This is a genomic window from Neobacillus niacini NBRC 15566 (assembly GCF_001591505.1).
GTDB classification, from domain to species: Bacteria; Bacillota; Bacilli; order Bacillales; family Cytobacillaceae; genus Neobacillus; species Neobacillus niacini.
This window is the reverse complement of the sequence record NZ_BCVA01000002.1, coordinates 115,344-230,686: the sequence shown is the minus strand read 5'-3', so window position 1 is coordinate 230,686 and position 115,343 is coordinate 115,344. Positions and strand designations below refer to the sequence as shown.

General features: G+C 37.2%; 126 protein-coding genes and 1 riboswitch (1 of these 127 only partly in view). Of the genes, 29 read left to right on the top strand and 97 right to left on the bottom strand.

Features of this window, described 5'->3' with window-relative positions; all coding sequences use genetic code 11:
- The 18 genes from BANA01_RS03095 to BANA01_RS03010 all read right to left on the bottom strand — a co-directional run.
- Positions 1 to 732: the 5' portion of a DUF881 domain-containing protein gene (locus BANA01_RS03095; protein WP_063251594.1), read on the bottom strand. It extends 6 nt beyond the left edge of the window; the window shows 732 of its 738 coding nt (coding positions 1-732); its start codon is at positions 730 to 732; its stop codon lies beyond the left edge, outside the window.
- A gap of 52 nt (positions 733 to 784) precedes the next feature.
- Positions 785 to 1,492: a DUF881 domain-containing protein gene (locus BANA01_RS03090; protein ID WP_063251658.1), complete on the bottom strand. Its 708-nt coding sequence runs from the start codon at positions 1,490 to 1,492 to the stop codon at positions 785 to 787.
- A complete protein-coding gene (locus BANA01_RS03085) occupies positions 1,473 to 2,273 on the bottom strand; it encodes a cell division protein FtsQ/DivIB (protein WP_063251593.1) in 801 nt (266 codons plus the stop codon). Before BANA01_RS03085 ends, BANA01_RS03090 begins: the two co-directional genes overlap by 20 nt.
- A 193-nt stretch (positions 2,274 to 2,466) precedes the next feature.
- Positions 2,467 to 3,375, bottom strand: a complete 909-nt coding sequence (gene murB, locus BANA01_RS03080; protein WP_063251592.1) for a UDP-N-acetylmuramate dehydrogenase — start codon at positions 3,373 to 3,375, stop codon at positions 2,467 to 2,469.
- Between the two features lie 63 nt (positions 3,376 to 3,438).
- Positions 3,439 to 4,542, bottom strand: coding sequence for an undecaprenyldiphospho-muramoylpentapeptide beta-N-acetylglucosaminyltransferase (gene murG, locus BANA01_RS03075; protein ID WP_034673101.1), 1,104 nt, complete (start codon positions 4,540 to 4,542; stop codon positions 3,439 to 3,441).
- Between the two features lie 153 nt (positions 4,543 to 4,695).
- Entirely contained in the window at positions 4,696 to 5,796 is a 1,101-nt protein-coding gene (gene spoVE / locus BANA01_RS03070) for a stage V sporulation protein E (RefSeq protein WP_034673103.1), read from the bottom strand.
- 174 nt (positions 5,797 to 5,970) lie between these two features.
- Positions 5,971 to 7,323 carry a UDP-N-acetylmuramoyl-L-alanine--D-glutamate ligase gene (gene murD / locus BANA01_RS03065; protein WP_034673106.1) on the bottom strand — a complete coding sequence of 451 codons (1,353 nt, stop codon included), beginning with the start codon at positions 7,321 to 7,323 and terminating at the stop codon, positions 5,971 to 5,973.
- Complete coding sequence (gene mraY, locus BANA01_RS03060; protein WP_034673109.1) at positions 7,324 to 8,298, bottom strand: phospho-N-acetylmuramoyl-pentapeptide-transferase; 975 nt, start codon at positions 8,296 to 8,298, stop codon at positions 7,324 to 7,326.
- Between the two features lies 1 nt (position 8,299).
- Positions 8,300 to 8,755, bottom strand: a complete 456-nt coding sequence (locus BANA01_RS03055) for a hypothetical protein (protein WP_052106282.1) — start codon at positions 8,753 to 8,755, stop codon at positions 8,300 to 8,302.
- Positions 8,756 to 8,757: 2 nt separating this feature from the next.
- Positions 8,758 to 10,218: a UDP-N-acetylmuramoyl-L-alanyl-D-glutamate--2,6-diaminopimelate ligase gene (locus BANA01_RS03050; RefSeq protein WP_034673111.1), complete on the bottom strand. Its 1,461-nt coding sequence runs from the start codon at positions 10,216 to 10,218 to the stop codon at positions 8,758 to 8,760.
- A 197-nt stretch (positions 10,219 to 10,415) separates the two neighbouring features.
- Complete coding sequence (locus BANA01_RS03045; protein WP_034673114.1) at positions 10,416 to 12,335, bottom strand: stage V sporulation protein D; 1,920 nt, start codon at positions 12,333 to 12,335, stop codon at positions 10,416 to 10,418.
- Between the two features lie 88 nt (positions 12,336 to 12,423).
- Positions 12,424 to 14,655, bottom strand: a complete 2,232-nt coding sequence (locus tag BANA01_RS03040) for a penicillin-binding protein (RefSeq protein ID WP_034673115.1) — start codon at positions 14,653 to 14,655, stop codon at positions 12,424 to 12,426.
- Positions 14,652 to 15,011 carry a cell division protein FtsL gene (ftsL, locus tag BANA01_RS03035; protein ID WP_034673117.1) on the bottom strand — a complete coding sequence of 120 codons (360 nt, stop codon included), beginning with the start codon at positions 15,009 to 15,011 and terminating at the stop codon, positions 14,652 to 14,654. Before ftsL ends, BANA01_RS03040 begins: the two co-directional genes overlap by 4 nt.
- A 36-nt stretch (positions 15,012 to 15,047) precedes the next feature.
- Positions 15,048 to 15,980, bottom strand: coding sequence for a 16S rRNA (cytosine(1402)-N(4))-methyltransferase RsmH (gene rsmH, locus BANA01_RS03030; RefSeq protein ID WP_034673121.1), 933 nt, complete (start codon positions 15,978 to 15,980; stop codon positions 15,048 to 15,050).
- A gap of 60 nt (positions 15,981 to 16,040) precedes the next feature.
- The gene (mraZ, locus tag BANA01_RS03025; protein WP_063251591.1) at positions 16,041 to 16,472 is read right to left on the bottom strand and encodes a division/cell wall cluster transcriptional repressor MraZ; all 432 of its coding nucleotides are present in this window, start codon (positions 16,470 to 16,472) and stop codon (positions 16,041 to 16,043) included.
- Positions 16,473 to 16,657: 185 nt separating this feature from the next.
- Positions 16,658 to 18,292, bottom strand: coding sequence for a bacillithiol biosynthesis cysteine-adding enzyme BshC (gene bshC, locus BANA01_RS03020; protein ID WP_063251590.1), 1,635 nt, complete (start codon positions 18,290 to 18,292; stop codon positions 16,658 to 16,660).
- Between the two features lie 79 nt (positions 18,293 to 18,371).
- Positions 18,372 to 18,764, bottom strand: a complete 393-nt coding sequence (locus tag BANA01_RS03015) for a DUF3397 domain-containing protein (RefSeq protein ID WP_063251589.1) — start codon at positions 18,762 to 18,764, stop codon at positions 18,372 to 18,374.
- A complete protein-coding gene (locus BANA01_RS03010; protein ID WP_063251588.1) occupies positions 18,761 to 19,666 on the bottom strand; it encodes a 2-dehydropantoate 2-reductase in 906 nt (301 codons plus the stop codon). The genes BANA01_RS03015 and BANA01_RS03010 overlap by 4 nt, the downstream gene beginning before the upstream one ends.
- Before the next feature lie 310 nt (positions 19,667 to 19,976).
- On the opposite strand from BANA01_RS03010, the gene BANA01_RS03005 reads away from it, so the two are divergent.
- Entirely contained in the window at positions 19,977 to 20,453 is a 477-nt protein-coding gene (locus tag BANA01_RS03005) for an N-acetyltransferase (protein ID WP_063251587.1), read from the top strand.
- Positions 20,454 to 20,485: 32 nt separating this feature from the next.
- Here the strand turns inward: BANA01_RS03005 and BANA01_RS03000 are convergent, their stop codons facing one another.
- The 4 genes from BANA01_RS03000 to BANA01_RS02985 form a co-directional block, all read right to left on the bottom strand.
- Positions 20,486 to 21,109 carry an RsfA family transcriptional regulator gene (locus BANA01_RS03000; protein WP_063251586.1) on the bottom strand — a complete coding sequence of 208 codons (624 nt, stop codon included), beginning with the start codon at positions 21,107 to 21,109 and terminating at the stop codon, positions 20,486 to 20,488.
- 81 nt (positions 21,110 to 21,190) lie between these two features.
- Complete coding sequence (locus BANA01_RS02995; RefSeq protein ID WP_063251585.1) at positions 21,191 to 21,958, bottom strand: enoyl-CoA hydratase/isomerase family protein; 768 nt, start codon at positions 21,956 to 21,958, stop codon at positions 21,191 to 21,193.
- A gap of 108 nt (positions 21,959 to 22,066) precedes the next feature.
- Positions 22,067 to 22,240 (bottom strand): 50S ribosomal protein L32, encoded by a 174-nt coding sequence (gene rpmF / locus BANA01_RS02990; protein WP_063251584.1) that lies wholly within the window; start codon positions 22,238 to 22,240, stop codon positions 22,067 to 22,069.
- 82 nt (positions 22,241 to 22,322) lie between these two features.
- On the bottom strand, positions 22,323 to 22,850 hold the full coding sequence (locus tag BANA01_RS02985; protein WP_063251583.1) for a YceD family protein: 528 nt from the start codon (positions 22,848 to 22,850) through the stop codon (positions 22,323 to 22,325).
- A gap of 262 nt (positions 22,851 to 23,112) precedes the next feature.
- Between BANA01_RS02985 and BANA01_RS02980 the strand changes: the two genes are divergently transcribed.
- Entirely contained in the window at positions 23,113 to 24,327 is a 1,215-nt protein-coding gene (locus tag BANA01_RS02980; protein ID WP_063251582.1) for a nucleotidyltransferase, read from the top strand.
- Between the two features lie 31 nt (positions 24,328 to 24,358).
- On the opposite strand, the gene BANA01_RS02975 is transcribed toward BANA01_RS02980, so the two are convergent.
- Entirely contained in the window at positions 24,359 to 25,378 is a 1,020-nt protein-coding gene (locus BANA01_RS02975) for a SepM family pheromone-processing serine protease (RefSeq protein WP_063251581.1), read from the bottom strand.
- 7 nt (positions 25,379 to 25,385) lie between these two features.
- Positions 25,386 to 26,165 carry a patatin-like phospholipase family protein gene (locus tag BANA01_RS02970; protein ID WP_063251580.1) on the bottom strand — a complete coding sequence of 260 codons (780 nt, stop codon included), beginning with the start codon at positions 26,163 to 26,165 and terminating at the stop codon, positions 25,386 to 25,388.
- Between the two features lie 215 nt (positions 26,166 to 26,380).
- Between BANA01_RS02970 and ylbJ the strand changes: the two genes are divergently transcribed.
- Positions 26,381 to 27,598, top strand: a complete 1,218-nt coding sequence (ylbJ, locus tag BANA01_RS02965; protein WP_063251579.1) for a sporulation integral membrane protein YlbJ — start codon at positions 26,381 to 26,383, stop codon at positions 27,596 to 27,598.
- Positions 27,599 to 27,639: 41 nt separating this feature from the next.
- Here the strand turns inward: ylbJ and coaD are convergent, their stop codons facing one another.
- Positions 27,640 to 28,122 carry a pantetheine-phosphate adenylyltransferase gene (gene coaD, locus BANA01_RS02960; protein WP_063251578.1) on the bottom strand — a complete coding sequence of 161 codons (483 nt, stop codon included), beginning with the start codon at positions 28,120 to 28,122 and terminating at the stop codon, positions 27,640 to 27,642.
- A 28-nt stretch (positions 28,123 to 28,150) separates the two neighbouring features.
- Complete coding sequence (gene rsmD / locus BANA01_RS02955) at positions 28,151 to 28,696, bottom strand: 16S rRNA (guanine(966)-N(2))-methyltransferase RsmD (RefSeq protein ID WP_063251577.1); 546 nt, start codon at positions 28,694 to 28,696, stop codon at positions 28,151 to 28,153.
- Between the two features lie 366 nt (positions 28,697 to 29,062).
- On the opposite strand from rsmD, the gene BANA01_RS02950 reads away from it, so the two are divergent.
- Positions 29,063 to 29,452 carry a DUF7147 family protein gene (locus BANA01_RS02950; RefSeq protein WP_034674220.1) on the top strand — a complete coding sequence of 130 codons (390 nt, stop codon included), beginning with the start codon at positions 29,063 to 29,065 and terminating at the stop codon, positions 29,450 to 29,452.
- 321 nt (positions 29,453 to 29,773) lie between these two features.
- On the opposite strand, the gene BANA01_RS02945 is transcribed toward BANA01_RS02950, so the two are convergent.
- Positions 29,774 to 30,049, bottom strand: a complete 276-nt coding sequence (locus tag BANA01_RS02945; protein WP_034674218.1) for a YlbG family protein — start codon at positions 30,047 to 30,049, stop codon at positions 29,774 to 29,776.
- A 128-nt stretch (positions 30,050 to 30,177) separates the two neighbouring features.
- Between BANA01_RS02945 and BANA01_RS02940 the strand changes: the two genes are divergently transcribed.
- On the top strand, positions 30,178 to 30,498 hold the full coding sequence (locus BANA01_RS02940) for a hypothetical protein (protein WP_034674216.1): 321 nt from the start codon (positions 30,178 to 30,180) through the stop codon (positions 30,496 to 30,498).
- Positions 30,499 to 30,533: 35 nt separating this feature from the next.
- Here BANA01_RS02940 and BANA01_RS02935 read toward each other — a convergent pair whose 3' ends face one another.
- From BANA01_RS02935 to BANA01_RS02920, 4 genes are all read right to left on the bottom strand, one after another.
- The gene (locus BANA01_RS02935) at positions 30,534 to 30,977 is read right to left on the bottom strand and encodes a YlbF/YmcA family competence regulator (protein WP_034674214.1); all 444 of its coding nucleotides are present in this window, start codon (positions 30,975 to 30,977) and stop codon (positions 30,534 to 30,536) included.
- Between the two features lie 60 nt (positions 30,978 to 31,037).
- Positions 31,038 to 31,424 (bottom strand): hypothetical protein, encoded by a 387-nt coding sequence (locus BANA01_RS02930; protein ID WP_052106323.1) that lies wholly within the window; start codon positions 31,422 to 31,424, stop codon positions 31,038 to 31,040.
- Positions 31,425 to 31,525: 101 nt separating this feature from the next.
- Positions 31,526 to 31,765, bottom strand: coding sequence for a YlbE-like family protein (locus tag BANA01_RS02925; protein WP_034674213.1), 240 nt, complete (start codon positions 31,763 to 31,765; stop codon positions 31,526 to 31,528).
- 18 nt (positions 31,766 to 31,783) lie between these two features.
- A complete protein-coding gene (locus tag BANA01_RS02920) occupies positions 31,784 to 32,179 on the bottom strand; it encodes a YlbD family protein (protein WP_034674211.1) in 396 nt (131 codons plus the stop codon).
- 139 nt (positions 32,180 to 32,318) lie between these two features.
- Here BANA01_RS02920 and BANA01_RS02915 point away from each other — a divergent pair, with 139 nt between their 5' ends.
- Both BANA01_RS02915 and BANA01_RS02910 read left to right on the top strand, forming a co-directional pair.
- The gene (locus tag BANA01_RS02915; protein WP_034674209.1) at positions 32,319 to 32,807 is read left to right on the top strand and encodes a PaaI family thioesterase; all 489 of its coding nucleotides are present in this window, start codon (positions 32,319 to 32,321) and stop codon (positions 32,805 to 32,807) included.
- A 17-nt stretch (positions 32,808 to 32,824) separates the two neighbouring features.
- Positions 32,825 to 33,193, top strand: coding sequence for a hypothetical protein (locus BANA01_RS02910; protein WP_034674207.1), 369 nt, complete (start codon positions 32,825 to 32,827; stop codon positions 33,191 to 33,193).
- A gap of 33 nt (positions 33,194 to 33,226) precedes the next feature.
- On the opposite strand, the gene BANA01_RS02905 is transcribed toward BANA01_RS02910, so the two are convergent.
- Together BANA01_RS02905 and BANA01_RS02900 are read right to left on the bottom strand one after the other, a co-directional pair.
- Positions 33,227 to 34,258 (bottom strand): CAP domain-containing protein, encoded by a 1,032-nt coding sequence (locus tag BANA01_RS02905; RefSeq protein ID WP_169803641.1) that lies wholly within the window; start codon positions 34,256 to 34,258, stop codon positions 33,227 to 33,229.
- A gap of 199 nt (positions 34,259 to 34,457) precedes the next feature.
- Positions 34,458 to 34,892, bottom strand: coding sequence for a CBS domain-containing protein (locus BANA01_RS02900; protein WP_034674203.1), 435 nt, complete (start codon positions 34,890 to 34,892; stop codon positions 34,458 to 34,460).
- Positions 34,893 to 35,078: 186 nt separating this feature from the next.
- On the opposite strand from BANA01_RS02900, the gene BANA01_RS02895 reads away from it, so the two are divergent.
- Positions 35,079 to 35,438 (top strand): YugN family protein, encoded by a 360-nt coding sequence (locus tag BANA01_RS02895; RefSeq protein ID WP_034674200.1) that lies wholly within the window; start codon positions 35,079 to 35,081, stop codon positions 35,436 to 35,438.
- A gap of 290 nt (positions 35,439 to 35,728) precedes the next feature.
- Here BANA01_RS02895 and BANA01_RS02890 read toward each other — a convergent pair whose 3' ends face one another.
- From BANA01_RS02890 to cyoE, 8 genes are all read right to left on the bottom strand, one after another.
- Complete coding sequence (locus BANA01_RS02890; RefSeq protein WP_034674226.1) at positions 35,729 to 36,901, bottom strand: GNAT family N-acetyltransferase; 1,173 nt, start codon at positions 36,899 to 36,901, stop codon at positions 35,729 to 35,731.
- A gap of 88 nt (positions 36,902 to 36,989) precedes the next feature.
- Positions 36,990 to 37,454: a DUF420 domain-containing protein gene (locus tag BANA01_RS02885; protein ID WP_034674198.1), complete on the bottom strand. Its 465-nt coding sequence runs from the start codon at positions 37,452 to 37,454 to the stop codon at positions 36,990 to 36,992.
- A gap of 208 nt (positions 37,455 to 37,662) precedes the next feature.
- Entirely contained in the window at positions 37,663 to 38,568 is a 906-nt protein-coding gene (gene ctaG / locus BANA01_RS02880) for a cytochrome c oxidase assembly factor CtaG (RefSeq protein ID WP_034674196.1), read from the bottom strand.
- 124 nt (positions 38,569 to 38,692) lie between these two features.
- On the bottom strand, positions 38,693 to 39,028 hold the full coding sequence (gene ctaF, locus BANA01_RS02875) for a cytochrome c oxidase subunit IVB (RefSeq protein WP_034674194.1): 336 nt from the start codon (positions 39,026 to 39,028) through the stop codon (positions 38,693 to 38,695).
- A gap of 4 nt (positions 39,029 to 39,032) precedes the next feature.
- A complete protein-coding gene (locus tag BANA01_RS02870; protein ID WP_034674192.1) occupies positions 39,033 to 39,662 on the bottom strand; it encodes a cytochrome c oxidase subunit 3 in 630 nt (209 codons plus the stop codon).
- Complete coding sequence (gene ctaD, locus BANA01_RS02865) at positions 39,662 to 41,536, bottom strand: cytochrome c oxidase subunit I (RefSeq protein ID WP_034674190.1); 1,875 nt, start codon at positions 41,534 to 41,536, stop codon at positions 39,662 to 39,664. Before ctaD ends, BANA01_RS02870 begins: the two co-directional genes overlap by 1 nt.
- Before the next feature lie 32 nt (positions 41,537 to 41,568).
- Positions 41,569 to 42,627, bottom strand: coding sequence for a cytochrome c oxidase subunit II (coxB, locus tag BANA01_RS02860; protein WP_034674188.1), 1,059 nt, complete (start codon positions 42,625 to 42,627; stop codon positions 41,569 to 41,571).
- Between the two features lie 184 nt (positions 42,628 to 42,811).
- Positions 42,812 to 43,747 (bottom strand): heme o synthase, encoded by a 936-nt coding sequence (gene cyoE, locus BANA01_RS02855; protein WP_063251576.1) that lies wholly within the window; start codon positions 43,745 to 43,747, stop codon positions 42,812 to 42,814.
- A 576-nt stretch (positions 43,748 to 44,323) separates the two neighbouring features.
- Between cyoE and BANA01_RS02850 the strand changes: the two genes are divergently transcribed.
- A complete protein-coding gene (locus tag BANA01_RS02850) occupies positions 44,324 to 45,229 on the top strand; it encodes a COX15/CtaA family protein (RefSeq protein ID WP_063251575.1) in 906 nt (301 codons plus the stop codon).
- 46 nt (positions 45,230 to 45,275) lie between these two features.
- Here BANA01_RS02850 and pyc read toward each other — a convergent pair whose 3' ends face one another.
- The 3 genes from pyc to BANA01_RS02835 form a co-directional block, all read right to left on the bottom strand.
- The gene (gene pyc, locus BANA01_RS02845) at positions 45,276 to 48,716 is read right to left on the bottom strand and encodes a pyruvate carboxylase (protein ID WP_034674221.1); all 3,441 of its coding nucleotides are present in this window, start codon (positions 48,714 to 48,716) and stop codon (positions 45,276 to 45,278) included.
- Positions 48,717 to 48,779: 63 nt separating this feature from the next.
- The gene (locus BANA01_RS02840) at positions 48,780 to 49,979 is read right to left on the bottom strand and encodes an FtsW/RodA/SpoVE family cell cycle protein (protein WP_063251574.1); all 1,200 of its coding nucleotides are present in this window, start codon (positions 49,977 to 49,979) and stop codon (positions 48,780 to 48,782) included.
- A gap of 175 nt (positions 49,980 to 50,154) precedes the next feature.
- Complete coding sequence (locus BANA01_RS02835) at positions 50,155 to 50,436, bottom strand: Fpa/YlaN family protein (protein ID WP_063251657.1); 282 nt, start codon at positions 50,434 to 50,436, stop codon at positions 50,155 to 50,157.
- A 172-nt stretch (positions 50,437 to 50,608) separates the two neighbouring features.
- Between BANA01_RS02835 and BANA01_RS02830 the strand changes: the two genes are divergently transcribed.
- Positions 50,609 to 51,106, top strand: a complete 498-nt coding sequence (locus BANA01_RS02830; RefSeq protein ID WP_063251573.1) for a hypothetical protein — start codon at positions 50,609 to 50,611, stop codon at positions 51,104 to 51,106.
- Between the two features lie 62 nt (positions 51,107 to 51,168).
- On the opposite strand, the gene BANA01_RS02825 is transcribed toward BANA01_RS02830, so the two are convergent.
- Entirely contained in the window at positions 51,169 to 52,497 is a 1,329-nt protein-coding gene (locus BANA01_RS02825; protein WP_063251572.1) for a PhoH family protein, read from the bottom strand.
- Positions 52,498 to 52,695: 198 nt separating this feature from the next.
- Between BANA01_RS02825 and BANA01_RS02820 the strand changes: the two genes are divergently transcribed.
- Positions 52,696 to 53,283, top strand: coding sequence for a YhcN/YlaJ family sporulation lipoprotein (locus BANA01_RS02820; RefSeq protein ID WP_063251656.1), 588 nt, complete (start codon positions 52,696 to 52,698; stop codon positions 53,281 to 53,283).
- A gap of 18 nt (positions 53,284 to 53,301) precedes the next feature.
- On the opposite strand, the gene BANA01_RS02815 is transcribed toward BANA01_RS02820, so the two are convergent.
- Positions 53,302 to 53,757, bottom strand: a complete 456-nt coding sequence (locus BANA01_RS02815) for a pyridoxamine 5'-phosphate oxidase family protein (RefSeq protein ID WP_063251571.1) — start codon at positions 53,755 to 53,757, stop codon at positions 53,302 to 53,304.
- Between the two features lie 171 nt (positions 53,758 to 53,928).
- On the opposite strand from BANA01_RS02815, the gene BANA01_RS29005 reads away from it, so the two are divergent.
- On the top strand, positions 53,929 to 54,129 hold the full coding sequence (locus tag BANA01_RS29005) for a YlaI family protein (RefSeq protein WP_082799369.1): 201 nt from the start codon (positions 53,929 to 53,931) through the stop codon (positions 54,127 to 54,129).
- A gap of 158 nt (positions 54,130 to 54,287) precedes the next feature.
- Here BANA01_RS29005 and BANA01_RS02810 read toward each other — a convergent pair whose 3' ends face one another.
- From BANA01_RS02810 to typA, 3 genes are all read right to left on the bottom strand, one after another.
- Complete coding sequence (locus BANA01_RS02810) at positions 54,288 to 54,581, bottom strand: hypothetical protein (RefSeq protein ID WP_063251570.1); 294 nt, start codon at positions 54,579 to 54,581, stop codon at positions 54,288 to 54,290.
- Positions 54,582 to 54,595: 14 nt separating this feature from the next.
- Positions 54,596 to 54,850: a YlaH-like family protein gene (locus BANA01_RS02805; protein WP_411833508.1), complete on the bottom strand. Its 255-nt coding sequence runs from the start codon at positions 54,848 to 54,850 to the stop codon at positions 54,596 to 54,598.
- An 87-nt stretch (positions 54,851 to 54,937) separates the two neighbouring features.
- Positions 54,938 to 56,776 (bottom strand): translational GTPase TypA, encoded by a 1,839-nt coding sequence (typA, locus tag BANA01_RS02800; protein WP_063251568.1) that lies wholly within the window; start codon positions 56,774 to 56,776, stop codon positions 54,938 to 54,940.
- A 176-nt stretch (positions 56,777 to 56,952) separates the two neighbouring features.
- On the opposite strand from typA, the gene BANA01_RS02795 reads away from it, so the two are divergent.
- Positions 56,953 to 57,138 (top strand): YlaF family protein, encoded by a 186-nt coding sequence (locus tag BANA01_RS02795; RefSeq protein ID WP_063251567.1) that lies wholly within the window; start codon positions 56,953 to 56,955, stop codon positions 57,136 to 57,138.
- Positions 57,139 to 57,574: 436 nt separating this feature from the next.
- Here the strand turns inward: BANA01_RS02795 and BANA01_RS02790 are convergent, their stop codons facing one another.
- Complete coding sequence (locus tag BANA01_RS02790; protein WP_063251566.1) at positions 57,575 to 58,372, bottom strand: inositol monophosphatase family protein; 798 nt, start codon at positions 58,370 to 58,372, stop codon at positions 57,575 to 57,577.
- A 203-nt stretch (positions 58,373 to 58,575) separates the two neighbouring features.
- The gene (locus tag BANA01_RS02785) at positions 58,576 to 58,770 is read right to left on the bottom strand and encodes a hypothetical protein (RefSeq protein ID WP_063251565.1); all 195 of its coding nucleotides are present in this window, start codon (positions 58,768 to 58,770) and stop codon (positions 58,576 to 58,578) included.
- A 181-nt stretch (positions 58,771 to 58,951) separates the two neighbouring features.
- Between BANA01_RS02785 and BANA01_RS02780 the strand changes: the two genes are divergently transcribed.
- Positions 58,952 to 59,584: a YktB family protein gene (locus BANA01_RS02780; protein WP_063251564.1), complete on the top strand. Its 633-nt coding sequence runs from the start codon at positions 58,952 to 58,954 to the stop codon at positions 59,582 to 59,584.
- A gap of 33 nt (positions 59,585 to 59,617) precedes the next feature.
- Here the strand turns inward: BANA01_RS02780 and BANA01_RS02775 are convergent, their stop codons facing one another.
- Entirely contained in the window at positions 59,618 to 59,890 is a 273-nt protein-coding gene (locus tag BANA01_RS02775) for a UPF0223 family protein (RefSeq protein WP_063251563.1), read from the bottom strand.
- A 242-nt stretch (positions 59,891 to 60,132) separates the two neighbouring features.
- On the bottom strand, positions 60,133 to 61,092 hold the full coding sequence (locus BANA01_RS02770; protein ID WP_063251562.1) for an NAD(P)H-dependent flavin oxidoreductase: 960 nt from the start codon (positions 61,090 to 61,092) through the stop codon (positions 60,133 to 60,135).
- Between the two features lie 207 nt (positions 61,093 to 61,299).
- Here BANA01_RS02770 and BANA01_RS02765 point away from each other — a divergent pair, with 207 nt between their 5' ends.
- The gene (locus tag BANA01_RS02765) at positions 61,300 to 62,772 is read left to right on the top strand and encodes an aminotransferase class I/II-fold pyridoxal phosphate-dependent enzyme (protein WP_063251561.1); all 1,473 of its coding nucleotides are present in this window, start codon (positions 61,300 to 61,302) and stop codon (positions 62,770 to 62,772) included.
- A 53-nt stretch (positions 62,773 to 62,825) separates the two neighbouring features.
- On the opposite strand, the gene BANA01_RS28995 is transcribed toward BANA01_RS02765, so the two are convergent.
- Together BANA01_RS28995 and BANA01_RS02760 are read right to left on the bottom strand one after the other, a co-directional pair.
- A complete protein-coding gene (locus BANA01_RS28995) occupies positions 62,826 to 62,948 on the bottom strand; it encodes a GapA-binding peptide SR1P (protein WP_082799367.1) in 123 nt (40 codons plus the stop codon).
- Between the two features lie 166 nt (positions 62,949 to 63,114).
- A complete protein-coding gene (locus BANA01_RS02760) occupies positions 63,115 to 63,414 on the bottom strand; it encodes a DUF3055 domain-containing protein (protein WP_063251560.1) in 300 nt (99 codons plus the stop codon).
- Between the two features lie 154 nt (positions 63,415 to 63,568).
- Between BANA01_RS02760 and BANA01_RS02755 the strand changes: the two genes are divergently transcribed.
- Positions 63,569 to 64,003: a DUF1885 family protein gene (locus tag BANA01_RS02755; protein ID WP_174524395.1), complete on the top strand. Its 435-nt coding sequence runs from the start codon at positions 63,569 to 63,571 to the stop codon at positions 64,001 to 64,003.
- A gap of 408 nt (positions 64,004 to 64,411) precedes the next feature.
- Here the strand turns inward: BANA01_RS02755 and lpdA are convergent, their stop codons facing one another.
- The 5 genes from lpdA to BANA01_RS02730 all read right to left on the bottom strand — a co-directional run bounded on the left by lpdA (position 64,412) and on the right by BANA01_RS02730 (position 70,387).
- Positions 64,412 to 65,827 carry a dihydrolipoyl dehydrogenase gene (lpdA, locus tag BANA01_RS02750; RefSeq protein WP_063251558.1) on the bottom strand — a complete coding sequence of 472 codons (1,416 nt, stop codon included), beginning with the start codon at positions 65,825 to 65,827 and terminating at the stop codon, positions 64,412 to 64,414.
- 3 nt (positions 65,828 to 65,830) lie between these two features.
- Positions 65,831 to 67,159 (bottom strand): dihydrolipoamide acetyltransferase family protein, encoded by a 1,329-nt coding sequence (locus tag BANA01_RS02745; protein ID WP_063251655.1) that lies wholly within the window; start codon positions 67,157 to 67,159, stop codon positions 65,831 to 65,833.
- A gap of 123 nt (positions 67,160 to 67,282) precedes the next feature.
- Positions 67,283 to 68,260 carry an alpha-ketoacid dehydrogenase subunit beta gene (locus BANA01_RS02740; RefSeq protein ID WP_063251557.1) on the bottom strand — a complete coding sequence of 326 codons (978 nt, stop codon included), beginning with the start codon at positions 68,258 to 68,260 and terminating at the stop codon, positions 67,283 to 67,285.
- A gap of 3 nt (positions 68,261 to 68,263) precedes the next feature.
- Positions 68,264 to 69,379, bottom strand: coding sequence for a pyruvate dehydrogenase (acetyl-transferring) E1 component subunit alpha (gene pdhA, locus BANA01_RS02735; RefSeq protein ID WP_063251556.1), 1,116 nt, complete (start codon positions 69,377 to 69,379; stop codon positions 68,264 to 68,266).
- A 342-nt stretch (positions 69,380 to 69,721) separates the two neighbouring features.
- Positions 69,722 to 70,387, bottom strand: coding sequence for a YkyA family protein (locus BANA01_RS02730; protein WP_235847046.1), 666 nt, complete (start codon positions 70,385 to 70,387; stop codon positions 69,722 to 69,724).
- Positions 70,388 to 70,535: 148 nt separating this feature from the next.
- Here BANA01_RS02730 and def point away from each other — a divergent pair, with 148 nt between their 5' ends.
- The 3 genes from def to rnjA all read left to right on the top strand — a co-directional run bounded on the left by def (position 70,536) and on the right by rnjA (position 73,496).
- On the top strand, positions 70,536 to 71,090 hold the full coding sequence (gene def / locus BANA01_RS02725; protein ID WP_063251555.1) for a peptide deformylase: 555 nt from the start codon (positions 70,536 to 70,538) through the stop codon (positions 71,088 to 71,090).
- A gap of 522 nt (positions 71,091 to 71,612) precedes the next feature.
- Positions 71,613 to 71,822 (top strand): DNA-dependent RNA polymerase subunit epsilon, encoded by a 210-nt coding sequence (locus tag BANA01_RS02720; RefSeq protein ID WP_063251554.1) that lies wholly within the window; start codon positions 71,613 to 71,615, stop codon positions 71,820 to 71,822.
- Between the two features lie 6 nt (positions 71,823 to 71,828).
- Positions 71,829 to 73,496, top strand: a complete 1,668-nt coding sequence (gene rnjA, locus BANA01_RS02715; RefSeq protein ID WP_063251553.1) for a ribonuclease J1 — start codon at positions 71,829 to 71,831, stop codon at positions 73,494 to 73,496.
- A 37-nt stretch (positions 73,497 to 73,533) separates the two neighbouring features.
- Here rnjA and BANA01_RS02710 read toward each other — a convergent pair whose 3' ends face one another.
- The 13 genes from BANA01_RS02710 to BANA01_RS02650 form a co-directional block, all read right to left on the bottom strand.
- Positions 73,534 to 74,193 (bottom strand): potassium channel family protein, encoded by a 660-nt coding sequence (locus BANA01_RS02710; RefSeq protein WP_063251552.1) that lies wholly within the window; start codon positions 74,191 to 74,193, stop codon positions 73,534 to 73,536.
- A 71-nt stretch (positions 74,194 to 74,264) separates the two neighbouring features.
- Positions 74,265 to 75,164 carry a DUF4349 domain-containing protein gene (locus BANA01_RS02705; RefSeq protein WP_063251551.1) on the bottom strand — a complete coding sequence of 300 codons (900 nt, stop codon included), beginning with the start codon at positions 75,162 to 75,164 and terminating at the stop codon, positions 74,265 to 74,267.
- Between the two features lie 112 nt (positions 75,165 to 75,276).
- Positions 75,277 to 75,732 carry a TlpA disulfide reductase family protein gene (locus BANA01_RS02700; RefSeq protein ID WP_063251550.1) on the bottom strand — a complete coding sequence of 152 codons (456 nt, stop codon included), beginning with the start codon at positions 75,730 to 75,732 and terminating at the stop codon, positions 75,277 to 75,279.
- 65 nt (positions 75,733 to 75,797) lie between these two features.
- Entirely contained in the window at positions 75,798 to 76,346 is a 549-nt protein-coding gene (locus BANA01_RS02695) for a peroxiredoxin (RefSeq protein WP_063251549.1), read from the bottom strand.
- Positions 76,347 to 76,498: 152 nt separating this feature from the next.
- The gene (locus BANA01_RS02690; protein WP_063251548.1) at positions 76,499 to 77,617 is read right to left on the bottom strand and encodes an N-acetyldiaminopimelate deacetylase; all 1,119 of its coding nucleotides are present in this window, start codon (positions 77,615 to 77,617) and stop codon (positions 76,499 to 76,501) included.
- Between the two features lie 64 nt (positions 77,618 to 77,681).
- On the bottom strand, positions 77,682 to 78,392 hold the full coding sequence (gene dapD / locus BANA01_RS02685) for a 2,3,4,5-tetrahydropyridine-2,6-dicarboxylate N-acetyltransferase (protein ID WP_063251547.1): 711 nt from the start codon (positions 78,390 to 78,392) through the stop codon (positions 77,682 to 77,684).
- A gap of 73 nt (positions 78,393 to 78,465) precedes the next feature.
- On the bottom strand, positions 78,466 to 79,350 hold the full coding sequence (locus BANA01_RS02680; RefSeq protein WP_063251546.1) for a LysR family transcriptional regulator: 885 nt from the start codon (positions 79,348 to 79,350) through the stop codon (positions 78,466 to 78,468).
- Positions 79,351 to 79,459: 109 nt separating this feature from the next.
- A complete protein-coding gene (locus tag BANA01_RS02675; RefSeq protein ID WP_063251545.1) occupies positions 79,460 to 80,968 on the bottom strand; it encodes an MDR family MFS transporter in 1,509 nt (502 codons plus the stop codon).
- A gap of 51 nt (positions 80,969 to 81,019) precedes the next feature.
- Complete coding sequence (gene cbpB / locus BANA01_RS02670; protein ID WP_063251544.1) at positions 81,020 to 81,472, bottom strand: cyclic-di-AMP-binding protein CbpB; 453 nt, start codon at positions 81,470 to 81,472, stop codon at positions 81,020 to 81,022.
- A gap of 111 nt (positions 81,473 to 81,583) precedes the next feature.
- A complete protein-coding gene (locus BANA01_RS02665) occupies positions 81,584 to 81,820 on the bottom strand; it encodes a YkuJ family protein (protein ID WP_045515459.1) in 237 nt (78 codons plus the stop codon).
- Between the two features lie 182 nt (positions 81,821 to 82,002).
- The gene (locus BANA01_RS02660) at positions 82,003 to 82,497 is read right to left on the bottom strand and encodes a DUF3993 domain-containing protein (RefSeq protein ID WP_063251543.1); all 495 of its coding nucleotides are present in this window, start codon (positions 82,495 to 82,497) and stop codon (positions 82,003 to 82,005) included.
- Between the two features lie 176 nt (positions 82,498 to 82,673).
- Positions 82,674 to 82,910 (bottom strand): hypothetical protein, encoded by a 237-nt coding sequence (locus tag BANA01_RS02655; protein WP_063251542.1) that lies wholly within the window; start codon positions 82,908 to 82,910, stop codon positions 82,674 to 82,676.
- Positions 82,911 to 82,978: 68 nt separating this feature from the next.
- Positions 82,979 to 84,190, bottom strand: a complete 1,212-nt coding sequence (locus BANA01_RS02650) for an EAL domain-containing protein (RefSeq protein WP_063251541.1) — start codon at positions 84,188 to 84,190, stop codon at positions 82,979 to 82,981.
- A gap of 158 nt (positions 84,191 to 84,348) precedes the next feature.
- Here BANA01_RS02650 and BANA01_RS02645 point away from each other — a divergent pair, with 158 nt between their 5' ends.
- The 4 genes from BANA01_RS02645 to BANA01_RS02630 all read left to right on the top strand — a co-directional run bounded on the left by BANA01_RS02645 (position 84,349) and on the right by BANA01_RS02630 (position 88,092).
- Entirely contained in the window at positions 84,349 to 85,137 is a 789-nt protein-coding gene (locus BANA01_RS02645; RefSeq protein WP_063251540.1) for a C39 family peptidase, read from the top strand.
- A 186-nt stretch (positions 85,138 to 85,323) separates the two neighbouring features.
- Positions 85,324 to 86,202, top strand: coding sequence for a metallophosphoesterase (locus BANA01_RS02640; RefSeq protein ID WP_063251539.1), 879 nt, complete (start codon positions 85,324 to 85,326; stop codon positions 86,200 to 86,202).
- A 132-nt stretch (positions 86,203 to 86,334) separates the two neighbouring features.
- On the top strand, positions 86,335 to 86,811 hold the full coding sequence (locus BANA01_RS02635; protein WP_411834770.1) for a YkyB family protein: 477 nt from the start codon (positions 86,335 to 86,337) through the stop codon (positions 86,809 to 86,811).
- Between the two features lie 126 nt (positions 86,812 to 86,937).
- The gene (locus BANA01_RS02630) at positions 86,938 to 88,092 is read left to right on the top strand and encodes an aminotransferase A (protein WP_063251537.1); all 1,155 of its coding nucleotides are present in this window, start codon (positions 86,938 to 86,940) and stop codon (positions 88,090 to 88,092) included.
- 34 nt (positions 88,093 to 88,126) lie between these two features.
- Here the strand turns inward: BANA01_RS02630 and BANA01_RS02625 are convergent, their stop codons facing one another.
- The 8 genes from BANA01_RS02625 to BANA01_RS02590 all read right to left on the bottom strand — a co-directional run bounded on the left by BANA01_RS02625 (position 88,127) and on the right by BANA01_RS02590 (position 94,923).
- Complete coding sequence (locus tag BANA01_RS02625; RefSeq protein ID WP_063251536.1) at positions 88,127 to 88,306, bottom strand: hypothetical protein; 180 nt, start codon at positions 88,304 to 88,306, stop codon at positions 88,127 to 88,129.
- Positions 88,307 to 88,373: 67 nt separating this feature from the next.
- Positions 88,374 to 89,252 carry an NAD(P)-dependent oxidoreductase gene (locus BANA01_RS02620; RefSeq protein ID WP_063251535.1) on the bottom strand — a complete coding sequence of 293 codons (879 nt, stop codon included), beginning with the start codon at positions 89,250 to 89,252 and terminating at the stop codon, positions 88,374 to 88,376.
- 154 nt (positions 89,253 to 89,406) lie between these two features.
- A complete protein-coding gene (locus BANA01_RS02615) occupies positions 89,407 to 89,880 on the bottom strand; it encodes a hypothetical protein (protein WP_063251534.1) in 474 nt (157 codons plus the stop codon).
- Between the two features lie 88 nt (positions 89,881 to 89,968).
- A complete protein-coding gene (locus BANA01_RS02610) occupies positions 89,969 to 90,754 on the bottom strand; it encodes an SDR family oxidoreductase (protein WP_063251533.1) in 786 nt (261 codons plus the stop codon).
- Between the two features lie 112 nt (positions 90,755 to 90,866).
- A complete protein-coding gene (gene ptsP, locus BANA01_RS02605; protein WP_063251532.1) occupies positions 90,867 to 92,579 on the bottom strand; it encodes a phosphoenolpyruvate--protein phosphotransferase in 1,713 nt (570 codons plus the stop codon).
- Positions 92,579 to 92,845 carry a phosphocarrier protein HPr gene (locus BANA01_RS02600; RefSeq protein WP_063251531.1) on the bottom strand — a complete coding sequence of 89 codons (267 nt, stop codon included), beginning with the start codon at positions 92,843 to 92,845 and terminating at the stop codon, positions 92,579 to 92,581. Before BANA01_RS02600 ends, ptsP begins: the two co-directional genes overlap by 1 nt.
- Positions 92,846 to 93,169: 324 nt before the next feature.
- Positions 93,170 to 94,660, bottom strand: a complete 1,491-nt coding sequence (gene glpK / locus BANA01_RS02595; RefSeq protein WP_063251530.1) for a glycerol kinase GlpK — start codon at positions 94,658 to 94,660, stop codon at positions 93,170 to 93,172.
- A gap of 68 nt (positions 94,661 to 94,728) precedes the next feature.
- Positions 94,729 to 94,923: a hypothetical protein gene (locus BANA01_RS02590; protein WP_063251653.1), complete on the bottom strand. Its 195-nt coding sequence runs from the start codon at positions 94,921 to 94,923 to the stop codon at positions 94,729 to 94,731.
- 233 nt (positions 94,924 to 95,156) lie between these two features.
- Between BANA01_RS02590 and BANA01_RS02585 the strand changes: the two genes are divergently transcribed.
- Positions 95,157 to 95,345, top strand: coding sequence for a YkvS family protein (locus BANA01_RS02585; protein WP_063251529.1), 189 nt, complete (start codon positions 95,157 to 95,159; stop codon positions 95,343 to 95,345).
- Positions 95,346 to 95,392: 47 nt separating this feature from the next.
- On the opposite strand, the gene BANA01_RS30255 is transcribed toward BANA01_RS02585, so the two are convergent.
- A complete protein-coding gene (locus BANA01_RS30255) occupies positions 95,393 to 95,512 on the bottom strand; it encodes a DUF6254 family protein (RefSeq protein WP_235847045.1) in 120 nt (39 codons plus the stop codon).
- A 150-nt stretch (positions 95,513 to 95,662) separates the two neighbouring features.
- Between BANA01_RS30255 and BANA01_RS02580 the strand changes: the two genes are divergently transcribed.
- Positions 95,663 to 96,274 carry a CPBP family intramembrane glutamic endopeptidase gene (locus tag BANA01_RS02580; protein ID WP_063251528.1) on the top strand — a complete coding sequence of 204 codons (612 nt, stop codon included), beginning with the start codon at positions 95,663 to 95,665 and terminating at the stop codon, positions 96,272 to 96,274.
- A gap of 44 nt (positions 96,275 to 96,318) precedes the next feature.
- Here the strand turns inward: BANA01_RS02580 and BANA01_RS02575 are convergent, their stop codons facing one another.
- Positions 96,319 to 97,353, bottom strand: coding sequence for a YkvI family membrane protein (locus BANA01_RS02575; protein WP_063251527.1), 1,035 nt, complete (start codon positions 97,351 to 97,353; stop codon positions 96,319 to 96,321).
- Positions 97,354 to 97,557: 204 nt separating this feature from the next.
- On the opposite strand from BANA01_RS02575, the gene BANA01_RS02570 reads away from it, so the two are divergent.
- Positions 97,558 to 99,708: an ATP-dependent Clp protease ATP-binding subunit gene (locus BANA01_RS02570; protein WP_063251526.1), complete on the top strand. Its 2,151-nt coding sequence runs from the start codon at positions 97,558 to 97,560 to the stop codon at positions 99,706 to 99,708.
- A gap of 49 nt (positions 99,709 to 99,757) precedes the next feature.
- Here BANA01_RS02570 and BANA01_RS02565 read toward each other — a convergent pair whose 3' ends face one another.
- The 3 genes from BANA01_RS02565 to BANA01_RS02555 form a co-directional block, all read right to left on the bottom strand.
- Positions 99,758 to 101,452: a M3 family oligoendopeptidase gene (locus BANA01_RS02565; RefSeq protein ID WP_063251525.1), complete on the bottom strand. Its 1,695-nt coding sequence runs from the start codon at positions 101,450 to 101,452 to the stop codon at positions 99,758 to 99,760.
- 97 nt (positions 101,453 to 101,549) lie between these two features.
- Positions 101,550 to 101,990 (bottom strand): MarR family winged helix-turn-helix transcriptional regulator, encoded by a 441-nt coding sequence (locus BANA01_RS02560; protein ID WP_063251524.1) that lies wholly within the window; start codon positions 101,988 to 101,990, stop codon positions 101,550 to 101,552.
- A gap of 134 nt (positions 101,991 to 102,124) precedes the next feature.
- Positions 102,125 to 103,114, bottom strand: a complete 990-nt coding sequence (locus tag BANA01_RS02555; RefSeq protein WP_063251523.1) for a phosphotransferase enzyme family protein — start codon at positions 103,112 to 103,114, stop codon at positions 102,125 to 102,127.
- A gap of 149 nt (positions 103,115 to 103,263) precedes the next feature.
- On the opposite strand from BANA01_RS02555, the gene BANA01_RS02550 reads away from it, so the two are divergent.
- Positions 103,264 to 104,502 carry an MFS transporter gene (locus BANA01_RS02550; RefSeq protein ID WP_063251522.1) on the top strand — a complete coding sequence of 413 codons (1,239 nt, stop codon included), beginning with the start codon at positions 103,264 to 103,266 and terminating at the stop codon, positions 104,500 to 104,502.
- 26 nt (positions 104,503 to 104,528) lie between these two features.
- On the opposite strand, the gene BANA01_RS02545 is transcribed toward BANA01_RS02550, so the two are convergent.
- Positions 104,529 to 105,038 (bottom strand): hemerythrin domain-containing protein, encoded by a 510-nt coding sequence (locus BANA01_RS02545; RefSeq protein WP_063251652.1) that lies wholly within the window; start codon positions 105,036 to 105,038, stop codon positions 104,529 to 104,531.
- Positions 105,039 to 105,256: 218 nt separating this feature from the next.
- On the opposite strand from BANA01_RS02545, the gene BANA01_RS02540 reads away from it, so the two are divergent.
- The gene (locus BANA01_RS02540; RefSeq protein WP_063251521.1) at positions 105,257 to 105,604 is read left to right on the top strand and encodes a hypothetical protein; all 348 of its coding nucleotides are present in this window, start codon (positions 105,257 to 105,259) and stop codon (positions 105,602 to 105,604) included.
- Between the two features lie 125 nt (positions 105,605 to 105,729).
- On the opposite strand, the gene BANA01_RS02535 is transcribed toward BANA01_RS02540, so the two are convergent.
- The 4 genes from BANA01_RS02535 to BANA01_RS02520 are packed head-to-tail and all read right to left on the bottom strand — an operon-like array spanning position 105,730 to position 109,189.
- A complete protein-coding gene (locus BANA01_RS02535; RefSeq protein WP_063251520.1) occupies positions 105,730 to 106,014 on the bottom strand; it encodes a ferredoxin family protein in 285 nt (94 codons plus the stop codon).
- Entirely contained in the window at positions 106,014 to 107,309 is a 1,296-nt protein-coding gene (locus tag BANA01_RS02530; RefSeq protein WP_063251519.1) for an FAD-dependent oxidoreductase, read from the bottom strand. The genes BANA01_RS02535 and BANA01_RS02530 overlap by 1 nt, the downstream gene beginning before the upstream one ends.
- Complete coding sequence (locus BANA01_RS02525; protein ID WP_063251518.1) at positions 107,293 to 108,333, bottom strand: electron transfer flavoprotein subunit alpha/FixB family protein; 1,041 nt, start codon at positions 108,331 to 108,333, stop codon at positions 107,293 to 107,295. The genes BANA01_RS02530 and BANA01_RS02525 overlap by 17 nt, the downstream gene beginning before the upstream one ends.
- A 28-nt stretch (positions 108,334 to 108,361) precedes the next feature.
- Positions 108,362 to 109,189 (bottom strand): electron transfer flavoprotein subunit beta/FixA family protein, encoded by an 828-nt coding sequence (locus tag BANA01_RS02520; RefSeq protein ID WP_063251517.1) that lies wholly within the window; start codon positions 109,187 to 109,189, stop codon positions 108,362 to 108,364.
- 339 nt (positions 109,190 to 109,528) lie between these two features.
- Here BANA01_RS02520 and BANA01_RS02515 point away from each other — a divergent pair, with 339 nt between their 5' ends.
- Positions 109,529 to 110,260 carry a ZIP family metal transporter gene (locus BANA01_RS02515; protein ID WP_063251516.1) on the top strand — a complete coding sequence of 244 codons (732 nt, stop codon included), beginning with the start codon at positions 109,529 to 109,531 and terminating at the stop codon, positions 110,258 to 110,260.
- A 9-nt stretch (positions 110,261 to 110,269) separates the two neighbouring features.
- Here BANA01_RS02515 and BANA01_RS02510 read toward each other — a convergent pair whose 3' ends face one another.
- The 6 genes from BANA01_RS02510 to BANA01_RS02485 all read right to left on the bottom strand — a co-directional run bounded on the left by BANA01_RS02510 (position 110,270) and on the right by BANA01_RS02485 (position 115,267).
- Positions 110,270 to 110,506, bottom strand: a complete 237-nt coding sequence (locus BANA01_RS02510; RefSeq protein WP_235847044.1) for an aspartyl-phosphate phosphatase Spo0E family protein — start codon at positions 110,504 to 110,506, stop codon at positions 110,270 to 110,272.
- 262 nt (positions 110,507 to 110,768) lie between these two features.
- Positions 110,769 to 111,302, bottom strand: a complete 534-nt coding sequence (locus BANA01_RS02505) for a 1,2-dihydroxy-3-keto-5-methylthiopentene dioxygenase (protein ID WP_063251514.1) — start codon at positions 111,300 to 111,302, stop codon at positions 110,769 to 110,771.
- A gap of 26 nt (positions 111,303 to 111,328) precedes the next feature.
- Positions 111,329 to 111,958 (bottom strand): methylthioribulose 1-phosphate dehydratase, encoded by a 630-nt coding sequence (locus BANA01_RS02500; protein WP_063251513.1) that lies wholly within the window; start codon positions 111,956 to 111,958, stop codon positions 111,329 to 111,331.
- Positions 111,952 to 112,623, bottom strand: a complete 672-nt coding sequence (locus BANA01_RS02495) for a 2-hydroxy-3-keto-5-methylthiopentenyl-1-phosphate phosphatase (protein WP_063251512.1) — start codon at positions 112,621 to 112,623, stop codon at positions 111,952 to 111,954. Before BANA01_RS02495 ends, BANA01_RS02500 begins: the two co-directional genes overlap by 7 nt.
- Positions 112,624 to 113,826: a 2,3-diketo-5-methylthiopentyl-1-phosphate enolase gene (mtnW, locus tag BANA01_RS02490; RefSeq protein ID WP_063251651.1), complete on the bottom strand. Its 1,203-nt coding sequence runs from the start codon at positions 113,824 to 113,826 to the stop codon at positions 112,624 to 112,626.
- A gap of 76 nt (positions 113,827 to 113,902) precedes the next feature.
- Positions 113,903 to 114,011, bottom strand: a riboswitch (SAM riboswitch).
- Positions 114,012 to 114,088: 77 nt separating this feature from the next.
- Positions 114,089 to 115,267 (bottom strand): pyridoxal phosphate-dependent aminotransferase, encoded by a 1,179-nt coding sequence (locus BANA01_RS02485; protein ID WP_063251511.1) that lies wholly within the window; start codon positions 115,265 to 115,267, stop codon positions 114,089 to 114,091.
- Positions 115,268 to 115,343: the final 76 nt, after the last annotated feature.

Here is a 115,343-nt window from a genome sequence, read left to right as displayed (position 1 = left end):
ATTCCCTCCTTCATTCGCCTTCAATGACTCTAAATATCGAATCCGGATAGGATTATCATATGCAGGAAAGGTAATTTCAGGATTTGGCTCCGAAATAGTCAATTTTAGGTTTTCAATGAAGAACTCTTCCGTAGCCTTCGATACTTTCATTTGATTGTATAACTTTTCTGCAGTTTCTATATTATCAACGCCTACCTTAATCTCAATCGGCAAGCTTGATAATGAATGGCCATCAATTTTTGTCTCATTGTTAATGTCCCTAATGACAGTGGTATTGATAATACGCTGACCATCAACGGATACAAATTTAGCGTCATACATATTCAATTCATTTAATAATCTTTTTAGAAGTTCAGGTGACACAACCGTTGATATATCTGCCCCAATTTGAATTTCCTCGATTATTGGTTCAATATTTACTATTAATCCAGGAGCTGTTATTTTAGTCATTCCTGCCTCAATCTTCAATTCTTGAATCGTATCGCGTAATGCCTGTTCCTTACTCTGCTTTTGCTTCGATTCATAGGCAAGTAATTTTTCTTCAATTGAACGAATTTCTGTTAATAACTCGGACTGCAATTCTTTTTCCTGAAGTATAGCCTCACGAAGCTGCCATATATCACGAGTATCTCGTTCAACAGGTTTTTTAACCGTTTGAAATTGTATCGCAATCATAAAACCTATTACTGCAGAAATAGCAATAAAACTAAAATTTTTTTTTAGCTTGTCCACTTTTTTCACCTAACCTTTAATTTTGATCTTCACGTGGACATATTCGAATGATTTATGACTGTCCTAAAATTGGATTTAGGACAATTTCGCTCTTTTCTTCTAATGTAAATACAATATTATCGTTAACAAGTTGATCTTTCACCCCACCTGTAAGGTTCAAGGCCGCAGCTAATACATCAGGGTCACCAATTGCAGTAATCACAAATGGCGCTGGATGTTGAATGCCATCTACCGTAATGACGGGTCCGTTACATATAATATAAGAATGGCTTGTTAATCTCTGACCATTAATCGCAATAGCTGCTGCACCTGAGATATAAAGCTCATTAATTACTTTAAATACATGGTGTTCATGTACTAAATAGTTATTAATATTTTCTTCTTCCGGGTCGTAAGCACCATCTGAAAGCTGGACGCTTACCCCCTGTCCCTTAACCTTAACCTTGCCTAGGAACATCCGGTATTTTTCTGCGTCTTCAGCAAGAGTTGAATAGACTACAGCTTCTTTTGATAGATCTTTTTCGTTCGCTAGAACCTTATCTTGTTTTTGGTTTAATTCCTTTTGTAACTTACGATTTAGTTCTTCTAATTCTATAAGCTGATTTCTAAGATCAATCGTCTTTTCCCATTGTTCACTAGTTAAATTAGTATTTTTTTTATTTAATTCTTTTTGGGTAAAATGATAGGAAAATGCAATCATAAACCCTAGCACAAGGCATACTAGGGATAAAACAACATGCTTACCCTTCACCTTTATCATTTTCAACTTGAGATTCCTCCGATTCGTCCGCTTGCAATTCAAAGGCCTTAAAATAGGAACCTACCTCTAAATCAATAATACCCTTAATATTCGGATCTAATTGGCTTATGATTGAAGGATAATGCACCATTTTTTCCGAAAAGCTTCGTAGTGTCGCACTGACTTCAAAACCATCATTCATAAATAATGAAATATGATACTGGTCCGTTTTTTTCGGAGTATAGTGAATTTCAGAGATAGCATTCAGAACCTCAACCGGAAGTTCATCAAGTGCGGTAACCATTTCTTTAAGAATGGCACCCTCATTAAATTTAAAAAGGATTGGTGCATTAACAGGAATTTCAGTAACTTCCCTATCCTTAAGAACTTTTCCGTTTTCCATTACAGGGTAATAGGCGTCATCAGACTCTACATAGGCAATTTTATTGCGTTCTTCAATCTCAATTATTACTGTGTTTGGCAACTTGATGGACACTTCTGCTTTTTTAATTACATTCATTTTTCGTAGAGTTGATGAAATCGTATCTTTTTTCACACTCCAAATGTTTGTATGTTTAGATATCTTTGTTATTTCAATAATCTCATCTGTTGACAGCAATTCATTTCCTTTTATAGTAATCTTTTTTACATGACTTAATGGTGACTGTACATATGCGACAACGGCAATCATAGTAAAGAACAAAAATAGAAGAATAATAAGCCTTCTATTAGCTTTACGCCGTCTTTGCTCTTTAAGTTTTGGAATTCGATCCTCAAGAGCGACAATCTTACCTTTATCCATACACTTCCCTCCATTAAGAATAACGCTTAGCATGTCTAAAAAGATAACCCATTAATACTATAAGAATTTCTGAGCCTATAAAAGCGAAACAACGGCACGAAAAATCATGCCGTCATTCATTTTCTCAGTTTTTTTCCATATTTATAATGTGTAATTATATCACAAGTTTTGACATTGGTACGACTATTTCTTTTTACCCGCGTCCAATAATTTCTACCTCAGTTTCCATTTTAATTCCATATGAGGTTAGTATTGTTTCTTTTATATATTGAATTAAATCGAGAACATCCTTAGCTGTCGCATTACCAGCATTAACAATAAAATTCCCATGCATTTCCGATATTTTCGCACCGCCGATTTGGTACCCTTTTAATCCTGCGTCTTCAATAAGTTTTCCTGCATAATTCGGCAGTGGATTCCGGAAAATACTTCCAGCACATGGGAAATTCCATGGCTGCGTTTCTTTACGGTAATCTTTGTTTTTTTGCATTTGTGAGACAATCGAAGTCCTATCACCTTTGGTGAGTTGGAATTCTGCTTCTAAAACGATACCGGGACGCTTCTTTTGAAGGACTGATGTCCTATAAGTAAACTCCATTTCATCGTTAGATATCCATTCCATGGATCCGTCTTCAAACAAGATGTGTGCCTTGGTTAATATCTTACTAATATCTGAACCATGTGCTCCAGCATTCATATATACTGCTCCGCCGACAGACCCAGGGATACCGCTGGCAAATTCAAGTCCTGATAATCCCTTTTTTGATATCAAGGTAGATAAACTTACTAACGAATGACCACCGCCTACGGTTATCGTAGAGTCATTTATGGTTAGATGATCTAAACCTGGTCCTAATTTAATTACTACACCCTCAATCCCCTTATCTGAAACGAGTAAATTCGATCCTCTGCCAATTGCTCTCCAAGGAATTTGCCGTTCCTTAAGAAAAGTCATCACTTTTTGAATATCTCCCAAAGAAGCTGGCTCAATAAAAATGTCAGCAGGTCCTCCAATTTTCATAGTCGTGTGCTGGGATAGCAGTTCATTTCTCTTCACTTTGCCAATATTTAATTCTTGAATTTCTGTAAATAATCCGTCCATTCCTATCACCCTATCTTTCAAAACAAACGTATAGTTTTAGTTTATGCTAAAAATCTGTTTGGGCTACTTTTGTTTTTCTAGTACTAGCTGTTTCATAAGTTTATATAGTCTTTCAGCAGAGTCAGGTACCCCTAATTTTTTTGCCTTTGCTTTCATGGTCTGTAAGTACTCCGTATCTAACAAAATTTTATCGATTTGCTGAATAAGACTTTTGTTATTTAAGTCTTTTTCAAGAAGTAATTCTGCTGCACCATGATCACTCAGTGAGCGAGCATTTTTTTCTTGATGGTTATTTGTCACATATGGACTTGGGACAAGAATACTAGGAATACCTAATGAAGTAATCTCAGCAAGAGTTGTTGCTCCAGCTCGTGAAACAACTAAGTCAATTCCAGATAAAACCTCAGGCATATTATGAATGAAGGGCTTAATGACCACATTTTTCGGATTTCCCACGAGTTCTACTTCGTTTTGCACATCTTTAAAATGAACATCACCTGTAACATATAGTACTTGATAAGGCTTTTCTCCAAATTCAGATAAAGACTTAACAACCGCATCATTTATCGGTCTAGCACCACGGCTGCCTCCAAAAATTAGTACTGCAGGCATGGTCGTACTCAATCCTGCAGATAACCTTCCTCTAATTCCATCTTTTCCATTCACTTCTGATGCTCGAGGATTCCCGGTAAACACTACTTTTTCCTTTGGAAAATATTCTTTTGCCTCTTCGAAGCAAATCGCAACTTTGTTTACGTATCTACTTAAAAATTTGTTTGTCAGCCCTGGTACACTATTCTGCTCATGGACAATCGTTGGGATATTTAATTTTGCAGCTGCATACACAACAGGACCACAGACATAACCACCAGTTCCAATTACAATATCAGGTTTAAATTCTTTTAACATTTTTTTACTGTCGCTAACACCTTTTAAAAATCTTAAAACCGTTTTGATATTATCTAAGGATAATTTTCTTTTGAATCCAGTAATATGAATCGATTTAAAAGGTATCTTTTCCCGAGGAACAATTGTACTTTCTAACCCGTTCTTTGTCCCTATGTATAAAAACTCAGCATTTTTGTTTTCTTTTTGTATTTCCCTAATGAGAGCAAGAGCTGGATAAATATGTCCTCCAGTCCCACCGCCGCTTACTACTATTTTCATATGTCCACCCCAAATATAAAAATGCTTTAAGTTAATTTCTTATCCTATCTTACTATAAAATTAACAGAAGTTAAGGTTTGCAAAAAGAATGTTATCTAATTGTAAACTAACGAAGAAATAAATAAAAAGAACCCTGCCTAAAAACAGGGTAAGTTAGTATCGTGAATAACGGCTAATATTTAAAAGTACTCCTATTGCCATCAACATCAATGTTAAGGAAGAACCGCCATAACTTAAAAACGGCAGAGTGATTCCAGTAACCGGCATTAAACCGGTGACAACACCGATGTTAATCATTACTTGAATCGCGACCATTGATATAATACCAACCGCCAAAAAGCTGCCATATAAATCCGGTGCACCAAGGGCAATACGTATTCCCCTCCACAACAACAATGCGAATAAGAGAATGATAAAAGAGCCTCCAATAAAGCCTAATTCTTCAGACAAAATCGCAAATATAAAATCTGTTTGCGGTTCAGGTAAGTAAAAGAACTTCTGTCTGCTTTCACCGAGACCTAGACCAAATAATCCACCAGGTCCAATTGCATATAGCGATTGAATAATTTGAAATCCACTGCCTAAGGGGTCCTGCCAAGGGTCTAGGAATGATGTTATCCTTTTCATCCTATATGGCGCTGAAGCAACCAAACCAACAAATCCTGCTACACCTACTAAACCTAATAAAGCAAAATGACCTACCCGAGCCCCTGCAATGAAGATCATGACCACACATGTTCCAATCATTACTGTTCCTGTACCTAAATCAGGCTGAAGCATAATAAGTGCAAATGCTACAAAAGCAAGACCTAATGAAGGAACCAGCCCTTGGCGAAAAGAGGTTATCAGTTTCTGCCTCTCTGAGAGAAACTTTGCTAAAAAGGCAATCATAGCAAGTTTCATAAACTCAGATGGCTGAATGGAAAAGGCTCCTACACCAATCCAGCTTCGCGAGCCATTTCTGACATTTCCAACACCTGGGATGAGTACTAGTATAAGTAATACAAAGCAGGTTATTAAAATGACCTTTGACCACTCTCTCCAAGTCCAATAATTAATATTCATAATAAAAAACATGGCAGCAATCCCCACACCGGCAAAAAGTGTTTGTCTTTTCGCGAAGAAGAAGGAGTCTTCGAATTTATACTCCGCCCAAACTGCACTCGCACTATAAACCATAATAAGTCCTACAGCTAATAGTGTAAATGTAACAATAATTAATATAAAATCAGGAGTTGTTCTTTTTGTCGGCACACCTAACACCTCGAGTAGCAAGTTTTAGGGTTTCCAATGGTGTCCAGCTCCAGCGACTAGGAGCTCTCAGGTCTAAGCCAATCCAACGAGAAGGTTAAAGAACAACCTTCCCGTTGGATTGGCTTATGCCTGTCGCTCCTGAACAAGTCGCTTCCGCTTTTCGTTGGACAACCCTTACTTAAGCTTATGCACCGCTTCGATAAAAATGTCTCCCCTGACTTCAAAACTTTTATATTGATCCCAGCTCGCACATGCAGGAGATAACAAAATAACGTCGCCTGGCTCTGAATACTGAAAAGCAACAGGCACGGCCTTTTCAACATTATCGACAGTGTTAATTTGTTTTATTCCTGCTTCTATCCCAACCCGCTCAATTTTAGATGATGTTTGACCAAAAGTAATTAATGCTTTTACATTTTTTAAATATGGGATTAGTTCATCAAATTCATTTCCACGATCAAGTCCGCCTGCCAACAAGATGATTGGATTTTTAAATGCCTTTAAAGCAGGTATAGTAGCAAGTATATTGGTTGCTTTTGAGTCGTTATAAAACTTCCTCTCAGCAATTTCTGTAACGTACTGAAGACGATGCTTAACACCAGTAAACGTTCTAAGTACTTCCTGAATGGCTTCATTACTAACACCTGTTAACTTAGCCGCTGCCATTGCGGATAAGATATTTTCTAAATTATGGACCCCCGGCAGGGCAATATCATCAACCAACATAACTTTCTCATCCTTAAAATAAATCCATCCATCACTTATATAAGCTCCCTCTTTTAGAGTTTGCTTCGTTGAAAAAGGAATGCCGGCGGCTTGGGAATGTTCAGCGATTTCCCGCACTTCCTGCTGGTCTGCATTAAAAATAAAGTAGTCTTCTGCAGTTTGGTTTTTTGTAATATTTGCTTTTGCTTTAATATATTCAGCTCTTGTTCCATGATAATCCAAATGTGCGTCATAAAGATTTGTAATGATCGCTATCTTAGGTTTAAAGGTTTCGATACCCATTAATTGAAAGGATGATAATTCAATCACGATATTATTTTCTGGGGTTGCTTCTTCTGCAACACCAGAGGCTACCGTACCAATATTTCCGGCTATTAGCGGTCTCTTCTTACCTTCATTCAACATTTCAAAAATAAGCGTTGTCGTCGTTGTTTTTCCATTTGTTCCTGTTATCCCGATGAAAGGTGCTTCTGATATTTGGTAAGCAAGTTCAACCTCTGTTAATACAGGAATCCCTTTCTCCAGCGCTCCTTCAATGATGGGGTTTTGGTAAGGAATACCCGGATTTTTTACGATTAGTTCGAATCCCTCATCCAGAAGTTCTACAGGGTGTTCACCACAAATAACTTTAATACCTTGTTCTAATAACCCTTGAGCTTCAGGATTTTCTGATAAAGGCTTTTTATCATTTACGGTTACAAACGCACCAAGCTTATGTAAGAGCGCTGCAGCGGTTACCCCGCTTTTTGCTAATCCAAGAACAAGTATTTTTTTATGGAGATACGTATTTATCTGCTTCAATTATAACCACACCTCAATATAGATACCTAGTATCGCTAATATTAATCCAACACTCCAAAAAGTGACAACAACCTTCCATTCTGACCAGCCTATGAGCTCGTAATGATGATGAAGCGGGCTCATCCTGAATATTCTTTTACCCGTTGTTTTAAAAGAGATAACCTGTAAAATAACTGATAATGTTTCAATGACAAATACTCCGCCGATTATGACTAACAATAACTCTAACTTAGTTAGAATAGCAATGGTCGCGATTGCACCTCCAAGTGCCAGCGAACCAGTGTCACCCATAAACACCTTTGCAGGATGGGCATTAAAAACAAGGAATCCTAAGACTGCCCCTGCTACAGCAACCGAGAAAATCGCCACTTCCATTTGCGATTGGTTCCAGGCTAAGACAGCATAGGCACCAAATGCAATGGCAGCTGTACCTGAAACTAATCCGTCCAATCCATCTGTTAGATTGACTGCATTCGAGAAACCTACAAGCCAAAAGACGATGAATAATACATAAAACCAGCCAAGTTCAATGGAATAATTACTTCCAGGAACGGAAATTTCCGTAGGAAACCCATTTTGTTTGTAAACAAGATAAAATATAACGGAAATGATAATTTGCCCTAACAGCTTTTGTCTCGAGGTTAATCCTAGATTACGCTTTAGTGCCACTTTGATAAAATCATCTAAAAATCCGAGTAATCCAAAACCAAAAGTCACCAGAATAAGTAAGTAAGTTTTAACAGTTGGTTCGGAAAATTTCCCGGTCATTACTAGAGTAGTAATAATAATAGAGAATAATATCATAATTCCACCCATCGTTGGTGTACCTGTTTTTACTTGATGGGATTTGGGTCCTTCTTCCCGGATGCTTTGTCCAAATTTCAACCTTCTTAAGAAGGGAATAAAAATAGGAGAAAGCAGCACTGTAATCAGAAAACCCATTAAAATTGTGAAAAATATAACTTGCTCCAGCATTTTATCCCCTCCTCTCAAAATCATCTTTTCGATTTATATTCGATATCCTATCCAACATTACAGCTATATCATATGTTTCTTTATTTTCTTTGAGACGTTTTTTATTCAAAAATACGAAATTAGTTATATCCATTTTCTCTGCCTTTTCTCCGTCCATTTTTTCAATATAAAATTGTAATAGTTCTCTAACAGCTTCAATTGGCTGGTCAGTAAAAAAGATTGGAAAGTGATTGGGAGTGTATTTAGGCAGCTGTTTCTTGTTATCCCAAATCGCTGCAATCGCACCGTTGGCAATAGCATCTAATAGTTCGCCCGAATCCTCAGTTAACGGTATGAATAACCCTCTCGTCTGCACTGCCTTTGCATCGTCTGTTACCGTGATATAAAAATGACCCGCTTCTTTGATACCCCTTATATTAGAGAATAACTTTACTAAATCATTAAACGCTAAATACATTTCTATCTCCTTTCGATAGCCTCCCGAGCAACCAATCGGTCATCAAAATCATAAACATTACTGCCAATAATCTGATATGTTTCGTGACCTTTACCAGCAATCAAGATTACATCACCCGCAGAGGCTTGGTTGATTGCCGTTATAATGGCCTCTTTTCTATCTGGAGTGGTGATGTAACGTTTTCCAAGGACGCCTTCTTCCATATCTTTTAAAATCGATATAGGATCCTCGCTCCTTGGGTTATCTGAGGTAAATATAGGATTTGTAGCATAACGACAAGCAATCTCTGCCATTAATGGTCTCTTCGTTTTATCCCTGTCTCCACCGCATCCCACTATGACAAAAATCTTTTTTTCTGCAAAACTTTGTATCGTTTTCAATACATTTTCTAAACTATCAGGTGTATGAGCATAATCCACAATGACAGTATAGTTTTGACCTGCATTTACTAACTCAAATCTACCGTCTACTCCCTTAACACTCTCGATTGACTCGATAATTTTTTCCATCGGAATTCCAGAAACATACGCAGTTGCAATACTAGCCAGGACATTATAAATACTAAATTTGCCAATTAATTGAATGTTAATGGAATAACTCTTCTCTTTTATTACTATTTCAAAGGAAGTCCCCGCAGAAGTCATCTGAATATTTCTTGCATGAAAATCAGCATTATTATCAATTCCATACGTATAACAATGAGCTGCTGTCGATTTTCGGTACAAATCAGAAGCGGCATCATCTGCATTTAAAATAGCAAATTTCGGTTTATTAGCATCGAATGTGTTGCCCAGCTGAGAAAATAATAAACTCTTAGCCTGCCTATAGTCTTCCATTGTTTTATGGTAATCCAAATGATCTTGGGTGAGGTTTGTAAATACGGCTATATCGTAGTCACAGCCATGGACTCTTCCCAAATGTAAGGCATGCGATGAAACCTCCATAATCGCTGTATCGACGCCCTTTTCAAGCATTTGCTTGAAACCTTTTTGCAGGACAAGACTTTCAGGAGTTGTATTTTTAGTTTCAAACTTCTGGTCACCAATTTTTGTATACATAGTTCCAATTAAACCAGTGCATCGATTAACATCAGAAAAAATTTTTTCAATTAAATGACTTGTGGTTGTCTTTCCATTTGTCCCAGTTATTCCGATTAAATGCAGTTTTTTGGTTGGATGTTGATAGAAGGCATCGGCCAGTACTGCCATTGCTCTTGTTGTATCATTAACGATTATTACCGGTACTGATAGTGGAAGTTCCCGCTCAGCTAATACCGCCACTGCACCGCTTTTTACAGCTGATTCCGCAAAATCATGACCGTCAACCGTATATCCTTTAATACAAATAAATAAGCTTCCCATTTGCACCTTTCGATTGTCATTCTCGATCGAAGTGATTTCTGGATTTGTTCCTTGATATGGAACGAGAAGGTGCAAATGTTGAAGTAAGTCATGTAGTTTCATATATATTCAAATCCTCTCTTGCCTTTAGAAAGTTACCATTTTTCACACAAAATATTTACCTTATAAAAGATTCACCTTATTTTACAGCAAAACACAGTAGAATGCCATTATACTTGAGATTCTACTTCATTTTTTTCAAAAGAACAGGCGGCGGAAATCATTCCGGCCGCCTGACACAAATTGAATTAACTATTCCTCTATTCTTCTTTATCAAAATAAAGTCTAATAGTTGATCCTTCTTTAACCTTTGAACCAGCTTCAGGGGACTGTCTTACCACAAAATTGCCTTCACCGCTTGCATCAATTTTAAGATTCAACAATTGTTCTGTGATTTCTAATTTGGTTAAACCCGTTAAATCAGGCAGGGTAATTAAAGGCTTATCAGGCCATTTGATTTCTTTTTCAATTTGATCTTTTCTAGGTTCTACTCCCAACGCCATTAGCCCATCTTTCATAATACTCCCGACTATTGGAGCGGCAACAGTTCCACCGAAAATAAGTCCGCCTTTTGGATTATCCACCGCAACATACACTATGATTTGTGGGTCATCTGCCGGGGCAAACCCCATAAATGAAACGATAAAGTTATTTTCTAAATATCTTCCGTTTTGAGCTTTTTGAGCGGTTCCCGTCTTACCGCCAATTCGATAGGAATCAACAAATGCCCTAAATCCTGAACCTTGAGCAACTACAGTCTCAAGAGCATGACGGATTTCTTTTGAGGTTTCCTCAGATATTACTTTTCTCTTTGCAATCGGAGTATTTCTCATAACTACTTCCTTCGTCACTGGATCTATTAACTCTTGGGCAATATACGGCTTATAGAGAGTTCCTCCGTTTACCGCTGCTGCAACTGCTGCAACTTGTTGAATAGGAGTTACCGATACCCCTTGACCAAATGCAGTGGTCGCTAATTCAACAGGACCCACTCGATTTAAGTTAAACAATATCCCTGAGCCTTCGCCCGCTAAATCTATCCCAGTTTTTTGTCCAAAACCAAAGTCCTTTATATATTTAAACAAAGTATCCTTACCTAATCTTTGCCCTAATTCTACAAAACCAGGGTTACAAGAATTCTGCACGACCTCAAGGAAGGATTGACTTCCATGGCCGCCTCTTTTCCAGCATTTCAGTCTTGCTCCTGCAACTTCTACGGAACCTGAATCATGAAAATGTTCTTTTTCTAGATTAACTTTACCTTCCTGTAATGCTGCTGCCAGGGTGATAATCTTAAAGGTCGACCCAGGCTCATAGCTTGACCATACAGGAAGGTTTCGATTGTACACCTCTTGTGGAACGTTCCGAAAATTAGCTGGATCAAAGGTTGGACGACTGGACATTCCTAAGATTTTCCCATTATTCGGATCCATTGCAATTGCGATGATTCCATCTGGGTTATAAGTTGCCTCTGCAATATCAAGCTCTCTCTCAATAATGGTTTGAATTTTTGTATCGATTGTAAGCTTTAAATCAAGACCATCCACTGGCTTTTCATAATCGTCAGCCATGTCATTCATTCTTTCACCTTTAGCATTTGCATAAAACTTAACAGAGCCTCTTTCACCGCTCAGCTCTTTATCGTAATAGAGCTCTAATCCCATTAATCCTTGGTTGTCCACTCCAGAAAATCCCAGAACATGAGAAAGATAGCTTCCAAATGGATAATGCCTTTTTGAGTCTTCTCCTATATATATCCCTTCAAGACCCAAAGACCTGATTTCTTTTGCTTTTTCATGTGAGATTTTTCTACCTTCTTTTATCCTCACAATGGATTCGCCCTGGGTAATCTGCCGGTATGCATTTTCTTTTGGTATATTTAATACTGCCGCCAGTTTTTCAGAAGTAGCTGCTGGGTCCTTAACCTGTCTCGGTATTACATATACAGTCGGAGCACTAATATTTGTTGCTAATGGTACTCCATTACGGTCTATAATCTCGCCTCGCTTTGGTTCAAATGGAATATTTCTGCTCCATGAACCCTTTGCTTGACCAGTCAACTTATCACCTAGAACAAACTGCACATAACCAAGCCGGACATCAATGATTAAAAAGATAAGAATTCCTACGAACATTGCAATCATTAACCTTTTACGGACAGTTACATTTGAAACACGCATAAAATGAACGAGCCTCCTTTATCCTACTCGTTCATTTATATGCTTGTACTATATCGAATAGAACGGTAACTACTATTGTCTATTACTATTACTCCCTTGGGAGATTCTCTAATTCTTCTTCAGGTGCTTCGGTGTTTTCCTCGGCTTCTTTTGCTTCCAATTCTAGCTTTTCTTCCGTTGTTTTGAAATCAACGATGAGAAAATCTCCCTTTTTTAAAGCAGCACCTTCTTTAATATTTTGCTTAACAACATAACCACTGCCTGTAGAATTTAGCTTCATTCCAGATACTTTTGCAACCTTCATTACATCTCTAAGTGACCATCCTGTCATATCCGGTGCTGTCAGTTTCCCACCACTTTGGATTATTATTTTTTCACCTTCAAGTACGTTAGTCCCAGGTGCAGGAAGCTGACCTGTGACTTTTTCACCTTTTCCTAGTACCACTACATCTAGACCCGATTCCTCAAGTTGTTTAACTGTTTTTGAAACACCTTGACCAACTAAAGCAGCAAGATTTGTAGTTGAAGCCTTTTCTTGTTGTGAAGGCTGAATATTTAAATACTGTAAACTATTTTTCATCACAGGATTGAAAACCAATGAAACTGGTATCGAACCCATGGAATAATGATCTATTTCGGGTTGTTGGACAGCAACGTATACAATTAACTTCGGGTCATCTTTTGGTGCCATACCTAAGAATGAAAAGATATAATCTTTCTGTCCAGTTAAATAGCCGCCTTTTGGATCAGGGATACTTGCTGTTCCTGTTTTCCCAGCAACACTATAGCCATCAATCTGATATCGAGTCCCCGTACCCTTTTCCTTATTTGTCACAACGGTCTCAAGAATATCACGGACCTCTTTCGCGGTTTCAGCTGAGATAGGTGTCGAAACAACCTCAGGTGTTACATCTCTAATTACTTCACCAGTGTCGTGACTGACAATTTTATCAATTACTTGCGGCTTCATCATTTTCCCATTGTTAGCAATTGCCGTCATCGCTTGAATTTGCTGAATAGGTGTAATCGCAGTCCCCTGTCCATATGCGGTGGTTGCTTTTTCTATCGGCCAATTAAATTGAATTTTCCCTGTGGTCTCTGCAGGCAAGTCAATCCCGGTCGGGCTATCAAATCCAAATTTAGTCAAATATTCACGAAACTTATCAAACCCTAAAAGTTCATTAGCTATTTTCGCAAAAGCAACATTCGAAGAGCGCTGAACTCCCTCAAGATATGATATCATTCCCCAGCCGGATCTCTTGTGATCATGTATCGGCTTGTCTTTTGATGTAACTTTATAAGAACCAGACTGAAAGAGATCATTAGGATTAAATTTATTTTCTTCAATTGCCGCAGCAAGCGTAAAAATCTTCATCGTGGAACCAGGCTCAAAAGAAGTTTCGATTGCTTCATTGTGCCAGCTGTTATCAATTCCTTCCTTTGTTTTAGGGTGAAAGGAAGGTCTCTGTCCCATCGCTAAGATGTTACCTGTTTTTGGATCAGCCACTATCGCAATGATTTTTGCTGGTTTATATTCATCAACCACTTTGTTCATAGCGTCTTCTAAAAAGGTTTGAATTTTCTTGTCAATCGTTAAGTACACATCATTTCCATTTTGAGCTGGAGTAACCTTCTGTTCTCCATTTGGAAGCAAGTATCCCCATAAATCACTTTCATAATTAATTTTTCCATCTTTGCCTGTTAACTCTTTATCTAACGTTTTTTCAATCCCCATTTTCCCCACATAATTATAGGTTCCGTCAGGCTCGTCAATTCTGTCTGCATAACCAACGAGGTGTGAGGCAAAGATTCCATTTGGGTAGAATCTTTTCGAGTCGCGTTTAAACGTAATTCCTGGCAGCTTAAGTGCCTCTATTTCTTTTTTCGTTTGATGTGATATGTCCCTGCCCGCTTTTCCAAATTCAACCTGAAATTGGTCTTTGGTTAAAATGCTATAAATCTCGGATTCTTTCATATTTAAAATTTTAGCCAATTCATTTGCTGTTTTTTGAGGATCCGTCACATGGTTTGGATTTTTTGGGTTAGTTGTCATTTTTTTATCTAAAATTGCAATTAATGTATAAGAGGTTGTATCCTCCGCAATAACTTCCCCTTTTTGGTCATATATAACTCCTCTAACCGATTCTAAACTTCCTGTTCTGCTGTATTTTTGCTGGGCTTTTGCTGCTAGAGGCTGTGAGCCGACCTCACCGGTAATCTGAATCGAGAAATATCTAAAAAGCAATATAAAAAAGAGCAGGCCGAATAATGCAAACAATCCGGCTGCCCCGACATTCATATATGGCTGTTTCTTGTTCATTTCTCGTGCACAACCTTGACGTTATTTTCGTTTAAAACAAGTCCCATTTCTTTTGCTTTTTCCCATATCCGTTCATACGTGCTAAGCTCACTAACTTGTACCTGCAAATCATTATTTACCTTTTGGATCTCATTAATGGAGGTTTGAACCTCCTGAATTTCCTTGTTCACCTGGTAAATTTCCGCTTGATTCGAGATGAGATGGACGGCACCAAAACAAACCAGCCCTGTAAATACTACTCCGATTATTTTCTCCCCAGGTGTAAGCCAGTGCTTTTTTGTTTTTACAATACTTTGTTCCTGTACTGTCCGTTCTACTTGCTGTTGTTGCTGAAATTTCCTGGCAAGATTACTCATTCTTTCCCCTCCACATAGATATTTTTTTATTTCTATTTATAGTTTTTCCGCAATCCGCAATTTCGCAGATCGAGCACGATTATTATGTTCTAATTCTTCTTCTGAAGGAAGAATAGGTTTTCTGGTAATGAGCTTTAAAATCGGCTTAAATTCTTCAGGGATCACAGGTAAGCCATGCGGTAAGTCTGGTGTTTCACTTGCCTTTTTGAACGACGCCTTACAAATCCGGTCTTCTAAAGAATGGAAGGTAATAACACTAATTCTTCCTTCTGGGTTAAGAATATCAATTGCTTTTTGTAAAGACTTCTCAAAAACCGCTAATTCATCATTTACAGCAATTCTTACCGCTTGAAATATTCGTTTAGCCGGATGTCCGCCCTTTCTTCTGGCTGGTGCAGGAATCCCTTCCTTAATAAGTTCAACCAACTCAAAGGTGGTCTCAATTGGCTTAATATCTCTTCTAGCCTCTATTTTTCGAGCAATCTGCTTAGAGAATTTCTCTTCACCATAGCGAAAAAAGATCCTAACTAAATCCTCGTAAGACCAATGGTTAATAACATCATAGGCCGAAATATCCGCATCATTGTCCATCCTCATGTCCAGCGGTGCGTCATGATGATAACTGAATCCTCTTTCTGGAGTATCTAATTGAGGAGAGGAAACACCAAGGTCATAAAGGACCCCGTCCACCTTATCGATCCCAAGCCGTTCCAGCTCTTCCTTAAGGTATAAGAAATTGCTCTTGATTATTGTTAGCTGCTCACCGTAAACGGACAATTTCTCTTTTGCATTGGCAATAGCTACTTCGTCTTGATCAAAGGCAAACAATTTCCCATTGTCAGTAAGTTTTGAAAGTATCAGGGAACTATGTCCCGCCCCGCCTAATGTACAATCAACATAAATGCCGTCAGGTTTAATATTCAATCCGTTAACAGCTTCATTTAGTAACACAGTTGTATGTTCAAACATCATTATCACCTTTTCCAATCGAACGATATAAAACGGAGTTATAATAGAATAACTTGTCCATTATATATCAAAACCAATCATATTTTCTGCAATTTCGGCAAAAGATTCTTCAGATTCTGCGAAATAGTCTTCCCAAATCTGTTTGCTCCAAATTTCAATCCGATTGGACACTCCTAAAACTACACATTCTTTTTCTAGTTTTGCATACTGAAGTAATGGTGCTGGAATATTAATTCTTCCTTGTTTATCTAGTTCGCTCTCTGTTGCACCTGAAAAGAAGAATCGGGTGAATGCACGGGCGTCTTTTTTTGTCAGAGGCAGACCTTTAAGTTTGTCTTCGATAACTGCCCACTCCGATAATGGGTAACCAAACAGACATTGATCCAAACCGCGTGTGATGATAAACATTTCTCCAAGCTCTTCGCGGAATTTGGAAGGCACAATCATCCGGCCCTTATTATCAATGCTATGATGGTATTCACCCATAAACATACCCGGTACCCCCACTTTCTATTTAAAATGTACCACATTCCCCCACTTTCCTCCACCTATTTTTAAATTATTCTTTTCGCAGTTGCCTAAATCCTTTTTTTGCACTAAATTTTTTCAAAAAAATGGATCTTCACTCTCGGTGAAGATCCAAAAAAAAAGAAACTTCACCATCGGTGAAGTCTCCCTTAAAGTTTTATAACCTTATGCTGTCCGTCAAATACAAACTCAAGTTTCATTATTTCTTCAATAAAACTTGTTCCATACTGATTTAAATAATAGAAAATGTTCCAAACCCGCTCTTGCGGAAATCCATCAGGCCGCAGTGATAAATCAATACGATTAAACTTACTAAGAATGACATTGTACTTTGATTGTACTGATTCCTCCAGCTTCGTTTCCATAAATCCAATCTGCTTTAATAAATAGGTTTCATTCTTCTTTACTAGCGGCAGCAAACTTTTATCAAGCTGGTTGGTTTTTCTTTCAATAAGGTCATACTGCTGTAATAACTGCGATTTCAGTGTAGAAAATAGTTCAGAAACCTCTTTATCCTTGATTGATTCTAGATATTGGTTTCTCTCTTCCACAGTTCCCCTGCTCAATACCTGGGATAGTTCTAGGTTTAGCTCATGAATATCACTTTCAACCGCTCTCTCCACCAAGGTTATATTTAACCTTGGTACAATCGGAGGCATACTTATTTTAAAATGTTCAAAAACAAGCTTCAATTCAGCCCAATAAGAGATTTCTCCCGGACCAGCAATAAATGCCAGTGTTGGGAATAGCCATTCTTGCATTAAGGGCCGTGTCACCACATTATTACTTAGTTTTGCCGGGTCTTGATAGGCAATCTCCATTAGTTCTTCTTTTGTAAAGGATACAGCTCCACTTTTCCCCACAAAAACATTTCTTTCTGAATCATATTCAAGCAAAATTCTTTCATTTGATTTTGGATTGTAATAAAACAAATTGGCTGCATTTTCATTGGAATCAATTGTGATTGGATAACCCTTTTTACCTATAATACTTTGTTGTTCAAGCAGATAATTGGTAATTTCCTTATGCTGCTCAATTTGTTGAGCGAATTTCTCTGTTTGCAAGAGACGGAACTGGCGATCACCTGAGTCTACAATTAATAATCCATAATCCTTAAAGAGCTCCATTACAATGTTAGCAAAAAATTCAACAAACGTTGAAGAATCACGTAAGGTTTCTTCTGCGAAATTGATTAGCTGCTTTGTATGATTGGTCTCACCAAAGTTTTCTATTACATTAATGACCCACTCTCGGCACACATCTTTGTTAAGGGTGACATCTGATACCATTTTCTTTTGCTTAACCATTTCTGGGTAGGACCATTTATCTACTCTTTGCTCTACGGGCATAAACACATGATTTACTTCATGAAAATCATGGTCTTCTCCAGCTATCCAGAATACAGGAATGACTGGTACACCAAGCTGCTTCTCTTTTTGCTCTGCTAATTTAATAATGGAGATTATCTTATGTATCGAATAAAGAGGTCCTGTAAGGATACCTGCTTGTTGACCGCCAATAACTACTACACTATTCGATTGTTTTAGTTTTGCGAGTGAATTCTTCACTTCTTCTGATGATGGAAAACGTTCCATAAATTTCTCTATGTGACCAGCTACTTTTTCCCGTGGAAAGTGTCGATTGCTTAATTCGTCTAATCTCTTCTGATCTTCGGCAAAGTCATTAAACCGATAATGAAAAAAAGGCAGAACATCAGAGGATTGTTCTAAATAATTTGAAGCAAATCGATTCGTTGCTGACAATGAGAGATTTAAAATCTCCATTTAAGTACTTCCTTTCTGATCAACCATATTCATTCCATATGAGTATAGCATCATCTGCTCTAATAAAAAAAATCTTTGCTTAAGAAAATGTAAAAGTTAATGCACTTTGCAGTATGCCAAATATAGTTAGGGATACATAGGCTAAAAAGAAGATAAGAAAATTAAATCGCCAAAACCCTTTAAAAACCTTTGCCAATATAATTTCACCTTTTATCTTCCAATGTATGACTACGAATATCATGGCAATGACAAGTAAGATTAGCAAAATCAGCCCAAAAAATGATTTGCCCCAAATGGTTAGTAACAAAAAGTGAACAGCCACGATAAAGAGTAGCGTTGAGTAGTCCAACGCTTTATGAAAAGACTTTCGAGTGTTTTTAGTTAATAACTTATTTAATACATAAATCATTATAAAACCTAGAAGAGGTACAGTTAAGAAAATAGTAATAATCGATGAGATAAATGAACTCAATTGCTGCTCCTCCAATCCTTTTCTTTCCCTTTGATTAAATAATAATAGCTTTCAATGTTCGTTGCTGTTTTTTGTTGAAGCTGAGCTTCCTCTATCAAAAAGCCAAGTATCGCATCAATTTCTGTCCTTCTCCCAGCCTCTAAGTCTTTTAGCATAGATGACCTATTATCACCTGTTTTTTTACATATTCTCAACACATCTCTAAATCTTTTAATAGGATCTTCTAGATTTAGTATAAATGAGATTTCTAGAAACAGTTTTTTGACCGCAGCAAAATAGAAGGTGTTTTTGATTAATTCACCATTATTGACTTGAAGAATTGCAGTTAAAGGATTGATGATGGCATTTGTAATTAATTTATTTATCAGCATAGTATAATAATCGTCTTTCAGGGTCATAGGGAAACGAATAGAAGTACAAACCTCAGCAAACTCCTTTATTCCGTCAACATTACCTTTATATAGAGCAACATTAATGGCTCCCTTACCATTGTGAGAAACCGTATATGTATTAACTTTACTGGCCCCATGCTCAACGGATCCAACAAAAATATTAGTCGCAGGAATATTTTTAAGTAATGTAAGATGACTCATTCCGTTTTGTAAAAATAATAGGGTCTGAGGAATCATCTTCAGGCTTATTATCTGATTTATTATAGAGTGAATTTGATATTGTTTGACGGCAATAATGGTTATCTCTTCTATTCCTGCCCATTTGGAAATAGGAAGGGCACGAACACTTACTTTTCTTTGTACAGAACCTTCTTGCAGATATATCCCGTGTTGATTAATGATTTCTGCTTGTTCGCTTGTTTTAGTATAAAGCGTGACAGAGAAAGCATTGCTTAAGTACGATGCGACTAATAATCCAATAGAACCAGCACCAATAATGCCAAGTTTCATGATACCACCCATTAATTGTCTTTTTGTTTATAGTTTATCAGATGCTGCAACTAGTTTATACGTTTGTCCATAAAAAGATTGCTCTATTAACACGTCTATTGATTTCCTCTTTTGGCGCCTCCCTTTCCACAGGCGGTACGATCAAAAAGAAACCGTTTTCCAGGGAATATATAAAGAATTTTTTGTATCTTTGTTATATAATGTTATTAATTCATTTTGAATAATTTATTAATAAATTCATTTCACATTATTCAGCTTTAAATGAATATATACAGTTAGTATGAAAATCATTTATTAAGGGGGCTTATATATGGTGATGAAAGTTGAAAAATTAAAAATTAATTTTAAAACACTTGAGGAATTTAAAAAATTCAAAGAATACGGAATTCAAGAACTCTCCATGATTGAGGACTTAGAAGCAAATATGATCGATAATGATATTGACTCTCCTTTTTATGGAATCTATTTCGGAGACAAACTAGTAGCTCGAATGAGTTTATATCAAATAGATGCCAAGTTTGACCGTTATTTCTTTCCACCACAAAATTATTTAGAATTGTGGAAACTTGAGGTATTGCCGGATTATCAAGGTAAGGGGTATGGAAAGAAGCTCGTAGAATTTGCTAAAAGTTTCGGTGTTCCAATTAAAACGAACCCAAGAGTACAATCAAGAAGCTTTTGGGAACATATGAATTTTACAAATGTTGAATATGACATGGAACGTGACCGTGGCGAAAATCCACTTGTATGGTATCCTGAAGGTGTAGAAGCTCAACATAATGAATAACGAAAAAAAGCGGACATTATGTCCGCTTTTTACTATTTTTCGATTCTTTCAAGATTTCCGTTTTTATCCATTTGGAATTTTACTTTTTGCTGTCTATCTTCTTCTTGTAAGACAACCATTTTTCGCGCTCTTTCCATAATTTCAATTAAAGAGCGATAGTCTTCTTCAATCGCTTTTAGGTTTTTTGCTAATCTCTCATTTTCAGCTGCAAGCGAATAAGATTTCTTTTCAAGCTCTTTTATTTTTTGAATGGACTTTTCTCTTGCTTCCTCTATGCTTGAAGCAGCTGCCGCTTGCTTTTGGAGATTTTCAAGGAAGTGAACCACCGATTGAAATGTTATATCTTCACTCCTAGGTGAACCCAAGGATTGCGTTTCTTCGGCAACAAACTCTTTTGTTATCTCTTTATCGGCAGGAATATTTTGCTTTTTTAATTCTTTTCTCTGTTTTTTAGCCAATTCTATTCCTGATTTATATTGCTTCCTTACAAATGAGTTCCAACGAAATCCGCATGCCGCAGAAGTTCGAGAAAGCTGTTTTCCCACTTCCTCAAATGCTTGAAGCTGTGTCCCGCCTTCTCGAATATGTCTCAACACAACTTCAGCGAGCAATAAATCTTCATCTTGGGACCATGCATCTTGGCGAGTTGGTGACATAAGTCAAATCCCTCCTAGTGTTTTTATTCATACATATGCATCTACTAGAAAAGATAGACTGATAACAGATTGTCTTTATTCTTATTTTTGCATTTTTTTACTAATAAAGTTTTGGACATACTTATGATGCGGTTCACTTTCCCATAGGACACTGCAATTCCTTACTTCTTTTTCTATTCTTTCTCTTAGCTTGTTTTCTTCCCACTTTACTATCCACATCATTTTATATGCTTCTAATACCTTTAAATCAACTGATAAAAGCTTTCCCATAAACGTCTCGCACGCAGTAATGTGAGTATTTGAATAAATATAATCGATAAAGCCCGCTTCTTTTAAATACTCAGCATTTTGAATTTCCGCTTCCATTAAAAGCTTCATACCGTGTGCAGTTGATAATTTTTCTGTTATAATTGTTCCCCCGCCCCAACCAGTTGTAATAGCTTGTTTACCTTGTACGAAACCAGCTCTAATCCCTTCTCTCGCTAAACGGTAATCACAAGCAGAAGCAAGCTCACATCCGCCACCGATAGCTGTTCCATTTAAAAGAGCGATCGTTGGTTTTGCTAAAGTCATTAGCGAATAAAGAATTTGAGACATTTTAGAAAGCATGTCATACGCTTCTTCCTTTGTCTTAAGCTGGTGAAATACAGATAAGTCCCCGCCGGAACAAAAAGCCTGATCACCTTCTCCTGTGATGACGAGCGCCTTAATATTTGAATCATTTGCAGCCAAAGAGATAGCCTCTGTTAATCCATTCATGACCTCATAATTAATGGCATTTCTTTTTTCGACTCTGGTAATCGTAAATAATAAATAACCCATATCACGTTTTTCAATGGAAAATGACATATTGGTTCCCCCTTTTTATATCCAAATATTTTAAGTATGTAAAATATTTTTTAAAACGACAAAAGCACAAGGGCATATTGCTCCTTGTGCTTTTTATCGTAATGGAAATTAGTCGTTAACAACGTCTTTTCCTTTGTATGTTCCGCAAGCTTTACATACGCGGTGTGAAAGTTTCATTTCACCACAGTTTGGGCAGCTTACCATACCAGGTACGTTTAATTTAAAATGTGTACGACGTTTTCTTTTTACAGTTTTAGAAGTTCTTCTAAAAGGTACAGCCATTCTTCCCACCTCCTTAAAGAGTATTAAGAAAGTAATGAAGGCCAGGAATGCTGGTTCTTCACTTTGCTTCTTGTTTTAATGATTATGATTCGGAAGAAGAATTGTTTTTGTCAAAAAACTTTGCAAGACCTGCTAGTCTTGGATCAATCTTTTTGGATTGATCTCCATCACTTATAACTTCCCAGTCCTTACCGGATTGTGGTGCAGCGTCTTTATGGTTGACATCTTCACAGAACACTTGCATTGGAACCTCTAGTAAAAGAATTTCTCTAATGACAGGCATTAAATCAATTACTTCCCCTTTTACTTGATAAACTTCCTCTTCAGTTTCATATTCTGATCCTTGCAAGAGGAAAGTTTCAGTTGTTTCGACATTAATCGGAAGTTTAACATCCACTAAAGTACGAGAACAAGGCAGGATTAAATGACCCTCAATTTTCAGATGAAATGTCACTTTCGTTGAATCAATATCACCCCGACCAGTAATATGCATCGGAGATACTTCACGAATCGTCGGATCCGTTTCTTTTATCTCATCAACTCGAATAATATCATCAATCAGAAAATCCTTGTTTCGGTATTTTTGTAATTGGCTTAATGTCCATTTCAATTGAATCACCCCAAGGCAACAAAGGTAATTATAGCCTTCGATTAAATTTTTGTCAATGTTTTTTCTTTACACCTAAAATGTGATTTTTCATTTTAATATTCTTCTAAAAACAACCTCTTCAAATTAGTTTACCCAGTTAATTCAGTTTACAGTCCCAACTGCACATTATCGTAAACCATTATCTTATCATGGTAATTTTTGCTATAATACGATTACTATAAAAAATTACGATGTTTTACGAACAGATAAAGGAGAACTTTAAATGAAAGCTGTTGGTGTAATTGTCGAATATAATCCTTTTCATAATGGCCATGCCTATCATCTGCAAGCAGCAAAGGAAACAGCCCAAGCTGACTTAGTTATCGCCGTTATGAGCGGTAATTTCCTTCAACGTGGTGAACCTGCTCTTGTTTCTAAATGGTATCGGACTCAAATGGCTCTTCTAAATGGTGTTGATATTGTCCTAGAACTACCTTATCGATTTGCAACGCAAAAGGCTGAGACATTCGCAAATGGTGCAGTCTCTATTTTAGACGCCATTGGATGCCATTCGCTTATGTTTGGCAGCGAAAGCGGGGATATATCTTCCTTCACGCAAACGGTTGACTATTTGGATAAAAATAAAGAGCGTTTTGATCAAAATATTAAAAAGAATATAAAATCAGGTGTTAGTTACCCTAAAGCATTATCGTTGTCTTTTCAAACATTGTCAAGCCCTGATAATATATTGAGTCTGGATAAACCGAATAACATCCTTGGTTTTCATTATGTTAAATCTATCATTCAGCAAAATAGTCCGATCATTCCTCTCACTGTAAAAAGGAAAAATGCGGATTACCATGATGAACACTTTGCCACAGAGACCATCGCTAGTGCCACAAGCATACGTAAAGCTTTGTTTACCCATCAAGAAGGAAAGAGCTCGATTGAACAATATGTGCCTGTTGCAACTAACATGCTTTTGAAAGAATACCTAGCTGAACATGGGCATTTCCACCAATGGGAAAATTACTGGAGTTATTTACGCTTTCGTTTGCTGCAAATGAGTCCGGAGGAACTAAGTGAAGTTTATGAGGTGGAAGAAGGTATTGAACATCGTTTAATAGCTGCTGCACTAGATTCTACTCATTTCAAAGAATTTATGCAAAAAATAAAAACGAAACGCTATACATGGACAAGATTGCAAAGAATTTGTGTTCACATCTTAACCAATGCAAAAAAGACTGATATGAAAAGCAAAAAAGAGATTGCTACCTATTTACGACTGTTAGGTATGACAAACAACGGAAAAGAATACTTAAATAAGTATAAATCTCAATTTGCTCTTCCACTCGTTTCTAAACTATCTGCCTATAAGGAAAAAGATATCGTATTAGATATCAGAGCTTCACGGGTTTATTCCTTCGGTGTGGGAATACAAACTAGGGAACGCTTATTACATCAAGAATATAAACAACCACCCATTTATATGAAATAAAGAAGATGGCGCCTAGAAGGCACCATCTCCTTTATTTCATAGGTAATTCCTCTAAATAATTTATCGCGTCATCAATTACATCCACCGGAACAATTTTCATTTTGGAATCAATCTCACGGGCAGTCTTCACCGCTAGTTTGTAATTGGAATCCTTGCCCCCTTTTTCATTCGGGGCAAAGAAGATTTCTGCTCCCGCTTTGTCAGCTGCAACGATTTTTTGATCAATCCCTCCAATTGGCCCAACACTACCTTTTGGGTCGATTGTCCCTGTTCCAGCAATTTTGTACCCTTTCGTAAAGTCATCTTCCATTAACTGATCATAGATTTCTAGTGAGAACATCAACCCGGCAGATGGCCCACCGATTTCATCAGTCTTAACAGTAACTTTAGGATCAACAATAATTTCCTTATCATCAACTAACGAAATCCCGATACCGACTTTCTTTGGATCATCTTTGAAGGGTTCGACCGTTACCTTGACCGTTTTTGTTTTATCTTCCCTATTAATGGTTAATTCTACTTGATCGCCTGCCTTTTTCTTGCCCACATAATCGATAAACTTCTCAGAAGAGGGAAATTCTTTCCCATCTACCTTAGAGATTCGATCCCCAGCGCGTAATTTTCCCTCTGCAGGCATATCAGGGACAACCTGAACAACGTAAACCCCTTTGTATTCGTAATCAACAGGATATTCCGCTTTCTTATAGGCCACTTCAATAGCATTCAATTTTGATCCTGCCATCATATGGAGCTGTCTTGCGTTATATTCTTCTTGTGTTTCTGCTTCGTGTAATATAGCTTCTACAGGATAAAGTTCAACATAATCAAAGAGTTTAGCTTCAACATAGGAATAAATATTTGCTCTTCCCATTCTCACTGTAGTCAACATAAAGGTTCCTTTCGACTCCGTACCATCTTTTACTTGAATAATAGGTGCTAATTCTCTTGCAATACCCGGTTTCGAAACATAATACGGTAATGAAAAAAAAATCCCTGCAATCATCATTAGTGCAATTACAATGGAAGACCCTACAAAAATTTTGCTTCTCAAAAGCTCCCTACCCCTTCCATTCCGTTATTACCTTTTTTATTATATCTAAATGTTTCTTCGCTTCTTCTTCTCCAAGTTCGATAATTTCTTCAATATTCGTGAATGCACGGGAGCTATATGCCTCAACAGGCGGACGAATCATAATATCAGAAGCAATCTCACGATAATTAATAATTTCAGTTTGCATGATATCAATACTTTGCATAATGACATCGTATATAGATGTGATTTCTGCATTCCGCTTCACTCTAGAAACGTCTACCGCTATTACAATGTCAGCCCCCAATTCTTTCGCCACAGATACGGGAACCCGGTCTGACACCCCGCCATCAACTAAGATTCTCCCATTATACTTTTCAGGTACAAAAATCCCTGGAATTGATATACTAGCTCTGACAGCTTCCGCAACAGGACCTTTTTTAAAAACAACCTTTTCCCCAGTTAGTAAATCCGTTGTAACGATTCCTATTGGTATGGATAATTCTTCAATATTTTTACCATGGGTAAACACTTTAATGAATTCCTTTACCCGCTTCCCTGCAATAAATCCCATTTTAGGCACCGTAAAATCTAAAAAATATTTACGCTTAAATGCTGCTGATAATTTATATAAACGGTCCAGTTCAATACCTGCCCCATAAAAACTAGCAACAAGGGCTCCCATGCTGCTTCCTGCGATTACATCAATCGGAATCCCTGCTTCCTTTATGACTTTAATAACCCCTAAATGAGCAAAGCCCCTTGCTCCGCCGGAACCTAGCGCTAATCCTATTTTAGGACGCTGCATAACCGTTCCCTCCCTTTTCATAAGCCTTAAAAGCATTATGACACTAAACAATCTGACAGGAGAATTCTCGTTCAATCTTATGGTCTAAATTAGCGTTCTATGAGTATATTTGTGTTATATGGGGACAAGGCCGAATCTACAAATAGTGAGTAATCCTTATTTTAACATTTTTTATTTATACAGTATAACAAAACCCTCGGAAAGGAGGATATTCTTTGTTTTATTCAAAATTAAAAACAATCTTTCTATCTATATCCGTCATTATTTTAGCTGGTTCCATGATTACTTTTCCTAAGGAGTCATTTGAAGCATCTCTCCGTGGACTTAATATGTGGTGGGAAATTGTTTTTCCATCCTTACTTCCGTTTTTTATCATATCCGAAATGTTAATTGGTTTCGGTGTAGTTAAGTTTATTGGAGTGTTATTAGAGCCGCTCATGAGACCTCTTTTCCGGGTTCCTGGAGTAGGGGGATTTGTTTGGGCAATGGGAATGGCTTCTGGATTCCCTGCAGGCGCTAAGCTGTCTGCAAGACTTCGTCAGGAAGGTCAACTTACACAAATTGAAGCTGAAAGACTTGCTTCTTTCACTAATTCCTCTAACCCATTATTTATCTTCGGTGCTGTAGCGGTTGGTTTTTTTCATAACCCGCAATTAGGTGTCATTTTAGCATTAGCTCATTATTTAGGGAATATTTGTGTTGGGCTAATGATGCGGTTTTATGGAAATGAAACACCCGATAAAAAGAAGGATAGGGAAGGTAAATTTATCTTAAAGTCTGCCTTTTCTGCATTGCATCAAACTAGAATAAAAGACAAGCGGCCAATTGGCAAACTTCTTGGCGATGCTGTAAACTCTTCTATTCAAACCTTGTTAATGGTTGGCGGATTTATTATTTTATTTTCGGTGATTAACAAGCTGCTGTTTCATCTACATATTACCGCTGCCCTTGCCAGAGGATTTGACATTCTATTTTCCGCCCTCTCACTCCCTGATATGCTCAGCATTCCATTTATCTCAGGTTTATTCGAAATTACACTTGGGAGCGATTTAACAAGCGGGGTTGGCGACGCTACTCTGCTTCAGCAAGCAATTGTTACGAGCTTTATTTTAGGTTTTAGCGGATTTAGCGTTCAAGCTCAGGTTGCAAGCATTTTGGCCCAAACTGACATACGATTTAAACCATTCTTTTTCGCAAGAATTGCACAGGGGTTATTCGCCAGTATCTTTGCTTTCCTCTTATGGAAACCAATTTATGTCCGGTTTTATCAAACAGAACAGCCGTCTAATGCAATCCCTGTTAACCTTTTTGTTGAAGGTACATGGCCGCAAATTTATTTTCAAAAATTAACAGAAGCAGGTCCACTGATAACAATCATTTCACTAATGATATATGTATTCATACTGTATAACAAATTACGTAAAAGCTATTAGCATCAAAAAAAGCCCTGGATTACCAAGGCTTTTTGCCATTTTCATCGATTAAATTTCTGGTTTAATGCTGCTTCCACAATTGGCGGCACAAGCTCTGAAATATTGCCATTGTACTTTGATACTTCTTTTACAATACTAGAGCTTAAGAATGAATATTGGCTGTTTGTCATGATAAAGAAGGTCTCAATTTCGTCATTCAGAACTCTGTTCATTGATGTTATTTGCATTTCATATTCAAAGTCTGAAACGGCGCGCAAACCTCGTAAGATGGCATTCGCCTTAACTGCCTTAGCATAATCAACAAGGAGTCCAGAATGTTCATCGACCTTGACATTTGGAAGATCCTTAGTCACTTCTTTTATTAGGCTCATCCGCTCCTCGACGCTAAATAACGGATTTTTTGAAGAATTATTCATAACACTCACATAGACCATATCAAACACCTTAGCGCCTCGTCTAATAATATCTAAATGACCATATGTGATTGGATCAAAGCTTCCTGGACAAACGGCTATACTAGCCACAAATGACTCCCCCTCATATCTCGCTGAATCATGCATAAATCGTTATCGCAATCATTCCATACTTTTCATGTCTCTGTTGCGAAAACTCACCAGCATGTTCTGGCAATTCAACATCATGACTGTGTTCGCAGATAATGTTACCGCCAGCTGTTAACAGCCCATGTTCCGATATTTTATCCATTAAATTTAGTAATTGCTGCTTTTTATACGGAGGATCTAAAAATATGTAATCAAAACGAACGTCCCTTTTGATCAAGGCTTTTAAGGCTCTGTCAGCATCATTTCGATACACTTCCGACATATCCTCCATATTACATGCTTTGATATTCTCATGAATGGTTTGTATAGCCTTTACATCACGATCGACAAAAATAACTTTATCTAAGCCTCTGCTTAATGCTTCCAGCCCTAACCCTCCGCTGCCGGCAAAAAGGTCCAATCCTATTCCACCGTCAAAATAGGGTCCAATCATATTAAATAAGGCTTCTTTCACTTTATCTGTTGTCGGTCTCGTTGTATTTCCTGGAACAGCTTTTAATGGTCTTCCTTTACAAACACCTGAAACAACTCTCAATAATTATCACCACAATTTATCCATTTTTCTATTTTTAAGAATATCCTATCATAATTGAATAAACTAGCCAACTTGTTGGATTATTTCTGAAAAATTATTTTAAATACGTATAAGCTTGTTAGTTGTGGAGATAATGTAATTAACAACATCAATTCGAGGATGTTGTTGCCAACCGCGGAGAAGACTTACGTTTCCCCATAAGTTCTTCCTCCGGTTTCTCCTCTCCCTTTGCCTTCTATCCTTTAAGAGGATGTAGAAGGACCCTGCAGATTTAAGTCTGCAGGGTTTTTTTCTTTTAGTTGAGCATTTAACCCAAAAATATGTTAAAGTATGGGAATGAATTATTAAACAAAGGAGAGCTACCTTTTGATACAACGCTTTATTGAACTAGGTGAAGGTTATTCGGATATATATGAGCTGCTTGAACTTGCAAAGGCTAATCAACACCGTCTTCTCCATATGATGGCCTTTCATACTGTGAAAAATGAAAAACAAGTGACATCTTTAGCAGTTGTGATGCAGCTCACCGATCCAGGAAAATTCCAGGCACTTTATATCTGCCGAGAAGGGATTCCGAATCCAAACTTCATTCCAAATAAAAGATATGATTTGTTTCAACAGACTGCAGAAGAACTCGGCAAGCAAATTATCCAACTTTCCGTTAAGCCTTCGACGATTTTTCATGAAAAAGAGTTATACTATCAACATTTAATCGCAATTCTAAGACTAAATCACTATATTAAGCCACTCCATTAAGAAAAGCGGAAGCGCCAAGAGGCTCTTCCGCTTTTTTTATTAGGCTGTGTTAAAGGTTATGGTTGATTTTATTGATTTTAAGAATCTAAATAGAGTGGAAAAATCTCGCTTATTTGTAATTATTAATAAAAAATAGCGTCAATAGTCGGAGAGATTCCGACTATTGACGCTAAATACGTGAAAATGGAGGTTTTTGCTTTGCTCAATTGGAAAACCTCCCCTTTTTACCCCTGAAACAGGCTCCATTCTGCATTTAACCGGAAAGTCCTCGTTTATTTTACTTTCGCAGGTTACTGGAGCGTAAATCAACAGCTTTATTTATTAAATCCCCATTTTATAATCATATTCTTTTGCTTTATCTGGTGCTGCGTTTTCAAATTCCATCTTTAAGAAAGGTTTATATGACGGTTCTACTTTCTTAACAAATGAAAAGGAATTTATTTTTTCCATAATCATTTCAAGTTCATCTTGATTACAATAAAGTACAACATACTTTAATTTCTTAGAAACATAATGAACATTCCCAAAACGTCTTAACATCTTTGCTTGCTTTAAGGAATAGAGCCAAACAACCAATCCTTGTCTTTGTACGAACATACTTATTTTCCCCTTCAATAAACCATCATTTTAATAAGTCTAGCATAGTAAAACACTCTTTTTCAATTCAAACTTTACTGACAATGGCTAAAGTAAATAAAACCACCTAAGGAATAATGGTGATTCATATGGATTTAGAACCCATTTGGCAACAATTTATTAACAAACTTACCCTAAATAAGGGTATTACCAGTGCCCATTGGATAAAAGTTGCAGGAATACCATTTTTGTATGTTACCCTAGCCCCTGAATTATCTCAGCAGGCTCTTGAGGCAATCATTAAAAAATGTTCCATTGCCGTAATATTAGGTAATCGATTGCACAGTGAAACAATATTTGTCCGACAGGAAGGTTTACTTTTGGTTTATCGTCACCGGTTTTATGTACCGCAAGAAAAAATGTTCTGCTGTGGGAATTTATGTGTTGATTGTACACGGTTAAAAGGATAAAAAAACGGCTTAATCTAAAATTAAGCCGTTTTTCCTTAGGCGGAGCAGCTGCAGCTCCCACCGCCTCCACAGCCTGAACCATGAGATCCTGTATCAAAAAATGGATTCCCTGACGGCACTTTTATCTGCTTGGAAACAGCACCGCCAACTAACATACTAATTTCGTCCAGCAGACTTTGCAGGTCATTTTCTGCTAATTTGAACTCAGCCACATTGGGATCTAAGTCCATTTCCCTTTTGTATTCGCGAATTTGGCTCATTACCATCTTGTAGTCTGGATGGTATTTGCCAAACCGCTGCACCTCTTCATAAAGCTCTTTAAGGTTAACAAAACGGTTAATCTTTTCTTGCGTTTCTTTATTGTTTTGCATTTTATATAGACAAATTTGATATTGCTCTACAATATCCGATTCTAATACCATTTGTGCTAATTGCTCCGCATAGTCCAATAGTTCAATTCTTTCTGATGTAGCAAGCATGTACGCCCACACCTCCATTCACATTTTACCATGAATGTATACAGAAAGTGAAATAAACTATTACTTAGGGATATTTACCAAGAATTCCTTTGTGATTCCGTACGGTACATTTTTTAAGTCAACAACTTCCAGCTTAACTGTATGTTCTCCAGGCGGCAGACCTTTAATAATAAAAGCGGCCGAGTTTACTTCTTTGGTTCTTTTACCATCCAGCCAAATTACAAGCTTCCCCACTTTCCGGTCATGCTGGTCAGATTGCCGAAAACTGATTCCAGATAAAATACACTCAACAAATACATTATTTCCTTTGGTTCGAGATTGAACATATAACGATGGATTATTTTCAGAATACTTACTAACCATCGGTAAAACAGGTGACTTTTGGAACCCTGAAAGGATACCTGTTAAAAATATAGATAGAATCGTTAATTCTATGTACCTTTTCAAAATAATCACTCCTTTTAACAGTATTGTTCGCTTCCTTTATTTTTTTTACTCCATACTCTATTCCTCCAATAAAAAAGACCACATTGAATTGTGGTCAAATTTCAACTCTGGTCTTTCATTGACTGCAGCATATAAAACATCATCGATGCCATTTGTACATTATTAGTGAATTTTTCTACCCGGTGAGGAATGGTTTTTTTATAATAATGCAGGGAGGCAATTTCAAACGTTTGCAAATCATAAGGATTCCTTGATAGCTTTCGGTACCAAAGCGGCTGTTCTCGTATGAATTTTTTTAATTCTTTTTTGCTGTTTAAATATTCAAGTACATCTCTTCTCATGAGAAATATTCCCTTCTTTTAGTCTTTACGAAACGAAAACGGATGTTTGTGTTCTATTTTTGGTTTTACCTGACTTGGCTGGCTTCCTTGAAATTGGGATATTACACCTTGTATGGCTCCTAACGCTTGACTTAAGTTATTGATATAATGCTGAATTTGATTGGGATCCATTTTCTGTACGGCCCCTAGGATTGTTGAAATCCAATCTCCTTTATTTTCATCATTCTTCTCAACACTATTACTTGCCTTTACTCCTAAAGATTCCCAACGATTATCTTCTTCCCCAAGCAGATACCAATCCTCATATAACTCTTGCCAAGTTGATTTTCCATCTCGTACTTCCTTAATTAAAGCCGGGTTATTTTTCACAAATTCTTTAAACTTTATCACGGAAGGATGTAAATTTTTTTGCATGTGTCTTCACTCCTACCCATATCAATGCCCCCTATACCATATGTTTTAAATTCAAAATGGTGAAAATTCTACTTACTGTGAAAATTGTTTTTTTAGTGGTAAGATGTCTTCAGAACTAGAAACGAGAGAGGGATTTCATATGAAAGAGACATTACAGCAATTATTAGATAATTGTATTGAAAGAGGAACAGAAGAGGATTTAAGTGCCCTTGCCCATGTATTAAAAGGATTTGAAAAGAAAATAGATCATAAGTACCCCCAATTTATTGATGGTCTTCTTCATTTGGAGAGGAAAATAGATAAGGAGAAGAAAAGCTGTGAAATCACTGTACCATTTAATCCAGTTTGGAATAATGCATTAGGCATTGTACATGGAGGAATTACAGCCACTCTGCTAGACACTGTTATGGGAACAGCAATACATGCTATCCTGCCAGAAGGTTATGCAGCAGTAACGAATCAGCTGAATATCCATTACATAGCCCCTGGTATAGGTGATACTCTTCGGTGTAAAGCGGAAATCATTCATCATGGAAGTAAAACAGTGGTTATAGAGGGAGAAGCTTTCCGTTCTGACGGAAGAAAAATTGCACATGCAACAGGCACATTTTTTATCATCCAAAAATAGGTGGGAGAAGGCACGTAATGGTTACTGCAATTGTTATACCGATAATTTGTCTTTACTTCTATTGGATAACAAAAAAAGAAATGAAATTAAATGATCATAAATGGCTGGAATTAGCAGAAGTAAAAAAAGAAGCAGTTGCTACAGGTGAAATTAAAAGTATTAGCCAAGAGAAACAACGCTTTTATTATCATCGATTTATACTTGTCCAAGAACTTACACTGCAAACAGAAACGAAATTAATAAAGGCAAAAAAAATAATTCCTATTAAAAACAATATTAAGATAGATACCTTCTCGATTGGCGAGGTAATACGAATATACGGGAGCTGGGAAGGAAATCATTTCCACTTTAATGAATACCAGATTGTACATATCAATAAAAAATAAAAGGTGACTACTTGTCACCTTTTACCTTTATCATTATTCATCGTTTTTTAGAATAAAGTTTTGTGTATAATATTTTCGATAAACTCCAACACCTAGATGTGTGAATTCCTCGTTTAATAGAGACTCCCGGTGCCCTTTACTATTTAACCAACCTTCTGCTACTGCAGGTCCATCCGGGTAATTAACGGCAATATTCTCACCAGCAGACTTATAAGCAACGTTCGCTGCCTCTAATCGATCGGAAAGATTGCCAAATTTTTTAGAAGTATGGGAGAAGTCGTTATTCTCTGACATATCCTTGCTATGGTTATAGGCAACGTCTGAGGTTTCTTGATCCCATTCTAGCGACTTTACATTATGCCTAAGTCGCATAACATTAGTAATATCCAAGATTTCTTTTTCTGTTCCTTCTTCAATCAATCTCCATGCGTCTTCCGTCGGTTCTTCTGCCTCAATTAATTCACCGGTATATCCGAGTTCATAGGGCCGTTGCTTGATTAAAGTTAAATCATTTAAAAATCGCACACTTGACAGACTTCCAGTAAATTTATCAATATACAATTGGACAAAAACATCTCCCAATTGTAGTAATGGACGTATATTTAAATCTGTATCATTCAATTCAAAACGATAAGAGTTTCCATTATAATCAATATCTATATTTGTATCTATAAAATGAGTATTAAAGATTTCCTCAATTGGCTGTCCAATCTTAAAGGGAGAAACATCCACATCTTCTCCTACTGCATACACTGTTACGACTTTATTGTTTTCTACCCCAACCTGTACATATCGTGAGTAGTCAATATTATATATATACCATTGGTATCCATACAAAGATTCATCTATCCTCTGCGGTTCACCTAATATACCTTTTAAATAACCAAGATCTTGACCAATAAGTATACCCAAACCACTAGTTGGCCGTGTGGCTGTCGTTTTTTCTTGGGTACCATTTTCCTGATTTTGATATAATGATTCATTCATTTCTAACGTATGTTCATCAGTTATTAAAACTTCATTATCGTCATTTTCATTTATACTTGCATAAAAACCAATTGTCACAAAAATAGACGCTAGGATGAGGATTCTGAAGAGAGTACGCAGATGTATTCACCCTCTCTATTACATTTCTTCATATAGTGTTGCTATTTTTAATTATATCACCATTATCTTTGTTAGTAATAGAGAATATTATTTTAACTGAAAATTAATATTTATGTAAAAAAACAGATACACCAGTTGATGTATCTGTTTTCATTCTTTAATGTTGTACCCCATTGTAATTTTTTTCTGAAATTTCACTAAGAGCTTCTTTTGCTTGATCATCGGTCATTTTTCTTATCGCAAAATCACCTAGAGAAACAATTCCAACTAATTTGTCTCCTTCTACTACTGGAAGTCGTCTGATTTGATGTTCAGCCATTAAGTTTGCCGCTTCATTTGTCGTGGCATCAGCAGAGATTGTTATAAGTTTATCACTCATTATGTCCTCTACTTTTGTTGAACCAGGATGTTTTTCTGCAACTCCTCTTATAACGATATCACGGTCCGTAATCATACCCACAATTTTTTCCTTATCAACAATAGGAATGGCACCGACATTTAATTCTTTCATTTTCACAGCAACCTCAAATACATTATCCAACAAGGTACAACACTCTACTTGGTCTGTCATAATATCACGAATCTTTTCCAAATCTTCGCCCCCAATTGCAGAAAATAATCTTAACATTTACTTATGTTTACCCAAAAGGAATGGTTTATTCGCTAATGTATTCATTGCAAGTTTAAACATTTTCAACTATTATTAAATTGAATTAATTTGCTATCCTGTTAAGTAAATAACAAAGGGGTTAGGCATGTTTCTAGGAGGGACTACGATATGAAATTCGAAAATACTGGCTTAGAAAAGTTAAAAGCTGATTTAAACCGTTTGGATGATGTGATGCTTGATTACGGTTTAGTCCGTGAAGGTCAGTGGGATTACGAGCGTGTTACATATGACCGTAAATTCGAGTTAAAAGAAGGCGTATTTTACTTACGTGTTCGCGGCTATGCGGTTGAAGGGGATGTTGATACCAATAAGGCAGTTATTCAGTTATTGCCGGCATTGTTAGGAAAACATTATTATCCACATGGAGTAGAGTATGGTGAAGGCGAAAACTTCCCAGCATCACTCGTAAATCAATGCAAAAAAATTCTTGATGATGTGAAAAAAGAAGTAGAGAAATTCGCATTATAATAAAAACGACGCATGAATAGCATTCATGCGTCATTTTTATTTCAGGCTGGGTTAAAAGCAGCTATTGATATTAGCACTCTGTTGATTTGCGCGGAAGGCACGAAGACTCCTGCAGGAGTACGGGGTTGGGGAGAGACCCCGCAGGCGCTTAAGCGCTGAGGAGGCTCCCCGGACCGCCTGCGGAAAGCGAAGTGCCTCAGTACAGGCAAAGACCGCCTGTCACTGCGGTGTTTATTCTAAGAAGCATTCCTTAGTGGAGCGCAAATCAACAGACTAATTAACAGCCATCCTTAAAAGAAATCATAAAAGAATGGTTTGGAATATGGGAATAGTTTTTCTAAAACAGCAATTTCTGACTCTGTACCTTTTATATATCCCAATTCAAATAATTCAGCCGGCCGCTTGTACCCAAATAGCAATGCAGTTAATGAATTAACATCCATCCTTACGCCTCTTTGTGGAGGCTGCACACAATTGCTCCCTTGCTTTTCCTTAAATTGCTTCACTTCTCCACTACCGATTAAATAGCTTCCATTGTTCCAAGGTGCATGCTCATCCTCCAAATGAATAAAGACCTTGTCAGTCACATCATTAAACCGATATTTTTGCAAACATTTCTCTGCATCTACAATTCGTGCCATAAAGTATGGTGTGACTTCTGTCTTTACTTTTGGCTGCTGCAGGATATATGGTAATAATTCATGATTGGATGTTAGAATGCTGATATTTTCAACCATAGAGTCGTGCTGACAAATAAAATTCCATAATCCAGCTCTTGCTTCTCTGTCTAGCGCTATAAACTCCTGAACGTCCATTTTTCGTTCTTTCACTTCAAATAAGATATAACCCTTCGGTTCCCCACTTTGATCATAGTAAACAGCAATCTGGCCATCATCGTAGATGTTATTCCTCCACCACGTTACATCACGAACAAGCATCCCCATATAATTTTTACTAAACTGAGCATATACACTTTCAATGTCACTGTGATGAGTCTCTTTTTGAAACCGTTTAATAGATCCTGGCTGACCATTTAGAAAGGTCAAATCTCTTTTCTCAATTTGAAGTTTCTTGTTCTCAGTAAATACTTCCCACCCAAATTTGCGATAAAATCCAATATCAAAGGGATGAAGCAGTGAAACAATTTGCTCTTCTTTCCGCATGCTTTCTAAAGCCTCGATAATTAACTTTTTCACATAACCGGTTCTTCTAAATTCAGGGTATGTTGCTACTCCCGCAACGCCACCCATTTTCCACTCTTGATCATTCATGTAAATATGGTATGGGATAATATGCAGCTTAGCTGCAAGAATATCATCCTCCCAAACTCCTATTATTTTATGGCGTTTTAACATTTCTATTCTCGAAGCAATACTGTCTTCAGGTATTTTATATTGGAAAGCATACATTGAAAGCTTCATTGATTCAGAATAATCTTTTTCAGTAAGTTCTTTAATTTCCATATCAACCATCACTCCCCTTTTACATTTATTTCTATCAAATCGTGAAAATTCCTTTATAAAAATAAAAAAAGTGCCTATTTTAGACACTTTAGAATCCAAGAATTGCTTTTATTACAGAGGTTGTTTCTCCACCGTGGAAAAAGACATATAACAATAAGTATACGGCAACTCCTGTGATGGCGGTAAAAAACCAAATGACACTTGTAATTGGACCCAGTTTCCTATGTTTCGTTAAGTTATTTTTATAACCTGTATAGAGTGTTACAATGCCAAATACAGCGCCAGTGGTGGCTAAGAAGATGTGGAAAATTAAAAAGATAGTGTAGTAAATTTTTAGATTGTCGGGACCGCCAAAAGCAGTATTTCCAATAAAAATCGTCCTAGAAGCATAAATGATAAAGAAAACAAGTGCAAATATTGCAGCCATAAACATGGTCTTCTTATGTGCTTCAATTTTCCTTTGTTTAATTTGCCACCATCCAATTGCAACAGTTATGGCACTTAAAACGATAAAGCTAGTACTAATCGTTGGTAAAATCGGTAGAGAATTCATGGCATGAGCCTCACTTTATATATATTCTACAATAATTTTAGTTTAGTTAGCCCATTTTTTCAATGGGCTGGTTCGTAAAAATTGTCGTTAAAATCCTATAGCCGATTTTAACGAAATAATCTATTTTGGTCTTTGAAATAAAATTTACAAGCTGTTTTCTATAAGAAAAGAGCTTAATAAAAAGAAAATCTCCCAATGATATGGGAGATTATTCGATAAGAGAGGGCTTTAAAGTCTGTTGTAACTCTTTCTCACTATCCGCTTGATCCTTACGGTACCATTCAAAAAAGACATGAGCTAAAATTACGCCGTAGACGATTTCCTGAATGATTTTCATAAGGACGCCGCCAAGCTGTTGGTCATGTAATAATGACATTGAACTAAATAATTCTGGACCACTAATATCTAATCCAGCAAATGTTGCCGGACCAACACAAAGACTCATTACCTGAGCCCATACTTCAGGATCAGAATAGGTTGCGTAGATTGAGCCAGGAGCAAAAATAATTAAAGCGCAGGCAGGAGTAATTAAAATACCGTCGGCAAAAATATACCCTACCTTCTTAAGACCGCTTAATCTTTGATGTTCTGGTAAAGGATTAATGAGCGGCCACCACATGAATATCGCGACGATAAATAAAAGAATCGAATAACCGGCATGTAACACAAAACTTTGCATAACCCGGTCAAAAATCATCGGTATATGGTAAAAAGAAAATAGACCGTTAAAAATAATTAATGCAATAAGTGGTTTTGTAAAAAAGTTAAAGAGTGTATGAACCAATTTAATCTTAAATAGCTTTCTCCAGATCCAAACAGGTACTCCAAATATAAAGATTGGAGGTATCACAAGAACTAATAGTGCCATTGAAATCATATGGATGTAGAACATTAAATGGGCCATTAAATCCAGCGGCGAGCCCTTAATTGCATAAATAAGGGTAATAGAGAGTAAAAATAACCCAGCCTGTTTTTTAGTCAATGGTTCACTATCCATAAATTTACTGCGGAATGTAACGGTAATTAAGAAATATACAGCCACAATCGCTAGTAAAGTTAATAGGAAGTACGGGCTCCAAAGTGCTTTAAAGCCAAAAATATCTAATGTAAGCACCGCATATCACCTCTAAATAGTAGTTATTCATAATTCTATTATAAACGTTAGCAAATTAAAGAAGCAAAGAAATGAATTATTTCCCTATAAAAAGAAAATCGGCATAAAGCCGATTTTCAAAAGATTACCACCAAATAATTGTTGAGAAAGCCAATACCGTTACAGCACCAACAAGCACTCCAGAATAGAGAAACAATGATGGAGCTTCGTGGCCTTTATGGCTCATATGCATGAAATAGTACAACTGAAAAATCACTTGCACGATAGCTAAGAGGATAATAAACGGCACAATAAACCAAGCCGAGAAACCTTTCATAGCCACTGCTGCAAAAGCAATTAATGTTAAAAAGATCATCAAGGCGAATGAAACAACTTGATGTCTCATTTCTTCAGCACTTTTTTTGCGGCGATATTCAATGTCAACTCTTGGGTTACCTGAATTTAATTGTGGATTTGCCATCAGTTTATCCCACCATCCCCATCAAATATACTACTGTAAAGATGAACACCCAAACTACGTCAATGAAATGCCAATAAAGGCTGGCAACGTAGAACTTAGGAGCATTGTAAAGATCCAAGCCACGTTTCGCATTGCGTACAATTAGTGTAGTGATCCATAAAAGACCGAATGCAACGTGAGCTCCATGGAAACCAACTAATGTGTAGAACGCAGAACCAAACGCACTGCTTGTAAAAGTATGATGATACTCATGCACATAGTGGCTAAATTCATAAATCTCTAATCCAAGGAATCCAAGCCCTAATAATAGAGTAAGAACTAACCAAATGTTCATTTTTTTAGCATTAAAGTTTTTCATGTGATACATTGCGTAAACACTTGTTAAAGAACTTGTTAATAACAACATTGTTGCTACAAATGTTAATGGCAAGTCATACAAATCTTTCGCTAATGTATGAGATGAATCAGGTACCTTATCCTTTAAAGCAAGGTAGGTAGCAAAGAGAGAGGCGAAAAGCACCGTCTCTCCACCAAGGAAGAACCAAAAGCCTAAAAATTTATTTTTTGCCTCAAGGGTTGATTTTTCAGGCTCAGCAGGCCATGTTTCATATGTTAATTTTTCTTCTGCGTGCATTATGCCTTAACCCCCTTATCTTTATCATCTTCCATTAATTCTTCTTTATGAATATGGAAACCATGGTCATCCTTCACTGAACGTAAGAACATTGCTCCAAAGGTAATTAATAAACCAATAATGATTACTGGTACTGACCATGCTTTATCATCCATGTGATACAATGCACCAAATGCGGCAACGAATAATCCGAATGCGATCACAAATGGTAAGAATGATGCATTTGGCATGTGGATGTCACCTACCGGCTCAGCAGGAGTCATTCCTTTTTTGCCTTCCATCTTTTCTAACCAATAAGCATCTAAACCACGTACAAGTGGAAGTTGTTTAAAGTTATAGAATGGCGGCGGTGAAGGAAGTGCCCACTCAAGTGTTCTTCCATCTCCCCATGGATCATTTCCAACTCTTACATTTTTCACAGAAGTCGCAATGATATTGTAAAGAAGAACGATTACAGCTAATGACATAAATACTGCACCAAGAGAACTAATTAAGTTAGATGTTTCAAATCCTTGACCAGGAAGATATGTGAAAACTCGACGCGGCATTCCCCATAGACCTAAGAAATGCTGAATAAAGAATGTCATATGGAAACCAATAAAGAATAACCAAAAAGTAATTTTACCTAGAGTTTCGTTTAACATGGTACCGAACATTTTCGGCCAGTAAAGGTGAGTTCCTGCTAGAAGCGCAAATACTACACCACCAACGATAACGTAATGGAAGTGAGCGACTACGAAATACGTATCATGGTATTGATAGTCTGCTGCTGCTGATGCAAGCATAACCCCTGTTACCCCACCGGCAACGAATGAAGGAATGAACGCTACAGCATAATGCATTGGAGTTGTAAATTTAACACTTCCGCCCCACATCGTTAATAACCAGTTAAAGATCTTAATACCAGTTGGTACACCGATTGCCATCGTTGCAACAGCAAAGATTGCATTTGCTACAGGTCCAAGACCAGTCGTGAACATGTGGTGAGCCCAAACCATGAATCCTAAGAAACCGATTAAAACTGTTGCGAATACCATTGAAGAGTATCCAAACAAGCGTTTTCTTGAAAACATTGCAAAGATTTCCGAGAAAATACCAAACGCAGGAAGTATTAAGATATATACTTCTGGGTGTCCGAAAATCCAGAATAAATGCTCCCAGATAACTGTGTTACCACCCATTGATGTTTCAAAGAAATTCGATCCAAACATACGGTCAAACATCATTAAGACTAGACCAACAGTTAATGGAGGGAATGCAAATAAAATAAGTGCAGATGTTACAAAAGTAGACCAAGTGAATAACGGCATCCTCATATAGGTCATTCCTGGTGCACGCATATTAATAATCGTTACAAGGAAATTAATACCACCAATAAGGGTACCTAAACCTGAAATCTGTAATCCCAATACATAGAAATCTACCCCGTGACCTTTAGAGGCCATCGCTAGGGATGCATAAGATGTCCAACCGGCATCAGGTGCACCATCAAAGAACCATGAAAGGTTTAGAAATACTCCTCCGAAGAAGAATAACCAAAATCCTAAGGCGTTTACAAATGGAAATGCCACGTCTCGGGCACCGATTTGTAACGGCATAATAGCATTCATAAAAGCAAACACAAGCGGCATTGCTGCAAGGAATATCATCGTGGTTCCATGCATGGTGATTATTTCATTAAATAAACCGGCACTAACAAAATCATTATTAGGTACTGCAAGCTGGATGCGGATAAATACTGCTTCAAGTCCGCCTATTACAAAGAAGAATCCACCTGCAATAAGATATAGGATTGCGATTTTTTTATGGTCAACAGTTGTTAAATAGTCCCATAAAGTCGCGCCAAATCCCTTTTTTTGTGCGTAGGTACTCACGCTTTTTACCTCCCTTTCTACCAAATCCCCTATTATTCCTGAACTTTTAATCCCATTAGATAAGCTGTTAAAGCATCAAGCTGTTCTTCACTTAATTCTGGATATTTACCTGTCATTAAGTTTCCTGGCTTGTATTTTTCAGGAGTACGCAGCCAATTTTTTAAATCTTCTTCACTATGCTCTAATACACCTGCAATACGAGAGCGATCTCCAAAGTTTGTTAAGTTAGGCGCTAATCTTGCCTCTGGAGGTGTTGTATTTCCCGGTGTTACAGCGTGACAGCTAACACAGCTCTTGTTAAAGATTTCTTGACCTTGCTGAGCTAAAGCTGTATCTGCTTTTGCTGGTTCTTTTACTTCCTTCATATCAGCAACCCAGCTGTCAAAGTCATCTCGGTTTAATGTTTTTACTTTAAAGTCCATTAAAGCATGTGAAGGTCCACAAAGCTCAGCACATTTACCATAGAATAAATCCCCAGCCTCTTCTGCCTTCGCACTATCGAACTCTAACCAGAATTTATTAACATTCTCGGTATTCGTATCAAGCTTACCGCCTACCGCTGGAACCCAGAAAGAGTGTTTAACATCAGAAGATATTAAGTTAAAGTATACCTTTTCATCTGTTGGAACTACTAAATCTTGACCAGTCACAATTCCTTGGCCAGGATATTCAAATTCCCACCAGTATAAATTTGAACGCACATTGATCACCAATGCATCAGAATCTTTCTTCTCCATAGGTGATACATCTGCTAATTTAAATGTAGCAGAAACCGTTGGAACCGCTAAAAGCAATAGTAATAAAATAGGTATAACTGTCCAAATAATTTCTAGTTTGTGACTTCCTTCTACTTGTTTTGGAATCTTTTCATCTTTACGTCTGAACTTAACTAAAACGATAAAGAAGATTACCATAACAACTACAATAACCCCTACCATAATCAATGTACTAAGTTTCATCAGATCATATTGAATGTCTGCAACTTCACCAGCAGGCCTTAATGTCGATAAGAACGGTTCGCCACATCCTGAAAGGATAAGCGAAAGAATCGCAAATATCGAAATCAAACGCCATTTTGCAAGCCTTTTCATAGCTAAATCATACCCCTCTTTCGCTAAATGATTTCTTAAATTATCTGTGATCAAAAATGTATGTAGTTTCATTCTTTCTTAAATGTTAAAAAGAAACACAGAGGCAAATAGGTTCATTGCCTCCATATTTTTTATAACAACGAAGAGTACTTATATTCCCCTAAATTAAGAAAGAACATCCCAGCTAAACCAATGTTACAATGACCATTGCAACAAAAATAATCGTTAGATATTGCAATGAGTACACAAACATTAGTTTTGCCCACTTAATATCATCTTTGATCTTATATCCATAAATCCCTAATACAAGCCAACCGATATTTAATACAGTTGCCAAAATTAGAAATGGGATTCCTAATGAAGTTAGTAATAAAGGTGTTGGTAATAGTGCCGCCACCCATACTAGGATGTGTTTCTTTGTTGTTTTGAATCCTTTCACTACTGGAAGCATTGGAATGCCGGCAGCTCGGTATTCCTCTACCCTTCTCATAGCAAGAGCATAAAAATGGGGAGGCTGCCAAATAAACATAATAATAAACAATGACCATGCGATAATATCAAGATTTCCGTCTACTGCAGCCCAGCCGATTAATGGCGGTACTGCCCCGGAAATGCTGCCTATAATAGTATTTGAAACCAATTGTCGTTTTGACCACATAGAGTACAGGACAACATAACTAAAAACCCCAAGCAGCCCAATCACTGTTGCAGTCACAGTAGTAAAGAATAGAAAAATTGTACCTATAGCAATTAGGAGTATACCTAATCCAAGTACCTTCGAAGGAACTATTTTCCCAGTAACCGTAGGTCTTGATTTTGTTCTTTCCATTAACGGATCAATATCACGATCAATATAATTATTTATACTGCATGAACCCGCAATAATAAGCGAGGAACCTATAACAGTAAATAATACAATATCTAAATTGTTTAGAAAACTTTGACCACTAAAGTGGAGCGCGAGCCAGATACCTGTAAAAGTAGTAATAAGATTCGAATTTACAATCCCAATTTTTATTAGTGCCATAAAATCTTTCCACATTGTGGTTTCCATATGTGAATTAAGACCCGTAGAACCATTTTCTATCGTCGCTTCACCAAATGCCTTTGAATTTGGCATTTTTCCCCCTCCTAAAATGTTCTAATTATTATTATAAACCCGATAGATAACTTTACCAAATTATAATAGTTATTTATAAGCTATTATTATTTTATAATATTGTTATTTAAGTAACACTTTCTCTGTATATTAAATCACACTTTAGTGTATTTTTGTGAATTTTTTTTGAATAATTTTTGTCTAAATTGTGTCAGCCTCTATTTAATACCCATTATACTATATATTAGAATCTTTAGATAATAAAATACACTCTAATTTAAGCAAAATCCAAATATTTTCTTTGTGTTATAGACAACAATTGTAAATTTCAAGTTTGTTATATATAAGCTCATTTTAACCTACCTACTATTACTAACAGACACTTCTTTTTTTAGCAATAGTTTTCACTATAATAATAGTGTTAATCTAAACAATAATTTTTTCTAAAAGTTATGCAAAAATTTCTGTTTTAATTCTGTTCTTTTTTCTACGTTTTCGATATGATAGATAGGTACTTTTATCACTTCATATTTAAAATCATTATATTTACAAAATATTGATAAAAATGATTAAACTTTTATGTAAGAAGGTGATTTTTTGCAACGTTCTTTAAAGTGGCTTGCAGTGGCAACTACTATTGGAATGATTTTGGTTCTACTTGGGGGTGCCCTCGTAACAAAAACGGAGTCCGGTATGGGGTGCGGTAGATCTTGGCCTTTATGTAACGGAGAGTTCGTTCCAACTGATATAACTCCCGAGTTAGTGATAGAACTTGCTCATCGACTTGTGTCTGGCTCTGTTGGTTTTTTGGTACTGATCTTATCTATCTGGTCATGGAAAGTAATCGGGCACATAAGGGAAACCAAATTTCTTTCTTTTCTATCGTTTTTCTTTCTAGTGTTACAAGGATTAATTGGAGCAGCAGCAGTCATTTGGGAACAGTCTGATTTTATCCTCGCCCTTCACTTTGGAATCTCACTGATTTCCTTTGCCGCCGTATTTTTGCTTACATTATTAATCTTTGAAGTGGATAAAAAGTTTGACGCCGATAAACTTATGATTGATAATAGAATGGGATTTCATATTATCTCTATTTCTATTTATAGCTACTTTGTTATTTATACAGGCGCATTAGTTCGTCATACCGAATCAAGTTTGGTTTGCCGTGATTGGCCACTATGTATCAATGACAGCCCAGCGATGCCTAGTAATCTTTATGAATGGGTGCAAATGGGGCACCGCGCTGCGGCGGCAGGTATCTTTATTTGGATAGCATATGCAGCATACTTAGCAATAAAAAAATATCGTCATCAAAAAGTCATCTATTGGGGCTGGATTAGTGCATTTACATTAGTATCCTTACAAGTAATATCGGGAGCTGTTATTATTTTTACCCGATTAAATCTTTACATCGCATTATTGCACGCTCTATTTATTACCTGTTTATTTGGTGTATTAAGTTATTTTCTCTTTTTACTCTCAAGGTCGCGAAAGAATAAATAACAAAAAAAAGTTGCCAGGTTTTACCTTGGCAACTTTTTTATATTGATTATTTCTCCAGTTCAAGCAGTAAATCACCGGTTTGAATAGCGTCATCATTTTTCACATAGATTTCCTTTATTACTCCTGAATATGGAGCTTGGACTGTTGTTTCCATTTTCATAGCTTCCGTAATCAAGAGATGGTCTCCACGTTCTACTCTTTCCCCTTTTTCCACTACTACCTTTACAACAGTACCAGGCATGGTAGCCGATATATGTGTTTCATTTTTAGGGTCTGCTTTTACTCTGGTTAGTACTGAAGCTTTAATACTTTCATCTTTAATATTAACCTCACGAGGCTGACCATTTAGTTCAAAATAAACCACACGTGTGCCGTCGGCCTGTGGCTGCCCAATTGAGACGAGTTTAACAATAAGAGTTTTACCTGTTTCAATTTCAACTTCAATTTCTTCCCCTAGCCTTAGACCATAAAGGAAAGTAGGTGTGTCTAGAAATGATAAATTCCCATATTGCTCTACCGTATTAAGATACTCTTTATAAACCTTTGGATACAGTGCATAGGAAATCAAATCAATATCTGAAATGTTTCTTCCTAACTCCTTCTCTAACTCATCCTTTAGTTCGGTAAAATTAATCTCTGGAAGTAACTCACCTGGACGGACCTCCAAAGGCTTTTTCCCCTTTAATATAACGTTCTGAAGTCTTTCTGGAAATCCTTGATGCGGTTGACCTAGATGTCCTTGGAACAACTCAATCACTGAATCCGGGAAATCAATCGAGTCTCCTTTAGTAAGGACATCCTCCTCTGATAGATTATTCTGTACCATAAACAGTGCCATATCCCCGACAACCTTAGATGATGGCGTAACCTTTACGATATCCCCAAACATATGATTAACTTTGGTGTACATTTGTTTAACCTCATCCCACTGCTCGCCAAGCCCAACACCTTTAGCTTGCTGCTGGAGATTACTGTATTGTCCACCCGGCATTTCATGCTGATACACCTCTGAATGCGGCGCTACCATTCCACTTTCAAAATCATGATAAAATTTACGAACATCCTCCCAATAATAAGAAAGCTGTTCCAATGCTTCAATCGTTACATCTGGTTTCCTATCCTTACCCTCTAATGCATAATAAAGTGAATTTGCGCTCGGCTGAGAAGTTAGCCCTGCCATCGTACTTAAAGCTGTATCCACGATATCTACCCCGCCGTCAATTGCACGCGCATATGTGTAAATGCCATTTCCGCTTGTATCATGGGTATGGAGATGAATCGGAATATCTATAGTCTCTTTTAACTCAGAAATTAGTCGATAGGCAGCTTCTGGTTTTAGCAGCCCAGCCATATCTTTTATTCCTAAAATATGTGCTCCTTGGTTCTCTAGCTCTTTAGCAAGTGTTTTATAATAGTTCAGGTTATATTTCACTCTTGTTTCGTCCAGAATATCACCAGTATAACAAATCGCCGCTTCTGCGATCTTTCCACTATCTCGCACCGCTTCAATCGCAATTTCCATTCCCGGTACCCAGTTTAAACTGTCGAACACTCTAAAGACATCGATACCTTCCTCTGCAGACTTTTGTACAAATTCACGAATAAGATTATCAGGATAATTTTTATATCCAACTGCATTAGAACCACGGATTAACATTTGAAACAGAACATTCGGAATTTTTTCGCGAAGCACCTGTAACCTTTCCCATGGATCTTCTTTTAAAAAGCGATAGGCTACATCAAAGGTAGCTCCTCCCCACATTTCAAAGGAAAACAAGTTTGGTAAAAGTTTGGCTGTCGGTTCAGCTATATGCAAAAGGTCTGTAGTTCTGACCCTGGTTGCCAATAACGACTGGTGTGCATCTCTGAAGGTAGTATCCGTTAGTAGTACCTTTTTTTGATTCTTTATCCAATGAACAAGTCCATCAGCACCATTTTGATCCAGTATTTGTTTTGTTCCCTCCAGGTATGGGAGATCATATTTTACTTTAGGAATTCTTGGGTTAGAAAAAACGGGTCTTTTCTTTTTTTCAATTCCAGGGAAACCATTCACCGTGACGTTCCCAATATACGATAGCATTTTGGTCCCACGGTCTTTACTAACTGGAAATACAAATAATTCAGGGGTTGAATCAATAAATGATGTATCATATTCCCCTCTTCTGAACTTCTCATGTCTAACTACATTCTCTAGAAACGGAATGTTTGTTTTAATGCCACGAATTCTAAACTCCCTAAGATTCCTAACCATTTTTGAAGCAGCTTGTTCAAAGGTTAATGCCCATGTAGAAAGCTTCACAAGCAATGAATCATAATAGGGTGTTATGACTGCACCTTGAAATCCATTTCCTGCATCAAGTCGAACACCGAAGCCACCTCCAGAACGGTAAGCCATTATCTTCCCAGTATCCGGCATGAAGTTATTTAACGGGTCTTCTGTGGTAACACGTGACTGTATAGCAAAACCATTAAGCATAATTTTCTCTTGTGGAGGTATTCCCACAATCGGACTGTGTAAGTCTTGCCCTTCAGCAACTAATAGTTGTGTATGAACAATATCAATGCCGGTTACCATCTCTGTTACGGTATGCTCAACCTGAATTCTTGGATTAACTTCAATAAAATAGAAGTCCTGACCAGAAACAAGAAATTCAACCGTACCCGCGTTTATGTAAGCAACATTCTTCATTAACTTAACAGCTGCAGCACAAATTTTCTCACGTAAAGAATCGGAAATCGATACACTTGGGGCCACCTCAACAACTTTTTGATGTCGTCGCTGTACAGAACAATCCCTATCATACAAGTGGACGATGTTCCCATTTATATCCCCAAATATTTGGACCTCTATATGTTTTGGTTTTTCGATTAATTTTTCCAGATAAACTTCATCGCTTCCAAAAGCTGCTTTGGCTTCTGATTTAGCTCGGTCAAAAGCTTCTTGCATTTCTTCTTGATTTCTTACAATTCGCATTCCACGGCCGCCGCCGCCCAGGGCTGCTTTAATAATGATTGGAAAACCATAATAGTGCGTAAACTCCTGTACCTCTTCAATATTTTTGACTGGGCCATCAGTGCCAGGAATTACGGGTATACCGGCCAATTCTGCTTGCTTTCTTGCTTTAACCTTATCTCCAAACATATCAAGGTGGGTGGAAGTTGGTCCAATAAAAATAATGCCTTCTTCTTCACATCGTCTTGCGAAATGAATATTCTCGGATAAGAAACCATAACCTGGATGTATTGCATTTGCACCGCTGAATTTTGCGATTTCAATGATACCATCAATGTCTAAGTAAGCATCAATGGGTTTTTTCCCTTCACCAACTAAATAGGCCTCATCCGCTTTATAGCGATGATACGAACCCGTATCTTCCCTCGAATAAATGGCAACTGTTTGGATATTTAATTCAGTACATGCCCGAAAAACACGAATGGCAATTTCTCCTCTGTTTGCGACTAACACTTTGTTAATTTGTCTTGTCATCAAAAGCACCTCATTCTTTCTCTCTTTTTTATATGAAAGCGCAGGGATACAATTTTCCCAGCGCTAGGTTCGAAATTGATATACATTTCCGTCTTGGTGGTTATTATTCTTTTCTAGGTGCTTTTGTTTATATTTATTTTCATATTTAACAAACATAGAAACATTAACTAAAATACCAGCCGCTATTGCTAATTGTAAAAGTGAAGATCCGCCATAGCTGACAAATGGTAATGGGACACCTGTAAGAGGCATTATTCCCGAAACCCCAGCTAGATTGATAAAAGACTGTATTCCAATCATACTGGATATCCCAATCGCTAATAAACTTCCAAATGGATCCTTACATCGCAATCCAAGATATATCCCTCGTAACACTATATAACCTAACGTAAGGATTACGAAGCTTACCCCCCATACTCCTAACTCTTCTGCAATAACTGCCATAATAAAATCAGTATGTGATTCCGGTAAATAGCCTAACTTCTGGACACTTTTTCCTAGTCCTAGTCCATTTATGCCGCCTGAGCCAATCGCAATATAGGAGTTCGCTAGATGAAACCCAGAATCAAGTTCATCTTCGAATGGATTACTTAAAACTTCAAAACGCTCCAAACGTTTTTCAGAAAATATTTCGTCCTGCAGTACTAAGAAGACTGGTGATATAAGAATCATACCCAGCAAGATTAATTTAGTAATATTTTTAATATTCATTCCTGATGAAAGGATGATTGTTCCTGCAATTAAACCAATAATCAGTGCAGTCCCAAAGTCTGGTTGAAAGGCAATCAATCCAAGTACGATTACCAAGTAGGCTAACGGAGGAAGTACACCATGGTTGAATTTATTAATATATGCCTGCTTCTTTGCGTAAACGGCTGATAGATAAATAATAAGAGATATTTTTACAAACTCAGCCGGCTGAATACTAATAAAGCCAAAGTCATACCAACTTTGAGCATTTCCTCTAACTTGTCCGAATACAAATAGACCTAAGAGACCCAATATAGATAACCCCACCATTGGGAGTAAAAACCTTGTACTCTTCATAATTTTATAGGGAAATAAAGCAATCAATAGAAAAATCAATCCCGAGACGCATAAATATAGCTTTTGTTTTTGATAAAAATAATCACTAGGAACGTGGTATCGTTGAACGGCTGAAGCCATACTGGCGCTGTATACCATTACTAATCCAAATAAAGATAGCAGAATAATGGCTATGATTAATGAAAAATCATAGGATTTCAATATTTTTTTTAACATCTTATAACTTCCTCGTTTTTTTAAAATTGTCGTTATTGCTATTATAATAGAAAATGAAACGAATGGGTTGAGGAAAAGTTACTTTACTCCAACATTGCGTATGGGAATATTCTGAAAATGGCAGTAGTTAATAAAAAACTCAAACAACACACTATCATTGTTTGAGTTTTTTTAGCTATTTTCTAATGGATGCTTCATGAAGCGCAGATAATTCTCTTTCTAATTTATCTAGTATCGCTTTACCATCCTTGACTTCAATTAAGCCTAATCTAACCGCAAATTCGATCTCTCTAGATAAACCAAACATTTGCGTATCCAATACCTCTTCATAAAGTGGGCATTGAGGCATCGTGAGATTTTCCATTTGCACTTTAATAAGCTTTAATATTTTTTCAGCGTCTGCCTGTAATAAGGCATAGGCTTTTTCCTGATGATTCACAATCATTTCAGACGCCAACATTGATCCCCCCATTCAGAGCGATAACCCAACTTATCTATAAATTTTACCTTTTACCACTGAAAAATGCAAGAACTATAACTGTAGGAGTACTGTGAATGTCATCTTACTTATATGACATTCACTCTAATTCAAGGTATAATTTACTAGAAATGAACTGGAGGAATGAAAGATGGAAAACATTATTGTACTGTCCGGAAAGGTTAAATATACGATTACTCTCGAACCCACTGTTTGGATTTTTGATGACCGAAAGATTGATTTGACTACTTACTTCTCATCCACTTCAAATCCGTCAAACGAGCTTGAGGAATATACCAAATCAATTTCGAAACATTGGGATCGTGAAATTACCGAAGGAGCCATTTATCCGCCAACCTTAAAAACAGAGAAAAAGTATGAGAAGGAAAAGGTATTAACGGGAAGTTTCGGGATCCCATTTCAACCTTTTTTAAAAAATGCAGAGCCCGATGAAACTGCAGCTTTTTTAGTGATAAAAACAACAACATCGGAACATGAAATTCCCCTTGAAAAGGCAATGAACCTAGTTTTAGGTTTCTCCAATGCGGGGAAGCCACTTTCTGAAGATGGGCCTGTCCACGTTTATTTCGGAGATGGCTCTAACCAGCAAGAACCAATTAAACATGTCAGGGAGTTTATTGTAAAATAGCAAACAACGGGTGCCAATCGGTACCCGTTTGGAACATTTGTATTTTATTTTACCTTAGCATTTTACAGCAAATCTGCTGCCAGTCTTGCTAATCCAGATCGCTCTCCTTTTAATAATTTAACATGTCCCGAAATAACTTGGTCTTTAAAACGTTCGACGACATAGGTTAACCCATTATTGTATGCATCAAGATATGGATGGTCGATTTGTTCTGGGTCGCCCATTAAGACAATCTTACTGCCCTCACCTACACGTGTTAAAATTGTTTTTACTTCATGTTTTGTTAAGTTTTGTGCTTCATCAATGATAATAAATTGTTTTGGCAGACTTCTTCCCCTTATATAGGTTAAAGCCTCTACCTCAATTGAACCCATTCCTGCAAGGATCGCGTCCAATTCACCAGGTTTTTTCGTATTAAATAGATATTCAAGATTATCGAATATCGGCTGCATCCATGGTCTAAGTTTTTCTTGTTTTTCTCCGGGTAAATAACCTATATCCTTACCAACAGGTACAATCGGTCTAGCTACTAATAACTTTTTAAATTCTCTAAAATCTTCCGTCTGCATTAATCCTGATGCTAGAGCTAAAAGCGTTTTACCTGTACCTGCTTTTCCTATTAATGTAACTAACGGTATATCTTTTCGAAGCAATAACTCAATTGCCATGGTTTGTTGGACATTTCTCGGATGAATCCCCCATACATGTTCCTGATTAATCGCAAGTTTTTTTACCATTTGCTTTGTTTTATCCACCATTCCTAACGCTGAAGCAGATCCACCTAAAGCATCTTTCATGATTAAGAATTGATTGGGATAGTACGAATACTTACCTATCTCCGATAAAGGCAGCTCCCCTTTATCATAAAACTTACCCATTAATTCTCCAGATAAATAAACCTCTAAAAAACCAGTGTATATATGGTCGATTTCGACCACCCTATCACTTAAAAAGTCCTCCGCTGTTAACCCAATTGCGTCAGCCTTAACTCTGACTAGCGTATCCTTGCTTACAAGGATTACTGGCTTTCCATCTTCCTTTTGTTGTTCCTCTGTTGATAGGTTTTTTGCTACCGCAAGGATCCTATTGTCATTTGTTTTCTCAACAAAAATTTCCTGTAATTCATGAAAGGCACGATGATTAAGTTCAATTCTAATGGTTCCACCATTTTCAAGTGGGATTTTCTCATGAAGCTTCCCCGCTGCTCGCAATTCATCAATTAATCTTGATACATGGCGGGCATTTCTACCAATTTCATCCATGTATCTCTTCTTTGAGTCCACTTCTTCAAGGACAACTGCAGGAATGACTACTTCATTATCTTCGAATGAGAATATGGAATACGGGTCTTGTAATAAGACGTTTGTATCTAACACGTATATTTTACTCAAAGCGACGCCTCCACTTTTTCTAGTTGTGGCTTGTTCATGGTTCAAACAAAACCGAATGCTAGATAGGACTTTGGTAAAATATATGTTTGTTCGAATAAAGATAGAAGGAATTCCGCACAATAAATGTAAGTTGAGTAAACAAAACTCGTGTATCCTTGAGGAATCCTTATATAACTCTTTGTGGAGGTGGATATGTTAATGAAAAAGGTTTTTATGCTTAGTTGTTTATTATTGATCTTAGCCGCTTGTAATAATAACACTAACAATGCACAAAATAACGAGAAGCAATCATTAGTTAATGTCAAGAACAGCAATATCGAAAATGTAGACAGGAAAACAGGTCAAGAGATTTCTAAACGATTAGTCGAGCTTGCCACTAGTATTCCAAATGTTCATGACGCTACTGCTGTTGTTATTGGCAGGTATGCCATTGTGGGCATTGATGTAAATTCGAAGATTGAACGATCTCAAGTGGGGTTAATCAAATATTCTGTGGCTGAAAGTCTAAAAAAAGACCCTTATGGTGCAACTGCCATTGTTGTGGCTGACGCAGATACCAATCAACGTCTAAAAGAAATTGCAGCAGATATCGAAAAAGGAAGACCCATTCAAGGTATTATGGAAGAATTGGCAGACGTTGCGGGCAGGTTAATGCCTGAAATCCCAGGCGATATGATAGATCCAAATCCTAAAAACGCCCCTGAGGAACCAAAGAAAAAGCTGCCAGATGACCAAAAACGAGAGTTAGAGAAAGATCAGGAAGATCAATCCAATCATTATAAATAAAAAGGCTTAGTCGTGAGACTAAGCTTTTTTCATTGCTTCCATTACCTGTTTGTCCAGCCTTGCAGCTGCATTTTTGTCATACGTTTTGTCATACTGCGGTTCAGTGACAATTTTTGAACCATAGAACATTACGTCTCTAACCTCGTGAATCTTTATTTCAATCAATGCTAGCTTCAAAGGAACTTCCTGCAGCCGCTCTTCTTTCAATGAAGCTTCACCCTGTATGGAATATGTAGATTCATTCGCAATTAAATTAATAACCACTTGATTATTTTTTGTGATATTTTGGATAATTCTTGATTTGTTATCTACGGCAAAATAGATTGTTTTTTCATCTTTTGCTAAAATCCAAGATATCGCACTTACATTTGGACCACCTGTTTCATAATCCACTGTTGCTAATGTTACAAACCTTTCTTTTTGCAGTTCATCATATAAAGGCTTAATAAGTCTTGGTTCTACTTGATTTGGCATTTTTTTCAACTCCTTTATTCATATCCTTATCTATCTTTAAGAAAACAGATATTCTCATAGTACTATTATCTGTTTTTTTCAGCAACTTAATCAGATTGATTTACTTGTCATGATAGTTGCATGATATACTATAGTATAAACAAAGCAAGACTAGAGGATTTGAGGTGTATTATGAGAGTTAAGTGCGTAATCTGCGACAAAATTGAATCGATAGAAGATGAATCCTTTATAGCAAAACGTCTTCGAAATCGTCCAATCCATACATATATGTGCCAAGACTGCAGCAGTAGAATCACAGAAAAAACGAAAGCAAGAATTGATACAGGTAACTTCAGATTTTATCGTGAACAGTCTGAGAAAGACGATTGGTAAGAAAAGCGGAGGCGCCTTGCTCAGGGGCGACAGGCATAAGACAAGTCGGCCAGAAGGCTGTTCTTTAGCCTTCTTGACGGATTGGCTTATGACCCGAGCTCCTAGGCGCTGGAGCTGGACAGTAAAAAAAATTCATGCCGAAACCGGCATGAATTTTTTTAATCTTCAAATGGAAAATTACAATACTTATCCGGCTCTTGATTGATTTGGTTGAGCATCACTTCAATAAGGTCACGAGGAAACCGAGTCTTTTTCGTTTCACCTTCATGGGTAAAAGAAACATAATACATTACTTCATCCGTTGTTATTTCAATATCAGTTAAATGATGTTCATCCTTAATAATCTCATTAAAAAGGTCTAACGTTTCTCGCGCTGCCGTATCCAGAGGACGAGCATCGCATACTACCTTTATCGAAAGCCAATTATAAAGCGCATCCTGCACCGATCTCATGTTACTCTCCCCCGTTACTTTGCCTCAAACTCTGCAGCTTTTTTCGACTGGTGTAAGCGAATTTTGTAAATGATTAATATTAAGGCTGCAACCACTAGACCCTCTGTTATTGGCAGGAATATTCCTAATGCTGTAAGAATCGTACAACCTGCTGCTAAAAAGATATAAATCATTATTGATTTTCCGATTGGCAGCTTTTGAGCAAAGCCAAGTTTATAAACCAAAATGGATAGGGCTACTATTGTAATATATAGCAGCCACATCCCCATTTTGGGATTTTCGGTAACATTATAGAGCGCTGGGAAAAAAGAAAGCCGATCCGCTATATTCACACGAAAACCTCCCCCGAAGAGATATTAGCTTAATTCTGCAACTTTTTTCTTTTTAGCCATTCTTTCACGTTCGTTTTTATCAAGAATTTTCTTACGTAAACGAATGGATTCCGGTGTTACTTCACAGTATTCGTCATCGTTTAGGTATTCTAATGACTCTTCAAGTGTCATTATTCTTGGTTTCTTAATTACTGATGTTTGATCCTTATTTGCAGAACGAATATTAGTTGCCTGTTTCACTTTTGTGATATTAACGGTAATATCATTTTCGCGAGTGTGTTCGCCTACAATCATACCTTCGTATATTTCAGTACCAGGCTCAACAAAAATTGTACCACGGTCCTCAACATTCATAATACCATAAGTAGAAGCTTTTCCTGATTCCATTGATACTAGCACACCTTGACGTCTTCCTCCCACTTGACCTTGAAGCATTGGCTGGTAGCTGTCAAATGTGTGATTAATAATTCCATAACCGCGAGTCATTGTTAAGAATTCTGTGGTGTAGCCTATTAGTCCACGCGCTGGGACATTAAAGATTAATCGTACTTGACCAGAGCCATTATTAATCATATCAATCATTTCACCTTTGCGTGCACCAATTGATTCCATTATCGAACCTGTATGCTCTTCAGGTACATCAATTTGAACTCTTTCGATTGGTTCACAGCGAACACCATCAATTTCTTTTACAATAACTTCAGGCTTTGAAACTTGAAGCTCATAACCTTCACGGCGCATGTTTTCGATTAGGATGGATAAATGAAGCTCACCACGGCCTGATACAATCCAAGCATCTGGTGAATCTGTATTTTCAACACGTAAACTTACATCTGTTTGCAGCTGAGCGTGTAATCTTTCTTCAATCTTTCTAGAAGTTAGGTACTTACCTTCTCTACCTGCAAATGGGCTGTTATTTACGACAAATGTCATTTGCAGCGTTGGTTCATCAATTCTTAGAATTGGCAATGCTTCTTGGTGCTCTACTGGGCAAACCGTTTCACCTACATTGATGTCTTCCATACCAGAAACAGCAATTAAGTCTCCGGCTACAGCCTCTTGAACTTCTTGACGTTTTAAACCGAAGAAACCAAAGATTTTCGTTACACGGAATTGTTTAACGGAACCGTCGATTTTCATTAATGCAACCTGTTGCCCAACTTTCATGGTACCACGGAAAACACGCCCTATTCCAATTCTTCCTACATAATCATTATAGTCTAACAGAGCAACTTGGAATTGTAATGGCTCATCGCGATTATCAATTGGTGCTGGGATGTGTTCAACAATCGCATCATATAAACATTGCATGTTTTCATCCTGTTTTTCATGGTCAGTGCTTGCTGTTCCATTTATTGCAGAAGCAAAAATGACTGGGAACTCAAGCTGGTCTTCGTTAGCACCTAATTCAATAAACAAATCAATTACTTCATCAATTACTTCTACTGGACGGGCAAAATCACGGTCAATTTTATTAACAACAACAATTGGAGTTAAATTTTGTTCTAATGCCTTTTTTAGTACAAAGCGTGTTTGTGGCATGGTACCTTCGTATGCGTCAACAACCAGTAATACTCCATCAACCATTTTCATGATACGTTCAACTTCGCCGCCAAAGTCAGCATGTCCTGGTGTGTCCAAAATATTGATACGTGTATCCTTATATTGAATCGCTGTGTTTTTAGCGAGAATCGTTATTCCACGTTCTCTTTCCAGATCATTTGAATCCATTGCACGTTCTTCAACGTGCTCATTTGAACGAAATGTTCCAGATTGCTTTAATAATTGGTCAACCAAGGTTGTTTTCCCGTGGTCAACGTGCGCGATGATTGCTATATTGCGAATATCTTCTCTTAAATTCAAATGATTCACTCCTGCCTCTATTTCAAAAAATTTTAGCTATTTATAGTTTCCCATATACAACTAAAGTATTATACCACATTTATGGTGGAAAGCTAACTGCATTTTATGTAGAATAAAACTATGTGAAATATCACGGCATAATATCTTATTTTTTTTTTATAAAGGGGACTAGCATAATGAAGCAAATTAAATGGGTGTTTATTGTTTTTGCTGTACTGGCAGCAGCTAGTATTATGGGGATAGGAGTCGCCATTGGTGAAAAAAGTATTTTAGGGGTTATTGGCAGTATCCTTGTATTAATTGTTGTAATGGGCTTCGGATTTAAAACAAAAGCAAAATATAGAGCAAATGGCCAACTGTAAAAAAGAAGCCCGCGCAGGCTTCTCAGGCTGTCGAGAAAGTCTCGACAGCCTTTATTTTAACTATGATTAAAAAGGTTCCAGTACTATTTGCCTCAAGACCCTGTATTAAGGACAAATCCTTACTTGTACTCACTCGATTTGTCCTTAAGACCCTTTATTGAGGACAAATCCTTGCTTGTTCTCACTCGATTTGTCCTCAAGACCCTTTATTGAGGACAAATCCTTGCTTGTTCTCACTCGATTTGTCCTTAAGACCAGACCCTTTATTGAGGACAAATCCCTGCTTGGTGCTCACTCGATTTTTCCTCAAGATTCTGTATAAATGACAAATCCTTGCTCGCTGCTTATGCAATTCGTCCTCAAAGCACATAAAGGTAAAAAATTGCCGAGAAAGATACCTTTCTCGACAATCTAGAAGCCCGCGCAGGCTTCTTTTTTACCATTTACCTTCTTTGAGATAATCATTAATGATGGTTTGGTGCAACCCTTGTTTGGCCACAAGCAATGAATCATTTGAAAGGAAATCCAACTTATTTCCTCGTAAATTGGTTACAACACCGCCTAACTCCTCAATAATAACTGCTCCAGCAGCTACATCCCAAGGTGACAGCCTCATTGAAATATATGCATCTACTCTACCTGTTGCCACGAAAACCATTTCAAGAGCAGCTGTTCCGTATGATCTCGTCCCTCGTGCCTCTTTAACAAGTGGTATAAGCAAGTTATGGTCAATTCTGTGATTCTCCATTACCCACGTTGCATTGAGGGCGATAATCGCTTCCTTTAATGTTACTTTGTTTAAAATAGGCAGCTCGGTGTCATTCATAAATGCACCTTTGCCTGCTATAGCGTGATATAATTCATCGTGTGCTACATCATAAATAATCCCAACTTTGCCTATTCCATTTTCATAAACACCTAGAGATATAGCAAAATTTCGCTGTTGATGAATAAAATTCATCGTTCCATCAATCGGGTCGATAATCCAAACAACACCATCAAGATTGTTTACTTTATCTCCTAACCCTTCTTCACCCAAAATTCTATGGTTTGGGAACGTTATTCTGATTTTATGAATAAAGAATTGTTCAATTTCTTTATCTATGTTAGTCACTAAATCATTAGGATTGGATTTGGTTTGGATATTTAACGTTTCAGAAAATGAATCCCTAATTTTATCACCAGCTTCCATTACCCATTGCTTAGCCTGAAGATCAATGTACTCCCAGTCCATTTTATACCTCCAATTTTTCAATCCTCTATGTACATATCATTAGCTTAATCAAATTTATGTAAGCCTACAACTTTTAACACCTTTATTTTTATGTACAAAACAATAAACGAACTCTCTACTTACTTACACAGAGTTCGTTTTATAATATGAATATGAAATTCTTTATTTTCATTCTAAATGGTATCCCCTTTGAAAACAAATTATCAAAGAGCTTTTAGTTTTAATAACTCTTGGCGAATCTTTTCTAACTTCTGTTTACATTCCTTCATCTTTTTTTCATTTTTTTCTTCAATGGCTTCAAATAATGTTGCCAGCTCATAATCCATTTCTAAGCGTAAATAAGCTAATCTTTCTTTCTCGCCAACCTTTTTTAGTGAAGTATTCATCAATTGTTTCATTTTAGCTTTTCTCCTTTCACTTGTTATTTAATTTTTCAGACTTATTTTTAGTAATATAATATGAGCCACCATGTAAGGTTGCAACAAATATGTGCGTTAACCCATATAAGCAGTTAGTTTCAAGAAGTTTCGCTGGTATGCTACAATAAATGACAAATGTCTTCACATGGAGGTTTTGCAAATGGACTTTAAAGGCTTTAATAACGAAGATTTCGATGTATTTCAAATAGATGGATTAGAAGCACGAATGGAGGCTTTAAAAGAAAAAATTCGGCCAAAGTTAGAATATCTAGGACATTATTTCGCACCAACCTTAACTACCCTGACCGGTGATGAAATGCATGTTCATGTAGCAAAGCACGCAAGACGGACGATAAACCCTCCCAAAGATACATGGGTTGCTTTTGCAGATAATCCGCGTGGTTATAAAATGCTTCCTCATTTTCAAATTGGGCTGTGGAATACTCATTTATTTATCTGGTTTGCTGTTATCTATGAAGCGCCACATAAACAAGAATTTGCAGTAAGATTTACAAAAAAATTAAACAAGATCTATAAAGAGATTCCAAAAGACTTTGTATGGTCTTTAGATCATACAAAACCTGTATCAGTACCACACGGACAACTATCAAAAGAGGATTTAAAAGGCATGTTTGACCGGCTGGAAAATATAAAAAAAGCAGAAATTTTATGCGGATATGAAATGACACGAGAAGAGGTTCTTAATTTAAGCAACGAAGAATTCCTGCAGCAAGTGGAATCTGTCTTTAACAAAGTAGCACCTTTATATAAGATTGCTCTTAATAGCAAATAAAAAACTCCTGAACTTTGTTCGGAGTTTTCTTCTTTATTTTATTAAGATTTTTTCACCTGGTGAGGCATTTTTAGCCTTTGTTATCGTCTTATAGGAAGAATATCCGCTGATGTCCTCAAATTCACCACAGATTGTTTTTTCTTCTGCTTTAGAAGGAACAATTTCCTTGAAACGACGATAAATCGTCATTAATTCATCACGGTCAATTCCTTTTTCATAGGCTCTTTCTATTGCTTCGTAAAATTTAATTACGTCAACAATTTCATCTGTTGTCCAATGATAATCAATAGGGTATTGGTATTCCATATATTCACCTGCTAACTATATTTCTTTGTGGCTGTGTATATTAGACTGTTGATTTCCGCTCCACTAAGGAATGCTTCTTCGATTAATCACCACAAGGACAGGCTGTCCTTTGCCTGTCCGAGGCACTTCGCTTTCCGCGGGCGGTCCGGGGGAGCCTCCTCGGCGCTTAAGCGCCTGCGGGGTCTCCCCTGCTTAAAGCACTAGTACACTCTAACACAGCCTTACCTATATGTATAATACCTTTATTTTGCCCATTTTACACGAATTTGTTCTGCGTCTTTGATCATTCGATTGAATAATTCGGCTACGGTTGGTATATCTTTGATGAGTCCCATTACCTGTCCTGCCCATGCAAAACCTTCATCTTCTACTCCATCATAAATATATCGCTTGTTTGCCTGGCCGCTAATATAATTCTTTAATTGTTCGTAATGTCCGAATTCTTTCTCGAGCTCGAGTATTTTATTGGTCCAAGAATTTGAGATTGCTCGTGCTGGTGCCCCAAGAGTTCGCTTGATGACAACCGTATTTGCTTCTGTGCCTTCGATAAGTCTATTCTTATAAAGGTCATTTGCATGTACACATTCTTTTGTGGCAATAAAACGAGTTCCCATCTCTATTCCTTCTGCACCTAAGCTAAGAGCTGCCATTAGACCTCTTCCATCGCCAATTCCACCAGACGCTATTACTGGAATAGAAACTGCATCCACCACTTGAGGGATTAATACCATCGTTCCAATATCATCCCTGCCAAGATGACCGCCGCCTTCCTGCCCCACTACCATGACTGCATCTGCACCTAATTCTTCAGCCTTTTCTGCCTGCCTTCTAGCGGCTACAAGAACTAATTTTTTTATCGGTGTTCCTTTTAACTGTTCAAAAATTGGCGCCGGATTACCGCCAGTCATAGAGACAACCGGTACGTCTTCATCAATAGCTACTTGAAGCATTTCTTTAAAAGGTCTATTATGCTGTCCAATTGCGTAATTCACGCCGAACGGTTTATTTGTCAGCTCTTTTACTTTTCTTATTTCTTCCCGTAGTTTAGCCGGACTCTCAAGAGACATCGCTGTAATCTGCCCAAGACCACCTGCGTTTGAAACAGCTGCAGCTAGTTCTGAATAAGCTAGATAAGCTAAGCCACCCTGAATAATTGGATATTGGATATTAAGCAGTTCAGTGACACGCGTTTGCCAATTCATCGAAAACCCCTCCTCATTATGTTACCTTCTTATTTCTACTTTAAAGGTTAATTTCCCTGTTTTAATGAGAAACTAACATAACACACACACGAAAAAGTGTTTATTTACAACATAAAAATCTATGCAAGTCATGCTATTAGTGCTATAATTCATTTGTTTTGTAATGATATTAAAAGCATTTTGCATATAAAGAGGTGTGGAAATAAATTGTCTCAAAACCAAACACCGTTATTTAGCGGTTTATTAGAACATGCACAGAAAAATCCGGTTCAATTCCATATTCCTGGACATAAAAAAGGGGTAGGAATAGATCCTGATTTTCGTAATTTCATTGGCGATAACGCCTTATCAATAGACCTAATAAATATTGGTCCACTCGATGACCTGCACCAGCCAAAAGGGATGATTAAACAAGCGCAAGACTTAGCTGCTGAAGCCTTCGGTGCGGATCGAACTTTTTTCTCAGTACAAGGAACCAGCGGCGCCATTATTGCTATGATCATGGCGGTTTGTGGGCCAGAGGATAAAATTATTGTCCCAAGAAATGTGCATAAATCCGTTATGTCTGCCATTGTCTTTTCGGGTGCCATTCCAGTGTTTATTCACCCAGAAATAGATGAGGATTTAGGAATTTCCCATGGTATTACAACTGATTCCGTTGAAAAAGCACTAAAACAGCATCCGGATGCAAAAGCGGTCTTAGTCATTAATCCAACTTATTTTGGAATATCCGCAGATTTGAAAAAGATTGTTGAAATTGCCCATTCTCATAATGTTCCAGTTCTTGTTGATGAAGCGCATGGAGTTCATATTCATTTTCATGATGACTTGCCTCTCTCCGCCATGCAGGCTGGTGCTGATATGGCTGCAACAAGCGTTCATAAACTTGGCGGATCGATGACACAAAGCTCTATTCTAAATGTAAGAGAGGGGCTTGTTTCTGCTAAGCATGTTCAAGCAATTCTTAGTATGCTTACAACCACCTCAACATCCTATTTATTACTTGCTTCCCTAGATGTTGCTCGTAAGCAATTGGCTACAAGAGGTAAAGAATTAATTGACAAGACCATTAACCTTGCCCAATCCATTCGAAAGAGAATTAATGAAATTGATCATTTACATTGTATTGGGGAAGAAATTTTAGGATCAAAGGCAACTTTCGATTATGACCCAACAAAATTGATCATTTCTGTAAAAGAATTAGGCTTAACTGGTTATGAGGTTGAAATGTGGTTAAGAGAAAGACATAATATTGAAGTAGAAATGTCTGACTTATACAACATTCTTTGTATCGTAACACTTGGCGACACAGATAATGAAGCAGATATTTTAGTAAAAGCGTTAAAAGAGCTTGCTGACGAACGTGAGCATAGGAACGAAAAGCCGGAACCGAAGCCGGTGCTGCTTCCTGATATTCCTGTTCTCGCTTTAACACCAAGAGACGCCTTTTATGCCGAAACAGAGGTTATTCCTTTTGAAGAATCAGAAGGAAGAATTATTGCAGAATTTATTATGGTGTATCCTCCAGGGATTCCAATTTTCATTCCTGGCGAAATTATTACAAAAGAAAATTTACATTATATTCGCGAGAACCTGGAAGCTGGGTTACCTGTTCAAGGACCTGAGGATGAGGAAATTAAAACCATACGTGTAATTAAAGAATATAAGGCTATAAAATAAAAATACAGGATTCCTATGAGGAATCCTGTTTTTAATTTTTAAATATAGATAAATTAACGTGTTTCTTCGGTATTGTGATCATCGCAACAATTACATCTAGAATAGAGAACTGTTACTTTTTCATCTTCAAAATGATCAATTGTTGAGTCGCAAGCTTGGCAAACGATTGTACCCATCTTTTTTCAATCCCCTTTTCATTATGAAATGTGCTACATTGGAAACGTTTTATTGTTGTTAATTTAATAATAATATAACACATTTAATTTTTCAAGCCTAAATTGTATGTCACATTTAATTTTTTTTCATATAAAAAAGACCTATAATAGGTCTTTTTCTGTCCAACTATTCATATTGGGTAACAAATGGGATTTGCGGGAGGGTTTCTTTGAAGAACTCAGCTAAATCTGCAGCTTGCTGTTTATCTGGGATCCGGAAAGCATTTTGAAGGTATTCAATATCTTCAATTTCTTTCGGATCGAGGAGAGTGGAACGACCGGTTTGCATGCAGACAACAAGGGGTTTACCAAAAAACATGTTCGTGTAAATAATTCCAAAATCATAGCGGGTATGTTCTGTAGTAAAACCAATAAATCTGACTTTTACATTTTCGTGCTCATCATAGAGCTTATCAAATAACTCCATATGATTCCTCCTTCAAATAAAATAAGTATTTAGAATATTATTATAATTTATTTATTAACTAATAACAAATGATATTTGTGTGACTAAATGTTGTCATCATGGTTTTTACAATGCTAGAATAAAAGAGATATCAATGGGACTAGGGGGGATGATGATGGCTGAAAACGCATTTATTAAACTAGTGCCTTCATCTGCACAACAAACAATTACGGTAGAAGAAGTAAAAGAACTCTTAACTTATTATAAAGATATTACGAGCAAAACAGGGAATCAAGTCGATTGGGAATATGGTGACTCTGCCTTTCCTTACGAAATCAAAGAAAAAAATGATGGCAAAGGAAAATGGTTTTATTTGCAATCATCAAATGAACGGTATTATGCTATATTATTTGGAATTGATCAAGAAATGGTCCGTGACGAAGATGGTACAGAGAGAATTCAAACATACATACAAGTCACTCTTCCAGAACAATCTACGTTCGGTGATAAAGGAAAAGCAAATGAATTTTGTAAATTTTTAGCAAAAAAATTAAAAGGTGAATTACACCTTTTCAATGAACGAATCATGTATTATTATCCAAGAAAGTAACACCACTCAACTCCCATTATGGGAGTTTTTTTAATGCGTTATTAAGGCAAGCGTATAATGAATAGAAGAATAAATCATGAGGCTCAGAGATGTTATAAAAAGGGTTTTGGCAGTTGATTGTGTCACTCGATTGCAAAGTACAAAAGCTAAGTAAAAAAACACAAAAAACATTATAACCTTATATAGCAGTTGATCATGCTTCGATAACCATTCGATGAGAGTAAAAGCACTCCATATCATTAATTGCAATATCATAATAACGTAAATTCGCATCATATATCACCACTCTAAATCTTGTTCTAAGTGCTAGTAGTGTTTTAAATATATGAATAAAACTTGAAGATAATTTATTTTTTAGCAAAAAAAGAAGTCCTTTCCATAAAAATATGGAAGGGACTTTACTTTTTTCTATTTTAAAACGTGAATTGGCGTACCAAGTGCTACCTCAGCAGCTTCCATGGTGATTTCACCTAATGTTGGATGTGCATGGATAGTCAAAGCTAAATCTTCGACTGTCATCCCTGCTTCGATTGCCAACCCTAGTTCCGCAATCATGTCTGATGCGCTGGCACCCGCAATTTGTGCACCGATTAAGACACCATCTTCTTTGCGTGAAACTAACTTAACAAATCCATCTGCACTATCTAATGATAAAGCACGACCATTTGCTGCAAATGGGAATTTCGCTGAATTAACATCGATTCCTTCTTGTTTAGCTTGCGCTTCAGTATAACCTACGCTTGCTAGTTCTGGATCAGAGAAAACTACTGCAGGGATACCTAGGTAGTCAATTACAGCGTTATGACCGCCAATTGCCTCTGCTGCTATCTTACCTTCGTAAGAAGCCTTATGTGCTAATTGAGGACCTGCGACAACATCACCAATCGCATAAATGTTAGAAACACTTGTACGGCACTGATTGTCAATCTCGATTAGACCACGGTCTGTAAGCTTCACACCAACTTGTTCAAGACCCATTTCATCAGTATTTGGACGACGGCCAACCATAACAAATACGTAATCCGCTTCAATTTTCTTTTCTTCGCCTTTAACTTCAAATGTAACAACTACACCATTTTCAGTTTCTTCTACACCTTTAGCCATAGCTTTTGTATAGAATTCAGCGCCTTTTTTCTTCATCGTTTTCTTAACAAGCGCAGCCATTTGCTTCTCAAATACGCCAAGACCTAAAATCTCATCTGCACCTTCAAGGATTGTTACTTGTGTACCGAAGTTCGCATAGGCACCGCCAAGTTCGATTCCAATAACTCCGCCGCCAATAACGACGATTTTTTCAGGAAGTTCTTGTAAGTTTAACGCGCCTGTTGAGTTAAGTACTCGTTTTGAGTATTTAAACGTCGGCAATTCGATTGGTCGAGAACCTGAAGCAATAATTGCATTTTTGAAATTGTACGTTTGCGCAGAATTTTCACCAATCACGCGCAGTGAATTTCCGTCCACAAAGTATGCTTCCCCACGAACAATTTCAACTTTATTCCCTTTTAATAGACCTTCTACACCACCAGTTAACTTTTTCACGATTCCAGCTTTCCATTCCTGAACCTTTGAAAAATCAACCGTTACATTTTCAGCTTTAATTCCGAATGAATCAGAGTGTTTTGCTACTTCGTAACGATGTCCAGCAGCAATTACCGCTTTTGACGGAATACAACCTACGTTTAAACAAACGCCGCCAATATATTCTTTTTCTACTATTGTCACCTTTTGACCTAGCTGGGCTGCACGAATCGCAGCCACGTATCCGCCAGGACCAGCACCAATGACTATAGTATCAGTATCAATTGCAAAATCTCCTACTACCATTTGTTACGCCTCCATTAACAATAGTTCTGGATCGTTCAATAATCTCTTAATGTGATTTAATGCATTTTGAGCAGTCGCTCCATCAATCATTCTGTGGTCAAAGCTTAATGACAATGCTAATACAGGAGCTGCCACAATCTCACCATCACGTACGATTGGTTTTTCAGCAATACGGCCAACACCAAGGATAGCAACTTCTGGATGGTTAATGACAGGTGTAAACCATTGACCGCCAGCAGATCCGATATTCGAAATAGTACAAGAAGCACCTTTCATTTCGTTTGGAGCTAGCTTTCCATCACGTGCTTTTCCAGCTAATTCATTGATTTCATTTGAAATTGAGAATACTGATTTGCGATCAGCATCTTTAACAACTGGTACCAATAAACCTTTTTCAGTATCAGCGGCAATTCCAATATTGTAGTAATGCTTATGGATAATTTCACTTGTTGCGTCATCAAGTGATGTATTTAAAGCAGGGAATTCACGTAAAGCACTTGTTAATGCTTTTACGATGTAAGGTAAGAATGTTAACTTGATACCCTTAGCTGCTGCAACTTCTTTGAATTTTTTACGATGAGTAACAAGTTTCGTTACATCGATTTCATCCATAAGTGTTACGTGTGGTGCAGTATGTTTTGAATTTACCATTGCTTTTGCAATAGCCTTTCTGATTCCGCTCATCTTCTCACGTGTTTCAGGATATTCTCCTTGTGGGATTGGAGCTGCCTTTGGTGCTTCCTCTGCCTTAGCAGCTGCAGGTGCTTGAGTATCTGCCGCTTGTGTTGCCGCTGCAGGTGCTCCGCCGCTTAAGAATGCGTCAATATCAGCTTTAACAATGCGTCCGTTTTTACCAGAACCAGGAACTTGAGTGATTTCCACACCTTTATCACGCGCATATTTACGAACTGATGGCATCGCAATGATTTTACGGTTAGGGTCTACTTCAACATTTACTTGTGGTTCTGTAACACCGATACCATATGCAGGTGGTGCTGGCGGTGGTGTTGTTTGTCCCTCAGGAGCAGCTGCAGTAGCTGGCGCTGGTGCCGCTTCTTGTTTTGGTGCTTCTTCAGCATGTTCGTCGCCTTTGAATTGAAGGTTTTCGTAACCAGGCGCATCAAATGTAACTAACACCTGTCCAACTGTTGCAACAGTTCCTTCAGCTACTAAAACATCAAGTACAGTACCTTCAACAGGTGAAGGAATCTCTACCACTGCTTTATCATTTTGAATTTCACAAAGTACATCATCTTCCTGGACTTTATCACCTGGCTTTATGAACCATTTAACAATCTCGCCTTCATGTATACCTTCACCAATGTCAGGCATTTTAAATTGGAATGTGGTTGCGGTTGCGCTCACTTGGGATTCATCCTCCTATTTTTGCATAAATTTCTACCGTTCAATTTTAAGAAATAAGTGGGAAACAGTTATACTATTCCCCAACTTATATTAGAATGTTAAAACTTTTTTCGCTGTTTCAATGACATCTTTATAATTTGGAAGCCAAGCTGCTTCTGCTTGCGGGAATGGGTAAATCGTGTCTGGTGCTGCTACACGCAATACTGGTGCTTCTAAGCTTAAAATCGCACGATCGTTGATTTCAGCTACTACATTTGCTGCCACACCAGCTTGCTTTTGAGCTTCTTGAACAACAATTGCCCTGCCTGTTTTTTCAACAGATGCAATAATCGTTTCAATATCAAGCGGGCTAACAGTACGTAAATCGATTACTTCTGCAGAGAACCCTTCCTTTTCTAACTCTTCTGCAGCTTTTAGAGATTCATGTACCATTGCGCCATAAGTAATAATAGAAAGATCCGTACCTTCACGCTTTACATCTGCTTTGCCCAGTGGAATGGTATATTCTCCTTCAGGAACTTCTTGACGGAATGAACGATATAATTTCATATGCTCAAGGAAAATAACTGGATCATTATCACGGATTGCTGAGATAAGAAGACCTTTTGCATCATAGGGTGTGGATGGGATAACCACCTTTAATCCAGGCTGTTGTGCCATTAAGCCTTCTAAGCTATCTGCGTGCATATCTGGTGTATGTACGCCTCCACCAAATGGTGAACGGAATGTGATTGGCGCACTGAATTTTCCACCGGTACGGAAACGAAGGCGGGCTGCTTGCCCGGAAATGGAATCCATTACTTCATAAACAAAACCAAAGAATTGAATTTCTGGTACTGGGCGGAAGCCTTGTAGTGCTAGACCAACAGCTAAACCGCCAATTCCAGATTCAGCTAAAGGTGTATCAAATACACGATCCTCGCCGAATTCATTTTGCAATCCTTCTGTCGCACGGAAAACACCGCCGTTTACGCCAACATCTTCACCGAAAACTAATACGTTCGGATCATTTTTTAATTCCACACGCATTGCATCTGTAATTGCTTGAATCATCGTCATTTGAGCCATGACTTACTTCGACTCCTTTGCTGAATAAATTTCATATTGCTCTTTTAAGCTGTCTGGCATGTCGGTATACGTAATGTTCATTAAATCCGTTACCTTTTGCTTAGGAGCAGCATCTGCTTGTTTAAGGGCAGCTTTAATTTCTTCTTTCGCCTGCTCGATTACTTCATTTTCTCTTTCCTCATTCCATAGGCCTTTCTTTTCAAGGAATTTACGGAAACGAACTAATGGGTCTTTCTTTTCCCATTCATTATCTAATTCAGCAGTACGGTAACGTGTTGGATCATCACCGGCCATTGTATGTGGACCATATCGGTAAGTTAACGTTTCAATAAATGTAGGTCCTTCTCCGTTAATAGCACGCTCACGTGCGTCACGAACAGCAGCATAAACTGCTAATGGATCCATACCATCTACTTGAATACCAACGATACCAGCTGCAACAGCTTTTTGAGCTAGTGTTTTCGCTGCAGTTTGCTTTTCAACAGGAGTTGAAATGGCAAAACGGTTATTTTGGGCGATAAAAATTGCTGGAGCGTTGTATGCACCTGCAAAGTTCATTCCTTCATAGAAATCACCTTGAGATGTTCCGCCATCACCTGTATATGTAAGGGCAACAGCTTTAACACCACGTTTTTTGAACCCTAGGGCTACACCTGCAGTTTGAACGTATTGCGCACCAATAATAATTTGAGGAATCGCAACATTCACTCCATCAGGAATTTGTCCGCCTGCTAGATGACCTCTGGACCATAAGAATGCTTGATATAATGGAAGACCGTGCCATACGATTGGTGGAACATCACGATAGCCAGGTAAAATAAAATCTTCTTTTTCAAGAGCAAATTGAGAAGCTAATTGTGAAGCCTCCTGCCCCGCAGTTGGTGCATAGAATCCAAGACGTCCTTGGCGGTTCAAAGAAATAGAACGCTGGTCAAGGATACGAGTATAAACCATACGGCGCATTAATTCCTGAAGCTGTTCGTCGCTTATTTCAGGCATTGCTGCTTCATTAACAACTTCGCCTTCTTCATTTAAAATTTGAAGCGTTGTAAACTGATTTTCTACAGCTTCGAGTACTTTCTTAGCATCGAGCTGAGCATTTTGAGTTTTAGATGCCATTCGTCACATCTTCCTTTCTCTCATTACAATAATGTAAAAAAATAAATTCACTCATATTAGATTACCCAAAAACCTTAAACAACATTAACGATTGCTTTACTTTCGTAATCTGTTGTTCTGTACTATAATTTTTCAAATAATTAATAGTACAATAATTAATTCCATATTGAGTTTACATCAACTCCATACACTCGTCAAATACTATGTTTTAATAATTTTACAACATGGAAATAATAATAACTTAATATCTATCTAAAACTTCTGTATCACAATCAATTTGATTCTGTTATATTAATATATTTACTTCAACAACAAAAAAAATCGACCAGCGAGGTCGATTTTTTAATCGTTTTCAAGTTTTAGTCCTGATTCTTTATAAAATTCAAGTTTTTTCTCATTATATTGTACGGTTAATGAATTAAATTTTTCATTTGCATCATATACCATTTGATAAATAGTATTTAAATTCGTAACATGCTCTTCTAGCTGTTCGTATGAAACACTCTCATTTTTTAACATCAGATATAATTCTTTATCATTTTCCAATGCACTTCTATATTCCTTCGTAAGTTGATTATGTACTTTATATCGATTCCGCATTATTTCTATTAGCTCAGAAGCTTTTTTCTTTTGTTCAGTATCGTCTATTTCATTCTTTATATCTTCAACCTGCTTAAATTCTATTTTTGAGTCATTGATACTGTCGATTTCCTTTTGTAAATGATCTCTTCTCTGTTCAATAATTGAAAGTGCTTCGTCTGTAAGCTTAACAATCTCATCATGCTGCTTTATACCAAGATCCATTATCCGATCATATATTTCTTTTTCTTTCTTTTCTAACTTTACAAGGGGCTCTTGCTGCTCTTCAAAAACTTCTTCTGCTTTTACGACGTTTTCTAAGGCTCGGTACATTCTTTCAGTTGTCTCTTCTTTACTAACACATCCAATTAATAAAAAACTAATGGCGAAAATAGAAAAAATAATACGATTCATTCTAACGTTTAACACTTCGCAACCCCCTTAATGATTACATTCTTACTATATCTGTACTTATTATGTTCGACAATATCTCATGCAACAATTAACTTTTCGCGAATTGTCTGATAGACTAATGAATATCAATATCTTTAGTTTTTAAACAGGAGTGAATGGAATCATGTTAATGATGAATGATATCATTCGAGACGGCCACCCTACCTTAAGAAAAGTAGCGACTGAAGTAACTATGCCGCCATCGGATGAAGAGAAAGAAATACTTAAAAGCCTCTTGGAATATGTTAAAAATAGCCAAAATCCTGAAATATCTTCTCAATATGGGTTACGTCCTGGGATCGGTTTAGCTGCTCCGCAGATAAATGTCTCAAAACGCATGATTGCGGTTCATCTTCATGATGAAAAAGGGAACTTATATAGCTACGGATTGTATAATCCAAAAATTATCAGTCACTCTGTTGAAAAAGCTTATTTGGTTTCTGGAGAAGGATGTCTTTCTGTAGACGAGGAAATCCCGGGATATGTGGAAAGGTTTGCTCGAATTACGGTAAAAGGGATCACGCTTGATGGCGAAGAGGTTAAACTTCGTTTAAAGGGTCTTCCAGCGATTTGCTTTCAACATGAAATTGATCATTTAAATGGGATTATGTTTTATGATCATATCAATAAACAAGATCCTTTCAAACCGATTGAAGGTGCCATAGCTATTGAAAGATAAAAAAATGCGCAAGTGCTCCCAAGCCTTGCGTATTTTTTATTTATTTAAGTTCCCATATTTTCACCATCCGTTCCATCTGTCAATTTATATCAACTTTCATAATTCTTCCATCTTTATCCATGAGAGAAATCCTGTATATACCATATAATATTAGTATAAAAATGATTGAATAAAAAAAAATCTACAATAATGTCGTGGCTTGCTTTACATTGGACAAGGATCGTTTAAAATAGGAAGTAAGGAGATGATCCACTATGTTAAAGAAGCTAAGAAAGAAGCTCTTAAAACAGTGGAACGATTTACTGCGAAAAAAATCAATTGCCTAACTACAACTTTTTTCGAGCCCTTCAAACTTGCGAAGGGCTCCTTCCTTATTGTAAATTGATTATCAGTGTATTATTTACATATTTTTTCTAATAGGTCCAAGCGTTTACTTTTTAGGTGAAAAGTGAATTTACATGAAAAAAATGTAATTATTTTATATAATAGAAAAAGTCATGATCGATTAAGGAGCGATTTATTATGGTATTTAAAGTTTATTTTCAAGAAAACATCAAGGAAGTTCCAGTTAGAGAGAAAACAAAGGTTCTCTATGTAGAAGGAGAATCTGTTAGGGATGTACGAAAAAAAATTCAAAATCGTGGATACAATGTTGAAATGGTGCAAGAAGTAAGCGGAGCATTTTTAGAATATGAAAAACAAAATGAAGATTTTAATGTATTGGAGATTTGATAATTTATGAAATTTGTAAAAAATGACCAAACTGCTGTTTTTGCTTTAGGTGGTTTGGGCGAAATCGGAAAAAACACATATGCAGTACAATTTCAGGATGAAATCATCCTGATTGATGCGGGGATTAAGTTTCCAGAGGATGAGCTATTAGGTATTGATTATGTTATTCCTGATTATACCTATTTAGTAAAGAACGAAGATAAAATAAAAGGATTGTTTATTACCCATGGACACGAGGACCATATCGGCGGTATTCCTTATTTGTTACGTGAAGTAAATATTCCGATTTATGGCGGTAAGCTTGCCCTAGGACTTATTAAAAATAAACTTGAAGAACATGGGCTCTTGAGAACGGCAAAGTTAAATGTAATTCAAGAGGATGATGTGATCAAGTTCCGAAAGACATCTGTTTCTTTCTTCAGAACAACACATAGTATCCCAGATTCATACGGTATCGTTGTAAAAACTCCGCCAGGACAAGTCGTGCATACTGGCGACTTTAAATTTGATTTTACACCAGTGGGTGAACCGGCTAATTTAACTAAAATGGCTGAAATCGGAAAAGAAGGAGTACTATGTTTATTGTCAGATAGTACTAATAGTGAAATTCCCGAATTCACCATGTCTGAACGTCTTGTTGGCGAAAGCATTGATGACATTTTCCGAAAGGTCTCAGGCCGCATTATATTCGCTACCTTTGCTTCTAATATTTACAGACTGCAGCAAGTAGTGGAAGCAGCAGTTGCCAACGGAAGAAAAGTTGCTGTTTTTGGCCGCAGTATGGAGTCGGCTATTACGATCGGTCAAGAGCTTGGCTATATAAATGCACCAAAAGAAACGTTTATCGAAGCCAATCAAATTAACCGACTTCCTGCAGACAAGGTAACGATTCTATGTACTGGCAGCCAAGGTGAAGCTATGGCCGCATTATCTAGAATCGCAAATGGGACGCATAGACAGATTCAAATTATTCCAGGCGATACCGTTGTATTCTCATCTTCACCTATCCCAGGGAACACAATTAGTGTAAATCGGACGATTAACCAGTTGTTTAGAGCAGGTGCTGAAGTTGTTCACGGTAAACTCAGTAACATCCATACTTCTGGACATGGCGGTCAAGAGGAACAAAAGTTAATGCTTCGCTTAATCAAACCGAAATTTTTTATGCCAATTCACGGTGAATATAGAATGCAAAGAATGCATGCTAAATTAGCAGTAGACTGTGGCGTTGAAGAAGAGAATTGTTTTATTATGGACAACGGTGAAGTATTAGCTCTTTCTGAAAACAGCGCGCAAGTAGCAGGGAAAATCCCTTCAGGCTCTGTTTATATTGATGGCAGCGGTATTGGTGACATTGGGAATATTGTTCTACGTGATAGAAGGATTCTTTCTGAAGAAGGATTAGTCGTTGTAGTGGTTAGCATTAACATGAAAGACTTCAAGATTGCTTCAGGTCCGGACCTTATCTCTAGAGGTTTCGTCTACATGAGAGAATCTGGCGACTTAATTAACGACGCTCAAAACCTAATTACTAAGCACTTAAATAAGGTAATGGAACGAAAAACAAGTCAATGGTCCGAAATTAAAAATGAAATCACTGATACATTAGCACCATTCCTTTACGAAAAAACGAAACGCAGACCAATGATTTTACCAATCATTATGGAAGTATAAGAAAAAGCGGAAGCACCCTAAGGGACTTCCGCTTTTCTTATTGCATTACCTTACGTTCAAAACGATCAATATCTTCATCTGTACCAATAACAATTAATACATCGTTTGCTCTGATATCTTCATTGGCCTTTGGAGATACGATGATATCCATACCTCTTTTAATGGCAACAATATTTAATCCATATTTCTTACGAATGTCTAAATCAATGATGGTATGACCGCTAATCTTACTGTTTGCAAAAATTTCAACAATACTATGTTCATCTGATAACTCCAGGTAATCTAAAACACTGCTTGAAGCCATATTATGAGCTATTCTTCTGCCCATATCTCGTTCAGGGTGAACAACCTTGTCAGCGCCAATCTTCACTAGTACTTTCTCATGATAATCATTTTGTGCTTTAACGGTAATATGATTTACCCCTAATTCTTTTAAGATCAACGTGGTTAAGATGCTAGATTGAATATCATCTCCAATCGCAACTATAACGTGGTCAAAATTTCGAATACCTAGACTCTTTAATACAGCCTCATCCGTTGTATCTCCCACAGCAGCATGAGATGCTATCATAGCAAAGGCATTTACTCTTTCTTCATTTTTATCGATTGCCAATACCTCAAATCCTTCATCGGAAAGAGTACGACAAATGCTGCCACCGAAACGGCCAAGTCCTATTACTGCAAAATTCTTCCTCACTAAAAACTCCCCCAGCAAAATCAATTAACCATTTTTATTTTAGCATATCCAAATTAGTTGAATATACTTATTTATCCGTTACCATTATGGTTCCTTGTCTTTTTGATAGATAGGTAAATAAAAACAGCAACCACTGCAATGATAACTATGATTGGTATATTACCAACTATAAAAACAAATAAACCTGAAATAGCTGCTAAGAGGAAGTTAGTACTTTTCATAAATTGTTTTTTGGTCTTATCCCAAGTATTAAGATCTTCATCATCAAGATTTGGGACTATAACTTTATTTTCAAAAAGTGATAAATGAACGGTCGATAATGCAGTCTGATTTTCTAAATATTTCATTCTTCCTTGAATCGTTTCGATTTCCTCTTGAACTGTGGCAAGGTCTGCTGAAATTTTCAAAAGATCTTCCGTCTTTTGTGCAGATTGCATGAATGATGTTAAACGCTCTTCCACAACTCTTTTTGACTTCATTCGTGAGTCAAGGTCGATATATTCTTCAGTGACATCCGTACCAGTAATATTCCTTTGTAGAACCTCAGCTGCCTGCCCCTCGGCATCATGCAAAAAGGCTTGGAAATTCTTTTGGGGAATGCGAACAGTAATTTGCCCGCTTACTTGTTCTATACCATCCTTAGAAACATTAGACTGTGAGATATAACCCCCGTACTTTATCACTTGTTCTTCTATATTTTGCAAGGTATCTTCAAATTTCTTAACACGAAGCTGTAAATCGGCTTGATAAATAACCATTTGGCTAGGGGCTTCTAACTCTGCAGGAGCTGTTTTCTCTTGTCTAGCATTATTATCAAGTGATAGTTGTGATTTTTCTTCCTTAGCAGCTGAATCCATTTCCACACTACTGTCACTACTCATTTTTGTATCTTCACTTTTACTGCTTGAACTGCAAGCAGCTAGAAAAAGCACCAGAGAAATGAAAGCAATTAATCTGAATACCTTTTTCATTTGTGTAACCCCCTTTTATCTATTTATAAATACGGACGTTAAATAATTGGGTTGGTTACAACTATAAACGCAAAAAAACTGTTCGTTGTATAACGAACAGTCCTTTAATCATTTATTCAGTTTTTTCCATTTCATCGAGTACACGGTTGACTCGCTTTTCAAGCATTTTCATTCCGCTTCCTCCTGCTTGGAAATGTCGGAGTTTGCCTTCACGGTCGAATACGTAATATGCCGGGACATATTGGTTTTCGAATGCTTCCGTTAGTTTATGTTCATTATCAACAAAAATTGGCTGAATGATTTCATGCTCTGCTGCAACTTGCTTGATTTGCTCTATATCTAGGTCCTCTTCCGACCTAGGCATATGCACTGCCACCACATTTAATTTATCTTTATATTCATCACGGAATTGATTAACTTGCGGCATAGCTTCTTTACATAAGTAACAGCTGACTGACCAGAAATGAATAAGTGTAGGTTTATCACCCACTAGATCCTCTCTTGTTACTTCTCCATTTAACCATTCAACTGCACCGGTTAGTTCTGGCATTGATTCACGTAGTTTCATGATATATCCCCTTTTTAAAAAAGACCTAACACCAATGGTTAGGTCTATCGTTTTAAATGTAAGAATTAAGCGTTAAGTGTAGCTTGTCCTGGTTTCCAGTTAGCTGGGCAAAGACCACCAGTTTGTAATGCTTGAAGGACACGTAATGTTTCATCGACATCACGGCCGATATTGTTGTGGTTAACAACTGAATACATTAACTCACCTTCGGGGCTGATGATGAATAAGCCGCGAAGTGCAATACCTTCTTCCTCGATTAAAACCCCATAGTCACGTGCAACAACATGGTTAGTGTCTGCAGCTAATGGATAGTTAAGCTCACCAAGGCCATTATTTTTGCGTTCTGTGTTAATCCAAGCAAGGTGTGTATGTATTGTATCAGTTGAAGCTCCAATAACAACTGCATCAAGATCATCGAATTCTTCATAACGATCAGATACCGCAGTAATTTCTGTTGGACATACAAAAGTAAAATCCATTGGATAGAAGAACAACACAGTCCACTTTTCATTTTTCATGTTTTCTTCAAGGCTTACTTTTCCAAACTCTTTGTTCGGTAATACTGCATCCATTTCAAATCTAGGTGCTTGTTTCGCTACCATACGTTCTGGCATATCTAACCCCTCCAATTTGTAATATAATAGTCCCTTAATTGGTTTACCCTATTTAAATAAAGAATAAACGACGATATGTAACAATCTTTTCTAATTTTCAGTTTAACATTATTATACAAAAGAATAAAACGAAACGCTTTTTAGAAAGAAACTTAATTTCCTTGAAACGTAATATAGCTAGTGAGAATATCAATTGCGACTTCTATGGCCTTTTCATTTGGATTTAATTTGGCATGGTGCAGTCCATATGGCGAATCAACTCCGAGCCAAAACATTAAACCGGGAATTTCCTTCAACATATAGCCAAAATCTTCACCTGTCATAGCTTCTTGGCATTCAATGACATCAATCGTGGTTTGTGTTCTCATATATTGTATGAAATCTCTCGTAATTTTTTCATCATTGTAAACCTGGTGATACATCGCACCATAATCAATTACTGCTTCACATTCAAAACTAGTCTCTATCCCCTTTACAACGGCATCTATTCGTTGTTTCACCTTAGCCATTGAATCATCAGAAAGTGTACGAATTGTTCCTTCAAGTCTAGCCTTCTCAGCAATAATATTTTGAACGGTTCCACTAGTGATTTTTCCAATCGTAATGACTGCACTATCTAATGGATTAACATTCCGAGAAATAATCGTTTGAAGCTGACCGACAAGCGAGCAAGCAGCTATTACCATATCATTTGTTAAATGGGGATAAGCAGCATGGCCCCCCTTCCCATTTAGGTCGATAAATAGCTCTGAGGTATTCGCAAATAATAGCCCCTCTTTAAGCGCAATCGTTCCGACAGGATATTCTGGTGCGATATGTAAAGCAAAAATAATGTCGGGCTTCCATTCCTTCATAATGTCGGATTTTAGCATTGGTTCTGCTCCGCCCGGTCCCTCTTCTGCAGGTTGAAAAATAAATAAAATATTATCTTCTATTGGATTATTGACAAAGTGTGTTAAAACACCCAGCGCGATACTCATATGAAAATCGTGTCCGCAGGCATGCATTTGTTCCTCATGGGTTGAAGAGAACTCTAATCCCGTTTCTTCCACAATTGGCAGCCCATCAATATCTGCGCGATAACCAATGGTTTTTCTGGGATTCAAACCTTGAACTTTAACAAAGAGTCCAGTTTTCCACTTTTTAATGGATATTCTCTCTTGTGATAAGTTTTCAATATACGATAATAAATAAGCTTGTGTTTTATGTTCTTGGAAACCCAATTCGGGTATTAAATGCAGTTCACGGCGAATTTTTACAAAAGGGTTCATTTCTTTCACTCCTTTTACTAGAAAGAAAGCGTGGAGATTATCCACGCTTTACTTTGTCTTAGATTTATAGCTGGCGAAGTTCTTGCATAATTTCTGTTTTTGATTTTGTTTTCTCATCTATATCCTTAATTTTTTTAGCAGGAGTGCCAGCTACGACTGTGAACGGAGGAACATCCTTTGTAACGACTGCACCAGCAGCAACTACTGATCCTTGTCCCACTCTAACTCCTTCTAAAACCACTGCATTCGCACCTATTAACACATCATCTTCTATTATAACAGGCTGTGCGGATGGTGGTTCAATCACACCAGCTAAAACTGTTCCAGCACCGATATGACAGTTCTTCCCTACAGTAGCTCTTCCGCCGAGAACAACACCCATGTCTATCATCGTTTTCTCACCAATAACTGCGCCAATATTAATAACAGCACCCATCATGATTACGGCATTATCTCCAATTTCTACTTGGTCACGAATCGTCACTCCAGGTTCAATACGAGCATTAATATTTTTTGTATTTAATAATGGAATCGCTGAATTGCGGCGGTCATTTTCAACTACATAATCCTCAATTTTCGCTTGGTTTGATTCTAACACTGGGTTAATATCTGACCATTCTCCAAAAACAACACCTGTATTACCATTAATAAAAGTTTTAGAATCACTTCCAAAATCAATACCTTCTAAATCACCTTTTACATAAACCTTTACTGGCGTTGCCTTTTTGCTGTTTTGAATAAAAGAAATAATTTCATTTGCATCCATCATTTTCATAGTACTACCTCCAAATATAATTAAAATTTACTTTACCAAACAAAAGTATTGAAAACAAGAGAAATGAACATAATCATCTGCTGTTTTGACTGCTATGTTCTTTAATGAGATCCACGAACGCTTGCACTTGTTTGAGTTTAAATGACGACTCATATGCTAGTAACCATGTATCTCGTTGAAGTGCATTACCATCTTCATCTAATAACGGAATTTTATAAATTTCTTTTTCACTATTATTTAAAGTTATACCCGGTAAGATCGAATAACCTAAACCATTAAAGGTTAATTGCTTACATGTCTCAATTTGATCGACAAGAATTGTTCTTTTGGGTGAGGTTTTGAATTGGCGCATCCACCAATCTTGTATCTCTTGATAATAATTAGAATCACTTTTAAATTGAATGAAAGGTCTGTCTGTTTCCAATAACTGTTCGGGTCTGGTAATATCTCGATCAACTAAAAAGAGCGGATCACTGAATAGTTTAATTTTAACGCCTTTCCAATCTGGCATTCCTCGAATGATACCAATATGTACTTGATCATCATATAAACTTTTCAATATTTCACTGCTCCAGCCAGTTATAAGTGATATTTTTGCTTGTGGATACGTATCACTATATTTTTTTAAGACGGGAGGGAGCCAATTTTGACCAACGATCGAGGCCACTGCTATTTTCAATGTTCCTGATACTCCAGATTGAAGGGAGTGTACCGTTTCCCGAACCTTTTCTTCTTTAACCAGAACCTCGTTTACAAATTGAATGACATGTTCACCTGCTGGAGTAAGTGCCAGTCCTTTTTGTGAGCGGATAAATAATTTAGTTCCCCACTCTTTCTCAATGGTTTGAAGACGTTGTGACAACGCTGGCTGTGATACGAAAAGCCTCTCTGCGGCTTTACGCATATTCATCTCCTGAGCTAAAACAGATAATAAGTGAAATTCAGATATAGAGGACAAAACCATCCACCTTTATACTTTAGTAAACATCACCATCTTATTATATAGAGAAAATTAAAACTTTTCATTATTAAGCTGCATTTTTTTATTTAGAAAAAGCTCTGCACATTTATGCAGAGCCGCGGTTTTGTTTTGGAATGAAAGTTATCAGGATTAAACTTATAATAGCAAAGGCAAGTACAACATAATATACCCAATGCAAGGATTGCGTTAGACCTTCTTGGAGCAGTTCTTTCACTGATATATGTAAATCTGCCCGTTCATTTTCCTTTAATAATAAGTTTGCAGAATCCACTGTTAATTTTTCATCAGTACTGCCCGCATTTTCACGAAGGTAGTCTGCAAGCCGATTATTGAGAATTCCTCCAAGTAAAGCAGCACCTATTGTGTTGCCTAGATTCCTCATAAACATATTTGCTGCAGTTGCAACTCCTCTTTGCTGCCAGCCTACGGTGCTTTGTATAGAAACGATAAAAGCAGTAGACGTTAAGCCCATACCAAACCCAACAATAAAGGAACCAGCAGCCGCCCAGAGGGGTCCTGAGGAAGAAGTCATTGTTACAAATACCAAACTTCCTATGATTAAGGCTGCACCCCCAATAAGGGATGTTTTTCGGTATCCCATAGAAATTAACATCTTTCCTGAAAATGTAGACGCAATTGGCCAGCCAATTGACATGGTTGTTAACGTAAAGCCCGCGACAATCGGTGATTGTTCCATTACCCCTTGAACAAATGTAGGAAGAAAACTGGAAATCCCAATCAACATAATTCCCGTCGTTAAACTAGTAACATTTGCTACAAAAATAGACCTTTCCTTCCATATATTAAATGGCATGACTGGTTCTTTTACACGGCCTTCATGAAAAACAAAGATACTAATGGTAATAATAAATAGGACTGCCAAACTTAAGATTTGCCAAGAGACCCAGGACCACCGTCCTCCACCCTCAACAAGTAGAAACATTAATGATGAGATTGATATGGTTAATAGAAACGCACCTATGTAATCAATTTCGTGTTTTTTCTTTTCAACATTTTCGTGCAAAAAGATTCCTATACCAATTAAAGAAAGGATCCCGAGTGGAATGTTTATCCAAAATACATACTTCCAGCTCACATACTGAACCAGTAAACCACCGACTGCTGGACCCGTAACGGCAGAAATTCCCCATACACTTGCAAGGTAACCCTGGACTTTTGCTCTCTCTTCAGCTGAATAAATATCGCCCACAATCGTCGTAGCAATAGGCGTAACAGCTCCCGCTCCAAATCCTTGGATTAATCGGAAAAGAATAAGTGATTCCATTGACGTGGCAAATCCGCAAAGAATGGATCCAATTAGGAAAATGATAATTCCGATAAAGAGAATAGGTTTTCTACCGAATAAATCTGATAATTTACCATAAATTAGTACCGTTACCGCATTCATTAATAGATAAGCAGAAAAAACCCAACTATAGAGAGTAAAGCCGCCCAAGTCAGCCACAATAGCCGGCATGGCTGTCGAAACAATCGTTGCCTCTATTGCTCCCATGAACATCGCAAGCATGACTGCTGCTAGAACCAGCGGTCTATTTGTCTGCCCTTTTTTAGACTGGGAAACCGGAGCACCCATTTTCACACCTCTACTTTCTCTGGAAAATAATACAGCCCCCTTTTGGGAGCCTTATTTATCACTTTTATTCATCTTATTAATAGCTAAATTTAACTGGGTTAACACTGTACTCCTAGGCAAAATACCTTCGAAATAACCATCCTCGGTGTCTATACAAAGAAAAGGATGATTTACTAAGAGCCTTAAACAGGTTTTAATGGAAGCAGTTACTTTAACACGCGGAACTGATGTATTCATTACCTCTTCCACTCTCTTTTTTTCAAGTTGTTCAAATTCTATTCTTTCAAGTCCAAGAATCGAATCCATTATTATTGGGGTACTAATTAGACCGTGTAATTTATAATTAGGATCTAGTACAGGTATCGCTGTATATCCGCTCTTCGTTAACACTAATAAGGCGTGTTCTAGATTATTTCCAACCTGTACATGAGCAACACGCTCAGATGGAATCATTAATTTCCGAATATCTATCTCTAAAAATTCTCCACTGTGAAGACTTATCATCGCCGAAAACTCCTCAATGTTTGTTATACCACATGTATATTCTACCATAGTTTTCGGAGAACTGGGTTTTTTTATAAAAAAACAGAAAAAGATAGGAACCGAAATCGGTTCCTACTGGATTAGATCAAAAATTTCAATCGTGATCATGTCGACATTATCAAATTGATAACGCTTTGGCTTTTCCTTTTCATTATATATTTCCAATTCAAATGTTTCTGTTTTTGGATGAAATGTAACCTGACACTTTCTTTCACCATTCACTTCGAAATAGCGTTGTGCCGGTTCACCTCCATTAGACTGTTCCTGAAGGTTTTTTAACCGGGTTAATATCCCTTGAAGCTGTGACATATGCTCCGTCTCCTTTCAAACACAAGCAAACTTTCTACTGTTATGTTTCTCTTTTAGCCTATTTCTATCCTTATCGATTATTTCCAGTAATAATCTCAGGTAGAAAATATGCCAATATTAAAAGAATAAAATAACAGAGAGCATTTGTCCAAGCAAAAATGAAAAAAATGGGAAACTTTTTTTCAATAGGCTTTATCTATAATCGATTTAGGGATATTATTATATAAATATTCATCTACTTTCCAGCCGCCATTCATTTTCTTTAATACTACTCCCTCATAATGGTCTTCATAACTTACAGGACCATCGGTAGTTGATGGAAAAAATTGAAGAACATAAATCCTTTCAGGGGAGATGACTACTTTTGTTTCATCAGAAAAATGGAAAAAGGGAATATAATAAAATGCAAAATCCGAGCCATAGGTAACAAATTTCCCCTCTTCTTTAAATATATTCTCATCCCAAAACATTTTTTGATATTTATCAGAGAAATAAGGGCTTAAAACATCAATAATTTCTTCTTTTGTTCTAGTTTGATCACTAAGAGAGATTTGAGCCCGAAATGCTTCCTGGAGGAATCTAAAAACATCGTTTTTATTACTTAAACTATCTTTTGCATTTGGAGACAAAGGTATTAATAATAGCACTATAAGGAGTATTAGCAAAGTTTTCTTCAATTTCTTTTCCCCCTGTCTTTCAAAAACTTGTTAATATTCATTTTAACAATAAATATTCCAACGAAACGTATAAATAAATCTCAAAAAAACAGCAGCAAATGACATTTATCCACAATTTATATTAATAACCACTCGAAAAATCTTTATAAAAAATAGGCCCTCTTAAAGAGGCCCTATCAAAAAAAACTAATTACACAAAAAAGGATGATAAAGAGAACCAATGCAAAAAATATACCATATGATACGAATATCGGATTGCTAAGATAGATATGTTTTTGTACTGGCTTAGGGATAGTGGAATCAATATCTCCTTCTGCAGTTTTTTGTTTTCTGGCAATAACCAATGTATACACAAGCGAAACCGCAAGAATACCTACAATAACGATGGAGAGTGCATTAACAAATAGATTCATGAGCGATTTCTCCTTTAATAAAGTTAATATTAAGTTTCCACCGCCCTAACCATTCTATGCAATTTAAGTTATAACAACTGGTCATGATCAAATAAATACTGATAGCTAATATCAATAAATAAATAGTCATTCCCATTTATAGGAATAGAGAAGGTTCGAATTGTTTCCCCAGACTCGATATCACTATATAAATCCGAAAGAATGCCCTTGCCTCCATTCCTCATTTTTATAATATTTTCTAAAAAATATGGACGCCAGCTCCAATTCTTTAGGATATATTCTTTTTGCGTAAACCAGCCGTTTTCTCCTTTAAAGATGTTTGAGGATTTTTGAAAACCATCCTCATCACATACATACATTCGGAATGCAATCCCATCCATTTCCTTTACAAGTGAAGTAAATAAATCCTCGTAATTAGCTTGTTTATTCTTTACAAGGATGTCTTGTACTTTATTTTGGAAATACTCAGCGGCTGAATAAATGGCCTCAAGCTTTCTTTTCTCATAAGCAATAAATTCATGAAATTTCCCTTTTAATCGATCTTTTAGTAATTCCCGCTCAATAAACTTCGGTGCAGGTGGATGAAGATAAAAACCTTGGTAATATCTCCCGCCATTTTTCCATGCAAATTGAAGCTGATAACTCATTTCTATATTTTCAAACAATAATGTAGCACCAATTTTCCTAGCTAATAATGACAGAGAAAATAGAACATCCGTAAAGCTTGATGCGGTTGCGTTAGATTTCAGTGCTTGTAAATTGATTTTAATGATATCAGGATTTAATTGGCCAATTCTCTCAAAGTAATTGGTATCACTATCAATACTGGCAATCGCAACCTTTATGCCATACGTACGATAATACTGTAATAAATGATCTAACTGAGCCAAATCACCCTTATATTTACCTTCAGAAATTTCAAGGACTATTCTCTTTAAATTCAATCCTCTTTTTTCAAAAGCCAGCAGTTCCTGTAGAAATGGCTCTCCATGTCGATACATGAGTAAATCGGCATCACGATTCAAATAGAAACTGACATCATCTTCTAGTTCGATTGCAAGGTCTAACGCTTTCTGAACTAACAGCAGATCAACTTCATATTTATATTCTTCTGGTATTTGGTCATCAAGAAAAAATTGACCTAAGCTTATGATGTTACCTTCCGATCGATATCTGCCTAAAACTTCATATGCGATAACACGCTGCTCATCGGCACTAAAAATTGGTTGAAAATAAGGAATGACATTTTCAAGATCCGTTAGGATATCCAATGCATCCATTCAAGTACCCTCCGCAAAAAAGATTTTCCTCATTATACCATACCCTTATATACAATACGCTTAACTTGCATAACTTGTTCTTTTCCAAAAGGAACCATTATAGCAAAACAGAAACAACCAAATGATAAAACTAATTCCAGATGATTGGGGGATACCTCTTGAAAAAACTTTGTTTGATGGCTTCAATCCTTCCACTTTTTGGATTTAATAATACAGACGATACAGCTTCACAAAAACCAGAGAAACAAAGCTATAATGAAATATACGAACAAGTACCAAGCCCAGCAATCAAAAGATCGGGGAATCCCGCCATTAATCATTCGCATGTAAACCATCACCCACCTAAAAAGGATTCTATAATGCTAGACGTTGTATTAATAAAACAAAATCCGGAGCTCAAATATGGGTGTGAAGTAACAAGCCTTGCCATGGTATTAAATCATGCAGGTGTAAACACAGACAAAATGGATTTATATCGTTCCATTCAAAAAGATCCCGACCCTATAAGAAGAGCGGGAAATGGCGATATATTAAATTGGGGCAATCCCGCAGATGGTTTCGTTGGAGATATGACAGGAAGGACACCAGGGTATGCCGTCTTCGATAAACCAATGGAGGCATTAGTGAACCAAAAACTTCCAGGAAGAGCAATTAATTTAACAAATCAGCCATTTGAACGGGTTCTAGAGCATGTTTCTGCTGGTTATCCCGTAGTTGTTTGGACAACAGGTGATTATCGGTTACCTGATCGCTGGGAGTCATGGACTCATGGGCAGCAATTGATAAAAACACCTCTTGATCTACATGCAGTAGTTCTTGTAGGCTATGATTCAGACTTTGTATATTTGAATGATCCACTTTCTGGCAAAAAACAAGCTAGGGTAAATAAAGATCAATTTATTGAATCCTGGAAGGCTTTACAAAGCAGGGCAATTAGTTATAGATAGACAGAGCAGCCAAAAAATGGCTGCTCTTATGTATTTTTTTTACATTTTAGAATATGAACTAGTATAGATCTTTTTTATATATTTTCATTTATCATATTACTTGCAAAAGGAACCAATTTTAAAGAAAATACGAATGACCCTCATTAATTTACAAATAAAATTTGGAGATAGGTTGGTAGGATAAATATGCCCAAAAAAATAAAAAGGAGAACCTTCTTAAAACGTACCTTTGGCACGTTCTTAACTGTTCTCGGTCTTGGTTCAGGCGGTTACTTTTATGCCAATCGAATTGAACCTTCACTTTTAGAAATCAAAAGGCTCGAAATCAGACATTCCTTAATTCCTCCTAGTTTTAACGGAACTAAAATTGTCCAATTTAGCGATACCCATTTAGGTTTTCATTATAATATTAACCAATTTGAAAAATTGGCAAAAAAAATTAATCAACTCGAGCCTGACTTAATTTTTTTTACAGGAGATTTATTGGACGAGCCAAATAAATTTAATGAAATAAATAAAGTCGCCCCTATCTTACAGCATTTAAATGCCAAAATCGGTAAATATTGTATTTACGGAAACCATGATCATGGCGGTTATGGGTCAGAAATCTATCGAAACCTAATGGAATTATCAAGTTTTACTGTCCTGCTAAACGAGTCTTTGCTTATTAAACAAAAGGACGGTACCTCTATTTCTCTCCTAGGGATAGACGACCGTATGCTGGGAAAACCCAACTTGGAAACGGCCATGAAGCAGGTCCCTAAAGATTCATTTAAACTACTGTTATCACATGCTCCAGATGTTGCAGATGAAGCCTTAAATTATGGGATACATTGGCAATTAAGCGGACATAGCCACGGGGGACAGGTAAAAATACCTTTTGTCGGTGCACTCGTAATCCCTCCATTCGCACAGAACTATCCTGAGGGCCTCTATACGATTGGCCAGGACAATCCCTTATCGTTATATGTAAATCGAGGAATTGGTACTACTCGTCTGCCCTTTCGATTCTTAGCAGTACCTGAATTAACTGTATTTACTCTCACTTCATCAGAAACAAATTAAGAAAATCCTTGCCAGTGATTGGATAAGGATTTTTCTGTTTTTTACAATAATGTTTTTACTTTCTTGTATTTCTATTTTACAATTAATAATAATAAAGATAGAACAATATAAAAAATAAAAGGAGTACCTATTTTGACTGATGATAGAAAACACCCCCATACAAAAGGAAAGCTGACAATCGATAACCTCTCACAAGCTCTCTTTATTGTTAATCGCCATGCAAAAACAGCTCCAAACCCCAAATTTTTATACAAATTAAAGCATGAATCATTAAAAAAATTAATAGAAGAAGGAAAAGCAAAAAAAATTGGCCTTCATTTTTCCCAAAACCCACGTAATAGTAAACAACAATCTGACGTCCTTGTCGAATGTGGTCATTATACCTTTCATATTCCTCCTACCAAGTCTGATTTTGCTGAACTGCCTCATTTGGGCAAGTTAGATGGCAGCGTAAGGAATCCAAAATCTTCACTTTCACTAAGCCAGGCAAAATCGGTTTTACAGACATATACTGGAATTAAAGAAATCGAGCAGCCACCCTCAAACCAACAAAAAAACCGCCCCTATCAAAAACCTATCTTTAAAAAGTTAGGGGAAAGATATACGTAAAAAAGCCGGACTCATCCGTCTTTTTTACGTGTTTTTTATTGTTGGAATTATTTTGTCCAGTAGAATATTTCTATAAATCTGTTTATAATCAAAGGTATTGATGAAAGCAATGGAAGGATGAACAAGGTGGAGCATTTAATTAATACCAAAGTTCAAAATATTGAGGTTTCAGGAATCAGAAAATTTTATAATATGGTATCACACATAGATGATGTTATTTCATTAACCATTGGTCAGCCAGATTTTCAAACACCAGAGCATGTTAAGCAGGCTGGCATCGAAGCGATCGAGGATAATTTCACCTCCTATACCCATAATGCAGGTATCAGTGAATTACGAATTGCTGCTTGCGATTTTGTTGCGAAAAAATACAATCTAGCTTATGAGCCAGATTCGGAAGTAATTGTTACTGTAGGAGCAAGTGAGGCCATTGATATCACATTTAGAACAATATTGGCTGAAGGTACAGAAGTAATTCTGCCTGGCCCAATATATCCTGGATATGAACCCATTATTCGGATGTGTGGGGCTGTCCCCGTGCATGTCGATATCAGGGATAATGGATTTCGATTTACCTTAGAAATGATTAAACCTTATTTAACCGATAAGACACGCTGTATTGTAATGCCTTATCCATCTAACCCAACAGGAGTTAGTCTTACAGAGTCCGAGTTAAAGGAAATAGCGGATTACTTGAAAGAGAGAGAAATATTCGTACTTGCAGACGAAATTTACAGCGAGTTGACTTATGATCAACCCCATATTTCGATTGCTGCGTTTTTAAAGGAGAAAACGATTGTCATTAATGGCTTATCAAAATCTCATTCAATGACTGGATGGAGAATTGGATTTCTATTTGCACCTAAAGACATTACAAAGCACATATTAAAGGTGCACCAATATAATGTCTCCTGTGCCAATTCAATTGCACAGAAAGCCGCTCTAGCCGCTTTAACAACTGGAATCGATGATGCCACTCCAATGAAAAAGGAATATATCATAAGACGCGACTATGTTTATAATCGTTTGTCCACCATGGGGCTTCGTGTAGTCAAGCCTGATGGGGCATTTTATTTCTTTGTGAAGATCCCTGATTTCATTCAATTAAATAGTTTTGACTTTGCACTAGAGATGGTCCACCAAACAAAAGTAGCCGTAGTACCTGGAAGTGCATTCTCTGAATACGGTGAAGGTTATTTTAGATTATCTTTTGCCTGTTCATTAGAGACGTTAGAAACTGGATTAAACCGAATTGAGACATATTTAAACATGAAAAAGTAAAATTACCCTCACTGCTGCAGTGAGGGTAATTTTATTATTGACCTGTATATTTACCATTATTTTTAGGTGCTTTTTCTTTTTTCGCTTTATCTTTATGAATTTTATTTGTTGCTGCTGACCCCATCTCATGAGCAAATTCTTCATTTAAGACAGCAGAATCAAAACCCTTTTTATTTTTTTGCTGTGGGTCATTCTTTTTTGTTCTCTTTGCCATAAACAGTTTCCTCCTATTTCAGCTTCTATCATAGTTTCTGAAATCAAGAGCTATTTATTCAAGCCGGTTAGGACTTCCAATATTTATAAAGAGCTTGTGTTCCACTATTTTCCTCACCCAGTTCAGCAAGTTGGACATAAAGCTTCTTGGCCAAATCTAAACCAGGAACTTTCATGTCCATTTGCGCTGCTTCATCTAAGGCAATTTTAATATCTTTAATAAAATGTTTTATATAAAACCCGGGTTCAAAGTTACCATCAAGCATTCTTGGTGCCAGATTGCTCAATGACCAGCTTCCTGCAGCGCCAGTTGTTATACTTTTTAAAACGGATTCTGGGTTTAACCCTGCTTTTTCAGCATATACGATCGCTTCACAAACACCTATCATATTAGAGGCAATCGCGATTTGGTTGCACATTTTGGTGTGCTGACCTGCACCGGCTTTACCCTGGTAGACGATAGTTGATCCCATCAAATTTAACAATGGTCTTATGGCCTCCACGTCCGCTTCCTCTCCGCCAACCATAATAGACAGCTTCGCTTCCTTTGCTCCTACATCCCCGCCAGAAACAGGTGCGTCAATGGTATGTATTCCTCTTTCTTTCGCAGCCTTAAATATTTTTACTGCCAGTGATGGAGCTGAAGTTGTCATATCAACGAGGTAACTTCCCGCTTTAGCATGACTTACCAATCCATCTTTTCCTAAGTAAATCTCTTCAACGTCAGTGGGATAACCAACCATGGTAATAACAACATTTGCCTTTAGAGCTACCTCTCGTGGTGTTTCCCCCCACTCTGCACCTTTTTCTAACAGTTCCAACGCCTTTTCCTTTGTCCTTGAATAAACAATTAATGGATAACCAGCAGACATTAAATGTCCTGCCATACTTTTTCCCATTACGCCTGTCCCAATGAAACCAATAATAGTATTTTCTGGAGTAAACAATAGGATCAATCCTCCGATTATGAATTTCCTTCTTAATTATATAATTTTTAACACAAAAAAACCGGAACTAAGTACTTTCCGGTTATCGTGCTCAATCTCCAAATTTATGCACCTTTTTAGTCTCTCCTAGATAAAAAAGTGATAAACACATTTTTCACAGCTCTGACGAAAAATTTGTTAGGTACACTCTTCCAAAAACTTCTTGGTTGTTATATATCTCGATTGAAACTGCCTGATTTTTTTCTATCATTGTTTGAAGCTCATGTATGTGTAAGTCATTCTTTAACGGCAGCGGGTCCATGAAAATATATTTTTCACTTTTACCCTTGACCTCCAAATATTCACCATTGAGAACTTGTTCTTCACCATATATTATTTCACGCTTACCTATCGCCGAAGCCAAACGATCATCATGTATGGTAACTTTGACTTTATATAATTCATGTCTATCCAATATCTCGTTATTAATTCTAAATCGAAATTGAAGTTCATTATTCTTTGTTAACAAGGCATCCGCGTAACGATTGACAATCAGTTCCTTTGATAGGGGAATTCCACACCCGGTTAGTGTTGTGCCTAATAGAATCATACTTATTAAAACAAAAAACATTTTTATACTTCTCCGCATGATAAACACTCCTTTATGTTTTTACCTTAGCCAAATATTTCTGGTAATAAACGTTAAGCGAGGTCGTTATTGGAAGTATATGAGATAGTTAAATAGATTTAATCATACCCCCATCAACTAAAAAAGAACTTCCTGTCATATAGCTATTAGCATCGGAAAGGAGGAATACTGCTACATTGGCAAATTCCTCAGGTGTTCCATATCGCTTTAGCGGAATTTGTGCTTTCATGGTCAACTCAACACTTTCTACATCTATCCCCTGTTTATCTGCAGTAAATTGATCTAAGTGTCTGACGCGGTCGGTTGCAATTCGTCCAGGTGCAATTGTATTAATTAAAATATTATGTGGTGCCAATTCTGATGCCAAAGTTTTGGAGAGTCCTACAATGCCTGTCCGAAAGGTGTTGGAGAGTATTAATCCAGGTATCGGTTCCTTTATCGAAGAGGACGCAATATTAAGAACCTTACCGCCTTGCTTTTTTAAGTATGGTAATGCTTCACGAATAGCACGAATATAGGATAATAAATTTAGTTCAAATGCATTTTCCCAATCTTCATCGGTTAAATCCTCGAAAGACCCAGCCGGTGGACCACCTGCATTATTGATAAGAATATGAAGACTTCCGAATACCTCAATTGTTTTAGAAACAAGCCTCTTAATATCTTTAGTTTCGGTTATATCTGCTTTTTGAAAAGCAACTTTACCGAGACCAATAGATTCTAACTCTCCAGCCTTCTTTATAAGTTTTTCCTCATCTCGACCAGAGATCATTACATTTGTACCCTCTTTGACTAGTCGTTCTGCAATAGCAAATCCTAAGCCCTGACTGGAAGCCATAACAAGCGCTGTTTTTCCGCTCAAATTCAAATCCATCCGACTCATCCTCCTTGAACCTGTCTATCCCCATTATACTAAAAATTTCCTCTAATTCCTAAAACATGTACAAAAAAAGAGACAGAATTATACTGTCTCTTTCAAATCAATTCTATTTTGTAGCATTGTTAACTGCTTCAATTACTTGAGCGGTTGTCTGCATATTTAAGACTTGATTAGCCAGGCTCTCCATTTCGGATTTGTTCAACTTTTTAATTTGTGAACGTGCTTTTAAAATTGACGTAGCACTCATTGAAAATTCGTCTAATCCAAGACCAAGAAGAAGTGGTATCGCTGTTTCGTCCCCAGCCATTTCACCGCACATTCCTGCCCATTTACCCTCTGCATGTGCTGCATCGATAACCATCTTAACCAATCGTAAAATCGATGGGCTATATGGCTGATAAAGATAAGACACACGTTGATTCATTCGGTCTGCTGCCATTGTATATTGGATTAAGTCATTTGTTCCAATACTAAAGAAGTCAACCTCTTTAGCAAATTGATCTGCTAAAACGGCAGTCGATGGAATTTCAACCATGATTCCCAGTTCAATTCTTTCTGAAACTGTTTGTCCTGCAGCAATAAGCTTTTGCTTTTCCTCTTCAAGAATCGCTTTTGCTTCACGGAATTCATCTAGAGTTGCAATCATTGGGAACATAATTTTTAAGTTTCCATAGCTGCTGGCACGAAGAAGCGCTCTAAGCTGAGTACGGAAAATATCTTGCTCCTCTAAACATAAACGAATAGCTCGGAATCCCAAAAACGGATTAAGTTCTTTTGGAAGTTGAAGATATGGAAGCTCTTTATCGCCGCCGATGTCCAAAGTTCGAACAACAACTGGTTTCCCATTCATACCTTCTAAGACTGCTTTATAAGCGTCAAATTGTTCTTCTTCCGTAGGAAGCTGGTCTCTACCCATGTATAGGAACTCAGTTCGGTATAACCCTACACCTTCCCCACCATTTGCGATAACACCCTTTAAATCATTAGGAGTTCCGATATTTGCCGCTAATTCAACATGATGGTCGTCAGCTGATACCGTTTTCTCATTAACAAGCTTTGCCCACTCTATCTTTTGAGCTTCAAATTGCTCATGGATTTTGCGGTATTCTGCCACGAGTTCTGGAGTCGGGTTAATATGTACTTCACCTTTTAGACCATCGACAATGACCAAATCACCATTGTTGATTTCTTCAGTAGCGGTTTTTGTCCCTACAACAGCAGGTATCTCCATCGAACGAGCCATAATCGCAGAATGTGAAGTGCGTCCGCCAATATCAGTAGTAAATCCTAGCACATACTGTCTGTTTAATTGAGCAGTATCAGAAGGAGTTAAATCCTCAGCAACAATGATTACTTCTTCTGCAATCATGCTTGGATTTACCAGTTGCACACCTAGTAAATGTGAAAGGACGCGTTTTGTTACATCTCGGATATCCGCAGCACGTTCCTTCATATACTCATTGTCCATTTGTTCAAACATCATAACAAACATGTCAGCAGTATCTTTCAATGCGGCTTCCGCATTTACTTTTTCCGTCTTAATTTTATCTTCAATCGGTCCGTTTAATTCTGGATCCGTGAGGACAAGTAAATGTGCCTCAAAGATAGCTGCTTTATCCGCACCAAGTTCAACCTGGGCGCGATCACGAATAGCCTCAAGTTCTGCTTTAGATTTCTCTATTGCCGCTTGAAAACGAGCTACCTCTGAAGTCGTATCTTCAATGGTCTTATTTTCAAATGATAAATTTGGTTCTACTAACCGATATGCTTTTGCAATGGCAATGCCATTGGAAGCAGCAATTCCCTGTAAAAATGCCATTACTCAGCCAATCCTTCTTTTTTCAATAATTCTTCAAGGCTTCTTAGAGCTTCCTCACTGTCACTGCCTTCTGCACTGATAGCAATATCTGCACCTTGTCCAATTCCTAAAGACATAACACCCATAATCGATTTTAAGTTAACTTTTTTACCCTTATATTCTAAATTGATTTCAGAATCAAATTTGCTTGCAGTTTGCACAAGTAATGTTGCTGGTCTAGCATGAATCCCTGTATCAGCTGTTACTTTAAATTGTTTTTCTGCCATGTTAAATCAAACTCCTTCTCATTAATGTAAAATGATGCTGGCTATCGCATATCTAACAGCTTATAGTCAGATAAAAAAACTGAGCTAATTGTTATAGTTTCTCCAAAAGGAAATGAAGTATGTATGCTTGCGAGCCTCATTTTATTATTAGAATTTCATACATTTGCTAGAATAACATGTTCAAACACTTGAGACAACCTATAATACTTTTTGTAAGCGCATTAAAAAATCGACAAATCGTTTTTTTTTAAAAGTTCACAAATTAGCCATAAAAATAATAGAACGTAACCTAAAACTTCTCTGCAAAAATTATCTTATTTAAGGCTATTTAAAGACCATTGCTGCTTTAACTGCCTTTTTCCATCCATCATAGAGACTACTTCGCTCCATATCAGTCATTTTTGGTAAGAACTTTTGTTCAGTTGTCCATTGCTTAGAAATTTCATCTTGGCTCCCCCAAAAGCCGACCGCCAATCCAGCTAGATATGCTGCTCCAAGTGCGGTTGTTTCATTCACTTTCGGCCTTTCTACAGGTACATTTAAAATATCACTTTGGAATTCCATTAAAAAATTATTTTTTACAGCGCCGCCGTCTACTCGAAGGGTTTTAAGTTCTATTAGGGAATCGGCTTCCATTGCAGATAGTACATCTTTTGTTTGATAGGCTAATGATTCGAGTGTGGCCCGGACAAAATGTTCTTTTGTAGTTCCTCTTGTTAAGCCAAAAACAGCCCCTCTTACATCACTATCCCAGTAAGGTGTCCCCAATCCGACAAACGCCGGAACCACATATACACCCTCTGTGGAATTCACCTTAACTGCATAGGACTCACTATCTATAGCGTCTTTAAACATCCTTAATCCGTCACGGAGCCATTGAATAGCAGACCCAGCTACAAAAATACTTCCTTCAAGTCCATATTCAACCTTACCGTTAAGTCCCCATGCTATCGTTGTCAGTAAACCATTTTTAGATCGTACGGCCCTATCACCGGTATTCATCAGCATAAAACAACCAGTACCGTAAGTATTCTTAGCCATCCCTTTTTCGAAACACGCTTGCCCGAAGAGTGCAGCTTGCTGGTCACCAGCTATCCCTGCGATGGGTGTCTCTCTCCCGAAAAAATGATAATCAATTGTTTTTGCATATATAGCAGATGAAGGCATAACTTCAGGCAGCATAGATTTTGGAACGTCCAATATCTCCAATAATTCATCATCCCATTGGAGGTCATAAATATTAAACATTAATGTTCTAGAGGCATTGGAATAATCCGTTACATGTGCTTTACCTCCCGAAAGTTTCCATACAATCCAGGTATCAATAGTCCCAAATAAAAGTTTACCCTGTAATGCTTTCTCACGTGCACCATCAACATGATCCAAGATCCATTTAACTTTTGTTCCTGAGAAATATGCGTCTATTAAAAGACCCGTTTTTGAGCGAAAAAGATCGTCATAGCCCTTTACTTTTAACTCCTCACAAATCTCACTTGTTTGTCTTGATTGCCATACGATTGCGTGATAGATAGGCTCTCCTGTCTCCTTATCCCAAATCACCGTAGTTTCTCGTTGATTAGTGATACCTATTCCAACAATTTGCTCTGGTTTGACTCCTGATTCAGACATTACTTCAGCAATAACTGATAAAACTGAGCCCCAAATTTCGTTTGCGTTATGCTCCACCCAGCCAGGTTTAGGAAAATGCTGAGTAAACTCTTTTTGTGCAATAAAAACAATTTCACCTTGTTTATTAAATAGAATAGCCCGAGAGCTTGTAGTTCCTTGGTCTATAGAGAGAATAAACGTCTCCAAAAAGATCCCCCTATTCACGATATAGTTTAGTTTCAATTTCTAATACTTTTACTAGGTACACTTTCTTCTTAACTTCTAGGTTCCTGCAGGTAATGATATAACACATCTCCACCTCGCTGACCTATACCTCGAAAATGTTTAAAGTCATCTCTTTTGACAAGAACTTGACGAAAATCCATAAATTCTTCTTTCTTAACATAGAACTCTGATAGCTCACCTTTTTTTAATTTTTCCAAGATTTCTTGTACAAACTGTTCGTTCATAAACGGCACCACCTTTAATACCATTTTATAGTAAGGAGCATGATCATAGTCAATATTTGTATGATCTTCTATAAAAATTTCTTCTTTAAATGTAAACGATTGCATTTTTTTATAATTTTTATAAGTAATTAACAAAATTGTCAAAAAAAAGCCTTTACGAAACATACAAAGTAGTGCAAACTGTTACTTAAATGAATATATATATAGATTGTCAGGTAAAGGAGAGAGACTAATTGAAAAAAGCAGAAGTAGGTAATGTCATTGAATTTCGAGGCGGATTAAAAGGTATTGTAGAAAAGGTCAATGAAAACTCTGTAATAGTCGACCTAACACTCATGGATAATTATCGTGATCTAGAATTGGATCAGCGGACTGTTGTGAATCATAAAAATTATAAGATTGTAAAAGAAAGCGCTTATTAATTTAATAGCTTGGTAGATTAGGCAGCCAAAGGCTGCCTTTTTAGTTATTATTTTTCTCGTCCAGCTTCTTTTAACAGTTGATCTTTGGATTTCACTTTTCCGTGTGGATTTTGGTCTTGTTTGCGAACTGTCCATTCTCGCTCTTGCTGGCTTTGGGATTTGCTCATTGTTGTTCCTCCTTTCCTTTGACCTTCATATTTTTTGCAATTTTTTTATTCTTATTTATTGGATTCGAACAAAAGTGTGATGTAAACATTTCCTTTCATAAATTTTTTTTGTTAAAATAAATTTTATTGTTAGAAAGGAGGTAATAGTAAGTGAAAAATAGCTTTTTTGATCTTCGGTTAATCTTTGGGTTAATCATTGCTCATGCTCTTATGTATTTCACCTTTTATGACCGAGCCATATTCTGGTACATCTTTACCGGTTCACTACTTATATTGATTACATACGCTATGTTTCAAGAAGCTGTCGAGGATGAAGCGTCATTTTTTAAATATATCACCATCGGTACAATATCGGGACTAATTCTCTATTTCTTATTTTGGCTGGGAGTACAAGCCTTTGACCTGCTAAATCTGCCTTTTGAAAATAGTATTAAGAAACTCTACCGCTGGTTTGCCCCTGCATTATTTTGGCAATACCTGGCACTCATTTTAGTAGCAGCACCTGGAGAAGAACTCTTTTGGCGTGGATTTGTTCAAAAAAGATTACTTCGCTATTTTGGTCCATTAAAGAGTATTTTAATTGCTGCTCTGCTTTATGCTTCGGTTCATATTTACTCGGGAACGATAATCCTAATGCTTGCTGCATTCCTTTCTGGTCTTATGTGGGGTGCACTATATCTATGGAAGAAAAGTATGCCTCTAGTTATTGTTTCACATATTGTCTTTGACATCATGATCTTTATTATTATGCCGTTAAAATAGGAAAAGCACTTGTCAAAATAACGACAATGCTTTTCCTATTTTTATCATTTCAGAGGCTTCCTCCATAGAAGTATAAAAAAGATTAGACTAATATAGCCAAACATTGGATAAAGATTAGACAGCAGCTTGCTATAGTCAATAAGACTGATCATATATGAAACGAAGAAAATGGCTGAAATTGTAAGGAATGTAGGAACTTGAACAAACTGCTTTAACTGACGGTCCAATCCAAAAACATTTCCAATGACTGATGTAAAGATTTCTCCATAAATAACAAGGACAAATATCCAATAAAAAAAAGGCGCAATTTGCTTCATAATTATGGCCATCGGTATCTCATAAAGCTCAAAATTTGGGAGCATGATCAAGGTAAAGTGGCTGGATATTAAGATAAGAGTTAAAGCCGCCCCTCCTAAAATACCTCCCCACTTTATTGTCCAATCATCCTTAATTTCATTTGCAATTGGAACAAGCACAGCTTGTGCTAATGCCAGGTTTAATGCTGTATAAGAAAACGGTGCTAATATACTTTTCCAGCCATCCTCCGTATGTGGTACCAATAATAAATGATTAACAAAATCGGGCTGCTTAACAGACAGTGACATTAACATAAGACTGAAACAGACCATAATGGGAACTACAAACGAATTGACAGCAAATAACCCCTTTGTGCCAACCAGCATGACAATAAAGGATAATATTATCGTTATATAAACCCCTAAATTCTTCGATAGTCCTAGCTGCTCCTCAAACACTGCTCCGGCACCAGCCAGCATCACTGCACTCACTCCAAGTAGCATAAAAAGCATAATTATATTAATACCCCTGCCTGCCCATTTCCCAAACAGGTGTATATTAAACTCTTGATACGATACTGCGTTAATTCGAGCAGCAATTCTCATTAACTTTGATCCTAACACGATAAGGAGGTAGCCGCTCAATAAAATACCCAGAAAGCCAATGAAACCAAACCGAGAGAAAAACTCAACGATTTCTCTTCCTGTAGCAAATCCCGCCCCAACTACAGTACCAACGTACACGGCAGCGATTTGAAATGCTGCTGACCAATTCCTTTTCACCTCATCTCCCCCTCAAATACACTATATGAGCAATAGGACAAACAAAGACGAGCTTTTTATAAATTGGCTTAATTTGTTAGTAGAAAATATTACCATAAGCAAAACTCTTGAAAGTCAAAAAAGGTCAAAGTATACTAATTACACAAGGTCAAATATAGTCAAAGTCAAATAAATAGTAAATATATTTTTAGGAGGTTTTATATTATGCTGTGTCAATTATGTAAAGATAACCAAGCCAATATTCAACTAAATATAAACATTAATGGACAACACAGCAATATGAAGCTGTGCCATGAATGTTATTCAAAAAATAAAAATATGATTCATTCAGGAATGGGTCCCAATATGAATTCCTTCCCTGGATTTTCATTTGATGATTTATTTTTCAATATGAAGAGCTCTGAAAATAATCAATTAAATGGTCAGATACCTTCTACACAAAAAGGACAGGGCGGCTTTATTGATCAATTTGGCCGCAATTTAACAAATATGGCCAGAGCTGGTCTCATAGACCCCGTGATTGGCCGTGATGAAGAAGTTAAAAGGGTCATTGAAATATTGAATCGCCGTAATAAAAACAATCCAGTATTAATTGGTGAACCAGGTGTTGGGAAAACAGCTATTGCTGAAGGTCTTGCGATGAAAATAGTCGAAGGAAAGGTACCAGGCAAATTAAAAAATAAAGAAGTTTATTTACTAGATGTTGCTTCTTTAGTTGCAAACACAGGTATCCGTGGGCAGTTTGAAGAAAGAATGAAGCAATTAATCGCAGAATTACAGGAGCGTAAGAATATTATTCTTTTCATTGACGAGATCCATCTCCTTGTAGGAGCAGGTTCTGCAGAGGGTTCAATGGATGCGGGTAACATTTTAAAACCAGCTCTTGCACGCGGTGAACTTCAACTTGTCGGCGCAACAACATTGAAGGAGTATCGTCAAATAGAAAAAGATTCCGCTCTAGAACGTCGATTCCAGCCAGTTCAAGTAGCGGAACCGACTCCTGAGGCGGCAATTGAAATCTTAAAAGGAATTAAGAATAAATACGAGGATTACCATGAAGTAACCTACTCTGACGCAGCGATTAAAGCTTGTGTGCAGTTGTCACACCGTTATATCCAGGATCGCTTCTTACCTGATAAGGCGATTGATTTACTTGATGAAGCAGGCTCAAAAATCAATCTTACTTCAGATGGTCAAAGCAAAGATCAGATTGAGAAACGGTTAAAGGAAATTGCTGTTCAAAAAGATTCAGCGCTTAAAAATGAAAACTACGAATTAGCTGCCTCGCTTCGTGATGAAGAAGTCTTGCTTGAGAAATCATTAAATGAAACTTCAGAGATCACAAGACCGGTTGTAGAACTTTCACATATTCAAGAAATTATTGAGCAAAAGACCGGTATTCCTGTTGGTAAATTACAAGAGGATGAGCAGCAAAAACTTAAAGCTCTTGAGGAAAACTTAAATTCTAAAGTCATCGGCCAGATAAAGGCTGTAGAGAAGGTTTCAAAAGCAATTAGAAGAAGCCGTGCCGGCTTAAAATCTAAGAATCGTCCGATTGGTTCTTTCCTTTTTGTCGGACCAACAGGCGTTGGTAAAACGGAACTTTCCAAAACATTGGCTGAAGAATTATTTGGTTCATCTGAATCGATGATTCGTTTAGATATGAGTGAATATATGGAAAAACACAGTATTTCCAAATTAATTGGTTCTCCTCCAGGCTATGTAGGCCATGATGAAGCAGGACAACTGACTGAAAAGGTAAGAAGAAACCCATACAGCATCATTTTATTAGATGAGATTGAAAAAGCGCATCCAGATGTGCAGCATATGTTTTTACAGATTCTTGAGGATGGGCGTCTTACTGACAGTCAAGGAAGAACAGTAAGCTTTAAGGATTCAGTGATCATCATGACAAGCAATGCTGGTGTGGGACACAAAACCATTCATGTTGGCTTTGGAACAAATGAAGCAATGGAAGAAGCTTCTATCCTGGATTCTTTAGGCAGCTTTTTCAAGCCAGAGTTTTTAAACCGTTTTGATAGTATTATCGAATTTAACTTACTTGAAAAAGAACATATCATGCAGATTGTTGATTTAATGGTAAATGATTTACAAGAAACATTAAAAGAGCAAGATATTGAATTCACAATTACACTTGAAGCGAAAGAAAAGCTTGCGGAGCTAGGCTACCATCCAGCATTTGGTGCCCGCCCGCTTCGAAGAGTAATACAGGAACAAATTGAAGATAAAATTGCAGACTATATTTTAGACCAGCCTGAGGCAAATAAGTTAGCTGCCATTTTAGAAGGTGCCAAATTGAAGGTATCATCCGCTGAAAGTGTAAACGTTCATTAATAAAAAAAGCGAAGCCATTAGGCTTCGCTTTTTTTATTTGATTTCGTTATTATAATTTTTGATCTTCAACCGAATTTAACCAGTTTTCAATTTCGCCAACTACCGATTCTACGCAGCCATCCTCAAATGGTGAAATCAGATTAGCTTCTTTAACCAACTTTGTAAATGACATGCTTCCGCCCAGTTTACAAAGATTTACATAGTCTGCCCAGGCCTCTTCTTGATTTTCCCTCGAACGTTTCCAGAATTGGAAGGCACAAATCTGGGCTAATGTGTAATCGATATAATAGAAAGGCGAGTTAAAAATATGTCCCTGCCGCTGCCAGAAGCCGCCATTCTCTAAATAAGCATTTCCATCATAATCTTTATGCGGCAAATATTTTTTCTCAATTTCACGCCATTTCTGTTTACGTTCTTCCGGAGAAGCTTGCCAATTTTCATATACCCAGTGTTGGAATTCATCTACGGAAACTCCATATGGAAGAAATAATAACGCATCACTTAGGTGCGAAAATTTATATTTATCGGTATCTTCCTTAAAGAAAAGGTCCATCCATGGCCATGTGAAAAATTCCATACTCATGGAATGAATTTCACAAGCTTCGTAAGTTGGCCAATAATATTCAGGGATTTCAAAATCCCTGCTGGAATAAACCTGGAATGCATGACCGGCTTCATGTGTTAGTACATCAATATCCCCTGAGGTTCCATTGAAATTTGAAAAGATAAACGGTGCCTTGTAGTTTTCGATAAAAGTACAATACCCGCCTCCTGCTTTACCTTTTTTGGCCACAAGATCCATTAAGTTGTTATCCTGCATGAATTTAAAGAACTCTCCTGTTTCCTTAGATAGTTCTTCATACATCTTTTGACCATTTTCAATAATCCATTCAGGAGTGCCTTTTGGAATAGCATTACCTGTTTTATAGTTAAAGCCCTCGTCGTAGTATTTTAACTGTTCAACACCGATACGGTCCTGTTGTCTTCTTTTTAGTTTCGTTGCAATCGGAACAATAAAGTCCTTCACCTGCTGACGAAAGTTTGCCACCATTTCAGCATTATAATCCGTTCTCATCATTCGATAATAGCCTAGTTCAACAAAATTTTTATAACCTAATGCATGGGCAATTTCAGTCCTTACCTTCACCAGGTCATCATAGATACGATCTAGCTCGCTTTCATGCTGGGCTAAGAAACCGAACTTTGCTTCAGACGCGAGTTTTCTAGTTTCTCTGTCTGTTGATTGGGTGAACGGCTCCAATTGAGCCAGTGTTCTTTCTTCCCCTTCAAAATTAATTTTTGCTGAAGCAATTAGTTTTGTATACTCTGTCGATAAACGGTTTTCCTTTTGAAGTAAAGGAACGATTTCTGGTTTAAAAGTCTTTAGCTGCCCTTCTGCGAGCGCAAATAATTGCTTACCCCATTTCGCTTCTAATTCGCTCCGAAATTTAGAAGTTACTAATGCCTGATAATATTTTGTTACAAGCCCTTCTATTTCAGGCTGAACTTCATCCATATAATCCTGCTCTGCTTTATAAAACTCATCATTCGTATCAACAGAATGGCGAATATAGCAAAGATTGAACATCGTCCCAATATCATTTCTAATTTCATTCACTTCGTTCATGGCTGCACTTTGCTCTTCTAGAGAAGAAGCATTCGCAAACTTTTCGATTGCGGCCTCAAATCTTGCTTTTACTTCATCAAGGTTTGGCCGGATATATGTATACTCTTCAAATCTCATTGATACATCTCCTTTATATCAAACTTTTTCCAACATTTATTCTTCGACACTATCCATTAATATTCCTTCAAACAAAAAAAATACGGCAAATGCCGTATTAAAATTTACCAGCTGGCAAACCAAGTTTTTTCAACAATTCAATTGCTTCCTGTTTTTCGGAATCTGTCAAACTAGACATCAGTGAATGAATCTGCTGGGCGTGTTCTGGAAAGATTTCTTGAATAAACTCTTTCCCTTTATCGGTAATTTGTGCAAAGGTTACTCTTCTATCGTTAGGGCAAGCAATCCTTACTAAAAATCCTTTTTGTTCTAACTTATCGACAACATAGGTGATGCTTCCGCTGGCTAGTAATATTTTCCCGCCGATTTGCTGCATAGGCTGATCACCCTTATGATATAAAAGCTCTAATACGGCAAATTCAGTTGGATTTAATCCGCTTGCTTGAATAACTTTATTAACATGCTCATTAATTGCTTTATAAGCTCTGGATAAAACAATATAAAGCTTCAGTGATTGGGAAACAGAATCATTTTCCATTGTGAATCATCCTTTTTATTTATGTCTAGCTTAGCACCTTGTCCAGGATCATAAGCCCTTGGACAAGGTGCTTCTGCTTTTCTGATTATCTCGACTTCAAGATTATTATAAAAAACTTTTGGTTTGGTGTCAATTTAACCTAGTTTTACAATTGGTTCTTTCTTTATAATTCTTGATTTCAATCCCTCTAACATTTGATTTATTCCATCATCTCTTTCTTCAGGTGAGATTTTTTTATGCAGGACAGAGTAAAGAGTTATATCTCTTAGCATGAAAAATAATGGCAGCTGTTCTTTCCATCCTTCTGGCAATAAGTGGTGCTCCTCATACCCCTTTATAAAATGAAATAGGAAATTGCTCGCAAACTGTTCTCGCACCATTATACTAGCACTATGGTATCCATATAAAACGGAATAATAAAGCGGGATTGCAATATCTGAAGCAAACCAATGATAACTACAATCATCAAAATCAAAAACATAAACCGAATTACCATCATAAAAAAAATTGCCTGAATGAATATCACTATGGATAAGCCCAAAATTATCCTTGGTTTTTGAAAGAGATTTTATCCTTTTAATGATCCATTTAGTATTCTTAATGACCTCTTTCTCATTTGGCACATAGGTTTCAATATCTAGTAATTCCTCATCCTCCCAAGTAGGGCGAAGCTTTATCTCTTTGCTGGGCTGGTATTCCTTCGTGATAGAATGCATCTGGCCTATCGCTCTGCCCCACGCCTGAAATAACTGATTATTAAATTCTGATGTTTTAATTTTCACAGGGGTGCCAGGTACCTTGGAAAACAAACAGGCATAAAAATACGAACCATCACTAGCTGACAAGACTTCAACTAATTCATTTTTTAATGAGCTGAATGCCTCAGGGCAATTTACTTTTTGTTTATGTAAATAATTCATCCAATCTAACTCAGCAAGCAGTTCATCCTTGTTCCGATGTGAACTATGTGTGATTCTCAAAATCACAGGGGTGTCCCCACGATAAGCCTCGAAAACATAATTCTCAAAATCTCCTAGTTTTTTCACCTCAGGTTGCAAATGAAAGATTTCTAGAAAGTAATTAAGAATAGTTTCCTTAAATAAAATTTCAACTGATTTCTCCATTATAATCCCCTTTATCGTTCATAAATGTCCTTCTCCCTCATTATATTTAATTATTCCGAACTTAGAAACATTCCATTTCTCATTTTTAGAGAAGTTATGTAAGATAGGATTATTAAAAGATTGATAATTTCTTAACAGGGGTGTAGATAATGAGTCAACCAGCTACAGTGTCTGCAAATACAGCAAAATCCTCAGATACGACTATGTTTAATATTCTATTTATTATTGGGATATGCCATTTACTAAATGATGCCATACAAGCTGTTGTTCCTGCGATGTTTCCAATTCTTGAAAAATCGATGGGGTTATCCTTCACACAGCTTGGTATTATTGCCTTTTCCTTAAATATGGTTTCGTCAATCCTCCAGCCCGTTATTGGAGCAGTCACGGATAAAAAACCAATGCCCTTTGCTTTACCAATAGGACTTTCCTTAACTCTTTGCGGAGTTCTTGGATTAGCATTTGCACCTTCATTTGGTTTAATCGTTTTGTCGGTCATTTTCATTGGCTTTGGGTCTGCCGTATTTCATCCGGAAGGCTCTAGGGTTGCTTATATGGCTGCAGGCAGTAGAAGAGGGCTTGCACAATCGATATATCAAGTTGGCGGAAATACGGGGCAGGCATTAGCTCCGCTTATTACCGCGCTAATCCTTGTACCACTAGGACAGAAAGGAGCTTCATGGTTTTCGCTAGTGGCAGCATTGGCAGTATTGTTACTACTCTATATTGCTAATTGGTATAGGCAGAGATTAGTTGAAAATCTTTCTTTCATAAAGAAGAAAAATTCAACCGCAGGTAAAAATATTGGTCTAACAAAAAAAGTTAAACAGTCTTTATTTTTAATTCTTTTACTTATATTTGCAAGATCTTGGTATATATCAGGGATGACAAATTTTTACGCGTTCTTTGCCATTGAAAAATACTCCCTCACAATTAAGGAATCACAGCTTTTCCTCTTTGCCTTTTTAATTGCCGGAGCATTTGGTACGTTTTTTGGCGGTCCGCTGGCTGACCGGTTCGGGAAGAAAAAATTAATATCTGTTTCGTTGTTACTGACTATACCATTTTCCATACTTATTCCTTTTGTACCATCTTTTATTGCATTTATCTTTCTAACTCTCACCGGATTTATTTTAATGACCAATTTTTCAGTAACTGTCGTTTTTGCACAAGAGCTAGTACCAGGGAAAATCGGAACAATGTCTGGGTTAACAGTGGGACTCGCCTTTGGTATGGGGGCTATCGGTTCAGTAGGACTGGGATATATAGCAGATTTATTTAGTATGTCAGTCATGGTTTCTTCGATTGGATTTCTGCCATTGCTGGGATTATTGGCTTTCCTCCTTCCAAGTGATCAAATGGTCCGAGAATGGAATCAAGAGGAATAGAAAAGGATGGGCTCTAGTGCCCATCCTTAATTTATTTCCTGTATTCTGCAGCTTAACTCTTCTTTTTCATCTTCTGAAAGCATCCGTTCTGCCATAGGGAAAAGGACATTTTCTTCTTTTGCAAAATGCTCGGTTAAGATAAAGTATGCATTCTTTACTAAGTCACTTAAGTTTTTCTTTTCTAGGTCTGTTTTACTGCTGCCGGCTTTCTCCAGGAATTCGTGAATTTTTGCCTTAGCCTGATCATGTTCATATTCCATAACTGCAATAGGTCCAGATGTTGTGCCTATATATACACCCATCATTGGAAATAGAACCCCTTCTTCCCGTTCTGAATGCGGATCAAGCGCTGCCTTAAATTCATGAACCTTTATAATCAATTCTTCAAATATATTTTCAATACCAGAATCTTCTTGGATTTGCTTAGTTAAATTAAATAATCCCTCTAATTGTGCTAATAACGGAGGGTGCTCTGACTTCAATTGACGAAGCCCTTTACTAAGTTCTACCGGAGAAGTTCCTCCAAAACTACTCATACAGCCACTCATCTACAAACACCTCTTCTTAAAGATTTTATCTTTAGTATAAGAGTTGGTTTCAATAATTGTTGTGACACCCATCACATGATGACAAAGAATTAAAGTACTAATAATGGCAATCACTAAAGTTTTCGAAAAATTTTAACATTTTTAATCAAAAAATCTTAAAAACTATCATATAATATAGTTAGAACCTAAAAGGGAGGGCTAAAATCTTGAAAACCCCTAATTATCATGACTTTTATCAAAAGGCATTAATTCCAATTGGTTTTAACGACCTGCTGGCACTTAAAGAATTGAGTTCTTATGAAAATGATTCACCTTTCACCCACTGGCTCATTGCAGTTGAAGGAGAACAGCTCTCGCAGCCAAGGATTTTCTATCATTGGAAAGTATGTATCTATCCTTCAAATTGTGACGGTGATTTGAATTGGAAAAAACCATTCTATTGTTCTCGAACTATGATATCGATGGATAGTGCTCACGAGCTTGCCTGTTCTCTAGTTTCTGCGAGTAAACAAGATCAACTTTCCATTTTAAACCTACAAGAGAAAATCAGTTAAACCACAAAAATATCCCCCTTCTGCTTCACCTTCTTTTTAACCTCACTTGTGAAAAAAACCACATATAGTGTTAATAAATAATTAAAAAAGTGCTGCCGGCTTTCGCAAGCAACACTTCAACTTTATTATGCTAATCTAAATACGATTCCATGTCCGCCTTTTGGATATTCCCATTTAATATTTTGGTACGGGCAGCCGATCCGGCAGCTGCCGCATTCGTGGCACCCTTCATATCCAACCTGCATCCGTAATCCTTCCCATTTATATACCTCAGCCGGGCAGAAGATGGTGCAAATTTTATCAGGGCATTTTGTCATACAAATATCATTGTCCATAACAGTAAGATGGGATTTGGTATCAGCTTTAAAACGAAGAAGGTACTGTTTTTCTTCGATATTCTTAGTTGACATTATTTCACCGCCTTCCAAGCACGATAGATATCTTGTATTACTTTAATCGTTCCTCTTTCCGCTGTTACACTCTTCATGATTTCTTTTTGTTTCTCACGTTTTGGAGTTCCATCCACCGTAAAGAATTTACTCATTGCTTTGTTCATCATCGGTACATATTCTTTAAAGTATTGTGGATTATTCTCAAAGGTATGTGTGGCATCCTTATATTTCTCTAAATCTTTGATTATGAAACTATCATAAAGCTTCTGACGATAGATATTTAAGGTGGACTCAGAAAAGTCCCCACGGTGATGCGCCTCAATAACAGATTCAGCAGCCAATAAACCAGAATGCATTGCCATGTTCGAACCTTCACGATGGATTGCGTTAACAAGCTGTGCAGCGTCTCCAACCACCACTACACCGTTTCCAGCTACTTTGGGCACCGAACGGTAGCCTCCCTCTGGAATGAGGTGAGCAAGGTACTCTGCTGATTCTCCACCTGCTAGCATTGGTTTAACCATTGGATGTGTTTTTAAATAGTCTAGAAGGTCATATGGCTTCATCTTTGATTTGATCATACTTGAAAGAGTGGTACCTACTCCAATGTTCAAACTATCCTTATTCGTATATAAAAAGGCCGTTCCTAGATTTCCTTTTGTTGAATCACCGAATATTTCAATGGTACACCCTTGATTATCCTCTAGATTAAAACGATCATTAATTTTTTCCTTTGGTAAGTTAATAACTTCCATTACAGTTAATGCAACTTCATCAGGACGGAATTCTTTATGGAACCCTAACTGCTTTGAGAGAAGGGAATTTACCCCATCTGCCAGTACAACAACATCAGCATAGACCTCTCCATTTGGACGGTCCGTACGGATACCAATAACCTTACCGTTTTCAACAATACATTCAGTTACAACTGTTTCATTGATTAACAGTGCCCCTGCTTCCACTGCTTTTTTTGCAAACCACTGATCAAATTGTGCGCGTAATACCGTAAAGTTATTATATGGCTCTACTCCCCATTCAAGTCCTTTATAACCAAATTGAACCACAGACTCCTTATCCATCATCCAAAAACGCTGCTCGATAACAGGCCTTTCTAGGGGCGCCTCTTTCCAAAACTCTGGAATTAACTCTTCCATTTGCTTTCGATACAACACACCGCCCATTACGTTTTTGCTTCCTGGATATTCTCCCCTTTCAATAAGCAACACGTTTAAGCCATTTTGTGCACAAACTAGAGCACAAGAAGTACCTGCAGGTCCTGCCCCAACCACAATGACATCAAATTTTTCTGGCATAGCTCATTTCACCGCCTTTTTCATTTCTCAGCTGTTTAAATTGCTGTATTAATTTAGGGACAATTTCCAATGCGTCGCCTACAATTCCGTATGTGGCAACATCAAATATCGGTGCATTTGGATCCTTATTAATAGCGATGATGAGGTCTGAATTTTTCATGCCTACTACATGCTGGATTGCTCCGGATAAAGCAATCGCAAAGTATATTTTTGGGGTTACGGTTTCACCAGTTTGACCAATTTGCAGTTCATGCGGTAACCATCCTGCTTCAACAACATCCCTTGTACCGCCGACCGTTGCTCCAATCGTATCAGCTAGTTCATAAAGAATTTGGAAGTTTTGGATATCCCCCATTCCTTTTCCCCCACAGACAATAACATGTGCGTCAGCTAAATTTGCCTTTTTTGTTACATCATTCACAATTTGCAGGACTTTTGTGCGCATTTCTTCTTCTCTCAGGGTAATACTTTCCTCAATAATTTTACCTGTTCTTCCTGTATCTGGCTCAAGGGCCTTCATTACTTTAGGTCTTACAGTCGCCATTTGCGGTCGATGCTTTTTACAGAGAATTGTAGCCATAATATTACCGCCAAATGCAGGACGGCTAGCTTCCAGCAAACGGTTATCCACATCAACATCAAGCGTGGTGGTATCTGCAGTTAAACCAGTTACCAAATCAGTTGCCACTGCACTCGCTAAATCTTTTCCGTTTGGTGTGGCACCGTAAAGAATAATTTCTGGTTTGTATTTTGGAACAAGCTGCATAACACCCTTCATATAGGATTCAGTCCGATAATCTTTCAAGACCGGATGATCAACCAGATATACTTCATCTGCACCATAGGCAATTACTTGGTTTGCCAATGATTTAATTCCGCTCCCAAGTAAAAAACCGGCTAACGGAACTTGTAACTTGTCGGCAAGCTTTCGACCTGCACCCAGCAGCTCTAGTGAAACTCCTTCAATTTTACCGCCATTTTGTTCAATAAATATCCAAACACCACGGTAATCATCAAAATTCATGTAAACCCCTCCCTGCACCAAAAGATTATTATTGTTTAGATGACTGTAATGTTAATACGTCTTTTTGCTCCAGCAAGATATCCATAAGTTGCTTAACTTGCTCATCCGGGGAACCTTCAATTCTCTTTCCGCCTTCAGGACGTGGAGGTGTAAACATTTTTCCAACAATTGTTGGCGAACCTTTTAGTCCAAGCTGTACACGGTCAACATTTTCAAGATCACTAACTGCCCAAATGATAGGTTCATATCTTGCAGCTTTAATCATATTTGGCATTGGAGAGTATTCAATCTGGTTTATTTCTTTTTCAACGGTAAGAAGACATGGCATTTCTGACTGAATTAGCTCATAGCCGCTAGATAATTTTCTTTTGATTAAGACGGTTTTTTCTTCTTGGTTGACTTCAGTAACTTCAATTACATTGGTTACAGGTGGTATATCTAACCTCCTAGCAATTCCAGGTCCAACCTGACCCGTGTCCCCATCAATAGCATGCTTTCCACAAATAATCATATCAATAGGAATTTCCTTGTTAATTTTTTCTAATGCTTTAAATAAGGCATAGCTGGTTGCAAGTGTATCTGCCCCGGCAAAGGCACGGTCCGTAATTAAATACCCCCGGTCAGCACCTATCTCAACACTCTTTTTAATTATTGCTGTCGCTTGCGGCGGTCCCATGGACAAAACTGAAATCGTACAGCCGGTCTTTTCACGAATGCTTACAGCTTCTTGCACAGCATGAGCATCATAAGGATTCAAAATGGCTGGTGCGCTTCTCCGGTCGAGTGTGTTTGTTTTGGGATTGATTTTAATGATTTTAGTATCTGGTACTTGTTTTACACATACGACAATGTGCATGTAGTACTTCCCTCCCCATAATTGCTATGTTTGTTTGAAAGCGTTTGCCTTCCTTGGTTATAAAAAATGCCATATTACGATATATGTATCGCAACACAAGCATAGTACCAAACAATGATAGATTCTTTTTTCTAAATTGATAAATTTAGGGATTGAAGTAAAATCTAGGAGTATAAGATTAGCAGAACCTCATGGTGTGGAAATAGTAATAAGAATAGTACTAATTTAACTATAAGAAATATTCAGATATAGACAATGATAAAAATCACAGTTTCTGTCTAAATATGTAGTTTAATTCATATTGCAAAATTTTTAATGAATGAAAGGTTTGAGGCTGGCATGATGGAAGTGTTTGTAGGAAGCGTTCTTTCTGCTTTATCAACTGGAGCGGGTGCCCTTTTTATTCTGTTTATAAATCAATCTCTTACACACCGCTGGATGGATATGCTCTTGGCTTTTAGCGCAGGGATTATGATGGCTGCCTCAACAATTGGGCTTATTCCTGAAGCCTTGAAGCTTGGGGGTTTTATTTCACTATCTCTCGGTGTATTCTTTGGGGTTTTATCATTAACAACTCTCGAAAAAAAAATTCCGCATATTGATCTTGAACATAATAGGTATGGAATCCAATTTGATGAAAAGGCTTTGTTAATTATTGCAGCGATTACACTGCATAATATTCCAGAAGGTTTGTCGGTCGGTGTCAGCTATGCTTCGCAAACAGAAGATACGGGGAATTTAATCGCTTTGGCAATTGGGTTTCAGAATGCACCAGAAGGCCTTCTTGTTGCACTGTTTTTAATTAATCAAAAAATAAGCAAACTCAAGGCCTTTTTACTGGCTACTCTAACGGGTGCAATTGAAATTGTCACATCTTTTATAGGTTTTTATTTAACCTCGTTTGTCCAAGGGCTTGTCCCCTATGGTCTTTCTTTTGCGGCAGGAGCGATGCTGTTTATTATTTATAAAGAGTTAATTCCAGAAAGCCACGGAGATGGTAATGAACGAGTTTCTACTTATGCATTTATTACTGGTCTTTTAGTTATGGTTTTTTTAATAGATATTTTTTAAGTGCTAATCCTATACAAATACTTTCGGCCATATCATTACCATTTGATTAAATGCGAATTTCACTTCTTCATTTGGCCGCGGAAATTGCTGGGCTGCTCTCTGATATTCATTTATTAATACATCTAATTCTTGGCTGTATTTTATTGTTTCTTCACTTGTGAATCCTTTTTTATTTGCACAATTTATCATCATTGCTCGTTTGACTTTTATTGCGTTAAGCATCTCAGAAGGGTTATAACTATCCATGTACAATCTCTCCACCTACTCCTTACTCTTTTACACTAAACTGTTAAAAAATTGATTACTTGATGAATTATGACAAGATTTTAGTAAAAAGTAAATACTTTCGCAAAAGTAGACAAAACAAGCATTTTATTGCATTATTCGACAAATTTCACATGCTGTTCTTTGTTTTTACGACAATTTTCCATCTGATTTTGGTAATGTTTTAGTAAATACATTTACTAAAACACAAAAAAAACTGGCTTTTTAGCAGCCAGTTAACAAATTATTGATGAATTTCTTCATTTTCGTATATTGGTACCCAGCCCTCTGTAGTAACAAAAATACGAATAGCGACTACTTTTCGATCTTCTTCTAGTGTAAAATAATGTCTTGTGTTTTCTGGAACTGAAATTAGATCTCCTGGATTAAGATGAACTTCGAAAAACTCACCGTCTTTTCCTTGGATTACAAACACTCCATGACCACTTACGATAAAGCGAACTTCATCATCCGTATGGTGGTGCTCATTTTTGAAGTTTGTTAGCAAGGTATCTAAATTTGGAGTATTATCAGACAATGAAATGATATCCTGCGCTTTATATCCTCTTCTAGCAGAAATATCTGAGATTTCAGTTGAAAAAACATTTAGGATTTCATTTTTTTCTTCATCACTTAAAAGATACTTTTCAACAAGCGTAGCTGGAAGTTTTGTAATATCCCAATTTTCATAAATTACTTCTTGTGTTGCTAGAAAACTTGCTACCTCTTCTTGATTTTGAATTTTGTCTTCTCTATTTTGAAATGTAATATATGCCATTATCTGATCAACTCTCCCCTATTAATTTATACAACTTTAAATAACTGGTATGGCTTATGTTCTAGTAAGCGTAATTGGTATTTAAATAAAAACTCAGAGGCCTCAAGAATTTTTTTTGCCTCAAATGCATCTCTTCCCCATACAGTGATACCATGATTACGGATTAATACAGCACCCGAATCTTCTTTAATATGCTCAGAAAATGCATGTGCAAGCGTTGGGATATGAGCATAGTTTTTAATAATTGGAATCGTCAGCACTGCGTCCTCTTCCCATTTGTTGAAAGCCTTAATCAGCTCCTGCCCCTTAAACGTCACCTCACCCTGATTACCATAAACCTCTGATATTACATTATTATCTATGGTGTGAACATGGAGACTACAGCCTGCTTTGGTTTTACGATAAATTTCGACGTGAAGCAGCGTTTCTGCAGAAGGCTTTAAGTGAGTTTCTTCAACTGCATACCCAAATTCATCTACTAACAAAAAGTCCTCTTCTGTACGTTTGCGTTTATCCTTACCACTCGCGGTAACCAGAAATTGCAGAGGATTATCACTTACCTTAATAGCAAGGTTGCCGCTTGTTCCCATAAACCAATCGCGCTCAGCTAGTTCATCCTTTATATCTGCTAATTCCAGCCATTTTTCTTTTAACATGATGTCCTCTTCACCTCAATCTGATCTTTAATTTCTTCTATACAATCATAAAAGGTAGTAAACCCTTTATAATTTAAACCCCATTCAGAACATTTTTTCTCCAGTAGATCTCTTGCCAGCACGAAATTTGCTTGTTTAGCCGCTTCAAGATCGGTTACGGAATCACCGATTACAATCTTATAGATATCTCCATCTTTATTTAGCTTACGGATAATACTAGGCTTGCAGCACCCGCATTCATTTTCACATAAAGAATCACAGGTATACGGCCATAGGATTTTTATATTTTCCCCTGAAAAATCGCTGTGGTTACAATAAATCCCTTCAAACGGACCGTATTTTTCAAGAATTGGATAAACAAAGAAATCAATTCCACCGCTGACAATATACAAAGGGATATTCTCTTTTCTTGCAAACTCCACAAATTCAGAAAACCCTTCTCGTATCCTGGCGTTTTCGATGGCAAACTTTGTAATTTCTTCTTTTTTGCTGCTTGGTAATTCTGCAAATAATTTTCCTACACCTTCACTAATGGAAATCTCTTGTGATAATATTTGGTCTTTGATTTTCTCCCAATTAGGTGGTGCAAATTTTTTCATGATTGCAATGATGTTATCACTCTCTGTAATCGTCCCATCGAAATCACAGTAGATGACAGGCTTCATTTATACTGACACCTCTCGATTTCCCCATAACTGTAATGCGCTCTTAAGCTCTGGGTATAGCTCGGCACCTTCGGCTAATGTCTTACCCTGAAGATTCACTTCAATTGCTTGGCGGAATGCAAGTCCGCCGCCGCGGGCACCATTTGGATGACCATGAACGCCGCCTCCAGCGTTAATAACAGATTCAATCCCAAAGTCCCGAATCAAGAGTGGCACTAAACCTGGATGTATGCCTGCTGAAGGGACAGGAAACGACCGCTTTATAGTGTCCGCTTTGATTAATTCTTCTGCAATAGAAATAGCAGAGGATTTCTCTAATGCCACTGTTCCATATGGTGATGGAAATAGCGACAAATCAGCACCAGCAAGTCTAAGCAGCTTACCTAGTAATAAAGAATGAGAGAGGCCATACTGGGAAGATGATGTTAACGCCCCGCTTACAGCAGGATGAGCCATTAATGGCAATGCAATTTGATCATCCTCGCGTAACTCCTGCAGAACGTCCAATCCATAGGCAAAAACATTAAAAAGTAACAAGTCTGCACCAAGCTCTTTTGCTTTCCGTGCTTTGTCCTTCAATTGTGATGTTCTTCCTGTTAGATTTACCGCATACAAAGTGCGATGTCCGGTTTGTTCAAATACTTCCTGTAACACTTTTTTGCCTTCTGAAATTCTTTTTTCAAACGGAGTCAGCTCATTTTCAAAAAGAATTTCGTCATCCTTTACGAAATCAACACCACCAAGAGCCTGCTGCCTTAATTGCTCTGTTAGGAAACGAATATCCTTCCCAAGAACTCCTTTAAAGATGCTCATTAATAGGGGGCGGTTAAAAACCCCAAGTTTTTCTCGTAACCCTTCAATCCCAAATCTGGGTCCAGGAAATTTACTTTTTAATTCATTGTCAAACTGTAAATCTATTAATTTTATTTTTCCGTCTAATGAAAGTTTTCCAAAAACGGTAGTCAGAATAGCAGGAATATCATTAGAGAAATTAATCGTTGGATATGCTATACGGATTATCGACTGTTCCTCATTTATTCCCTCAGTCGATATTACTTTGCCCTTGTGCTTGCGTAATTGACTCTGTTCTAGTTCAGGTAAGTTCGTCCATGAACCGACAGTCAAACCTAAAGCAATTTCCTCAGCTTTTTTTTCTAGATTTTTTTCACCATGAACTAGGTAGGTAGCTATTAATTCAGTCAATTTTACTCTTCCTTTCTCAAAAAACATAAAAAACCTCTTCCAAAAAAAGAAGAGGTTAGCATCGCAAACTAACATCTTCTCATCTTTCAGCTTGTGCTGCAAGATTTAGCACCGTGCCTAACATAAATGTTAAGTCGGTTGCCGGGCTTCATAGGGCTTTTCCCTCCGCCTGCTCTCGATAAGAAAACGATCGTATTATTTATTGTTATCACGTTGATAAACTATATTTTGCATTATCCCAAGAATCACATTTTTTGTCAATCTATTTTTTGAATATTTCTAACTCACTAATTCTTCTAACCGCTTCACCTAAACGCTCCTCACTTGTGAGCAAACCAACCCGGACATAACCTTCGCCTAATTCACCAAATGCAATCCCAGGGGCAACAGCAATATGTGCTTGTTCTAGTAAGAGATCGGCAAATTCAGTTGATGTAAGCCCATCAGGAACCTTTAACCAAGCAAAAAATGACCCCTTCGGCGCTGTCACATTCCAGCCGAGAGAACGAAGTCCGTCTATTAAGACATTTCTTCTACGCTCATAAAGATGATTCAGTTCTCGAACACAATCCTGCGAACCGGTTAACGCTTCTCTTGCAGCTTCCTGAATGCCGCCAAATATGCTGCAATATAGGTGGTCTTGTAAAAGCTCAATCGCTGAAATAACACTGCTATTGCCTACAGCGAATCCGACACGCCACCCCGCCATATTGTAGGTCTTCGAAAGAGTATATATTTCAATCCCAACTTCTTTTGCTCCATCAATTTGTAAAAAGCTCAATGGCTTTACTCCATCAAACCCTATTGCCCCATATGCAAAATCGTGTACCACACAAATATCATTAAGGCTTGCAAGTTTGACCGTTTCCTCAAAAAATTCCTTCGTGGCTGCAGCTCCTGTTGGATTGTTCGGGTAATTAAGGAACATTAATTTAGCTCTTTCAATCGCCTCTGAAGATAATTCATTATAGTCAGGCAGGAAATTATTAGCTTCCCGTAACGGCATCATTACCATTTCTGCTTTTGCTAAAGCTACCCCTGATAAGTAATCTGGATAACCAGGATCAGGAACAAGCATTGTGTCACCTGGATCTAATAAGCATTGCGGAATTTCTACTAAACCAGCTTTACCTCCAAACAAAATGGCTACTTCCTTGTCAGCATCAATCGTAACGTCATATTCTCTTTTGTAAAAGTCGGCGGCTGCCTGCTTTAAATAACGGTGTCCCTGAAAAGGGGAATACCTGTGATTTGCAGGATTAGCAGACGCTTCCTGCATTTTTTTCACGATATGATTTGGGGTAGCCTGATCGGGATTACCTTGTCCTAAATTGATTACATCATAGCCTGCTTCAATGTATTTTCCTACCTTTTTAACTAGAGAAGCAAAAAACTGTTTCGGAAGATTGTTTAAAATTTGAGATGTTGGAAATTGTTTCATCATATCACCTGCTTTAATTAGTACATTTTATTGTTGAATTCTAGTCACAAATGATATAACTTTTAAGACAGCTTGT

Bases quoted from the DNA above. Each gene is read 5' to 3' on its own strand.
- BANA01_RS02560 (WP_063251524.1), bottom strand. From the start codon at position 101,990: ATGGAAAATGATTCTGTTTCCCAATCACTGAAGCTTTATATTGTTTTA.
- BANA01_RS03010 (WP_063251588.1), bottom strand. From the start codon at position 19,666: ATGAAACTTGGCATTATTGGTGCTGGTTCTATTGGATTATTAGTCGCA.
- BANA01_RS02830 (WP_063251573.1), top strand. From the start codon at position 50,609: ATGGAAAACATTATTGTACTGTCCGGAAAGGTTAAATATACGATTACT.
- BANA01_RS02740 (WP_063251557.1), bottom strand. From the start codon at position 68,260: ATGGCTCAAATGACGATGATTCAAGCAATTACAGATGCAATGCGTGTG.
- BANA01_RS02610 (WP_063251533.1), bottom strand. From the start codon at position 90,754: ATGGATTTGAATTTGAGCGGAAAAACAGCGCTTGTTATGGCTTCCAGT.
- BANA01_RS02780 (WP_063251564.1), top strand. From the start codon at position 58,952: ATGGACTTTAAAGGCTTTAATAACGAAGATTTCGATGTATTTCAAATA.
- BANA01_RS02665 (WP_045515459.1), bottom strand. From the start codon at position 81,820: ATGTCACAGCTTCAAGGGATATTAACCCGGTTAAAAAACCTTCAGGAA.
- BANA01_RS02970 (WP_063251580.1), bottom strand. From the start codon at position 26,165: ATGCAGCGTCCTAAAATAGGATTAGCGCTAGGTTCCGGCGGAGCAAGG.
- pdhA (WP_063251556.1), bottom strand. From the start codon at position 69,379: ATGGCATCTAAAACTCAAAATGCTCAGCTCGATGCTAAGAAAGTACTC.
- BANA01_RS02505 (WP_063251514.1), bottom strand. From the start codon at position 111,302: ATGGCATATATTACATTTCAAAATAGAGAAGACAAAATTCAAAATCAA.
- BANA01_RS02500 (WP_063251513.1), bottom strand. From the start codon at position 111,958: ATGTTAAAAGAAAAATGGCTGGAATTAGCAGATATAAAGGATGAACTA.
- BANA01_RS02760 (WP_063251560.1), bottom strand. From the start codon at position 63,414: ATGGAGTTATTTGATAAGCTCTATGATGAGCACGAAAATGTAAAAGTC.
- BANA01_RS02615 (WP_063251534.1), bottom strand. From the start codon at position 89,880: ATGCGGAGAAGTATAAAAATGTTTTTTGTTTTAATAAGTATGATTCTA.
- BANA01_RS02945 (WP_034674218.1), bottom strand. From the start codon at position 30,049: ATGTTCGTACAAAGACAAGGATTGGTTGTTTGGCTCTATTCCTTAAAG.
- BANA01_RS02870 (WP_034674192.1), bottom strand. From the start codon at position 39,662: ATGCACGCAGAAGAAAAATTAACATATGAAACATGGCCTGCTGAGCCT.
- BANA01_RS02915 (WP_034674209.1), top strand. From the start codon at position 32,319: ATGAAAGAGACATTACAGCAATTATTAGATAATTGTATTGAAAGAGGA.
- murG (WP_034673101.1), bottom strand. From the start codon at position 4,542: ATGAAAATAGTAGTAAGCGGCGGTGGGACTGGAGGACATATTTATCCA.
- BANA01_RS28995 (WP_082799367.1), bottom strand. From the start codon at position 62,948: ATGGGTACAATCGTTTGCCAAGCTTGCGACTCAACAATTGATCATTTT.
- BANA01_RS03055 (WP_052106282.1), bottom strand. From the start codon at position 8,755: ATGTATTTAGCGTTTAATGATTTAGTAAAGTTATTCTCTAATATAAGG.
- BANA01_RS02995 (WP_063251585.1), bottom strand. From the start codon at position 21,958: ATGTCATTTTCCATTGAAAAACGTGATATGGGTTATTTATTATTTACG.
- BANA01_RS02890 (WP_034674226.1), bottom strand. From the start codon at position 36,901: ATGGAAATTAAAGAACTTACTGAAAAAGATTATTCTGAATCAATGAAG.
- BANA01_RS02530 (WP_063251519.1), bottom strand. From the start codon at position 107,309: ATGCCAGAAAAATTTGATGTCATTGTGGTTGGGGCAGGACCTGCAGGT.
- BANA01_RS03045 (WP_034673114.1), bottom strand. From the start codon at position 12,335: ATGCGTGTTTCAAATGTAACTGTCCGTAAAAGGTTAATGATTGCAATG.
- BANA01_RS02820 (WP_063251656.1), top strand. From the start codon at position 52,696: ATGAAAAAGGTTTTTATGCTTAGTTGTTTATTATTGATCTTAGCCGCT.
- BANA01_RS02555 (WP_063251523.1), bottom strand. From the start codon at position 103,114: ATGGAGAAATCAGTTGAAATTTTATTTAAGGAAACTATTCTTAATTAC.
- BANA01_RS02815 (WP_063251571.1), bottom strand. From the start codon at position 53,757: ATGCCAAATCAAGTAGAACCAAGACTTATTAAGCCTTTATATGATGAA.
- BANA01_RS02515 (WP_063251516.1), top strand. From the start codon at position 109,529: ATGATGGAAGTGTTTGTAGGAAGCGTTCTTTCTGCTTTATCAACTGGA.
- BANA01_RS02535 (WP_063251520.1), bottom strand. From the start codon at position 106,014: ATGTCAACTAAGAATATCGAAGAAAAACAGTACCTTCTTCGTTTTAAA.
- BANA01_RS02795 (WP_063251567.1), top strand. From the start codon at position 56,953: ATGAAGCAAATTAAATGGGTGTTTATTGTTTTTGCTGTACTGGCAGCA.
- BANA01_RS02775 (WP_063251563.1), bottom strand. From the start codon at position 59,890: ATGGAATACCAATACCCTATTGATTATCATTGGACAACAGATGAAATT.
- BANA01_RS02625 (WP_063251536.1), bottom strand. From the start codon at position 88,306: ATGGCAAAGAGAACAAAAAAGAATGACCCACAGCAAAAAAATAAAAAG.
- ctaF (WP_034674194.1), bottom strand. From the start codon at position 39,028: ATGGCAAATCCACAATTAAATTCAGGTAACCCAAGAGTTGACATTGAA.
- BANA01_RS03000 (WP_063251586.1), bottom strand. From the start codon at position 21,109: ATGTCACCAACTCGCCAAGATGCATGGTCCCAAGATGAAGATTTATTG.
- BANA01_RS02935 (WP_034674214.1), bottom strand. From the start codon at position 30,977: ATGCTTGCTACATCAGAAAGAATTGAACTATTGGACTATGCGGAGCAA.
- BANA01_RS02705 (WP_063251551.1), bottom strand. From the start codon at position 75,164: ATGAAAAAGGTATTCAGATTAATTGCTTTCATTTCTCTGGTGCTTTTT.
- BANA01_RS02895 (WP_034674200.1), top strand. From the start codon at position 35,079: ATGAAATTCGAAAATACTGGCTTAGAAAAGTTAAAAGCTGATTTAAAC.
- BANA01_RS02655 (WP_063251542.1), bottom strand. From the start codon at position 82,910: ATGAATCTATTTGTTAATGCACTCTCCATCGTTATTGTAGGTATTCTT.
- BANA01_RS02980 (WP_063251582.1), top strand. From the start codon at position 23,113: ATGAAAGCTGTTGGTGTAATTGTCGAATATAATCCTTTTCATAATGGC.
- BANA01_RS02690 (WP_063251548.1), bottom strand. From the start codon at position 77,617: ATGAACCCTTTTGTAAAAATTCGCCGTGAACTGCATTTAATACCCGAA.
- BANA01_RS02810 (WP_063251570.1), bottom strand. From the start codon at position 54,581: ATGAGATCGGTGCAGGATGCGCTTTATAATTGGCTTTCGATAAAGGTA.
- BANA01_RS02570 (WP_063251526.1), top strand. From the start codon at position 97,558: ATGCTGTGTCAATTATGTAAAGATAACCAAGCCAATATTCAACTAAAT.
- cbpB (WP_063251544.1), bottom strand. From the start codon at position 81,472: ATGATAAGTCTTCACAGTGGAGAATTTTTAGAGATAGATATTCGGAAA.
- BANA01_RS02675 (WP_063251545.1), bottom strand. From the start codon at position 80,968: ATGGGTGCTCCGGTTTCCCAGTCTAAAAAAGGGCAGACAAATAGACCG.
- BANA01_RS29005 (WP_082799369.1), top strand. From the start codon at position 53,929: ATGAGAGTTAAGTGCGTAATCTGCGACAAAATTGAATCGATAGAAGAT.
- BANA01_RS02940 (WP_034674216.1), top strand. From the start codon at position 30,178: ATGGATTTAGAACCCATTTGGCAACAATTTATTAACAAACTTACCCTA.
- lpdA (WP_063251558.1), bottom strand. From the start codon at position 65,827: ATGGTAGTAGGAGATTTTGCAATTGATACTGATACTATAGTCATTGGT.
- BANA01_RS02910 (WP_034674207.1), top strand. From the start codon at position 32,825: ATGGTTACTGCAATTGTTATACCGATAATTTGTCTTTACTTCTATTGG.
- BANA01_RS02550 (WP_063251522.1), top strand. From the start codon at position 103,264: ATGAGTCAACCAGCTACAGTGTCTGCAAATACAGCAAAATCCTCAGAT.
- BANA01_RS03090 (WP_063251658.1), bottom strand. From the start codon at position 1,492: ATGATAAAGGTGAAGGGTAAGCATGTTGTTTTATCCCTAGTATGCCTT.
- BANA01_RS02925 (WP_034674213.1), bottom strand. From the start codon at position 31,765: ATGAGAAGAGATGTACTTGAATATTTAAACAGCAAAAAAGAATTAAAA.
- rnjA (WP_063251553.1), top strand. From the start codon at position 71,829: ATGAAATTTGTAAAAAATGACCAAACTGCTGTTTTTGCTTTAGGTGGT.
- BANA01_RS02790 (WP_063251566.1), bottom strand. From the start codon at position 58,372: ATGGACTGGGAGTACATTGATCTTCAGGCTAAGCAATGGGTAATGGAA.
- def (WP_063251555.1), top strand. From the start codon at position 70,536: ATGTTAATGATGAATGATATCATTCGAGACGGCCACCCTACCTTAAGA.
- ptsP (WP_063251532.1), bottom strand. From the start codon at position 92,579: ATGGCATTTTTACAGGGAATTGCTGCTTCCAATGGCATTGCCATTGCA.
- bshC (WP_063251590.1), bottom strand. From the start codon at position 18,292: ATGGAGATTTTAAATCTCTCATTGTCAGCAACGAATCGATTTGCTTCA.
- BANA01_RS02805 (WP_411833508.1), bottom strand. From the start codon at position 54,850: ATGGGGATGTGGCTGCTATATATTACAATAGTAGCCCTATCCATTTTG.
- BANA01_RS02485 (WP_063251511.1), bottom strand. From the start codon at position 115,267: ATGAAACAATTTCCAACATCTCAAATTTTAAACAATCTTCCGAAACAG.
- rpmF (WP_063251584.1), bottom strand. From the start codon at position 22,240: ATGGCTGTACCTTTTAGAAGAACTTCTAAAACTGTAAAAAGAAAACGT.
- BANA01_RS02770 (WP_063251562.1), bottom strand. From the start codon at position 61,092: ATGAATTGGCAAACGCGTGTCACTGAACTGCTTAATATCCAATATCCA.
- BANA01_RS02755 (WP_174524395.1), top strand. From the start codon at position 63,569: ATGGCTGAAAACGCATTTATTAAACTAGTGCCTTCATCTGCACAACAA.
- pyc (WP_034674221.1), bottom strand. From the start codon at position 48,716: ATGACAAGACAAATTAACAAAGTGTTAGTCGCAAACAGAGGAGAAATT.
- BANA01_RS02520 (WP_063251517.1), bottom strand. From the start codon at position 109,189: ATGCACATTGTCGTATGTGTAAAACAAGTACCAGATACTAAAATCATT.
- BANA01_RS02700 (WP_063251550.1), bottom strand. From the start codon at position 75,732: ATGAAACTACGTGAATCAATGCCAGAACTAACCGGTGCAGTTGAATGG.
- BANA01_RS02545 (WP_063251652.1), bottom strand. From the start codon at position 105,038: ATGAGTAGTTTTGGAGGAACTTCTCCGGTAGAACTTAGTAAAGGGCTT.
- BANA01_RS02650 (WP_063251541.1), bottom strand. From the start codon at position 84,190: ATGGATGCATTGGATATCCTAACGGATCTTGAAAATGTCATTCCTTAT.
- BANA01_RS03040 (WP_034673115.1), bottom strand. From the start codon at position 14,655: ATGAACAAGAAACAGCCATATATGAATGTCGGGGCAGCCGGATTGTTT.
- coxB (WP_034674188.1), bottom strand. From the start codon at position 42,627: ATGAAAAGGCTTGCAAAATGGCGTTTGATTTCGATATTTGCGATTCTT.
- mraZ (WP_063251591.1), bottom strand. From the start codon at position 16,472: ATGTTTATGGGTGAATACCATCATAGCATTGATAATAAGGGCCGGATG.
- BANA01_RS02600 (WP_063251531.1), bottom strand. From the start codon at position 92,845: ATGGCAGAAAAACAATTTAAAGTAACAGCTGATACAGGGATTCATGCT.
- rsmH (WP_034673121.1), bottom strand. From the start codon at position 15,980: ATGTTTGAACATACAACTGTGTTACTAAATGAAGCTGTTAACGGATTG.
- BANA01_RS02695 (WP_063251549.1), bottom strand. From the start codon at position 76,346: ATGCCAGAACGTATGGTAGCGAAACAAGCACCTAGATTTGAAATGGAT.
- BANA01_RS30255 (WP_235847045.1), bottom strand. From the start codon at position 95,512: ATGAGCAAATCCCAAAGCCAGCAAGAGCGAGAATGGACAGTTCGCAAA.
- BANA01_RS02565 (WP_063251525.1), bottom strand. From the start codon at position 101,452: ATGAGATTTGAAGAGTATACATATATCCGGCCAAACCTTGATGAAGTA.
- BANA01_RS02720 (WP_063251554.1), top strand. From the start codon at position 71,613: ATGGTATTTAAAGTTTATTTTCAAGAAAACATCAAGGAAGTTCCAGTT.
- BANA01_RS02745 (WP_063251655.1), bottom strand. From the start codon at position 67,159: ATGCCTGACATTGGTGAAGGTATACATGAAGGCGAGATTGTTAAATGG.
- BANA01_RS03085 (WP_063251593.1), bottom strand. From the start codon at position 2,273: ATGGATAAAGGTAAGATTGTCGCTCTTGAGGATCGAATTCCAAAACTT.
- BANA01_RS02840 (WP_063251574.1), bottom strand. From the start codon at position 49,979: ATGTTAAAAAAAATATTGAAATCCTATGATTTTTCATTAATCATAGCC.
- BANA01_RS03005 (WP_063251587.1), top strand. From the start codon at position 19,977: ATGGTGATGAAAGTTGAAAAATTAAAAATTAATTTTAAAACACTTGAG.
- ftsL (WP_034673117.1), bottom strand. From the start codon at position 15,011: ATGAGTAATCTTGCCAGGAAATTTCAGCAACAACAGCAAGTAGAACGG.
- BANA01_RS02785 (WP_063251565.1), bottom strand. From the start codon at position 58,770: ATGAAACAATTGATGAATACTTCACTAAAAAAGGTTGGCGAGAAAGAA.
- mraY (WP_034673109.1), bottom strand. From the start codon at position 8,298: ATGCTGGAGCAAGTTATATTTTTCACAATTTTAATGGGTTTTCTGATT.
- BANA01_RS02885 (WP_034674198.1), bottom strand. From the start codon at position 37,454: ATGAATTCTCTACCGATTTTACCAACGATTAGTACTAGCTTTATCGTT.
- BANA01_RS02525 (WP_063251518.1), bottom strand. From the start codon at position 108,333: ATGAATTTTGATGATTACCGTGGTGTTTGGATATTTATTGAACAAAAT.
- BANA01_RS02510 (WP_235847044.1), bottom strand. From the start codon at position 110,506: ATGGATAGTTATAACCCTTCTGAGATGCTTAACGCAATAAAAGTCAAA.
- BANA01_RS02495 (WP_063251512.1), bottom strand. From the start codon at position 112,623: ATGAAGCCTGTCATCTACTGTGATTTCGATGGGACGATTACAGAGAGT.
- BANA01_RS02640 (WP_063251539.1), top strand. From the start codon at position 85,324: ATGCCCAAAAAAATAAAAAGGAGAACCTTCTTAAAACGTACCTTTGGC.
- BANA01_RS02920 (WP_034674211.1), bottom strand. From the start codon at position 32,179: ATGCAAAAAAATTTACATCCTTCCGTGATAAAGTTTAAAGAATTTGTG.
- cyoE (WP_063251576.1), bottom strand. From the start codon at position 43,747: ATGCCAAATTCAAAGGCATTTGGTGAAGCGACGATAGAAAATGGTTCT.
- BANA01_RS02590 (WP_063251653.1), bottom strand. From the start codon at position 94,923: ATGAACGAACAGTTTGTACAAGAAATCTTGGAAAAATTAAAAAAAGGT.
- murB (WP_063251592.1), bottom strand. From the start codon at position 3,375: ATGGACGGATTATTTACAGAAATTCAAGAATTAAATATTGGCAAAGTG.
- dapD (WP_063251547.1), bottom strand. From the start codon at position 78,392: ATGAAAATGATGGATGCAAATGAAATTATTTCTTTTATTCAAAACAGC.
- BANA01_RS03050 (WP_034673111.1), bottom strand. From the start codon at position 10,218: ATGAAACTACATGACTTACTTCAACATTTGCACCTTCTCGTTCCATAT.